Origin of the sequence: Neomelitea salexigens DSM 19753 (genome assembly GCF_000422345.1) — a bacterium.
Lineage (GTDB): Bacteria > Pseudomonadota > Gammaproteobacteria > Pseudomonadales > Spongiibacteraceae > Spongiibacter > Spongiibacter marinus_A.
The window spans coordinates 574,230-688,434 of sequence record NZ_AULP01000001.1 but is presented as its reverse complement, the minus strand read 5'-3'; the positions used below and the strand labels follow the sequence as shown (position 1 = coordinate 688,434).

105 protein-coding genes and 1 riboswitch (2 of these 106 only partly in view) are annotated in these 114,205 nt (G+C 55.8%); of the genes, 72 read left to right on the top strand and 33 right to left on the bottom strand.

The window, feature by feature from the left end; genetic code table 11:
- Positions 1 to 1,117, bottom strand: partial view of a Y-family DNA polymerase gene (locus H573_RS0103280; protein WP_027873020.1) — the 5' portion only. The gene continues 347 nt to the left of window position 1, outside the view; only the first 1,117 of its 1,464 coding nucleotides appear in the window; the start codon lies at positions 1,115 to 1,117; the stop codon falls past the left edge of the window.
- Positions 1,118 to 1,120: 3 nt separating this feature from the next.
- Positions 1,121 to 1,879 carry a translesion DNA synthesis-associated protein ImuA gene (imuA, locus tag H573_RS16855; protein ID WP_051170935.1) on the bottom strand — a complete coding sequence of 253 codons (759 nt, stop codon included), beginning with the start codon at positions 1,877 to 1,879 and terminating at the stop codon, positions 1,121 to 1,123.
- Positions 1,880 to 1,982: 103 nt separating this feature from the next.
- Here imuA and H573_RS0103270 point away from each other — a divergent pair, with 103 nt between their 5' ends.
- Complete coding sequence (locus H573_RS0103270; protein ID WP_027873019.1) at positions 1,983 to 2,561, top strand: pyridoxamine 5'-phosphate oxidase family protein; 579 nt, start codon at positions 1,983 to 1,985, stop codon at positions 2,559 to 2,561.
- A gap of 7 nt (positions 2,562 to 2,568) precedes the next feature.
- Here the strand turns inward: H573_RS0103270 and H573_RS0103265 are convergent, their stop codons facing one another.
- The 3 genes from H573_RS0103265 to H573_RS0103255 all read right to left on the bottom strand — a co-directional run bounded on the left by H573_RS0103265 (position 2,569) and on the right by H573_RS0103255 (position 7,888).
- Positions 2,569 to 4,140 (bottom strand): alkaline phosphatase family protein, encoded by a 1,572-nt coding sequence (locus H573_RS0103265; RefSeq protein WP_051170933.1) that lies wholly within the window; start codon positions 4,138 to 4,140, stop codon positions 2,569 to 2,571.
- A gap of 78 nt (positions 4,141 to 4,218) precedes the next feature.
- Positions 4,219 to 5,946, bottom strand: a complete 1,728-nt coding sequence (locus H573_RS16850) for a hypothetical protein (protein WP_205618886.1) — start codon at positions 5,944 to 5,946, stop codon at positions 4,219 to 4,221.
- A gap of 91 nt (positions 5,947 to 6,037) precedes the next feature.
- Positions 6,038 to 7,888, bottom strand: a complete 1,851-nt coding sequence (locus H573_RS0103255; RefSeq protein ID WP_027873017.1) for an alkaline phosphatase PhoX — start codon at positions 7,886 to 7,888, stop codon at positions 6,038 to 6,040.
- A 319-nt stretch (positions 7,889 to 8,207) separates the two neighbouring features.
- Positions 8,208 to 8,335: riboswitch (guanidine-I (ykkC/yxkD leader) on the top strand.
- 60 nt (positions 8,336 to 8,395) lie between these two features.
- On the opposite strand from H573_RS0103255, the gene H573_RS0103250 reads away from it, so the two are divergent.
- The 9 genes from H573_RS0103250 to H573_RS0103210 all read left to right on the top strand — a co-directional run bounded on the left by H573_RS0103250 (position 8,396) and on the right by H573_RS0103210 (position 18,765).
- The gene (locus tag H573_RS0103250; protein ID WP_027873016.1) at positions 8,396 to 9,436 is read left to right on the top strand and encodes a putative urea ABC transporter substrate-binding protein; all 1,041 of its coding nucleotides are present in this window, start codon (positions 8,396 to 8,398) and stop codon (positions 9,434 to 9,436) included.
- A gap of 58 nt (positions 9,437 to 9,494) precedes the next feature.
- A complete protein-coding gene (locus H573_RS0103245) occupies positions 9,495 to 10,310 on the top strand; it encodes an ABC transporter permease (RefSeq protein ID WP_027873015.1) in 816 nt (271 codons plus the stop codon).
- Positions 10,307 to 11,080 carry an ABC transporter ATP-binding protein gene (locus H573_RS0103240; protein ID WP_027873014.1) on the top strand — a complete coding sequence of 258 codons (774 nt, stop codon included), beginning with the start codon at positions 10,307 to 10,309 and terminating at the stop codon, positions 11,078 to 11,080. The genes H573_RS0103245 and H573_RS0103240 overlap by 4 nt, the downstream gene beginning before the upstream one ends.
- Positions 11,080 to 11,790 (top strand): urea amidolyase associated protein UAAP1, encoded by a 711-nt coding sequence (locus tag H573_RS0103235; RefSeq protein WP_027873013.1) that lies wholly within the window; start codon positions 11,080 to 11,082, stop codon positions 11,788 to 11,790. The genes H573_RS0103240 and H573_RS0103235 overlap by 1 nt, the downstream gene beginning before the upstream one ends.
- 10 nt (positions 11,791 to 11,800) lie before the next feature.
- Positions 11,801 to 12,442 (top strand): urea amidolyase associated protein UAAP2, encoded by a 642-nt coding sequence (locus H573_RS0103230; protein WP_027873012.1) that lies wholly within the window; start codon positions 11,801 to 11,803, stop codon positions 12,440 to 12,442.
- Between the two features lie 75 nt (positions 12,443 to 12,517).
- Positions 12,518 to 16,156 carry an urea carboxylase gene (uca, locus tag H573_RS0103225; protein ID WP_027873011.1) on the top strand — a complete coding sequence of 1,213 codons (3,639 nt, stop codon included), beginning with the start codon at positions 12,518 to 12,520 and terminating at the stop codon, positions 16,154 to 16,156.
- Positions 16,153 to 17,964 (top strand): allophanate hydrolase, encoded by a 1,812-nt coding sequence (gene atzF, locus H573_RS0103220; RefSeq protein ID WP_051170932.1) that lies wholly within the window; start codon positions 16,153 to 16,155, stop codon positions 17,962 to 17,964. Before uca ends, atzF begins: the two co-directional genes overlap by 4 nt.
- A 37-nt stretch (positions 17,965 to 18,001) precedes the next feature.
- Positions 18,002 to 18,250: a CPXCG motif-containing cysteine-rich protein gene (locus tag H573_RS19865; protein ID WP_051170930.1), complete on the top strand. Its 249-nt coding sequence runs from the start codon at positions 18,002 to 18,004 to the stop codon at positions 18,248 to 18,250.
- A gap of 2 nt (positions 18,251 to 18,252) precedes the next feature.
- The gene (locus tag H573_RS0103210; protein ID WP_027873009.1) at positions 18,253 to 18,765 is read left to right on the top strand and encodes an O-acetyl-ADP-ribose deacetylase; all 513 of its coding nucleotides are present in this window, start codon (positions 18,253 to 18,255) and stop codon (positions 18,763 to 18,765) included.
- 3 nt (positions 18,766 to 18,768) lie between these two features.
- On the opposite strand, the gene H573_RS0103205 is transcribed toward H573_RS0103210, so the two are convergent.
- A complete protein-coding gene (locus H573_RS0103205) occupies positions 18,769 to 19,197 on the bottom strand; it encodes a TlpA family protein disulfide reductase (RefSeq protein ID WP_027873008.1) in 429 nt (142 codons plus the stop codon).
- A gap of 72 nt (positions 19,198 to 19,269) precedes the next feature.
- Between H573_RS0103205 and arsC the strand changes: the two genes are divergently transcribed.
- The 4 genes from arsC to sppA are packed head-to-tail and all read left to right on the top strand — an operon-like array spanning position 19,270 to position 22,462.
- Positions 19,270 to 19,623: an arsenate reductase (glutaredoxin) gene (gene arsC, locus H573_RS0103200; RefSeq protein WP_027873007.1), complete on the top strand. Its 354-nt coding sequence runs from the start codon at positions 19,270 to 19,272 to the stop codon at positions 19,621 to 19,623.
- A 10-nt stretch (positions 19,624 to 19,633) separates the two neighbouring features.
- Positions 19,634 to 20,230 carry an NAD(P)H:quinone oxidoreductase gene (gene wrbA / locus H573_RS0103195; RefSeq protein ID WP_027873006.1) on the top strand — a complete coding sequence of 199 codons (597 nt, stop codon included), beginning with the start codon at positions 19,634 to 19,636 and terminating at the stop codon, positions 20,228 to 20,230.
- Positions 20,231 to 20,253: 23 nt separating this feature from the next.
- Entirely contained in the window at positions 20,254 to 20,631 is a 378-nt protein-coding gene (locus H573_RS0103190; RefSeq protein WP_036255502.1) for a DUF2069 domain-containing protein, read from the top strand.
- A 16-nt stretch (positions 20,632 to 20,647) separates the two neighbouring features.
- Complete coding sequence (sppA, locus tag H573_RS0103185) at positions 20,648 to 22,462, top strand: signal peptide peptidase SppA (protein ID WP_027873004.1); 1,815 nt, start codon at positions 20,648 to 20,650, stop codon at positions 22,460 to 22,462.
- Between the two features lie 60 nt (positions 22,463 to 22,522).
- Here the strand turns inward: sppA and H573_RS0103180 are convergent, their stop codons facing one another.
- Genes H573_RS0103180 through H573_RS0103170 form a run of 3 tightly spaced genes read right to left on the bottom strand, consistent with a single transcriptional unit; the run spans position 22,523 to position 26,992 of the window.
- Positions 22,523 to 23,539 (bottom strand): TIGR03617 family F420-dependent LLM class oxidoreductase, encoded by a 1,017-nt coding sequence (locus H573_RS0103180; protein WP_027873003.1) that lies wholly within the window; start codon positions 23,537 to 23,539, stop codon positions 22,523 to 22,525.
- Between the two features lie 14 nt (positions 23,540 to 23,553).
- On the bottom strand, positions 23,554 to 24,555 hold the full coding sequence (locus H573_RS0103175; RefSeq protein WP_027873002.1) for a hypothetical protein: 1,002 nt from the start codon (positions 24,553 to 24,555) through the stop codon (positions 23,554 to 23,556).
- A gap of 52 nt (positions 24,556 to 24,607) precedes the next feature.
- Positions 24,608 to 26,992: a PEP/pyruvate-binding domain-containing protein gene (locus tag H573_RS0103170; protein WP_051170929.1), complete on the bottom strand. Its 2,385-nt coding sequence runs from the start codon at positions 26,990 to 26,992 to the stop codon at positions 24,608 to 24,610.
- A gap of 194 nt (positions 26,993 to 27,186) precedes the next feature.
- On the opposite strand from H573_RS0103170, the gene H573_RS0103165 reads away from it, so the two are divergent.
- Complete coding sequence (locus H573_RS0103165; RefSeq protein ID WP_161624234.1) at positions 27,187 to 27,792, top strand: TetR/AcrR family transcriptional regulator; 606 nt, start codon at positions 27,187 to 27,189, stop codon at positions 27,790 to 27,792.
- A 29-nt stretch (positions 27,793 to 27,821) separates the two neighbouring features.
- On the opposite strand, the gene glpE is transcribed toward H573_RS0103165, so the two are convergent.
- The 7 genes from glpE to cls all read right to left on the bottom strand — a co-directional run bounded on the left by glpE (position 27,822) and on the right by cls (position 37,741).
- On the bottom strand, positions 27,822 to 28,142 hold the full coding sequence (glpE, locus tag H573_RS0103160) for a thiosulfate sulfurtransferase GlpE (RefSeq protein WP_027872999.1): 321 nt from the start codon (positions 28,140 to 28,142) through the stop codon (positions 27,822 to 27,824).
- A 63-nt stretch (positions 28,143 to 28,205) separates the two neighbouring features.
- Positions 28,206 to 31,352, bottom strand: a complete 3,147-nt coding sequence (locus H573_RS0103155) for an efflux RND transporter permease subunit (RefSeq protein WP_027872998.1) — start codon at positions 31,350 to 31,352, stop codon at positions 28,206 to 28,208.
- Positions 31,349 to 32,575, bottom strand: coding sequence for an efflux RND transporter periplasmic adaptor subunit (locus tag H573_RS0103150; protein WP_027872997.1), 1,227 nt, complete (start codon positions 32,573 to 32,575; stop codon positions 31,349 to 31,351). The genes H573_RS0103155 and H573_RS0103150 overlap by 4 nt, the downstream gene beginning before the upstream one ends.
- Before the next feature lie 137 nt (positions 32,576 to 32,712).
- Entirely contained in the window at positions 32,713 to 35,013 is a 2,301-nt protein-coding gene (locus H573_RS0103145; RefSeq protein ID WP_036255500.1) for a PqiB family protein, read from the bottom strand.
- The gene (locus H573_RS0103140) at positions 35,000 to 35,632 is read right to left on the bottom strand and encodes a paraquat-inducible protein A (RefSeq protein ID WP_036255498.1); all 633 of its coding nucleotides are present in this window, start codon (positions 35,630 to 35,632) and stop codon (positions 35,000 to 35,002) included. The genes H573_RS0103145 and H573_RS0103140 overlap by 14 nt, the downstream gene beginning before the upstream one ends.
- Positions 35,629 to 36,243 (bottom strand): paraquat-inducible protein A, encoded by a 615-nt coding sequence (locus H573_RS0103135; protein WP_027872994.1) that lies wholly within the window; start codon positions 36,241 to 36,243, stop codon positions 35,629 to 35,631. The genes H573_RS0103140 and H573_RS0103135 overlap by 4 nt, the downstream gene beginning before the upstream one ends.
- Positions 36,244 to 36,253: 10 nt before the next feature.
- Positions 36,254 to 37,741: a cardiolipin synthase gene (gene cls / locus H573_RS0103130; RefSeq protein ID WP_051170927.1), complete on the bottom strand. Its 1,488-nt coding sequence runs from the start codon at positions 37,739 to 37,741 to the stop codon at positions 36,254 to 36,256.
- A 144-nt stretch (positions 37,742 to 37,885) separates the two neighbouring features.
- Here cls and H573_RS0103125 point away from each other — a divergent pair, with 144 nt between their 5' ends.
- The 7 genes from H573_RS0103125 (at position 37,886) to H573_RS0103095 (ending at position 43,329) form a co-directional block, all read left to right on the top strand.
- Complete coding sequence (locus H573_RS0103125) at positions 37,886 to 38,344, top strand: MaoC family dehydratase (protein ID WP_027872992.1); 459 nt, start codon at positions 37,886 to 37,888, stop codon at positions 38,342 to 38,344.
- Between the two features lie 156 nt (positions 38,345 to 38,500).
- Positions 38,501 to 38,782 (top strand): hypothetical protein, encoded by a 282-nt coding sequence (locus H573_RS0103120; protein WP_027872991.1) that lies wholly within the window; start codon positions 38,501 to 38,503, stop codon positions 38,780 to 38,782.
- A gap of 254 nt (positions 38,783 to 39,036) precedes the next feature.
- A complete protein-coding gene (locus H573_RS0103115; protein WP_027872990.1) occupies positions 39,037 to 39,327 on the top strand; it encodes a hypothetical protein in 291 nt (96 codons plus the stop codon).
- A gap of 10 nt (positions 39,328 to 39,337) precedes the next feature.
- Entirely contained in the window at positions 39,338 to 39,733 is a 396-nt protein-coding gene (locus H573_RS0103110) for an acyl-CoA thioesterase (protein ID WP_027872989.1), read from the top strand.
- A 163-nt stretch (positions 39,734 to 39,896) separates the two neighbouring features.
- Positions 39,897 to 41,714, top strand: a complete 1,818-nt coding sequence (locus H573_RS0103105; RefSeq protein ID WP_027872988.1) for a DEAD/DEAH box helicase — start codon at positions 39,897 to 39,899, stop codon at positions 41,712 to 41,714.
- 61 nt (positions 41,715 to 41,775) lie between these two features.
- Positions 41,776 to 42,897 (top strand): chromate efflux transporter, encoded by a 1,122-nt coding sequence (chrA, locus tag H573_RS0103100; RefSeq protein WP_036255496.1) that lies wholly within the window; start codon positions 41,776 to 41,778, stop codon positions 42,895 to 42,897.
- 27 nt (positions 42,898 to 42,924) lie between these two features.
- Positions 42,925 to 43,329, top strand: a complete 405-nt coding sequence (locus tag H573_RS0103095) for a PaaI family thioesterase (protein WP_027872986.1) — start codon at positions 42,925 to 42,927, stop codon at positions 43,327 to 43,329.
- On the opposite strand, the gene H573_RS0103090 is transcribed toward H573_RS0103095, so the two are convergent.
- The 3 genes from H573_RS0103090 to H573_RS0103080 all read right to left on the bottom strand — a co-directional run bounded on the left by H573_RS0103090 (position 43,326) and on the right by H573_RS0103080 (position 45,718).
- On the bottom strand, positions 43,326 to 44,315 hold the full coding sequence (locus tag H573_RS0103090; RefSeq protein WP_027872985.1) for an LLM class flavin-dependent oxidoreductase: 990 nt from the start codon (positions 44,313 to 44,315) through the stop codon (positions 43,326 to 43,328). The genes H573_RS0103095 and H573_RS0103090 overlap by 4 nt on opposite strands.
- A complete protein-coding gene (locus tag H573_RS16840; protein WP_084497889.1) occupies positions 44,312 to 45,382 on the bottom strand; it encodes a metal-dependent hydrolase in 1,071 nt (356 codons plus the stop codon). Before H573_RS16840 ends, H573_RS0103090 begins: the two co-directional genes overlap by 4 nt.
- A 78-nt stretch (positions 45,383 to 45,460) precedes the next feature.
- The gene (locus H573_RS0103080; protein WP_027872984.1) at positions 45,461 to 45,718 is read right to left on the bottom strand and encodes a TIGR02647 family protein; all 258 of its coding nucleotides are present in this window, start codon (positions 45,716 to 45,718) and stop codon (positions 45,461 to 45,463) included.
- A gap of 113 nt (positions 45,719 to 45,831) precedes the next feature.
- Between H573_RS0103080 and H573_RS0103075 the strand changes: the two genes are divergently transcribed.
- On the top strand, positions 45,832 to 47,310 hold the full coding sequence (locus tag H573_RS0103075; protein ID WP_027872983.1) for an amidase: 1,479 nt from the start codon (positions 45,832 to 45,834) through the stop codon (positions 47,308 to 47,310).
- Positions 47,311 to 47,318: 8 nt separating this feature from the next.
- Here H573_RS0103075 and H573_RS16835 read toward each other — a convergent pair whose 3' ends face one another.
- On the bottom strand, positions 47,319 to 48,761 hold the full coding sequence (locus H573_RS16835; protein WP_051170925.1) for a succinylglutamate desuccinylase/aspartoacylase family protein: 1,443 nt from the start codon (positions 48,759 to 48,761) through the stop codon (positions 47,319 to 47,321).
- A gap of 220 nt (positions 48,762 to 48,981) precedes the next feature.
- On the opposite strand from H573_RS16835, the gene H573_RS0103065 reads away from it, so the two are divergent.
- From H573_RS0103065 to pbpG, 5 genes are all read left to right on the top strand, one after another.
- Complete coding sequence (locus tag H573_RS0103065; protein WP_027872982.1) at positions 48,982 to 50,529, top strand: 2-isopropylmalate synthase; 1,548 nt, start codon at positions 48,982 to 48,984, stop codon at positions 50,527 to 50,529.
- Positions 50,529 to 51,278 carry a hypothetical protein gene (locus H573_RS0103060; protein ID WP_027872981.1) on the top strand — a complete coding sequence of 250 codons (750 nt, stop codon included), beginning with the start codon at positions 50,529 to 50,531 and terminating at the stop codon, positions 51,276 to 51,278. Before H573_RS0103065 ends, H573_RS0103060 begins: the two co-directional genes overlap by 1 nt.
- Positions 51,271 to 51,732 carry a ribosomal protein S18-alanine N-acetyltransferase gene (rimI, locus tag H573_RS0103055; protein WP_051170923.1) on the top strand — a complete coding sequence of 154 codons (462 nt, stop codon included), beginning with the start codon at positions 51,271 to 51,273 and terminating at the stop codon, positions 51,730 to 51,732. Before H573_RS0103060 ends, rimI begins: the two co-directional genes overlap by 8 nt.
- A gap of 5 nt (positions 51,733 to 51,737) precedes the next feature.
- The gene (locus H573_RS0103050) at positions 51,738 to 52,136 is read left to right on the top strand and encodes a hypothetical protein (RefSeq protein WP_027872979.1); all 399 of its coding nucleotides are present in this window, start codon (positions 51,738 to 51,740) and stop codon (positions 52,134 to 52,136) included.
- 136 nt (positions 52,137 to 52,272) lie between these two features.
- Positions 52,273 to 53,181: a D-alanyl-D-alanine endopeptidase gene (gene pbpG, locus H573_RS16830; protein WP_051170922.1), complete on the top strand. Its 909-nt coding sequence runs from the start codon at positions 52,273 to 52,275 to the stop codon at positions 53,179 to 53,181.
- Positions 53,182 to 53,209: 28 nt separating this feature from the next.
- Here the strand turns inward: pbpG and H573_RS0103040 are convergent, their stop codons facing one another.
- From H573_RS0103040 to H573_RS0103020, 4 genes are all read right to left on the bottom strand, one after another.
- Positions 53,210 to 53,608 (bottom strand): response regulator, encoded by a 399-nt coding sequence (locus tag H573_RS0103040; RefSeq protein ID WP_161624233.1) that lies wholly within the window; start codon positions 53,606 to 53,608, stop codon positions 53,210 to 53,212.
- 11 nt (positions 53,609 to 53,619) lie between these two features.
- Positions 53,620 to 55,401, bottom strand: a complete 1,782-nt coding sequence (locus H573_RS0103035; RefSeq protein WP_027872977.1) for a sensor histidine kinase — start codon at positions 55,399 to 55,401, stop codon at positions 53,620 to 53,622.
- 111 nt (positions 55,402 to 55,512) lie between these two features.
- The gene (locus H573_RS0103030) at positions 55,513 to 57,003 is read right to left on the bottom strand and encodes an FAD-dependent oxidoreductase (protein WP_027872976.1); all 1,491 of its coding nucleotides are present in this window, start codon (positions 57,001 to 57,003) and stop codon (positions 55,513 to 55,515) included.
- 178 nt (positions 57,004 to 57,181) lie between these two features.
- Positions 57,182 to 59,656, bottom strand: coding sequence for a TonB-dependent receptor (locus H573_RS0103020; protein WP_027872975.1), 2,475 nt, complete (start codon positions 59,654 to 59,656; stop codon positions 57,182 to 57,184).
- A gap of 336 nt (positions 59,657 to 59,992) precedes the next feature.
- On the opposite strand from H573_RS0103020, the gene fabV reads away from it, so the two are divergent.
- From fabV to H573_RS0102920, 20 genes are all read left to right on the top strand, one after another.
- Positions 59,993 to 61,183, top strand: coding sequence for an enoyl-ACP reductase FabV (fabV, locus tag H573_RS0103015; RefSeq protein WP_027872974.1), 1,191 nt, complete (start codon positions 59,993 to 59,995; stop codon positions 61,181 to 61,183).
- A gap of 134 nt (positions 61,184 to 61,317) precedes the next feature.
- Positions 61,318 to 62,700: an MATE family efflux transporter gene (locus tag H573_RS0103010; protein WP_036255491.1), complete on the top strand. Its 1,383-nt coding sequence runs from the start codon at positions 61,318 to 61,320 to the stop codon at positions 62,698 to 62,700.
- 52 nt (positions 62,701 to 62,752) lie between these two features.
- The gene (locus H573_RS0103005; RefSeq protein WP_027872972.1) at positions 62,753 to 63,586 is read left to right on the top strand and encodes an MBL fold metallo-hydrolase; all 834 of its coding nucleotides are present in this window, start codon (positions 62,753 to 62,755) and stop codon (positions 63,584 to 63,586) included.
- Positions 63,587 to 63,699: 113 nt separating this feature from the next.
- Positions 63,700 to 64,809 carry an alanine dehydrogenase gene (gene ald / locus H573_RS0103000; RefSeq protein ID WP_027872971.1) on the top strand — a complete coding sequence of 370 codons (1,110 nt, stop codon included), beginning with the start codon at positions 63,700 to 63,702 and terminating at the stop codon, positions 64,807 to 64,809.
- A gap of 132 nt (positions 64,810 to 64,941) precedes the next feature.
- Positions 64,942 to 66,594 carry a FadD3 family acyl-CoA ligase gene (locus H573_RS0102995; protein ID WP_084497888.1) on the top strand — a complete coding sequence of 551 codons (1,653 nt, stop codon included), beginning with the start codon at positions 64,942 to 64,944 and terminating at the stop codon, positions 66,592 to 66,594.
- On the top strand, positions 66,591 to 67,103 hold the full coding sequence (locus tag H573_RS0102990) for an Lrp/AsnC family transcriptional regulator (protein ID WP_234701826.1): 513 nt from the start codon (positions 66,591 to 66,593) through the stop codon (positions 67,101 to 67,103). Before H573_RS0102995 ends, H573_RS0102990 begins: the two co-directional genes overlap by 4 nt.
- A gap of 3 nt (positions 67,104 to 67,106) precedes the next feature.
- The gene (locus H573_RS0102985; protein WP_027872968.1) at positions 67,107 to 67,598 is read left to right on the top strand and encodes an Lrp/AsnC family transcriptional regulator; all 492 of its coding nucleotides are present in this window, start codon (positions 67,107 to 67,109) and stop codon (positions 67,596 to 67,598) included.
- A 137-nt stretch (positions 67,599 to 67,735) separates the two neighbouring features.
- Positions 67,736 to 68,611 carry a CoA transferase subunit A gene (locus tag H573_RS0102980; protein WP_027872967.1) on the top strand — a complete coding sequence of 292 codons (876 nt, stop codon included), beginning with the start codon at positions 67,736 to 67,738 and terminating at the stop codon, positions 68,609 to 68,611.
- Positions 68,612 to 68,632: 21 nt separating this feature from the next.
- Complete coding sequence (locus tag H573_RS0102975) at positions 68,633 to 69,436, top strand: CoA-transferase subunit beta (protein WP_027872966.1); 804 nt, start codon at positions 68,633 to 68,635, stop codon at positions 69,434 to 69,436.
- A gap of 75 nt (positions 69,437 to 69,511) precedes the next feature.
- Positions 69,512 to 70,579, top strand: coding sequence for an NAD(P)H-dependent flavin oxidoreductase (locus tag H573_RS0102970; protein ID WP_027872965.1), 1,068 nt, complete (start codon positions 69,512 to 69,514; stop codon positions 70,577 to 70,579).
- Positions 70,579 to 71,334, top strand: a complete 756-nt coding sequence (locus tag H573_RS0102965; RefSeq protein WP_027872964.1) for an enoyl-CoA hydratase family protein — start codon at positions 70,579 to 70,581, stop codon at positions 71,332 to 71,334. The genes H573_RS0102970 and H573_RS0102965 overlap by 1 nt, the downstream gene beginning before the upstream one ends.
- A 46-nt stretch (positions 71,335 to 71,380) precedes the next feature.
- The gene (locus H573_RS0102960) at positions 71,381 to 72,553 is read left to right on the top strand and encodes an acyl-CoA dehydrogenase (protein WP_027872963.1); all 1,173 of its coding nucleotides are present in this window, start codon (positions 71,381 to 71,383) and stop codon (positions 72,551 to 72,553) included.
- Between the two features lie 10 nt (positions 72,554 to 72,563).
- A complete protein-coding gene (locus H573_RS0102955) occupies positions 72,564 to 73,613 on the top strand; it encodes an acyl-CoA dehydrogenase family protein (protein WP_027872962.1) in 1,050 nt (349 codons plus the stop codon).
- Positions 73,614 to 73,657: 44 nt separating this feature from the next.
- Positions 73,658 to 74,806, top strand: coding sequence for an acetyl-CoA C-acetyltransferase (locus H573_RS0102950; protein ID WP_027872961.1), 1,149 nt, complete (start codon positions 73,658 to 73,660; stop codon positions 74,804 to 74,806).
- A gap of 196 nt (positions 74,807 to 75,002) precedes the next feature.
- Positions 75,003 to 75,887: an SDR family oxidoreductase gene (locus H573_RS0102945; RefSeq protein WP_027872960.1), complete on the top strand. Its 885-nt coding sequence runs from the start codon at positions 75,003 to 75,005 to the stop codon at positions 75,885 to 75,887.
- Positions 75,888 to 75,922: 35 nt separating this feature from the next.
- Positions 75,923 to 76,462, top strand: a complete 540-nt coding sequence (locus tag H573_RS0102940) for a YfaZ family outer membrane protein (RefSeq protein WP_027872959.1) — start codon at positions 75,923 to 75,925, stop codon at positions 76,460 to 76,462.
- Between the two features lie 34 nt (positions 76,463 to 76,496).
- Entirely contained in the window at positions 76,497 to 77,648 is a 1,152-nt protein-coding gene (locus tag H573_RS0102935; protein ID WP_027872958.1) for an acyl-CoA dehydrogenase family protein, read from the top strand.
- 85 nt (positions 77,649 to 77,733) lie between these two features.
- Complete coding sequence (locus tag H573_RS0102930; protein WP_027872957.1) at positions 77,734 to 78,924, top strand: acyl-CoA dehydrogenase family protein; 1,191 nt, start codon at positions 77,734 to 77,736, stop codon at positions 78,922 to 78,924.
- 70 nt (positions 78,925 to 78,994) lie between these two features.
- On the top strand, positions 78,995 to 79,783 hold the full coding sequence (locus H573_RS0102925; RefSeq protein WP_027872956.1) for an SDR family oxidoreductase: 789 nt from the start codon (positions 78,995 to 78,997) through the stop codon (positions 79,781 to 79,783).
- A gap of 92 nt (positions 79,784 to 79,875) precedes the next feature.
- The gene (locus H573_RS0102920; RefSeq protein ID WP_027872955.1) at positions 79,876 to 81,078 is read left to right on the top strand and encodes an acetyl-CoA C-acyltransferase; all 1,203 of its coding nucleotides are present in this window, start codon (positions 79,876 to 79,878) and stop codon (positions 81,076 to 81,078) included.
- A 112-nt stretch (positions 81,079 to 81,190) separates the two neighbouring features.
- On the opposite strand, the gene H573_RS0102915 is transcribed toward H573_RS0102920, so the two are convergent.
- Positions 81,191 to 81,967 carry an EAL domain-containing protein gene (locus H573_RS0102915; protein WP_027872954.1) on the bottom strand — a complete coding sequence of 259 codons (777 nt, stop codon included), beginning with the start codon at positions 81,965 to 81,967 and terminating at the stop codon, positions 81,191 to 81,193.
- Between the two features lie 296 nt (positions 81,968 to 82,263).
- Between H573_RS0102915 and H573_RS0102910 the strand changes: the two genes are divergently transcribed.
- From H573_RS0102910 to H573_RS0102880, 7 genes are all read left to right on the top strand, one after another.
- A complete protein-coding gene (locus H573_RS0102910) occupies positions 82,264 to 83,025 on the top strand; it encodes an SDR family NAD(P)-dependent oxidoreductase (RefSeq protein WP_027872953.1) in 762 nt (253 codons plus the stop codon).
- A gap of 14 nt (positions 83,026 to 83,039) precedes the next feature.
- On the top strand, positions 83,040 to 84,191 hold the full coding sequence (locus H573_RS0102905) for an acyl-CoA dehydrogenase family protein (protein ID WP_027872952.1): 1,152 nt from the start codon (positions 83,040 to 83,042) through the stop codon (positions 84,189 to 84,191).
- A 41-nt stretch (positions 84,192 to 84,232) separates the two neighbouring features.
- Positions 84,233 to 85,411, top strand: a complete 1,179-nt coding sequence (locus tag H573_RS0102900; protein ID WP_027872951.1) for a thiolase family protein — start codon at positions 84,233 to 84,235, stop codon at positions 85,409 to 85,411.
- 397 nt (positions 85,412 to 85,808) lie between these two features.
- Complete coding sequence (locus H573_RS16825) at positions 85,809 to 86,405, top strand: hypothetical protein (protein ID WP_205618885.1); 597 nt, start codon at positions 85,809 to 85,811, stop codon at positions 86,403 to 86,405.
- 81 nt (positions 86,406 to 86,486) lie between these two features.
- Entirely contained in the window at positions 86,487 to 86,888 is a 402-nt protein-coding gene (locus H573_RS0102890; RefSeq protein WP_027872950.1) for a hypothetical protein, read from the top strand.
- A gap of 48 nt (positions 86,889 to 86,936) precedes the next feature.
- Positions 86,937 to 87,323, top strand: a complete 387-nt coding sequence (locus H573_RS0102885) for an HIRAN domain-containing protein (protein ID WP_027872949.1) — start codon at positions 86,937 to 86,939, stop codon at positions 87,321 to 87,323.
- Positions 87,324 to 87,546: 223 nt separating this feature from the next.
- Entirely contained in the window at positions 87,547 to 87,957 is a 411-nt protein-coding gene (locus H573_RS0102880; RefSeq protein WP_027872948.1) for a VOC family protein, read from the top strand.
- A gap of 119 nt (positions 87,958 to 88,076) precedes the next feature.
- Here the strand turns inward: H573_RS0102880 and H573_RS0102875 are convergent, their stop codons facing one another.
- Positions 88,077 to 88,382, bottom strand: coding sequence for a hypothetical protein (locus H573_RS0102875; protein WP_027872947.1), 306 nt, complete (start codon positions 88,380 to 88,382; stop codon positions 88,077 to 88,079).
- A gap of 465 nt (positions 88,383 to 88,847) precedes the next feature.
- Between H573_RS0102875 and H573_RS0102870 the strand changes: the two genes are divergently transcribed.
- From H573_RS0102870 to H573_RS18790, 3 genes are all read left to right on the top strand, one after another.
- A complete protein-coding gene (locus H573_RS0102870; protein ID WP_027872946.1) occupies positions 88,848 to 89,057 on the top strand; it encodes a cold-shock protein in 210 nt (69 codons plus the stop codon).
- Positions 89,058 to 89,262: 205 nt separating this feature from the next.
- Positions 89,263 to 89,643, top strand: a complete 381-nt coding sequence (locus tag H573_RS0102865; RefSeq protein ID WP_027872945.1) for a SpoIIAA family protein — start codon at positions 89,263 to 89,265, stop codon at positions 89,641 to 89,643.
- A 139-nt stretch (positions 89,644 to 89,782) separates the two neighbouring features.
- Positions 89,783 to 90,367 (top strand): hypothetical protein, encoded by a 585-nt coding sequence (locus tag H573_RS18790; RefSeq protein WP_027872944.1) that lies wholly within the window; start codon positions 89,783 to 89,785, stop codon positions 90,365 to 90,367.
- Between the two features lie 50 nt (positions 90,368 to 90,417).
- On the opposite strand, the gene H573_RS0102855 is transcribed toward H573_RS18790, so the two are convergent.
- The gene (locus tag H573_RS0102855; RefSeq protein WP_027872943.1) at positions 90,418 to 90,918 is read right to left on the bottom strand and encodes a lactoylglutathione lyase family protein; all 501 of its coding nucleotides are present in this window, start codon (positions 90,916 to 90,918) and stop codon (positions 90,418 to 90,420) included.
- Positions 90,919 to 91,014: 96 nt separating this feature from the next.
- On the opposite strand from H573_RS0102855, the gene H573_RS0102850 reads away from it, so the two are divergent.
- Both H573_RS0102850 and H573_RS0102845 read left to right on the top strand, forming a co-directional pair.
- The gene (locus H573_RS0102850; RefSeq protein ID WP_027872942.1) at positions 91,015 to 91,884 is read left to right on the top strand and encodes a LysR family transcriptional regulator; all 870 of its coding nucleotides are present in this window, start codon (positions 91,015 to 91,017) and stop codon (positions 91,882 to 91,884) included.
- A 71-nt stretch (positions 91,885 to 91,955) separates the two neighbouring features.
- Positions 91,956 to 92,402 (top strand): SRPBCC domain-containing protein, encoded by a 447-nt coding sequence (locus tag H573_RS0102845; protein ID WP_027872941.1) that lies wholly within the window; start codon positions 91,956 to 91,958, stop codon positions 92,400 to 92,402.
- An 18-nt stretch (positions 92,403 to 92,420) separates the two neighbouring features.
- Here H573_RS0102845 and H573_RS0102840 read toward each other — a convergent pair whose 3' ends face one another.
- On the bottom strand, positions 92,421 to 93,461 hold the full coding sequence (locus tag H573_RS0102840) for an AraC family transcriptional regulator (protein ID WP_205618884.1): 1,041 nt from the start codon (positions 93,459 to 93,461) through the stop codon (positions 92,421 to 92,423).
- Between the two features lie 129 nt (positions 93,462 to 93,590).
- Here H573_RS0102840 and H573_RS0102835 point away from each other — a divergent pair, with 129 nt between their 5' ends.
- Positions 93,591 to 95,246, top strand: a complete 1,656-nt coding sequence (locus tag H573_RS0102835) for an AMP-binding protein (protein WP_027872939.1) — start codon at positions 93,591 to 93,593, stop codon at positions 95,244 to 95,246.
- 4 nt (positions 95,247 to 95,250) lie between these two features.
- On the opposite strand, the gene H573_RS0102830 is transcribed toward H573_RS0102835, so the two are convergent.
- Positions 95,251 to 96,273, bottom strand: coding sequence for an SAM-dependent methyltransferase (locus tag H573_RS0102830; protein WP_027872938.1), 1,023 nt, complete (start codon positions 96,271 to 96,273; stop codon positions 95,251 to 95,253).
- 162 nt (positions 96,274 to 96,435) lie between these two features.
- Between H573_RS0102830 and H573_RS0102825 the strand changes: the two genes are divergently transcribed.
- Together H573_RS0102825 and hrpB are read left to right on the top strand one after the other, a co-directional pair.
- Positions 96,436 to 97,311, top strand: a complete 876-nt coding sequence (locus H573_RS0102825) for an alpha/beta fold hydrolase (protein WP_036255486.1) — start codon at positions 96,436 to 96,438, stop codon at positions 97,309 to 97,311.
- Between the two features lie 28 nt (positions 97,312 to 97,339).
- On the top strand, positions 97,340 to 99,883 hold the full coding sequence (gene hrpB, locus H573_RS0102820) for an ATP-dependent helicase HrpB (RefSeq protein WP_234701825.1): 2,544 nt from the start codon (positions 97,340 to 97,342) through the stop codon (positions 99,881 to 99,883).
- Here hrpB and H573_RS0102815 read toward each other — a convergent pair.
- The 3 genes from H573_RS0102815 to H573_RS0102805 all read right to left on the bottom strand — a co-directional run bounded on the left by H573_RS0102815 (position 99,880) and on the right by H573_RS0102805 (position 102,410).
- Positions 99,880 to 100,740 carry a sterol desaturase family protein gene (locus H573_RS0102815; protein WP_027872935.1) on the bottom strand — a complete coding sequence of 287 codons (861 nt, stop codon included), beginning with the start codon at positions 100,738 to 100,740 and terminating at the stop codon, positions 99,880 to 99,882. The genes hrpB and H573_RS0102815 overlap by 4 nt on opposite strands.
- A 2-nt stretch (positions 100,741 to 100,742) precedes the next feature.
- Positions 100,743 to 101,408: a TetR/AcrR family transcriptional regulator gene (locus H573_RS18785; RefSeq protein ID WP_154653822.1), complete on the bottom strand. Its 666-nt coding sequence runs from the start codon at positions 101,406 to 101,408 to the stop codon at positions 100,743 to 100,745.
- Between the two features lie 135 nt (positions 101,409 to 101,543).
- Positions 101,544 to 102,410, bottom strand: coding sequence for a TIGR03619 family F420-dependent LLM class oxidoreductase (locus H573_RS0102805; protein WP_027872934.1), 867 nt, complete (start codon positions 102,408 to 102,410; stop codon positions 101,544 to 101,546).
- 230 nt (positions 102,411 to 102,640) lie between these two features.
- Here H573_RS0102805 and H573_RS0102800 point away from each other — a divergent pair, with 230 nt between their 5' ends.
- From H573_RS0102800 to H573_RS0102785, 4 genes are all read left to right on the top strand, one after another.
- Positions 102,641 to 103,402, top strand: a complete 762-nt coding sequence (locus H573_RS0102800; RefSeq protein ID WP_027872933.1) for an SDR family NAD(P)-dependent oxidoreductase — start codon at positions 102,641 to 102,643, stop codon at positions 103,400 to 103,402.
- A 26-nt stretch (positions 103,403 to 103,428) separates the two neighbouring features.
- Positions 103,429 to 104,190: an SDR family oxidoreductase gene (locus tag H573_RS0102795; RefSeq protein ID WP_027872932.1), complete on the top strand. Its 762-nt coding sequence runs from the start codon at positions 103,429 to 103,431 to the stop codon at positions 104,188 to 104,190.
- Between the two features lie 13 nt (positions 104,191 to 104,203).
- Positions 104,204 to 105,301, top strand: coding sequence for an aromatic ring-hydroxylating dioxygenase subunit alpha (locus H573_RS0102790; RefSeq protein ID WP_027872931.1), 1,098 nt, complete (start codon positions 104,204 to 104,206; stop codon positions 105,299 to 105,301).
- 220 nt (positions 105,302 to 105,521) lie between these two features.
- Positions 105,522 to 108,044, top strand: coding sequence for a TonB-dependent receptor (locus tag H573_RS0102785; protein ID WP_027872930.1), 2,523 nt, complete (start codon positions 105,522 to 105,524; stop codon positions 108,042 to 108,044).
- Positions 108,045 to 108,118: 74 nt separating this feature from the next.
- On the opposite strand, the gene H573_RS0102780 is transcribed toward H573_RS0102785, so the two are convergent.
- Positions 108,119 to 109,210: an AraC family transcriptional regulator gene (locus H573_RS0102780; RefSeq protein WP_084497884.1), complete on the bottom strand. Its 1,092-nt coding sequence runs from the start codon at positions 109,208 to 109,210 to the stop codon at positions 108,119 to 108,121.
- A gap of 133 nt (positions 109,211 to 109,343) precedes the next feature.
- Here H573_RS0102780 and H573_RS0102775 point away from each other — a divergent pair, with 133 nt between their 5' ends.
- The 5 genes in view from H573_RS0102775 to H573_RS0102755 are tightly spaced (at most 40 nt apart) and all read left to right on the top strand, a layout consistent with a single transcriptional unit that may run on beyond the window.
- On the top strand, positions 109,344 to 109,850 hold the full coding sequence (locus tag H573_RS0102775; RefSeq protein ID WP_027872928.1) for a hypothetical protein: 507 nt from the start codon (positions 109,344 to 109,346) through the stop codon (positions 109,848 to 109,850).
- An 11-nt stretch (positions 109,851 to 109,861) separates the two neighbouring features.
- Positions 109,862 to 110,623, top strand: a complete 762-nt coding sequence (locus H573_RS0102770) for an SDR family NAD(P)-dependent oxidoreductase (protein WP_234701824.1) — start codon at positions 109,862 to 109,864, stop codon at positions 110,621 to 110,623.
- A 4-nt stretch (positions 110,624 to 110,627) separates the two neighbouring features.
- Entirely contained in the window at positions 110,628 to 111,635 is a 1,008-nt protein-coding gene (locus tag H573_RS0102765; protein WP_036255662.1) for a Rieske 2Fe-2S domain-containing protein, read from the top strand.
- 1 nt (position 111,636) lies between these two features.
- Complete coding sequence (locus H573_RS0102760; protein ID WP_051170917.1) at positions 111,637 to 113,775, top strand: oxidoreductase; 2,139 nt, start codon at positions 111,637 to 111,639, stop codon at positions 113,773 to 113,775.
- A gap of 40 nt (positions 113,776 to 113,815) precedes the next feature.
- On the top strand, positions 113,816 to 114,205 hold the 5' end (the start) of the coding sequence (locus H573_RS0102755) for an amidohydrolase (RefSeq protein WP_027872924.1). The gene runs 1,338 nt beyond the window's last position; the window shows 390 of its 1,728 coding nt (coding positions 1–390); the start codon lies at positions 113,816 to 113,818; the stop codon falls past the right edge of the window.

The window sequence follows — 114,205 nt, the reverse complement described above, 5'->3', positions numbered from 1 at the left end:
CATTGTCACCTAGGCGCAGCTGCAAGCTGTTGATTAGGCGAAGTTGGGCGTCACTCTGCTCGGTGGCTTCTCTATGCTCGTCAAAAAGTTGCTGTTTGGTGGCTTCCAGGCTGACAAACTCTCTGCATTCCAAAGTAATGCCTTCTACAGCGCCAGCTAAGGTAAACCCTTCCAGCTGCAGAGCGATGAGTTCGAGAAGGTTTTTGCGGTGAAAGTGGCGGTGATTAACCGGCGTTTTCCAGTGCTGGCGTTCGCCGCTCAAATAGTGGAAGGTCCAGTGCAGGTCACGGTTTAAGCACTGGCGCAGACGTAAATAGACCTCTAGCTCTTTGAGCATGGCAGACATCGGAAAGCGCAGCTGGTCACTCTGAAATAAGCCGCCATCAAACTGACGCTCACTGACAAAAACGTCAGCGGGTTGGTAGCGCTGTCTTGGATCCTGCTTGCGCCCAGTTAGGCGGGCGACAAAGTCGGCCATAACCGGGTCGAAGCTGCTCAACAGTTGCTTGCGCGGCAGGCTAAGAACATCGCCTAGTCGCCTCAGGCCCATATTGTGCAGCGCTTCTAATTGGACGCTTGGCAGCGGGAGCTGGCGGCAGGGTAGTGACGCCAGTGCGCGCTTTAGTGCATCGCGTTTGAGCTCGCCCTCGGCATTCACTAGATGAGCGGGGCGAATGCCTTGCAAGCTTAAGAGTTCTGCTGCCAAAGGGGTATTGCCCAGGCCAATATTTAACTGTAAGCCGCGTTTTCGATAGGCTGAAAGCAGGGCGCGATACAAACGCTTCAAGTTGCCAAATAGCTTGAGCGAGCGGCTCACCTCCAATAAGAGTGCGTTGGGCGGCGATAGACTGATGTCGTCGCTGAAGCGATAGGCCCAAAGAGCCAGGCGCTGCCAGTGGGCCTGTTCGCACTCGCTCTGCTGCGGTTGGCAGTAGAGCGAGGGGCAAAGCGCCAAAGCAGTGGTTAACGACATTCCCTCGGTAACGCCCGCGAGCCTGCCAGCGGCGTTCACCAGTGACACCTGTTGCTGTGCAATCAGGGCGCAGGGCTCGCTCAGCGGTGCGCCGGGCAGGGCCTCCAAACCCAGTAGTGGGAACCGTAAGCACACATACAGCATGGATTATGACCGTATTACTGGGTGGCTAGAGGGTGTTGACGGGCGTCCAGCGACATGGAGATTGACCGCAAGGCGCCGCCGCGGGTTGGTGTTTGTTGGCCACTCATTAACAGGACGTTGGGCTTCAGTTAGCTGTTTATTTCGCGGCAGTGTGAGTTGCTGACCGGCGTGGCCACCGTATTGTTTAAGAATGACCAACTTAATGTCTCGAGGCCCCCCTTCGACCTGTACACGCAGCGGGGCAGGCGAGGCTTGCGGTTGGCAGCGGCTTGGGCGGAAGTGAAGGTGCCAGCAGTGACCTTCACGTGCTGCCAAATGTAATCGCCGTAGCTGCTTGTCATTCGGCGGACAATTTGCCGACCAGCTGAGTAGCGCGCCAAAGACCCCGCTGCGCAAGGCCTCTTCGGCGGCCCAAAGCTGGTGTTGACGATGGGCATGAATCAGCCACTGCTGTTGTGCAGCCAGGCCGTGCTGAACAAGCCCAGGGGCAAACGGGAGGTAAGGCGGGTTTAACCAGGCAATGGGGCGGTCGCGATTGAGCTGGCTCAGCGTAGGCATGACCAATTCCAGCTCGCCTACCCCAGGGGTATCACACAAAAATTCACTGCTGCCGCTGCTCGGCCAGCCGCCTTGATGTAAGGCCCGGTCTAAGGGGGCAAAGCCCGTCGCGTTACTGTGGCCGCCTACTGTGTGGTGGCGACGTTGTTTGGCTGGCCACAGCTGTTGCCGGTTGATAAGTTGTTCAAGTGTTTTACTAGGCATTGGACATGGCGCGAATCTATACACTGTATGAATATACAGTATATTAACTGGCTGGAAAGTCAATAAAGCCAACGCGTCGTCCTATGACAAATCAGGAGCAGGTATGCAGTGTCCCCTAGAATCACTAATCAGCCATTACCGCCTAGCCTTGGATGAAGGTGATACGGCGGCACGCTATTGCAGTGTGGCGACGGTAGATGGTCAGCAGGCGAGCACAAGAACAGTGGTATTGCGTGACATAAGCGCTGAGGGGCCGATGATTTTTATCAACGATAGCTCGCCAAAGTGGTTGCCACTTCTCGCAGGTGGCAGTGAGGTATTGCTGTTCTGGCCCTCGCAAATGCGCCAATACCGCCTGCGCGGTACATGGCAGGTGCTGGGCGAGGACGAGATGCTTGAGCATTGGCAGAATAAACCCGACGCGGCAAAACTGTTGGATCACCTGTACCAGCGCCTCCCGCAAAGCTCGCCGCTAACCTCAGAAGCGCAACTGCGAGAGGAGCTCGATGGTTTGCGGCAACGCTTTGCTGGTGCGGACATTCCCTTTGTTGGTAACGCGCGTGGCGTGGTTTTGGCGGTGGATTTCCTCGAATCCTGGTGCCTTGCCGCGGATGGAGTACACCAGCGCCGCCTGTATCGGCGACTCAATGGAGACTGGCTCAGCGAGCCGCTGGTTCCCTAGCAACTCCCTATTCCACGTGCGCTGGCTGTGGCAATAGGCCGCTGGCATAGGCCATTACATGGAAGAGAAAATTCTGCTCATTTGTGCCCGATAGCAGCGCTGCACCGGGGCCAATGGCATAGACACCCACATCTTCGCCGCCGTGGGTTTCACTACTGAGAGGAACGAGAGCGTCCTGTTGAAACCCTCGGGCCTGGGTGTTGACGCCGTGCAAGTTGCGGCGGCTGCCAGCCGTCGTCTGCTCTTGGGAGCTGAAATACTCAGAGCCGGGGCCGTTGGCATAAGCCAGGGTTGTGAAGGGCAGGCCATCTGCCGCGGTGCTTGGAGCACTGCTGCCCACGCTGACCACTTTACCCAGTATCGGGTTGCCCCGCCGAGGATAGCCCGCAATCGTGAAGACATGGCTGTGATCCGCCGTGACGACAATGAGGGTGTCCTCGGGGCGGGTTTGCTCTACGGCAAGTGCCACTGCCTCAGATAAAGCAATGGTGTCATGTAACGCCATACTGGCATTGCCAGCGTGGTGGCCGTGGTCGATGCGACCCGCTTCAACCATAAGGAAAAAGCCCTGTTCATTTTTGCTAAGCAACGCGAGGGCCGCTTCGGTCATTTCCCTTAGCGATGGCTCGTTGTCAGGTTCGTCGCGGCGTTCTAACTCATACTGCATGTGTGAGCCACTGAAAAGCGCGAACAGCTTTTCTGTGGTCGCTAAGTCGAGTGCATTCAGCGCTGCTTTACTATCGAGGTAGCGTGCTGCTGGGTATTGCTGCTGCCACTCAGCGAGTAAATTGCGTCCGTCAGTGCGCTGGCCCCCATCGACACCGGCGGGTAAGAAATGCCGTCGACCGCCCCCCATAACCACGTCAATGCCGTCAACATCCACATTGGCAAAGCGGGTCTCCAGGTTTTTTTCAAAGCCGATTAGTTGACTGGCAATATCCTCACAGCCAGCTGAAATTGCCTGTTGTGGCAGGGTGCTGTTGTCTTCCCAGTTACGGTCAGCCGATTTGGCATACGTCGCTGCGGGGGTGGCGTGGGTAACACGTGTGGTGGACACCAGGCCTGTGGCCTTGCCGGCAATTTCTGCGAGTTCGAGTAGGCTAACTAGCGCTTTTCCCGTGGCGCTGCTGCAATCGCCGCGGCGAGCATTTTCGTCAACGCCGAGCAAACCAATATTGGTTTTAACGCCCGAGACTATCGCGGTCATGGTGCCGGCCGAATCCGGGGTTTGAGCATCCACATTGTAGGTTTTTATCAGGCCGCTGAATGGAAAGCGGTCAAAGCTCAGGTTGTTTTCCTCCCCGGGCATTCCCTTCTGCTGGCCGTCGAGAATGCGAGCGGCGGTAATAGTGGAAATCCCCATACCATCGCCGACAAACAGGATAATATTTTTGGCTTTGCCGTGAGCCTGGGCATAGGCTGTTTTGTCGAGGAGCTGGCGCTGCGCTTGCTGATACCAAGGGTTGGTTAGCGTATTTTCTAACAGTGGTGATGAGAGATTTACGGGTGGCGGTGTTTTGCTACAGCCAACACCCGCAATAGCGGCGAGAAGTAACCCAAACCGAAGATACAAGCGCATAGCGCCCCCTGAGCAGCCGGCAGATAGTATCGAAGTATAGGGCTGCTTAAGGGGCAATCCCAGCGGCTAGGGTGCCGTTTACTCTGCTTGCCAATTCAGGCGCAGGTCCCAGTGCCGCACTTTGTCAGCGGGTAACACGCTGGCTGTTTCGGGGTCGATCTCCCGGTAGACATTCACCGCCGGCGCAATATTGGGGTCGCGTCCATGCACAAAGTCTTGGTCGGCAACAATCGTCATATAGGCTTTATTCAAATCCAGTGCTCGGCGCAGAGAGGGCGTAATAAGTTGATAAACATCTTTGCCGGCCAGCGCAGCAGTATTTAAGCTGCCATCTTCATTGAGAAAGCGTTGGCGAATTTCGGCATTTTCTCGGAACTCATTGCCACCGCCTACTGTTGCCAGATAGTCAGCGATTTCTCCGATCACTTCGCCATCGACGTTTTCTTGGCCAACGTAGGGCGCGTCTTGCATACCTTTCAGGTTGATATAAGACCAACCGTTGCTGCCAGTCACCTTGCGAGCAAAGGCGAAGGTTTGGTCAATGGTGGTGCCCACGGTTGTGTGGCAGCCCATGCAAAATAAGTTCTCTTCCTCGCTTTGCATCCGCAGGCTGCCTTGCTCATCTTCGATAAAGCCGAGCATCATCCAGCCAAAGCTGTTATCGGTTCCCTTGTCTCCGCGGTTGATATATTTGGGAATCAACTCATCGACTTTTTCCTGGCGCTCATTGCCATACATCGATACCAAGTGCTCTGGCGGATAGAACACAAACTTATTCATATAACGCAGCTCTTTCATGCGAGGAGGCACGGTGATCTCGCCGCCCTCGTTGATACCGACATAGCGCACGCTGTGCAGAAACTCCGTCCCCAAGGGGTATAACATGGTTGCGACCACTTCATCGGCGGCATCACCCACGTACTGCTCAGGGCGCTTGATACGGTTGACGACACTGAGCTGTTCGTCACCGTTGAGGTCGACGCAAAAGGCCCGCTCATCGATGTCCGGGGTCGAAATATCGTGTAGATCCTTAATAGCCATTTCCAGTATGGAGAGGTTCGCCAGATAGGCGTCTTTTGAATATTGGCCGTCACCGCCACAGCTGGCTTGGCGAAACTTGGCAGGCAGGCGAATCATGACATCGTCGGTTGCGCCATTGGTTGGCCAGAATGTGCTGGGCAGCGGTTTGTAATTGAAAGCCACCCAGTGGCTGCCATCTTTGGCAAAGCCGAGCTCATCGAAAGCCTCTGCCCCCAGTGCTAAATTTTTTAGCTCGGGAGTGGGGCCCTGCCAGTCGCGGGTATTTTTAAGTTGTTCAATCAGCGGGCTGTAATTATCGGTATGGATATAGTCCAGCACATGCTGGTCGCTGATTTTTTCAATGCGTTCGCGGCGATCTTCGAAAAGGTTGGTCCAGTGGTTAACTTCGCCAATGTCAGAGAACAGGTACGCAACCTGCTGACTGCCATCGTCCATGGTGTTGGGCCTGCTGCGATAGGGATAGGTTTGGTGGCAGGTCATGCAAGGGTTGTACTTGGCTTCGTGCTTGGTATAGCACTGGGGTGGGATAACCGCCTCTGCATTGTAAATGGTTTCTGGTTTGGGCTGACGCAGGGTTGGTGTTGGTGAAGCGGTGGCAACCTCGCCTGGAAACGAAAGACTGCTCAGCAGTTCCTGGTCTGCCGCCGGGAGCTTGTCCCCCGGTTGCCCCGGCGTTTGCTGGCCAGAGGCCGCCGTTGTGTGGGCGTTGTCACCACTGCATGCATACAGCAAGGCACTGAGAAGAATCATCCAGGTTTTTTTCATTGCGGATACCAACATGTTTACTAATAAAAAAAGGGGCGAAGAATCCGCCCCTTTTGTTTACTGTTGCTTGGCCCATCGGCCGCGCGTCGTACTACAGAGCAGGATCTTCAAACAGCCAGATCACATTGTTCTCGTGGTTGCCAGTGTCTTCGCCAATCAACACTCGTCCATCGTCCAAGATCACCAGATTGTCGGGGTTGGAGATGTTATTTGTGTTACAGCGGTTTGCTGCACGATCGCCGTAGTAGGGGCCGCCGACAAGCGCTGGGGTGAGGGTGTTGATGTCTACGAGGCCATCCTTTTCAACGAGCTTCATGCGGTAGACCACACCACACTTGCCGTGAGTGCCGTCTAGCTGAATGTCTCCGGTGCCGTCAGCCATAGTGGCGTCGAACGAAGACATGGCCAGATACATGTAGGCTTGGGCACCATCTGCAGCGCCGTTATTCCACCATGTGTCGGCCAAGCCGAAGTTGATGTTGATGCCTTCCATTTTGCGGAACTCAGCCGTTGCGCCCATTGCTGCAGCGAGTTTGCGGCTTTCAAGGAAGGCGACGCGCTCATCGGCAAAGGGGTTGGCGGCAACGCTACCGCTGTTGTCGAGGTCTTGCCCTGACTTGAATTCTGCGAAGGCCTGAATTTGCGCATCGCTAATGTGCTTGGCGTCGGCAAACGTGCCGTCGAAGCTCGCAATGGCGTTTTCGATATCGGCCTCATTGCCAGCACCGATCTCAATCCATTCCACGGCAAAGGCAGCTTCGGCTGGGTCAATGATGCCATTGGATTGGGTGACTTTTGCGGCGTAGAGCTTGCCCGCGCTCATATCGTTAGCGGCATCGGCCACAAACTTAAACAGCACTGTGCCGGTGCCATCGTCGCTGAGGAAGACGGTGCGGCGGTCTGGCATAACCACGGGGTTTTCGTGTGAGAAGCGGCCCATCAGCTCAAGTTTGTTCACTTCAACATCGGCAACATTGGCTGTTGCTGCGGTGTTGTTAGTGCCGATCTCGACAATGTAGCCGTAGTCGTAAGGGTTGCCCCAGTTCCCGCTGCGATCCAGCGGGTAACCTTTGTATTCAGCAATCGCTTCGGCATTGGAGAAATAATTGGCATTGGCATTGAACCAGTCGGCGGTATTGTCAAAGTACAGCTCTTCTGCCGACAGTGGCGTTCCCCAGGGGCTTACCGTGCCAAAGCAGTTAACCCAGGTGCCGTCGACACTGGAGAAGTCCAGCATGCCTTCCTGGGTCGGGCTATAAGTATCCGTTAAGCGAATACGGCTCATGCTGCCTGGGCGGTCCTCCCAGTTGGTATACAGGTAGTAGCCGGTGCCACCATCGGAGACGGCGCCGTTAAAGTCGGGGTCATTAGAGCTTTTGATTAAACTGCCGTTGGCGCTGAGGATGTCACCCATTTTGTTGCCATCGGCCAGGTTGTCACCCTGTTGCGCCAACACAATGTAACTTCCAGCGGCGCTTTGTACGGTTTCTTTTTGTGCCGTGGTGATCGGGAAATCCAGAGCGGCAATATCGCCCATGTTGTTAACGTCGGCGTTAAAGTAGCCAACGGTACCTACGTTAAAGACCTTGCCAGCTGAATCCGTGGTTGTGTTAGAGCTGCTTGGGTGCTGAATATTGGAGAACAGCTTGCCGTCTTCGTTAACGAATATTCCGGTAAACTCAGCGCCGAGCGGAGCGGTAGCAAACCGTTTGAGGCCTTTAGGTGTCACCGTAGAGATGCCATCAGCACCATCTTGACCGTCTGCGCCATCCTGGCCATCAGCGCCATTTGCACCATTGCTTCCATCTACGCCCGCAGGACCTTGTGGGCCTACCGCGCCGTCTTGGCCATCGCTACCATTGCGTCCGTCATCGCCGCCGCAGGCTGACAGTGTTGCAGCCAGAATAGCGGCAATGGAAGCGCTCAATAACTTCTTGTTCATAACAGTTCCCTAGAAAGAGGTGGATTGGTCTAGTTATAACGGGAGCCCAGTCTAGGGACGGACTATGACGGTTTAACAAAGAAAACATGTCGAAGAGTTGACGAATTTGTGACAACCACCAGGCTGGCTGAGTGCGACATATTTGTGCGTTAGAACATTTTGCGCCCCATTGGAGGGCGGTAATGGCGGCAGGTTCGGTCGCCCCGGTCGGCGAGTACCGTGAATTGGCGGTGGAAGTAGTGTTGGCATGGATTCTGTATAGAACACGGTGTCCGCACTCTTGGTATCGCAGGACATGCTGTCAAAGCATCACAATTTGGTAATGGAGAGCTAGGGTTCCGGTTGTGCACCTTGCACAACGTCTGGTCCGAGAGCTTTCGACCTTTTCCCCCATCGATTGGATTCGCCACGGGATAGGTTACACGGCGGGAAAAAAGCCCGGGAGACGATCGGCAGCCAGTTGCCAGGAGTGCTCTATTTACCGCGTAACGATGCCGGAGGCAGGCAATGAAACGAATAGCCGCATTACTACTTACTCTCTCATGTTCCTCTTTTAGTCTCGCTTCAGACAGCTTCAAAGTATGCTGGTCAATTTATGTTGGCTGGATGCCGTGGGGCTATGGTGAAGAGCAAAAAATCGTCGATAAATGGGCGAAGAAATACGGCATTGAGATTGATGTCGTTCAGATCAACGACTACATCGAGTCAATAAACCAATACACCACCGGCGAGTTTGACGCATGCACCATGACGAACATGGATGCGCTGACAATTCCCGCTGCAGGCGGTGTGGACAGTACTGCGTTAATTGTCGGCGATTTTTCTAATGGCAATGACGGGCTGGTACTGAAAAATACCGACTCACTTCAGGCTGTGAAGGGACAGCAAGTGAATTTAGTTGAGTTGAGTGTTTCCCACTATTTGCTGGCGCGCGCACTGGATAGCGTCGGCATGAGCGAATCTGACGTTACCGTTGTGAATACCTCCGACGCCGATATGGTCGCTATCTACCCAACAGCGGGGGTAAGTTCTGTGGTGACTTGGAACCCATTACTCAGTGAAATTCTCACCATGCCCGGCGCAAACAAGGTGTTCGACTCTTCTCAAATACCCGGCGAAATTATCGACCTGCTCGTGGTGAACACCGAGGTATTAAAGAAAAACCCTGCTCTCGGTAAGGCGTTAGTTGGCGCTTGGTATGAAATCATGGCGACCATGAGCGCCCCAGGAAAGGCGGGTCTCGCTGCCCGCACGGCGATGGCAATTGCGTCGGGGACGGACACCGCCGGCTACGATGCGCAGCTGGCCAGTACGAAAATGTTTTACACGCCCAGCGACGCGGTCGCTTTCACCCGCAGCAGTGACCTGAAGTCAACCATGCAGAGTGTGGCTGAATTCTCGTTTAACCACGGTTTGCTGGGTGACGGCGCTCCCGACGCCGGTTTCATCGGTATCGAAACGCCTGTCGGTGTCTATGGCAATCCGGCAAACGTCAAACTGCGTTTTAACCCCAGCTTTATGCAAATGGCGGCTGACGGCAAATTGTAAACCGTGCCCGAGGGTGGCGCCTGCCACCCTAACCATTTTTCTCAGCTGGGATGCTTCTATGAAACGATTGATTAATCAGCAGCCGACGCGGGTATGGGGCATTGCCTTGTCATTACTGCCCTTCGTAATCCTGTTGGTGCTTTACGTCACGGCCTCTGATGCACGTTTGGCGGAAAACCCCCACGACAAGCTTTTACCCAGCTTCTCTCAGATGGGTGAGGCGATGCAGCGCTTAGCATTTGAGCCGAGTAAGCGCACGGGGGAGTACCTGTTTTGGCAGGACACTCTCAGCAGTTTGCAGCGCCTGGGTTTGGGTATGGCAATTGCCGCTGGCTTGGGGATGTTGCTAGGTCTGAGTACCGGCGCCTTTCCTGTTGCCTATTCGGGTGTTGCGCCATTGCTGACGGTGGCATCACTAATACCGCCAATGGCGATTTTGCCGATACTGTTTATTGTCTTTGGTTTGGGGGAGGTGTCTAAGGTTGCGCTTATTGCCATTGGCGTAACGCCCTTCGTCGCGCGCGATATCCAAAAGCGCTGTCTGGAAATTCCCCGGGAACAGCTGGTAAAAGCGCAGACACTGGGTGCCAATAGTGGGCAAATAGTCTTGCGGGTGCTGATCCCCCAATTGATGCCTCGGCTGATCGATTCCTTGCGACTGTCGTTGGGGAGCGCGTGGTTGTTCCTTATCGCCGCAGAAGCCATCGCCTCTACCGATGGCCTCGGGTATCGGGTGTTTCTTGTTCGCCGCTACCTGTCGATGGACGTGATCCTGCCCTATGTTGCCTGGATCGCTTTGCTGGCATTTGTTATCGACTTTGTGCTGCGCAAGCTGAGTTTGTGGGCCTTTCCCTGGCAGGAGAGTCGCTCATGATCGAGATTCGCAATGTATGGAAGCGCTACGGCGACAACGTCATTCTGGAAAATATTTCTGCCACGGTTGCTGAAGGGGAATTTATCACTTTGGTAGGGGCCTCGGGCTGTGGCAAGAGCACTTTCCTGCGCATGTTGTTGGGCACTGATGTGCCCAATCAGGGTGAGATTCTGCTGGACGGCAAAACCATTGCCGATGAGCCCGATGCCGAGCGCGGAGTGGTCTTTCAGCAGTACTCGGTGTTTCCTCACATGACCGTGTTGGAAAACGTCATCATCGCCCGTGCGTTTGAGAAGACCCGCCTGGGCTTTCTCTGGGGCAAGCGTAAACGCGCTGCCCGCGAGGAAGCGATGGCGATGCTGGAAACGGTGGGGCTGTCACATATGGCGGCACGTTACCCGGATGAACTCTCCGGCGGTATGCGCCAGCGACTGGCGATTGCTCAGGCGTTGATTCTAAAACCTCGGATCTTATTGCTGGATGAGCCTTTCGGAGCGCTCGACCCCGGCATTCGCGCCGACATGCACGCGCTTGTGCTGTCGCTATGGCGCCAGCACAAGCTCACCGTGTTCATGGTGACCCACGATCTGGCCGAGGGTTTTCATCTGGGCACCCGTCTGTGGGTGTTCGACAAGTTACGCCTCGACCCGCAAGCGCCCAATCGTTTCGGTGCAGGTATTACCTACGACCTACCCGTTGGGCAGTGCGAGCCTGAATTACTGCAAGAAATTGACAGTGGCCTGAGCAGCTCAGGCCAGGAGTTAGTCTGATGAATCATTATGAAACCACCATCGCGCCGGGCGGCCATTGGTCGCTGGAGCTGCGTCGCGGCACCTTGTTGCGGCTGCAGGATATCGACGGCAACGGCAATGCCGGGCTGCTGTTTTATAACCCGCGCAACCTGCTCGAGCGCTACAACGCGCCAGACACCCTCAAGTGTCAGCACACCTTCAAACTGACTCGTGGCAACTGTCTGTACTCGGATATGGGACGCATTTTTGCCTCGATCGTTGACGATGATCTGGGATGGCACGACACCGTGTGTGGCAATAGTCACGCCAGCCATATTGATGCGCGCTGGGGCCGTCGCGATTACCAACACGATCGCAACGACTGGCACCAGAACGGTCACGACGCCTTTCTGGTTGAGCTGGCGAAATACGGTCTTGGCGCCGCGGACATGGCCGCCAACATCAATGCCTTCAGCAAGGTGGAAACCGACGACGAGGGCAATCTTCACTTGGCCACCGGGCACAGTGCGCCGGGCAGCACCTTGACTCTGCGCATCGAGATGGATTGCCTGGTGCTGATTCACGCTTGTCCCCACCCGCTGAACACTGCTGCCGACTACCCGCGCCGCCGCATTGGTGTGGAATTGAGCGTGGCCGAGCCGATGACCGAGGACGATATCTGTCTAAATCACTGCGACGAAAACCGCCGTGGCTTTGCCAACAACGCACTGTATTACCTGGGCGCCTGAGGAGAGAAACATGATTAAACACAGTGAACGCCTCGCTGCTACCGCGCTGCGCCGCGAGCAGATCGACGCGGGGGATTACTACATTGCGAAACTGGGCGCCGGCGAAGTGCTGCGCATCCTCGATTTAGAGGGGAATCAGGCGGCGGATACGCTGTTCTTCTGCGCCGACGACCCCGCTGAGCGCTACAGCGCCACCGACACCATTCGCGAACAGGGCAATGTCTACCTGAGCGCCGGTTCGGTGCTGCGCAGTACCCTGAACCGCCCGATGCTGGAAATGGTGGCCGATACCTGCGGCCGTCACGACACTCTGGGCGGCGCCTGCGCCAGCGAGAGCAATACCGTGCGTTACGACCTGGAAAAACGCTGTATGCACGCCTGTCGCGACAGTTGGATGCTCGCTATTGCCGAGCACCCAGAGTACGGGCTGAGCAAGCGGGATATCGGTCATAACATCAACTTTTTTATGAATGTGCCTGTCACGGCAGACGGTGAGCTGAGCTTTGCCGACGGTATTTCCGGCGCGGGGAAATATGTAGAACTGAAAGCGCTGGTCGACACCATTGTGCTCATTTCCAATTGCCCGCAGCTCAACAACCCCTGCAATGCCTACAACCCGACCCCGGTCGAGTGCCTGATCTGGGCGGCCTGATTAACAAGCGATCCAACGACTTCAGTGGACGGCCACTGTCGTAGACACAAGCGGGACGGCCCGCAACGGACCAGCATGTTCAAGAAAGTATTGATTGCCAACCGCGGTGCAATTGCCACCCGAATTATTCGTACCTTGCGCGAAATGGGCATCACTTCCGTGGCGGTTTACGCCGACGTCGATGCCCGCAGTCTGCATGTGCGTCACGCCGACGAAGCCTACAGCCTGGGCGAGGGCGGCGCAGCCGACACCTATCTCAACAGCGACAAAGTCTTGGAAATTGCCCGCGCCTGTGGCGCCGAGGCCATCCATCCCGGCTACGGTTTTCTCAGCGAAAATGCGGCCTTCGTCACTGCCTGTGAGGCGGCGGGTATTGTCTTTATTGGCCCCACTCCGGAGCAGATGCAAAGCTTTGGGCTGAAACATCGCGCACGGGAGATAGCCGCCGCGGCGGGCGTGCCCCTACCGCCGGGCTCGGGTCTGCTGGCGGATGTGGATACCGCCTGCGCCGAGGCCGCGAATATTGGCTACCCGGTAATGCTCAAAAGTACCGCCGGGGGCGGCGGTATCGGCATGCAGGTCTGTGATTCCGAGGCGGTGCTGCGCGAGGCCTTTAACAAGGTCAAGCAGCTGGGTAAGAACAACTTTGCCGACGACGGTGTGTTTCTGGAGAAGTACATTGCCCGCGCCCGGCATATTGAAGTGCAGGCCTTTGGCGACGGTCAGGGCGGAGTGCTGGCGATTGGCGAGCGCGATTGTAGCGCCCAGCGCCGCAACCAGAAAGTCATTGAAGAGTGCCCGGCGCCTAATTTGCCCGAGCCGGTGCGCCAGCGCTTGTATCAGTTGGCCGAAGCGCTGCTGTCCAGTGTGAACTACCGCAACGCCGCCACGGTGGAGTACATCTTTGATGCCGACACTGAGGAGTGCTACTTCCTTGAAGTGAACACCCGCTTACAAGTAGAGCACGGCGTCACCGAAATGGTCTGGTCGGTGGACTTGGTGCAGTGGATGCTGCAGCAGGCGGCGGGGGAACTGCCACCACTGAATGAGCTTCGCCAGGGCCTGTCTGCCAGCGGGCATGCGATTCAGTTGCGGGTGTATGCCGAAGACCCCTACCGGGATTTTCAGCCCTGCGCGGGGCTGCTTAGTCATGTGGCATTTCCCCAGCGGGGTGAGGCGCTGCCTGGCCTGCGTATTGAACATTGGCTGGAAAGCGGCATTGAAGTGTCACCGTACTTCGATCCGATGTTGGCGAAGATTCTCTACCGAGGGGAGGACCGCGACGCCGCGATTCAGGGTTTGCGGGAGACGCTGGATCAGACGCAGCTTTATGGCATTGAAAGCAACTGTGCCTATCTGCGTTACTTGCTGGATGACGCAGTGGTGTCTAAGGGCGACGTCACAACCCGCTATCTTGCGCAGGTAACTTGGCAGCCTGCGCGTATCGATGTGCTGCAGGGCGGTACTCAGACCACCATTCAGGATTTCCCCGGTCGCAGCGGTTACTGGGATGTGGGCGTGCCGCCCTCGGGGCCCTTCGACAACTATTCCTTCCGGCTCGCCAATGCGATGCTGGGCAACACGTCTGATGCGGCCGCACTGGAAGTCACCCTGCAGGGGCCGACCCTGCAATTCAGTGCGCCCACCCGCATTGTGGTGGCGGGGGCGGCTATTCCTCTAAGTCTGGATGGCGAGCCCGTGGCGATGCACACGCCGGTGGAGGTGGCTGCTGGGCAGATGCTGGTGATGGGGCGCATCGAGCGCGGCGCGCGGGCGTATCTGGCTGTTGCAGGTGGCCTTGATTGCCCCGAGTACCTAGGCTCGTGCTCCACCTTTACCCTCGGCCAGTTCGGCGGTCATAACGGTCGTGCGCTGCGCACCGGCGATGTGTTGGCGCTGGCGCAGTCCGAAGCCATAGGGCCACCGCTGAGTCCGGATCAGGCCGCCCTGCCGGACATCGGCTCGCAGTGGTCGCTACGGGTGATTTATGGCCCCCACGGCGCGCCAGACTTTTTTACCGACGCTGATATCCAGCAGTTCTTCAGCACCGACTGGGAAGTGCATTACAACTCCAGCCGCACCGGCGTGCGCCTGATCGGCCCCAAACCGCAGTGGGCACGCCAGAGTGGCGGCGAAGCGGGCATGCATCCGTCCAATATTCATGACAACGCCTACGCCTTTGGCACGGTGGATTTCACCGGCGATATGCCGGTGATCCTCGGCCCGGACGGCCCCTCGCTGGGCGGCTTTGTCTGTCCCGCCACGGTGATTACCGCCGACCTGTGGAAGCTCGGTCAGTTACGCGCCGGGGATACGCTGCGCTTTGTGCCGGTCAGTGTTGACGCGGCGGTGGCGGCTGAGCGTTACCAGCAGGCCTTTTTCGCCGGTGATGAGCTCGGCGATAACACCGCCGCTGCCGAAAACGCGGCGCCAGTCTCTGTGGAGGCCCTGCCGTCGCCCATTGTTCAACGCCTTAGTGCTCACGAGGTGGGCGATGAGGTGGTATATCGCCTGGCGGGGGATCACTTCCTGCTGGTGGAATACGGCCCGCTGGAACTGGATATTCGCCTGCGCTTTCGCGCCCACGCATTGATGCAGGACTTGCAGCAAACGCCATTGCCGGGGCTGTGTGAACTCACGCCGGGCATTCGCTCACTGCAACTGCATTATGACGCGCAGCAATTACCGCTGAGTGAGCTGCTGGACGAACTGGCGCGCCGCGAACGGCGCTTATCGCAGCGCTTGGATTCCCTGCAGGTGCCGTCGCGCACGGTGTGGCTACCGCTGAGCTGGGACGACGAGGCCTGCCAGTTGGCAGTGGATAAATATCAGCAGTCGGTGCGCGCCAATGCCCCCTGGTGCCCGAGTAATCTGGAGTTTATCCGCCGCATCAATGGTCTCGACAGCATTGCTGATGTCAAGGATATCGTCTTCGACGCCGCCTATCTGGTGATGGGGCTGGGCGATGTGTATCTGGGCGCGCCAGTCGCCACACCCGTCGATCCGCGTCACCGACTGGTGACCACCAAATACAATCCGGCGCGTACCTGGACCGCAGAAAACTCGGTGGGTATCGGCGGCTCTTATCTTTGTGTGTACGGCATGGAAGGGCCGGGCGGTTACCAGTTTGTCGGTCGCACCCTGCAAATGTGGAACCGCTACCGTCGCACGGCTGCGTTTACCGAGCCCTATCTGCTGCGCTTTTTTGATCAGATTCGCTTCTACGAAGTCAGCCACGATGAACTCACGCAAATCCGTCGCGATTTCCCGCTGGGCGACTACCCGCTGCGCACCGAGGAGGGCGAGTTTTCGCTGGCGGAGTACGAGGCGTTTACCACGCAGCACGCGGCGGAAATCGACGCCCATACTCGCCGCCGAGAGCAGGCCTTCGATGACGAACTGGCGCGCTGGCATGCCGATGGCCAGTTCCACTACGAGGCACCGGAGGTCGAGGTCAGCGACGATACGCTGGTGATTGGTGACAACGATATTGTGGTGGACAGCTCGGTGGCGGGCAGCGTTTGGCAGCTGAATGTGGACGAGGGCGATACCGTTGAAGCCGGGCAGTGCGTGATGCTGCTGGAGTCGATGAAGATGGAAGTGGCTGTGCTGGCCAGCCAGCCGGGCCGCGTGAAAACGGTGGTGGTGAAAGCCGGCGGCCGCGTCAGTGCCGGTCAGCCACTGTTAATTCTGGACGGGGAGGATGCCCAATGACATTGCCCACACTGAGTCGCCGCAGTCTGCATCAGGCTTACCGCGATGGCAGCCTGACACCGCGCAAGCTGATGGCCGATATCGCCGCGCGCTGCGACGCGCTCAAGGACCACAATATCTGGATTTACCGCCTCAGCGCGGCGGAGCTGGAGCCGTATTTGCAAGCGCTGGACAGTCACAATCCCGACAGTCTGCCGCTGTTTGGTTTGCCCTTTGCCATTAAAGACAATATCGACCTGGCGGGTGTGCCCACCACGGCGGCCTGCGAAGCCTTTAGCTATACCCCCTCGCAATCGGCGACGGTGGTGCAAGCGCTGATTGCCGCCGGAGCGATTCCGGTGGGCAAGAGCAATCTCGATCAATTTGCCACCGGCCTGGTGGGCACCCGCTCGCCCTGGGGCGCCTGTAAAAACAGTGTCGACCCCGACATGATCAGCGGCGGTTCCAGCTCTGGCTCGGCGGTGGCCGTGGCCAAGGGGCTGGCCTGTTTCAGCCTGGGTACCGACACGGCGGGTTCGGGTCGCGTACCCGCCTGCTTTAATAATCTGGTGGGCCTCAAGCCCAGTATCGGCCTGTTGTCCGCCACGGGGATGGTGCCCGCCTGCCGCTCGCTGGACTGCATGACGGTATTTGCACTGAATGTGGATGACGCCAATGCCGTGCTGTCGGTGGCTGAGGGTGAGGACGCCAGTGATGCCTACAGCCGCACCAATCCCTTCGGCAACAGTTCCCGCCATTACGGACGACACGCCGGTAAATTGCGTCTGGGCGTGATGCCAGCGGAACAACTCGCTTTTTTCGGTCACGCGGGCTACGAGCAGGCCTATCAGCAGAGCCTGGCGGCGATTGCCGAAGATGACGAGGTTGAGCTGATCGAGGTGGATATGTCAGCCTTTCTCGATGCCGCCAAACTGCTTTACGAAAGCCCCTGGGTGGCGGAGCGCTATCTGGCCTGTTCACCATTGATTGAGGAGCAGCCCGAGGCGCTGTTGCCGGTCACCCGAACGATTATCAGCGGCGGTGCAACGCCATCAGCGCGGGATACCTTCTCTGCCCAGTACCGTTTAAAAGCCCTGCGCAAACTGGCGCAGGCCGCGCTGGATTCGGTGGATGCACTGCTCACACCCACCGCGCCACGACCTTATTCGATTGCCGAGCTGGACGCTGACCCCATCGCCCTGAACAGTAATACCGGCTACTACACCAACTATATGAATCTGTTTGACCTCTGCGGTCTGGCATTGCCTACGGCGTTTACCGACGACGGTTTCCCCTTTGGCCTGACGCTGGTGGCCGAGGCTTTCGGCGACCGTAAGCTGCTGTCGATTGGCAACCGTCTGCAACAGCGTTTTGCCTTGCCGCTGGGCGCGGAAAAGCGCGCTTTTGAACCGCTTTCCGAGAATGCTTCGACAGCGGCCGAGCGGGTGGACGTGGTGGTTTGCGGCGCCCACCTGGACGGTCAGCCCCTTAACTGGCAGCTTCGTGAGCGTGGTGCCACCTTACAGCTTTGCACGCAGTCAGCCCCTGGTTACCAACTCTATGCCTTGCCCGTTGGGCCGCCGTTGCGTCCGGCCATGGTGCTGGCCGAGTCCGGCCAGGGGCAGGCGATCGAGGTGGAAGTGTGGTCGATGCCGCTCGCCGAACTTGGCAGTTTTGTGGCCGGGATTCCCGCGCCGTTGGGTATCGGCAAAGTACGGCTGGTCGACGGACGGCTCTGTCCCGGCTTTATCTGCGAGCAGTCGGGGATTCGCGGCGCGACGGACATCAGCCATTTTGGCGGCTGGCGGGCCTACCTCCGCAGCCTGTAACGTGGCAGCATGGCGTTTTTGTCGTGATGGCTGAGCCATGTTGGAAAGCTGGAAGGATTACTGCCCCTACTGCGGTGAGCGCATTGAACTGCTGATCGACCCGAGTCTGGCAGGGGAGCCGTACGTTGAAGACTGCGAGGTTTGCTGTCGCCCCATGCGCGTCAGCGTGAGGGATGGCGACGCGCCACTGGGTGCCGATAGCTGGGCACAGGCGATAGAGGAGCTGCCCGCGTCGGCGTCCGACTCCGGTTTGCAGGTTCAGCTTCAGCGCGAGGATGAGGTGTAACGATGCCCTGTGAACTGCGAGCCATACAGGCAGATATCTGCCTGCTAAACGTCGATGCCATCGTTAACGCCGCGAATAACAGCTTGCTTGGCGGGGGTGGTGTCGACGGCGCCATTCACCGGGCGGCGGGGCCGGAGTTGTTGGACTTCTGTCGCGGCTTGCAGGGTTGCGAGACCGGCGATGCCAAGGTCAGCCCCGGTTTTGCGTTGCCAGCTCAATACATTCTTCATACGGTAGGGCCGGTGTGGCACGGCGGTGATCAGGGCGAGGCTGATAAACTGGCGAGTTGCTACCGCCGCTGTATTGAAGAGGCCAAGGCACTGGAGCTTGCCACTCTGGCCTTTCCGGCCATTAGCTGCGGCGTCTATGGCTACCCTCACGACAAGGCTTGCGCTATTGCGGTGGCCAGTTTACGGGAGGCCTTGCTTGAGCCGCGCAGCCTCCGGCAGATCTTATTAGTGGCCTTCAGCCCGGAAGTGCTGGCCCATTGGCAGCGGGCTTTAGCACACGACTGAGGTTTACTGGCGGCCTAAAGCCTTGAGCAAACTGGCTTCCGTTTGCGGCCCCGTGAGTACACTGTGCAACTCACCTTGGGGACTGAGGATATAGGTGGTCGGCAATACTTTGGGGCGCTCTTGCCCGAGCAATTGCGCGGGGTCGGCGAGCATACTTTCGAATTGTATATCCAACTCGGCAATGGCCTCGTCTAGCGCCGGGCCCTGCAGGCGGTCGTAGTTTGCGCCGTAAACGTCGATGTCGCTGTGTTCGGCATCAAGTTTATTGAGTTCGGGAATTTCATCGCGACAGGGGCCACACCATGTCGCCCAATAATTAATCAGTACCCAGTTGCCGGTGTCTGGCAAGCCCTCTGCGCTGGTTTCGCTGCGGCTGCAGGCGATTAATAAAGAACACGTAAGCAGTAGCAAGATTGATCGCAGTTGTATCATTTCCTATTCCAAATGGTGACCAGCAATGCGCTGTGTATAATGTCGCTCATCGTTTACTACGCTGGATGAGTCATGTCTGTTTACACCCTGTACCACAATCCTCGCTGTTCCAAGTCACGTCAAACCAAGCAGTTGCTTGAAGACAATGGGGTAACACCAGAGGTCGTCCTGTATTTAGAAGACAGCCCGAGTGCGGATACGCTGCGAGACTTGCTGGCGAAGCTGGGTATTGCTCCGCGGCAATTGTTGCGCAAGGGCGAGGCAGAATACAAGGAGCGCGGCTTGGCGGATGACAGTCTCAGTGATGAGGCCTTAATTCAGGCGATGGTTGAAGCGCCGAAACTGATTGAACGGCCGATTGTCGTAAAAGGCGACCAGGCGGTGCTCGGGCGTCCACCTGAGAACGCACTGGCTTTGATCGATTAAGGAATCTTCAATGACAGATGGCCCCTACATTTTGGTGCTGTACTACAGCCGTCACGGCGCAACCCGGCGCTTGGCCGAGCAGATAGCGCGTGGTGTGGAGCAGGCGGGTATGGCAGCGCGGCTGCGCACGGTGCCCGCGATTTCCACCGTCTGTGAGGCCGTCGAAGAGGATATTCCTGATGAGGGGCACCTCTACGCCAGTCAGGAAGATTTACGCGATTGCGCAGGCCTGGCAATGGGCAGCCCTACGCGTTTTGGTAATATGGCGGCGCCGCTGAAGTACTTTATAGATGGTAGCTCGGCGCTGTGGATGAGTGGGGCTCTGATAGGGAAGCCCGCTGCGGTTTTTACATCCAGCGCCAGTCTGCATGGCGGTCAGGAGACGACGCTAACCTCGATGATGTTGCCACTACTGCACCACGGTATGGTGATCGCCGGTTTGCCCTACAGCGAGTCCTCGCTTAGCACAACAACCACAGGTGGGACGCCCTACGGAGCAAGCCACGTTGCCGGCAGTGACGGGCGCGATGTCGACGCCACCGAGCTGGCCTTGGCGACTGCCTTGGGCAAGCGTCTTGCGTTACTGGCTCAGCGACTGGCTGATTAATTCTATATAAGGAAACTTCAGGTATGACAAGTTTGGAAAAGCGCGCGGCCGTCACGGCGGCTTTGATGAAGTTTTCCTACGTCGGTTTGTTAATTTCATTGAGTTTGAGTACGTGGGTGTGGGTGCAAGAGGGACGCCAGCCCAGCGTTACCATCTGGCTGATTCGCGTGTTGCCACTGCTGATTTTTGTGTTGCCGGTTTTTCGCCAGCAGCTCAAAGGCATTGCCTGGATGTGTTTTGTAAGCCTGTTGTATTTTGCCTCCGCAGTGACCGAAGCAATGTCGCCCTTCGTTATCTGGATCAACTATATAGAGCTGGCACTGGTAGTCATTTTGTTCTGCAGTGCGACAGCATTTATTCGTTGGCATGCGCAGGCGATGCGTGCCTCACAAGAAGCCTAGGGAGTAGGGGTACAGTATGAGTGATTCGAAAAAGCGCGGTTTCTTTAGCCGTTTGGGCAATGTGCTCGACGGTGTGCGCCGCTGGACCTTGAACCTGTTCTTCTTGTTGTTTATCGGCTTGCTGCTGTTCAACATTGTTAACGCCTTTCGTGTTGAAGTGCCTAACGGTGGCGTTCTGGTACTGGCTCCTGAGGGGGTGGTGGTTGAGCAATACACCGCTGTTGACGCATTCACGCAAATCAGTGGCAGTGGTTTGCCGGTAGAAACATTGCTGCAAGACCTGATCGATAGTGTGGATTACGCTCGCGAGGACAGCAGCATTCAGGTGCTGTTGTTATTGCTCGACGACCTGCAGCACATCGGTATGGCGCGTTCCTTGGAATTGTCAGAAGCACTTCGACGTTTTCGGGAGTCGGGTAAGCAAGTTGTCGCGATGTCGGGACACTACGATCAGGATAAGTATTTGTTAGCGAGTGAGGCCGACCAAATACTGCTGCACAATATGGGCGGCGTCAGCCTGGAAGGCTTTGCCGTGGTACGCAACTACCTGAGTGAGGCGATTGATAAATTAAAGGTCAACTTCCACGTATTTAAAGTGGGAAGCTACAAGTCGGCACTCGAGCCATTTATTCGCAATGATATGTCGCCGGAAGCGCGTGAAGCGAACCGAGGGTGGTTGGAACCGCTGTGGGACCTATACCGAGACCGCGTCGTTGAGCGCCGCAATATTGCCGTTAAAGACTTCAATTACTACGTTAACCATATCGATCGCGTGCTGGCTGGTAGTGGTGGCGATGCCGCACAAGCTGCCCTGGACTATGGCTTGGTCGACGGTATTGTCAGTCGGCCACGGCTCAGCGAAATGATGGCTGAGCAGGTGGGTTGGGATAAAGATGGCTATTTTAACCAGGTTTATTACAAGCACTATCTGCGCTTTAAGCGCGGCATAACCTTACCCGACGATACCGCGGGTGTGGCGTTAATCGTTGCTAGCGGCAATATCGTGGATGGCGAACGGTCTGCGGGCAGCATTGGCGGCGATAGCCTTGCGCGTCTGGTTCGTACCGCGCGGCTGGATGAGAGTGTTAAAGCGCTGGTGTTGCGGATCGACAGCGGCGGGGGTTCCGCCTTTGCGTCAGAAATTATTCGCGCTGAACTCGAGGCACTGCAACAGACTGGCAAGCCCTATGTGGTGTCAATGAGTAGCCTGGCGGCATCAGGTGGATACTGGATTGCGGCAGGTGCCGATGAGATCTGGGCGAGCCCCGCTACGTTGACAGGCTCTATCGGCATCTTTGGTGCCTTTCCCACCGTTGAGGAATTACTGGCTGATTTGGGTGTAAACACCGACGGTGTCGGCACGTCGGCAGTTGCCGGGAAACTGCGTGTTGACCGCCCGCTAGACCCTATTGTGGCGCGGTCCATTCAAAGCAGTATCGATAATGGCTACCGCCGATTTATTAATGTGGTTGCCGAGGGACGCGGCAAACTGCCGGAACAAGTCGAGCCGATTGCCGAAGGGCGAGTGTGGAGTGGTATGGATGCTCATGAACTTGGCTTGGTAGATAAGCTGGGCACCTTAGAACAAGCCATCCAGTCTGCGGCGAAGCTTGCCGGGCTGGGCGACAGCCGGCACCGTGAATTGCGCTTGCCGATGAGCCCGGAAGAAGAGCTGATGCGCTGGATACTGAGCTCGGGGGTCGCGGCGCCTTTGCTCCCCCAGTCTCTTTCTGCGTTAATTCAGCAGTGGTTGCCTGTGACCGCAGCGCTCCCTACGCTAAATGACCCGCGTGGCATGTATGCCTACTGTCCGGTGTGTGTGAGCCCGTAGCCGCGAATACAGACATTGAAAACCCTCTTGCACTGGCGCCGGAGTAACCGCGAAACGAGGTTACTCCGGGCCGGCTTTTAGCTCCTGAATAATCGACGCCCACATAGAGTCGGCTGCAGCGTAAGGAGCGTAAATTGCCAATCTGTCGGCGTAGCCGGCATATTTTTGTTTAAGCAAACCGGCGATCTCTTCGGGTTTGCCGCGAGTGCAGAAAGCGTCGAGAAAATCATCGTCCACATAACTGCCCAGCTCATCCCACTTACCTTCTTTTGATAGTCGGTTCATTGTCGGCTGTAAGTCGCCCAGGCCTACCGCCTCCATCGGCGGTGCATAGGCGGGTGTCGAGGCATAGAACCCCAGCAAGCTCTTCACGCTATTTTCCGCTGCAACATATTCCTCTTCGGTTTCTCCGGTGACGATGATGGCATTAACTTGCAAGGTGAAGTCATCCAGGGAGCGCGCCGATTTCTCCAAGCCTCTTTTTACGGCAGGTAAGGCCTTCTCTTCCAGAAAGGGCAAGGTGTTGAAGGGATGCACGATCAACCCATCGGCAACCTCGCCGGCGACTTCGGTCATTTTTGGCCCCAGGGCACCCAGCATGATTGGGGGCACTCCATAAGGGTTTGGCCCTGGGTTGAACATCGGCGTCATCAATGTATGACGATAGTATTTCCCTTGGAAGTCGAGTTTGTTGCCATGTTGCCAACAGTCGAAAAACGCTTTGACCGCTAAGATATACTCTCGCATTCTCGCCGCCGGTGGATTGAAGTCTATGCCGAAGCGCTTTTCTATGTGTGCTTTAATCTGCGAGCCGATCCCCAGGCTGAATTTGCCCTTTGAAAACGTTTGTAGGTCCCACGCCTGGTAGGCAATGTGAGAGGGGTTTCTGGGGAAGGCAACGGCAATGCCGGTGGCAATGTCGAGTTCGGGTGCATGCTCTGAGGCGAGCGCTAAAGGGAAGAACGGATCCCAGCTACCCTCCAGTGAATACACGCCATCATAGCCGATTGCTGCCAGGCGTTTGGCTTCCGCCGCTGCGCCACTCATTTGCGCATAAAAGGGGCCGTCAATTTTCATTGTTTTACCTTGTTCTATTTACTTGGATTGCTGTCGCGATTGCATTCAAACCAGCCGATGACGGGCGCTTCATCGCCGATATGGCAGCGTACTAAAGAGCGTCGATACTCGGTGCGTTTGGGCGGTGAGAAGGTGTGGGTAATATCGATTTCTACACCGGAGATCGTTTCAATACGACCGCTGATCAGCCTACCACTACTGCAGGCGAGGTCGAAGTGTCCGGCAACGGAGCGGTGTGGGGAGGTCGCATCAAAAGAGAGGTCGAATTCAACGCCCTCTAGGTTTTCCATCTCGCCGCCGCTTTCTTGGTAATAACCGACTTTGATTTCCGGCCACTCGGGAATATTAACCACGGTGGACTGAAGGCTAAATTTCTCCGTGTTAATGACCAGAAACTGCCACTGCATATCCCAGGGGCGCGGCCCCCATGAGTGGTCGCGTTCGCCCCGAACGGTAACGTCCCGTGTGTGTTTGTCGATGTTCATCGTCAAGGCGCCGGCGATTGGCTGTTCATAGCGATTGGTGCTGAAGCCCTCTGCTTGGTGATCTTCAACGGTGCCACCGCCGCTAGAGTGGGCGGGGCCCAGCGCATTCATGGCTAGCTTGACGGCGACCGGTAGCACCAGGCCTTGGCGTTGCCCCGACAGCACCCTTGCAAAGCCTGATACGCTCAGCGTTCCACTTTGCAGGGCCTCACCTGCCTGATAATTAAATGCTAAGCCCCAGCCCTCATAAGCGAAAACGTGATTGTCGCTTTGTAACTTCAGCGCTGAGAAGGGGAGACGGTACTCTTCGATCGTTAGCCATTCTTCACCATCGAGCAGGTACAGCCAAAATAGCACTCGTTGTTGTACGGGGTGCCAACCGACTCGACAGTGCCCTGCGATTCGGCCATTGGCGTCATACCAATCGAAAAAATACGATTCATTCCAGTCTGAATGATCGCCGCTAAAGGGGTGTGGAAACTCGTCGTCGAGCTGAATACCAAATTGCGTCAGCGTTTTATTATCTAGCATTGTGCTCTGCTCTCGGTAGTGTGTTTGGTTGTGGCAATCAGCAAGGCCGCACTTACAGAAGTGATACCACGCCGGTATCAGCGTTGAGGCGGATACTGTCGCCAGTTTTTATTCGTTGGGTGGCAACGCGGGTATTTACGATTGCCGGCAGACCGTATTCTCTGGCAATGACCGCGCCGTGGGAGACTGAGCTTCCAACGTCGGTAATTAGTCCGGCTATTGAACTGAAGTACGGGGTCCAGCCCACATCGGTGATGGGGGCCACGAGGATTTCACCAGGCTGCAGCCCCGCGGCGTCGCTAACGCTAAAGGCGACTCTGGCCTTGCCCTCGACCAGGCCAGAGGAAACCGGCCGCCCTAGGATGTCACCACCGGTTTCAGTGCTCTGTAGTCGACGGTCGATTGGTTGTGGAGGGCCCACGCAGATTTCATTGAAATCGAGTTTATTTTGAAAGGCGAGGGCGGTTCGACGGTTGCTGGCTTTTTCTTTCTCCAGCGCTGGGTCAGCGGAGCGGACGACGTTCATAAGCTCATCGTGGGTGAAAAAGAAAGCCTGATCGGCGTCGTCCAGCTTTCCTTCGCGGTGAAGTTGCTCACCCAGGGCCCGGTAGCTGCGTTTGAAACGGTTGGCGATGTCGACCAGTAGTGATTTTGTTGCCTCTCGTCGGCGAATTGCCGCGTGCGCCTTGGGTAATATCCAGCGTACGCCTCGACTCAGTTGGCTGGTGTCGACTGCCTGTGGTTTCGGGTTCACCGCCTTGCCAGAGCGACGCGCGCTTACCGAGGCTTGTAACGTGGTGACCAGTGTCTCGGGCGCATCTGCCCAGCAGGCTTCTCGCATGCAGAGTTCTCGATAGCCACGGTGACCGTGGCGATGTAAAAACGCCTTAAAGTCGCCAGACGTAATTGCGCTGCTGGCTAACCACTCGACAGCATCGGTAGGCGAGGCATCGACGAAAGCCTGAGCGTCGCGCTCATGTTGAGCGATCTTCTCGACAATGGCATCTAGCTGCTCGACGAGGATGGCGCTTTCAACGCCGCTTGCGCCAGCCATTAAGTTTGCCGCCTGTGCCTGTTCTGCAGCGCTGCTCTCTTGCCCTCCAGAAATCATGGACTGGAGGATATTGCTGGCCACTCCGGAGGTTGTGGAGGATTGAAGGTGGACGGCCATTGCTTCGGAATAGAAGGGTAAGGCCTTGTCCAGCGCCTGAGCGATTTCCACGCTATTTCCAGAAGTTGGCAGGTTGAAGGCGTCGGCTTTCTTGCTAAATCGGGCGATGACATCATCGGCTTTTTGCAGATACCGGAGCATTTTTACGGTGCCCAATAGACGTATCCACCAGGGGCGTTTGGGGGGCTCTTGAAGCTCTTCCACGACGCCACCGCACAGGCTATAGCCCATCGACTTTGCGTCTACCCCGAGCACGTTAGCGGCAGCTGCGATTGATCCGCTGAGGTTGATGAAGAGCTTGCCGTGACTCATTGCTATTTGAGTCCACTCATCGGTGACGGTTTTGCGGCCGGCATAGCTCACATGCATGTGTTGCATGCCATTTTCGATGCTTCGTCCTGTCGTTGAAAAGGTTAGGGGGCAAACGGCGCCCGGCATCATTTCGCCCACGTTGCAGCGCGTGACAACGTCAGTGGCGTTGATTGGCGTATCTAACTCGTTCAGATCCGTCCCGATGGTGGTAATTGGCCGAGCTTGCAGCCAGAAGATGCGGCCCTCGCTGTCAGCGGCCCACTCCAGATCAAGCGGGATGCCGGCCTGTTGGCTAGCGTGTTTGGCCTGGGCAACGAGCGTGCCGAGTAGTGCGTCGGAGAGGATCGGCGTATCGCCGATAAGCTCAGAGTAGCTTAGCTGGCCACTGCGGTTAAATTCGTAGTGATCGGGTGTCGCTTCCCCGCTGACGAGTGATTCCCCCAGCCCTTCTACGGCATCCACGACAAGCCGGTCGTGGCGACCCGATACGGGGTCAACAGTGAACAAAACACCGGCGGCGCGGGCATCTACCATGGTTTGCACAACGACGTTCATTTGCACGCCATGAATATTGTTTTTGCCTTGGTAGGCACTAGCCCGTTGGCTATGTAGTGATGTGACGCAGCGGTCGATTGCTGTTTTTAGATCGTCGAGGCCCCCGACGTTGAGGATACTTTCATATTGGCCGGCGAAGGAACTCTCCGCACCGTCTTCCCCCAGTGCCGATGATCGAACGGCGACTTTAGCGCCACCGAGCTTTTGGTAATAGTCGGCCAATGCTTCAGGGTACTCACCACATTGCGCATCAACGATAACAAAGCCACTGGGCACCGTAAGTCCCCAGCGCATCAGTTGGCTAAGGCCGCTGGCTTTACCGCCCATGGAAAGCAATGCGTCTTGGCTTGTATCGGTATCGTTTAGCCAGTGAATAGTCGTCACGCTGTCAGTGATCATCGTTTTTCTCAGCTCATTATTGTTATGTGTGGTGTTGCTTCTGCCGGTGGTGGCGGCAAGGCCACCCTTGCTATACGATCGTATAGTGTTGGCTTTGTGTCAAGGGCAGTGCTAACTTCCTAAAATTGAACGCATTTTTCTAATGAGTTGGGGTAAGTTAAATTCCGATGAAGGCCGGTAGCGGAGAGCCGAAAATGAATGAGCGCCGGGAGCGGGTACTCCGGGCAGCCGCGCAGTTGTTTGGACAACTCGGTTTTGACGGGACATCATTTGCGTTGGTGGCGGAGAAAGCGGGTGAACAGAAAACCTTTGTTCAATACCACTTCCAAAATAAAGAGGTACTCTGGCGAGCTGCTGTGTCGCATGTTTGGTTGCAGCGCAACAATGCCTTACCGCGCTACATTGAAGATATTTCCTTGCAGCGTGCGTCCGACGACAGGGAAAAAATGATTCGTGACTTGTGCAGAAAAATACTGCACTTCACGTTTGCTCACCCCGAGTGGGTAAAAATAATGTTTCAGGAAGCATCGGCGCCGGGGCCGCGCTTAGATTGGCTCGTCAAAGAATTTATCGGCACGGACTTTATTGAAGGGCGTGCAATGATAGAGCTAGGTCAGCATCAAGGTTTACTGCCAAAAGTGGATGCGATGGACCTTTTGCATATTCTTTCGGGTGCGTTGCTGTATTTGGTAAGCGTTGCGCCGATAACTGAGCGTGTGTTGGGGCTGCGGCCCGACTCCAGTGACTACATTGACCACCACGTTGATACGCTGACACGTATCCTTCGGCAGCACGCCTAGGGCCTTGGCGTCCTCGTTGCCTTCAGGCCTCATTGCTCGCCACTTTGATGGGGGTAGTGCTGCCGCCATTCTTCAAACCCGCCGTCCATGCTGTAGACCTCGGTAAAGTCTTTTTCAACAAAAAACTGCGCGGCGCTCTGGCTGCTATTACCGTGGTAGCAGTAAATGATGAGCGGCGCGTCCGGGTCGGCGTCTTCAATAAACTGCTGCAGGTTGTGGTTGTCCAAATGGCAGGCGCCCTTGATGTGCCCCAGCTGGTAGGACTGCTCGTCGCGGATGTCGGCGAGTTGCGTTGAGGGCTGGCGCAGCAGTTGTTCGGCGTCTGAGATCGAGATGCGTTTAAAGGACATAGGCGTACTTATCAGGTCAGTTGGTAAATTATCGGTGAAATAGCAGAGCGAGCGCGCAGGGCGCTACTCGCTCAGTGCCGGTTCGAGCTCGCGAGCAGACTTACTGCCAAACAGCGTTTTCACGTCTTCAAGCACGATATACAGGCAGGGTATTAATATCAATGTGATGACCGTGGCGAAGATGATGCCGAAGCCGAGTGACACCGCCATGGGAATCACGAACTGGGCTTGCAAGCTGTCTTCCATCAGCATCGGTAACAGACCAAAGAAGGTTGTTAGCGACGTCAGCAGTATCGCTCTAAAGCGCTGACACCCCGAGTCGACAACAGCGTCGATCAGGCGCTCGCCGCGGTCGATCGCCGAGTTAATGAAGTCCACCATAATCAGACTGTCGTTGACGACAACGCCGGATAGCGCGATAACGCCAAAGAACGACATCATACTGAAGGACAGGTCCGTCACAATGTGGCCGAACACCGCACCGATAATGCCAAAAGGGATTACCCCCATAATGATTAGCGGCTGCAGGTACGAGCGTAAGGGGATGGCCAATAGACCATAAATGCCAAACAGGGCGAGGGCAAAGCCGACCAGTAGACTGACCATCAGGGTGCCCACTTCCTCACTTTCACCACTGAGTTTGATATCTAGGCCGGGGTAGCGCTGTTGCAAACCGGGCAGCAGGTTTTTAAGGATACTGGAGGTGACTTTATCCGGCTCAACACGTGACTTATCGGCTTGGGCAGTCACACTGATAGAGCGCTCGCCATCGATACGCGTCATGGTTGTGTAGGCGGGCTGGATGGTGATCTTTGCCACATTAGAGAGCGGCACAAAGGCCCCCTCGGCGGAGCGAATAAACATGCTTTGCAGGTCGGACACCGCCGCACGCTCATCGCGCGGGTAGCGAACCATCACCTTCACTTCGTCGTTGCCGCGCTGCACGCGCTGGGCTTCCGCGCCATAGAAGGCATCGCGAATCTGCTGTCCTAGTGCTGCTGAGCTGAGGCCCAGGGTTTCCGCTTCGGGGAGAATTTCCAGGACAATTTCATCGCGCAGTGCGCTGGCACCATTGCGAATATCGTAGACGCCCTCATAGCGGCGCAGGGCATTTTCCACTTGTGCTGCGGCAGCGGTAAGGTCTTCTGGATGGGGGCTGCTGATTTTTAGTGAGATCGACGGGCCCATTTGTTGGTCGGCAATACTCACCGCGAGTACCTTGGCGCCGGGGATATCGCCAATCTCTTCGCGCCAGCGCCGCGCAATTTCCGCACCGTCGATATCGCGCATGTCATTCTTGGTGAGTTCGGCCATAAACGTCACGTGACGTCCGCCGCGGCCAAAGGCGGCAACGTGGCTGATCAGGGCGCGGTTATCGTCGTTGGCATGGGCGGCGGAGTAGGCCTCGTTGACCTTGCGGAGGCTGCTGTCCATATGTTCGAAGGCGCGGCGCGTTTCTTCCTCGGGGGTGCCTTCAACCATTTCTAGGTTGGCCTGAACGAAGTCGCCGGGCACTTCGGGGATCATGACGAAATGTACGATACCACCAGCGACCAGGCCTACTGTGACGATGAGCATCGCGGTGAAGCTCGCGCCGGTGATATAGCGCTGGGCAATGGCCCGCTTAATAAAAGGCCGGTAGGTGTTTTCGACAAAATTACTGAGTATCGCATTGGACTTTGCTGGAATGCGGTCGAGCTTTTGCCAGATAGGCCCAGTGCCGGGCGAACTGTGTGCCAGGTGAGCAGGTAGAATCCATTTTGATTCCACCAGTGAAAATGCCAGGCACAGAATAACAACCCAACCGACAGACTCCGGGAAGGGCGCGAAGGTGCCACTGGCGAACAGGGTTGGCGAAAACGCCATGATGGTGGTGAGCACGCCAAAGGTGGCGGGGGTGGCCACGCGCAAGGCGCCTTTGATAACGGTATCGACCGAGTGGCCGCTTTTTTCCGCTTCGGCGTAGGCGCTTTCACCAATGATGATCGCGTCATCAACCACGATACCCAGGACCAAAATAAAGCCAAACAGACTGAGCATATTCAGGCTGATATCGACCATTGGCATCAGCGCAAAGGTGCCGAGGAAGCAGATCGGCAAGCCGACCATTACCCAGAACGCCAGTTTGATATTCAGGAATAAGCTCAACACCACAAATACCAGTAAGGCACCCATGCTGAGGTTGTCGAGCATCATGCTCATGCGGCCTTTCAGGTAGTAGCTGATGTCGGCAAACTGCGCAATTTCAACGCCCTCCGGCAATTGCTCGCGCTTGTTTTCCACATAGCGACTTACCGCCTCGGCAACGCGGATCAAATCCTGGCTACCTACTGAGAAGACTTGCAGGCCCAGGCTGGGCTTGCCGTCGAAGTATGCAAATCCGTCAACTTCCTCAAAACCGTCGTTAATCGTCGCAATGTCGGCCAGCGTTAAGCGGGTACCGTCGGGGAAGCTCTTTACAACCAGGCGTTCAAATTCCTGTTGCTGGCGTGCCTGGCCTTGGGTTCGCAGGGAAATATTGCCGTTGCTGGTTTTAATCGTACCGCCGGGCAGGTCTAGCGACGAGCGACGAATGGCGTCGGCGACATCGCTGAGGGTCAGCTGGTACTCAAGCAAGCGGTGCTCGGGAATTTCGATGCTGATCTCAAAGTCGCGGGCGCCGTTGATCTGAACAAAGGCGATCTCGGGGTCTTGCAGCATCTCCTGTTTGACTTGCTCGCCCAGCGATTTCAGGCTGCGCTCATCCAGGTCGCCGTAAAGCTCAACGTTGACGGTGTGCTTCTGAAACTCCAGGCGCTTTACGATGGGGCGCTCAGCCTGTTCGGGAAAACTGACAATGCCATCTACCGCGCTTTTGATCTCGTCCATCACGGCCAAGATGTCATAGTCTTTGTAGATGTCCGCACTGATCGTTGCCAGTGATTCGTCGGCGGTGGACTCTATGCTCTCAATGGCATCAATGTCCTGCAGCGCTTCCTCAATTTTGAGAATGACACCGTCTTCAACTTCCTCCGGCGTTGCGCCGGGGTAGGGAACCGTGATGCGGATGATGTTGATTTCGAAGTCAGGCTGCAGGGTGCGCTGAATATTCAGTGCCGAGCCAATCCCCACGCACAAGATGACGATCATCAACAGGTTGGCGGCAACGCTGTTGCGTGCGAACCACGGAATGATGCCGCGGCGAGTGTCTAGGTGCTCGGGAATAGTCATTGGACGCTGCTAAGCTCGGTAAAGGTAGCCATGCCTGATTCGCTCTGTGGCTTAACCAGCTCGGCGGTCGACATGCTGCTGTTGACTTTAACGGGGGTGCCGCTGATGGCGCTGGGCACTGATGACAGGCAAATCCGATCACCTTCTTCAAGACCTTCATACACGTAGACCAGCTTGCCTTCTGTGCGCAATGCTTTGATATCGCGGTTGCGCAGGGTTTGCTTGTCGTCGACCACCCACAGTTGATTGCCGGTGCGCAGGATATGCCGGGGAACGGCGATCAGCCCATCGATTTTTTTGCCTTCTATATCCGCTTTTACAAAGCTGCCATTGAGTAGGGGCTTGCCCGGGTTCTCCAAGCGGTAGGGGTCATTCACGCGCGCGACAACAAACAACACGCGACTGCGTTCATCGAGTACGCCCTCGCTGCGCACGACCTCGGCGGGCCAGCGATCGCCAATATCATTTTCCAGAATGACTCGGGGGTAGGTGTCGTGCTGGCTATTATTGGGCAGTTCCAGATAAGCGAGGCGGTCCGTTGGCACAGGGAGCCGAACTTCGGCAGTGTCGACGGAGAACATTTGGCCGACCGGCGTACCGGTGCTAACAAATTGTCCGAGGTCGACCTGGCGCATTTTGATCAAGCCGCGATAGGGGGCTTTGATTTGCGTCCTGTCCAGGTTGATCTTGGCCTGACGGCGGTCCGCGAGTGCGGAGTTCAGTCTGGCCTTGGCTTCGTTCAATTGCGGCAGCCTGAGCGCCAGGGCACGCGCTTCTTTACTGGCGTGACGGCGGGGGTATTTGCGTAGGTCTTCCTTCGCTACTGCCGCGCGCCCTTTTTCTTGTAGCAGGTTACTGTGGGCAGTGGCCACGGCAGCCTCGGCGCGTTTGAGTTCAGCGCGGTAATTGCGATCGTCAATGCGCAACAGCACTTCGCCTTGTTCTACCAAGCCGCCATTTTCGAATTTGGGAGAAACGTCCATGACCTGCCCCGATACTTCGGTGACCAGGCTGGTTTCTGTGCGCGGCTGCACGGTGCCCTGGCTACTCACGTTGATCATCAGGGACTGTTTGGTCGCAATGGCGACGTCAATGATCAGTGAATGCTGCTCAACGTCCTGTTGTTCGGGGGCGGGGCGCAGCGCGAAAAGGATCACGGCAACGACAATGGAAAGGCCGATGATTGACGCGACGGCAATGGCCTGCTTGGGCAAATTAGGCAAAACAACGTTCTCTTTTTGTCGGTGGCGGCAATGCCGCCGGCGAGTCGATAGCTTATTGGGGCGCTATTCTAGCCCTATCTGCCATCTAACAGTGTGAAATCTTGGTAAGAGCAGCGTCTTTGTCACACTTTGGGCGACTATTCGTCGCCCAGAAGGATGGCGGGTGCCCAGCGTAACCAACTCGGTTCTGCGTCGGCGTGCAGAGGAAAGTGCTGGCTGGCTTCTGCCGGGGGGGCTAAACCGTTGTCGCCTCGCGCTTCTGGTGTGGCGAAGGCGATGCCGCCTTCAAGCAGCGATTCGACCGACTTACTGCGGATGGTCGTGCCGCTGAATAGGCCAAAATTGATGGCGACCCCGCTGGAGTTCCAGAAGCGGGTGTTGCGTCGCACCAGTGTGGCGTAGCGGGGCTCAATATTAATATGGATTAAGGTACGGCGTGCATCGCTAGACAGTTCAAAGCCGTAGACTTCACCCACAGGAATGTCGCGATAAAAGACCCTCACGCCCTCTTTGAGTGAGCCGCGCTGGTCAGCGCTCAATATTAGATTCAACCCTTTGGCAGGCGCCCGCAGCGGTGGCGCGCGCTCCAAGCCGATAAATTCTGTGAGCACGTCGCCGCTACCCGGTAGCACGCTAATGTAGGCGCCGGTTACCAGGGTTTCGAGGTTGCGCGTACCCACCAAGCCCAGTTGCGGCTTCACCACCCAAAAGCGGCTGCCTTCGCGAGCGATAGCTTTTGCCGAGGGCGCCAGACGGGCGCTGACCACAACGCCTTGCATGCTTTGGTCCAGCTCAACGGCGGTCACTTCGCCGACCTTGATCCCTTCGTATTTAATTTCTGTTCCCTTGCTTAGACTGGCACCGCTGGAGAAGTACAGGCGGATTTCTCTGCCCTTGTCGGCAAAGCTGCTTTCGTAGTCCTCGTGCAGGGTATACCGCAGCCCCTCCCAAGCGGCTTGCGGGCGAGCCACCTCAGGGGTGTGAAAGGAAATGCCACCACTGACAATGGTCGCCAGCGACTCGGTTTTTACGTCGAGGCCACCGAGGCCGCCGCTGATACTGATGCCGCTGGCGTTCCAGAACAGCGACTCGCGATGCAATAGGTGGGCGTAGCGCTGATGAATAAATACGCCAATTTCAACGCCTTTGCGCTGTAGCGACACGCTTTCCACCTGGCCTACCGCGATCTTGCGAAAATACACTTTGCTGCCAATTTTCACCGAGCCCAGTTCGTCGGCTTCGAGCACCACCCTGATTCCAGGTGCACTGATCCGCTGACTGGGGGCGTCGCGCAGTGCTGTGTAGCGTTCTTGCAGCTCGCCGTCTTCGCCGTCGACATTCACGGCGATATACGGCCCTCCCAGCAGGGTGTCTAGTCCTTCAACGCCTGAGCCCGAGACTTTGGGGCTGACTAGCCAAAACTGGCTATTTTCATTCAGGTAATCGTAATAGGGGGCGTTGATGCGCAGCTCAGCCTCGGCACCGGCGGTAGGGCCAGCCTCATTAAAGCGCAAGCTTTCAACGCTGCCGATGCGTATACCTTGCAGGCGAAGGTCCGCACCCTGGCTCAAGCCCTCGGCGCTGTCGAAGGCCACCACAATCCGCTTGCCGCCTTCGGCGTGCGCGCGATTTTGATGCAGCGTAAATCGGTGACCGCTGTCGACAGCGTCGCCGTCTTCGGGGCTGTCGAAGGCTACGCCGCCCGCAAGAATGCTCGCCAATGAACCTGTTTCAAGCTGGACGCCTTGTAGCCCCGCCGTGACCTTAACGCCGCTGTGGTTCCAAAATCGGCTGCGATGGTTGATGAGATGGGTGTAGCGTGGGTCGATGTGGGCGGTAATCTCCACACCGTCGTTAAGCAGTGTATAACCCTCAATATCACCGACGTCGATTTGCTGGTAGAGCACGGGGGCGCCAACAGATAGCGAACCAAGTTCTTTGGCATGCAGGGTGATTTGCAACCCCGAGTCGCTGCGAGGCGTGGCCGGTGGCTCGAGCAGCGCGGTAAAACTGCGAGCCGCCTGACCTTCACCGGGCTGAAAGCTGATGTAGTTGCCGGCGACCAGGGTATCGAGCCCCGAGACGCCAGAGAGCGAGATTTGCGGTTTAACCAGCCAGAACTTGGTGTTCTCTTTAATCAGTGGCTCGATCTGTGTTTGCAGGTCCAGCGTGGCATTCACCCCTTTTAGCGCGTCGTCGAGTTGAAGTTGACTGACGCTACCCACGGTAATTCCTTGGTATACCACGGGCGTTTTGCCAGCGGTAATGCCGCTGCCATTGTCAAAGTGTACGGTCACCTGCAGGGCGTTGCTGCTTAGGTTCTCGTAGAGCAGCCACATTGCAATGGCTGCGGCCACCACAGGAAGTAACCACACTGCCGACAGCCGTTTTTTGGTTTTTAATTCGGCTTGGGGGTAGTTTTGTTCAGTGTTTGTCATGGTGTTCCAAATCCCAAATCAGTCTCGGGTCAAAGCTGTTGGCAGCAAGCATGGTTAATACCACCGCACCCGCAAAGGCAGTGGCGGCGGGGCCGGTATCGACGGTGGCGATATTGCCAAGGCTGACAACGGTAACCAGTATCGAAATCATGAATAGGTCTAGCATCGACCAGCGGCCGATAAGGTGCACAAAACGGTAGAGCGCGGTGCATTGCTGCTTGCTCAGTGAAAGACGAAATTGCACCACCATCATCAGTAATAGCAGTGCAACGATTTTAATAATCGGTACAACGATGCTGGCAATGAAGACAACGGCGGCGATCGCTCGCAGGTCTGCCTGCCACAGGCGAATGATCCCCGACATAATGGTGTCGGGTACGCCCTGTCCTAGATTGACGACCGTCATAATGGTCAAGACATTCGCCGGTATCAGTAGCACGGCGGCGGCGAGGCACAGCGCCAGTGAACGCTGCAGACTGTGGTGGCGGCGGAAATAGAGGTGAGCATGGCAGCGCGGGCAGCGCGCAAGGTGGTGTTGGTCGCGTGCAGGCATAGCGCTGAGTAAGCCGCAGTGCTGGCAGCGGGCGAGCCCGTGTTGCTTGGCTGTTGCTGCGTTCATGTCTGCCTCCGCTGCCAAAACTGCCAGGCTTGCTCGGCATTAAAGCTTTGCGCACAAAGGATAAGGCTGATCATTAAACCGGCCAGGCAATAGCTTCCGCTGAGAATGTGTATCTCACCGTCGTCCATCATCTTCACATAGGCCACTAAAATTCCGATCGCATAGACCTCCAACATGCTCCACTCCCGCATAAAGTTGCCGAGCTTGATGCTTCGCGAAAAGCTTGGCGGGCAGTAGTTGAGGTGCTGGCAAAGGGCGATAAAGGTGTTGAGGAGTAAGTGCAGTAGCGGCGCTAACAGCGAGCAGAGTAATACAATCAGGGCCAGCAGTTTGAAGTCCTGTTGCCACAGCCTGAGTACGCCTTCTGCGAGGGTATTGCTGCCGGTTTGCCCGGCCAGGGTAAATTGTAAAAGTGGCAGGCAGGTGGCGGGAATGAATAAAATCAGGCCGCACAGACCGGCGGCCAAACTGAGCTGTGGCAGGCGCGGCGGTGCTTCGGCCAAGACCGCATTGCAGCGCGTGCAGTGGGCGCGCTTTTTACTTTCGAGCGGTGGCAGCGTTTGCAACAAGTCGCAGTCAGGGCAGGCGTGGAGGTGAGGTTGTTGCGTCATTGTTTGGCGTTTACTGCAGTGGCGCGAATAAGTAGGCGCAGCGGCTAGCCAGGCGGCGGATCAGCGACCAGCTGGCAACGTCTCTCGGCAGTAGCTGTCGACACTGCTTGAAGTCATTTTCGAGCATGTGAGTGAGTTCCCCCGCAAAACCCTGATCATAGACCAGTGCACTTATTTCAAAGTTCAGCCGGAAGGAGCGGTTATCCAGGTTTGCCGTTCCCACGACGGAAATCTCATCATCCACTAGCATGACTTTTTGATGCAAGAAGCCACATTGGTAGTAATAAAACTGCACGCCGTGGGGCAAGGTTTCACGAATTGCTGAGAAAGACGACAATTTGATGATCAGTTTGTCGGGTTGCTCGGGAAGCATAATGCGTACATCCACGCCGCGCATCGCGGCCAGTTGCAGGGCGTGAATAATAGGGGTGTCGGGAACAAAGTAGGGACTGACGATCCACAGGCGCTCACGAGCTTGGTGAATGAGGGTTTCAAAAAACAATGCGCAGCTTTCAATACTGTCGGCGGGGCCGGTGCCAATAATCAGCATTTGTTGGTCGCTATTGTCACCGGGTGCGGCCTCACAGGGTGTAGGTGTCCAGTTCAGAGAAGGTAGCGACTCCTGCGCCCAATACCAGTCTTCGACAAAACTCAATTGTACGGCTTGCACCGCTGGCCCTGTTATTGCCAAGCCGGTATCGCGCCAGGGCGTGAGGACGGGGTGTTGATGGCAGTATTCATCGCCAATGTTCATACCACTAATGGCGGCGTAGTTGCCATCGCAAACGACAATTTTTCGATGGTTGCGAAAGTTTAGCTGTAGGCGGTTGCCCGCGCCCTTGGTGCTGTTGAAGGGGACAATTTGTACCCCGGCAGCGCGCAGTCTTTGCACATACTGGCGCGGCAATTTTAGGCTGCCGATTTCGTCGTAGATAAAGTAAACCGACACGCCTTCTTCGACTTTTTTTACCAGTATCTCTGCCAGTTCATTGCCAATGCGGTCGCTGCGCAGAATGTAGAACTCAAGCAATACATAGTGTTTGGCAGCACGGATATGCGCAAACATATCCGCGAAGGCCTGCTCACCATCAATCAACAGGCGAGCGTTATTACCACGAGTGAATGGCAGAGTGCTGAGACGGTTGAGACCTAGCAGCCGCGAGTCCCGGCGACTCGGGTAGGTTTCAATATTTGAGAGCTGTGGCGCAAGCTCGCGGATCAAGTCTTCGATTGCGCGTGTATCGCCACGTTTGGCGATTGCGTACCCGCGAAATTTGCGTCGGCCGAATATCCAGTAGAGCGGCACAAAGAGCGGGGGGAGAACGATTAGCACGATGGCCCACGCCACCGCACCCTGAGCGGTGCGGGTTTTAAGAATGGCCTCCAGAGCCGAGAGTATACCGAGCAGCGCAATAAACGCGGCAACAGCGGCCGCTAGCCCTGACTGGTTCGCCACCACCCAGGCTGTGCTGCTCGAAAAAAAGTCACTGATTCCCATGTGCCCTCATGCAAGTAGTCGCGACGCCGTGGCCTTCACCCGCATAGACGATGCCGAGTGTTGCGTAGCCGATGGTAAAGTGATTGCCATGAGAATACGACTGTGTGTGTTGCTTTCACAGTTTTGCAGAATGGGAATGTCATTATGAGTAGAGTTTTTGCCACACCCTCGGCCCTGTTGGGCGCGGTGGGTGAACATTTGGGGGCCAGTGAATGGCTGGAGATTGACCAGCAGCGTATCAATCTTTTTGCCGATGCGACTGGTGATCATCAGTGGATTCACACAGACCCCGAGCGCGCGAAGGATGGGCCCTTTGGCAAGTGTATTGCCCACGGCTATTTGACCTTGTCATTGGTCAATTTATTCCTGCCACAAATTATCGATGTGCAAGGCATTTCGATGGGTGTGAATGTTGGCTGTGAGCGTATTCGCTTCCCTGCGCCGGTGCCGGTTGGTTCGCGAGTGCGAGGGGTGGGTGAGTTACTCTCTGCTGAAGAATTGAAGGGCGGTGTACAGTCGGTGGTGAGGGTGACCATTGAGATTGAGGGCGGCGATCGCCCAGCCTGCGTGGTGGACACCATCAGTCGCTATTTCCCAGAGTAATCGCTCGTTTGCGCAGATCAGCAAAGTGAATATTAACGGCGGCCGTTAAAAACCTTTGATATAAGGAAGTGATAGGTCGGTCAGGGTCGTCGTGGTATAACAAAAGTGTTGCTATAAGGCGATACGAGATAGTCCCTATCCGCATGGAGGTTGTCAATGGATTTGACCCACGGCGATGTGCTTGACGGCGGTAAAGAGCTGCTGAGTAATGTGCCCATGTATATTTCGGCCGACGACGGCTATGCACAGTGGAGCGGCTGCTTGCACCTCAAGCGTAAGAATGGCGATCTGCTGCGCTCTAGGGAGTATCGAATCCGTTTGCGCGATGGTCGGCTCGGCAATATTGTCGTCCGTAAAGTGATATCCACCAACGGCGCCCACCACCTAGAGGTGCTCTTTGAAGGACGCGGCGAGCTAGCGCAACGGCGCGCAGGTTAAGCGCTTCGGTTTCTGAGTGATCATCGCGCTGCCATCGAATGCGTGAATCCCTTTTCGACTCTCCCGAGCGCTGTTGGCGTCTTTCTCGTTATTTGTCCTACCACTCTTCAATAGAATCCCCTATTTTGTGGGCATCGTATGCAGTGTGTGGCTAAAACTAGTCATCTTTACTTGCGGTGTTTAGCATGTGACGGCAGTGATGGACGAGACAACAGGTACTAGTCGTTGCCTAGCCCTAAGTTTGGAGAGTATCGATGAAGGCGATATCAGTATTAGTGGCAAAATGCATCGGGGCTTTGGGTTTGGCCAGTGCAGCCCTGGTATTTGTGCACCCGGTCAGTTTTGCGGGGCTTGACTACTCCTGGAAAAGCGCCTCCTTTCTGCTGGCCCTGCAGGTTTTGTTGTCATGTCTGCTATTGTATGCCGCCGAGCAGCGCCGTCAGGGCAGCGAGATAGCGGAGAAGGCCTTTCCTGCAGCAGTTATGGCGGTGGTGCTTTGGGTATGTATGTTTGCTTACTGGTTACAGCAAGCTGTTATAGCCTGAGGAGTAATGAATGCTGCGCTGCGAATTATTGCCCCGGTTCTACGAAACCGATGGTCTGGGACATATCAATAACACGGTCGTGCCAAAGTGGTTTGAAACGGCGCGCACGCCGATTTTTAAAATCTTTAATCCCGAGCTCAGCCTGGATCAATGGAACTTGATTCTTCGCAAGATAGATGTGGAGTTTATCGCGCAAACCTATCACGAGTATCCAGTTGAAGTCCGCAGTTGGGTCAGTCATGTTGGTAACACCTCGTTCACGGTCAGTCATGAGTTATGGCAGCGTGACGAGATGACGGCAAGCGGCACGGCTGTGCTCGTGTACTTTGACTACAATGCTCAGCAAAAGGGAGTGATACCCGAACATTGCCGCCGTGCACTAAAGGAAATAGTGAAAGAGGGTTGAGTCGTAGTAGGCAGGGGCTGCGCATAAATACCGCAATGAGCATCGATTAGCTCGGGTATTTATTGGCACTAGCGCGTATAATTTGCGCCCCCGCCGGTACTGTGTTCGTCTGACGCCGAATTTAACCGCGCGTCACTCTCGACCCCCAGATCAGGTCCACATTATGAGCAACACCGTAACCGCTGACGCGGAACTCCCCTTATTTACCGAACTTGGCCTCCATCCTGCTGTTGAGACGGTTGTCTCAGAGTTGGGGTATGAGCGTCCATCGGCAATCCAAGCTGCGACTATTCCCTTGTTATTGGAAGGTCGCGATGTATTGGGACAGGCCCAAACTGGCACGGGCAAGACGGCAGCGTTTTCGCTGCCTATGCTGTCTATGCTGGATGTTAAAAACAAAACCACCCAGGCGTTAATTCTTGCTCCTACGCGTGAATTGGCCATTCAGGTTGCCGAGGCGATTCAGAGCTATGCTAAGCACTTAAAAGGTCTGAAAGTACTCTCAATCTATGGTGGTCAGGGTTATCGCGAGCAGCTCGATGCCTTGAAGCGGGGCGTCCAAGTGGTTGTTGGCACCCCAGGCCGGGTTATGGACCATATCCGTCGCGGTACACTCAAACTGGACGGGTTGACCCACTTGGTACTTGATGAAGCCGACGAAATGCTGCGCATGGGCTTCATCGACGATGTTGAATGGATCATGTCGCAGACGCCGGAAAGCCGCCAGATAGCGCTGTTTTCAGCGACTATGCCCGCCGCTGTTCGACGCATTGCCAATACTTACCTTAACGACCCCGAGCAAGTGACGATCAAAACCGCCACAAGCACTGCGGTCAGTATTCGTCAGCGCTATTGGTTGGCGCGTGGTGCGAGCAAGTTTGATGCGCTGTGCCGAGTGTTGGAGGCAGAAGACTTCGACGGCATTATTATTTTCGTGCGCACCAAACTGGCTACAACCGAGTTGGCAGAGAAGCTCCAGGGCCGCGGTTATGCAGCGGCAGAATTGCACGGCGATATCGCCCAGGCGCAGCGTGAGCGTACCGTGGAAATGCTCAAAAGTTCGCGCTTGGATATTTTGGTTGCCACCGATGTGGTGGCGCGGGGCTTGGATGTCGATCGCATCAGCCACGTGATTAACTATGATATTCCCTACGACACCGAAGCGTATGTGCATCGCATTGGCCGTACTGGTCGGGCGGGGCGCAGCGGCGATGCCATTTTGTTTGTTGCACCGCGCGAGCGCCGGATGCTGCAATCAATCGAGCGTGCCACGCGTCAGCGTATCGAAGAGATGGGCCTGCCCGGTGCCGCCGAAATTAATGCCCTGCGCATACAGCGTTTTCAGGCAAAATTGTTGGCGACACTCGAGGCCGGAAGAGAAAAAGACCTTTATCGCGAAATGCTGCAGAGTTTCTGTGAAGAGCACAGTGTCGATCCTCTGGATGTTGCTGCAGCGCTGGCTCGTCTGGCTCAGGGCGATAAAGACCTTCTGCTTAAAGGCGACCCGAAACCCAGCAAAGCGCTGGCGGACAAGCCTGCTCCCGGCAAAGCCGCTCGCACTGAGCGCCGCAGCCCTCGCGGTGCCGGGCCGGAGTCAGGGATGGAGCGTTTCCGCATAGAAGTCGGCCGCAAGCACGGTGTTGGTGTGGGCAACATTGTCGGCGCAATTGCGAATGAAGCGGGGATCGACAGTGATTATATCGGTCGTATCCAGCTCTTCGACAACTTCAGTACGGTCGACCTGCCTGCGGAAATGCCCGACGAGGTGTTGGGCTCTTTGCAGTCTCCTCGCGTAGCGGGGCAACCATTGAACATGTCTCGGTTTAGCGGAGAGCTACCAGACACCCCGGTGCGCAAGCACCGCAAGGGGCCGCCTTCGTCGGGTAAAAAACCGCGCAAAGCTGACAAGCCTGGCGCCAAGGCGAAACCCACGGGAAAAGCGCCTAGCAAACGGCCGATCAAACTCCGCAATAAAGACTAAGGGCTAGGCCCTGCCGCTCGGCTCACGTACACTCTCCGCGAGTTTTTTGAGAGGGTGTGCTGTGAGCGCGCGGATTTTTCTGCACTTTCTTCTTTTGGGCTGCGTCAGCTTTGGTGGGCCTACGGCGCATATCGCCTACTTCCGCAAAGTATTTGTTCAGCAGCGCCAGTGGCTCAGTGACGACGACTTCGCCCGTCAGTTGGCGCTGTGTCAATTTCTGCCAGGGCCAGCATCGAGTCAGCTCGGCTTTGCCATAGCCCTTCAGCGGGGCGGCATTCCTGCTGCTTTCGCCGCTTTCATCGGCTTTACACTGCCATCGTTTCTATTGATGTACGGCCTTGCTGTGTTCAGCTTGGCGCAGACACCGGTGTGGATGCAGAGTCTTGTGGCAGGGATGAAGCTGTTAGCGCTGGTGGTGGTGGCTGATGCGCTAATCAATATGGCCAGGCAATTTTGTTCAGGGCCCTGGCTTTGGTCCACCGCATTGCTAAGTGGGTTGGCACTGCTGTTTATGATGCACCCTGCCTTGCAGTTGTCGCTAATGCTTGGCGCGGCGCTGGTCGCCTATTTGCGGTCGCCGAAGGTTGAGCGCGACCCCCTGCCTTCGTCGCGACCGGCGCGCATTCCCTTGCTGCTATTTTTAGCCTTGTTGGCCGTGGCGGCGCTGATCCCCGACGCTGTGTTCAGCGAATTCTATCTCGTTGGCAGCATGGTCTTTGGCGGCGGTCACGTCGCGCTACCGCTGCTCAATGCTTTTGTGGGTGACTCGCTGAGTGGCGAGCAGTTTATTTTGGGGTATGCGGCGGCGCAGGCCGTTCCAGGCCCGATGTTTTCTATGTCGGCATACCTGGGTGCTATGTTGAGTCCGGCGCAACCGCTCGTTGGTGCATTGGCTGCCTGCACAGCAATTTTTTTGCCGGGTTTCCTGTTGGTGCTGGGTTTGTCGCGGGCCTGGCATACGCTGGCAGCGCGGCCGCGGGTGCGCGCCGCCGTGGCCGGCGTAAATGCGGTGGCGGTGGGCATGTTGGCTGCGGCCTGGGTTGACCCCTTGCTACTGGAGCTGCCCCGAGAGGCGGCAAGCATTGGGATGGCGATTGTGTTATATGCAGCGCTGCGTAGCGGCAAAGTGCCATTGCTGGTGCTGATCGGGGTTGTGGTCGTCTATTCGCTGTTTTTTCTCTAAGCCCCCATTTCCAAGGAGCGTCCATTCATGGCAAGTAAGGAAGCAATCAGTGAGTTTCTGCTACAGGAATTCCCCCAGTGCCCGGCAGTTATCGAAAACCTGAGCGACGGCCGAGCGGTGGTGCGGCAGGCCGTTGATCACAGCTCGCTGCGCCCGGGTGGCACGGTTTCCGGGCCAACATTGATGGCGCTGGCCGACCTGGCTGTCTATGTGGCGGTACTGTCGCGTATCGGCATTGTGCCGCTGGCGGTGACGACCAACCTCAATATCCACTTCTTAAAGAAGCCCGCCGCCGGAAAAGACTTACTGGCGCACTGTCGGCTGATTAAATGCGGGCGCAGCATTGCGGTTGCCGACGTTGAAATTTTCTCTGAGGGTGAGGAGCACCCGGTGGCCTATGCATCGGCCAGCTACGCGATTCCCAAGGGCTAAACGTAGTCGGCGAGTGCGTTAGCCAGTATTTCATAGCTGCGCACTCTGGCGTCGTGGCTGTGCATTTGGCAGCTGATAATCAGCTCATCGACATTATTCTCCTCAATGAACTGCCGGGTCTGCTGGGCAATCGTCTGGGCATCGCCAATTGCGGAGCAATTCATCACTGACTGAATCAGCGCGCGCTCAGGGGCGGCGAGTTGATCCAGGTAGTTGGGTATTGGCGGCGGCAATTGGCCAGGTGTGCCGCGACGCAGGTTGACGAATGCTTGCTGCATGGAGCTGGCAAGGTACTCTGCTTCAGACTGCTCCGGGGCGGCAAACACATTGAAGCCGGCCATCGCGTAGGGCGCATCGAGGTACTTTGATGGCGTGAACTGCTGACGGTACAGAGCAATAGCCTGTTGCAGTTGCCCCGGCGCAAAGTGCGAGGCAAAGGCGTAGGGTAGGCCGAGTTGCGCAGCGAGTTGCGCGCCAAAAAGTGACGAGCCCAGAACCCACACAGGAATATCCAGCCCCGCACCGGGAATGGCTCGCACCATCGCTTGGGGGTCGCCGTCGAAGTAATTAAGCAGCTCGACAACATCCTGTGGAAATTGCTCAACATCCGCATGTAAGTTGCGTCGCAGCGCACGAGCCGTGGCGGGGTCGGTGCCTGGTGCGCGGCCCACACCGAGGTCAATGCGCCCTGGATACAGTGATGCCAGGGTGCCGAATTGCTCGGCGATAATAAGCGGCGCGTGGTTGGGTAGCATAATACCGCCAGCGCCTACCCGAATGCGGGAAGTGGCTGCCGCCACGTGCTGAATGACCAGGGCGGTGGCGGCGGAGGCGATGCCGGGCATATTGTGGTGCTCGGCGATCCAGTAGCGTTGATAGCCGATAGATTCGCAGCGCTGGGCCAGTTCTGCGCTGCGCGCTAGTGTTTCACCGATATCGCTGCCTTGCGCGACAGGTGCCAGATCGAGTACGGAGAGTTTGGTCACAGTGCTTTGTTTTCCTCAGCGTTGCCATTGCCACGTGCCGCCAGCGAGTGCCCCTGAGCAGCGGGAAGGTCTTCGCCGCGAAGCATTGCCCAGACCAGCGCGGTTTTTTCTCGGCTATTTCGGTGAACCTGATACTCAACGCCGCGTTGTGGCTCTCTGGGAAAGAGTTGGATGCTCCACAGAGCATCGAGTTCGTGGGGTAGGATCGAGTAGCGAATATCGATGATTTTGCTTGGATTACCGGGTTGAAGGGCGGTATAGCCCTTGGAAAACCAGTCAAAGCGCTTTACATCATTCGCCTGACGTGAGGCCGGCGGTAGCCAGGGCAGGTCGCGCTCAATATTAAGCGCGGCAATCGACTCGCCGGGGTAGGTGCGGATATTCCGGGCCACGCGCACGGCATCCACATAAAAGCGGCCGTTGCTGCGGTACACCGTTTTCCACAGTATTAGGTTGGCGAAAGAGGGTTTGGCCTCCAATGATTCGACGTTGTGGCCGCGACTCGCTGCCAGCCGATAGCCCTCTGCCTCAGCGCGTTCGCGCTGCACAATGCCCAGCAGAGGGTAGGCGAGTATCCAGGCCAGGGCCAGACGCGCAGCCCAGCGGCGATTGCCCTTCCATGCCAGCGCGACCAGCGCGGCGATGGGTAGGGTGTATAGGGGGTCAATAATCGACAATATATTCCACGCAATGCGGGCGTCGCTAAATGGCCAGAGTAGCTGCGTACCATAGGTCGTGCAGGCGTCCAAGAGAGCATGGGTGGCATAGCCGGCACCACAGAATAGTGCGCTGCGGCCGAAGGGCATTGGCCACAGGCGCCGGAAAAATAGTCTCAGCACTGCGGCGCAGAGTAGTGCACCCACGGGAATGAAGATCAGTGAGTGGGTGAATTGGCGGTGAAACTCCAAAAACAGCAGCGAGTCGTGAGGTGAGCGAATCAGTACGTCTAGATCTGCCGCCATACCAGACAAGAAGCCGAGTGTGGCGGCGGCAACGGCGTAGCGCCGCGGTGGTGATAGGTTTTGCGCGGCGCTGGCGCCAAGTAACCCTTGTGTGAGTGGATCCATATCAGGCTCAGGGATGCAAAGCCCCTAGTGTAGCGCGATTTCCTGCAATGTGGCTCGCTGGCCAGTGAATTGTTACACCTAGTGCAGCGACGCGCTTTCCATCTGGGTTGCCAAGACCGTTGTCAGGCTATCCAAGTGACGCATAAGCTCGATGCCGGCGTCGGTGAGATAGCCGCCGTCTATGCGGCTGATGATGCCTTTGCTAAACAAGCGTTCGGTCGCGGCAATCAGCGCGGGGTCGGCATCGTGATGGACCTTGATGCCCTCCAAGCCCGAGGCGGGGTTGAACTGGGAAAGCACACGAATTTCTTGCAATATACTGTCCGACATTCTCATGGGCGAAGGCTCCAAATTAACAAAAACTGGCAGGCCTGAATCAATGTAGCCAGCATCGAGCAACTTTTCCATTGTTCGGCGTTCGGGCTGCGACAGTAACTAGGATAACGATCATGTTCAGTGAATACTCACAGTTTGACGCGATGGAACTGGCGGCTCTGGCGCGCCGTGGAGAGGTGTCGGCGCAAGAATTATTGGACGCGGCACTGGCCAGGGCTGCCACCTGCAACCCGCAGTTAAATGTACTGATTCACAGTTTTGCCGACCGAGCCAGACAGCAGATTACTGATGGCCTGCCAGAGGGGCCCTTTCAAGGTGTGCCTTTTGTACTGAAGGATCTGATGGCGATGTTTGCTGGCGAACCGATTTGTATGGGGAGTCGCGCGTTGTCCTATACCCCCAGCTATGACAGCGAGCTGGTGAAGCGCTATAAAGCGGCCGGATTGAATATTTTTGCGAAGTCGAATACACCGGAATTTGGGCTGATTATTACCACCGAGCCCAAGCGTTTTGGCCCGTCTCACAACCCACATCGGCCGGGTTACAGCACGGGTGGCTCCTCAGGGGGGAGTGCGGCGGCTGTGGCGGCGGGCATTGTACCCATTGCCCACGGTGGCGATGGCGGCGGCTCGATTCGCTTCCCCGCGAGCTGGTGTGGTGTGTTTGGTTTAAAACCATCACGAGGCCGCAACCCAATGGGCCCCGACCTGGGGGAGGATTGGCAGGGGGCGGTGGCAGAGCATGTGTTGACTAGAACCGTTCGCGATAGTGCCGCGATGCTCGACCGCACAGCCGGACCGGAGCTGGGGGCGCCCTACAATATTCGGCCGCCTGAGGGCAGCTTCCTGGCGGCCGCTGAGCGGGACCCAAAACCTTTGCGTATTGCTCTATGCCGAGAGCCGCTGGTGCCGACCGATGTGGATCCAGAGGTGCTGGCTGGGCTGGAACAAACCGCTGAGCGACTGGCGGCGCTGGGTCACCGGGTGGAGGAGGCTGAGCTGTCGGTTGATCGCGACCAAATGTGGCGAGACTTTCTGGTTATTGTCGGTGCAGAGGTAGCCGGTTTGCTGCGCCGTATTCAACGAGACTACCCCGGCAGTGACATCCGTCGCTGTGAGGCGTCGACCAAAAATCTGGCAATGATGGGACGCTCCTTTTCAGCGGCAGACCTCGTGGAGGCGCGTTACGGCTGGCATAAAGTGCAACGTGCCGCGGGTGAGTTGATGGCCGATTACGATGTCATACTTTGCCCCACAACGCCCACCGCTGCAGTGCCGCACGGTCAGTTACCGCCATCACCCTGGGAGGCTGCGCAAATGCTGGCGTCTCACCGTATGAATATAGGCCGAACGTTAATGCGCAGCGGATTAGTGAAAAAAATGGCCTTGCCGGTACTTGGTAAAATGGCCTACACCCTGCTTGGCAATATTACGGGCCTGCCCTGCATGTCGGTGCCTCTGCATAAAACCAGCAGCGGGCTGCCGTTTGGTATGCAATTTATCGCCGGTATGTGTGAAGAAGAGTTGTTGTTTAGCCTGGCAGGGCAACTAGAGCGAGAAGTGGGCTTTACCGACCTCCCGCTGCTCACTTAGCCGCAGAGTTATTCAGGGTGCTCGTCGATTTCGCGGTGTTGGGCGTCTTCAGGCAGTGACGCCGCATCGGGAGCGAGATGGTCGCCCGCTTTGGGTTTGGCGGGCTTCTCCTCCAGCAGACGACCGGCGTCTTTGGCGGCTTCTTTCACCGCCTCGCGGGCAGCATCGCTAACAGTTTTCGGGTCATCGCTGCGCTCGGCGGCAGACGTCGCTGCTTCACGGGCTGCTTCTTTCATGTTTTCGGCAACCGGTTCCAGCGCTTCGGCTACTACGGAGTCGGCGACCTTTTCCGCCGTGACGCGCTTCTCGTCGGCAGCGATGCCCACATGGTAGGCGGCGAAGCCCGGCATGACCATTTGATTGAGCGCCATACCGATGATCTGGCCGTCTACGCTGCTGCGGATAACACTGGACCGGTTGGTGATCGGGTCGGTAACGGTGCCAAGAATATCGCCCTTTTTCACGTTTTCGCCCAACTTGCTCTCCGACAGAAAAACGCCGCTTTGCTCGGCGCGTAGCCAGAGTGATTTATAAAAGACTTTCTGCTTGGGCGCGCGAACGGGTTTGTCGTCGATCATCTTCATGTAGTGCATAACGGCTTTAATACCGTTGACGCTCTGCTTCACCTCTTTGAGCTGCATTCGCAACGGTTCACCGGCTTCGAGCGTAACGGCTGGAATGCCTGCGTCGACCGCGGCGCGGCGGAGTGTGCCCTTGGCACCAGCGCCATCTAATACCGTGACGTCGTGAAACATCTTACTAAATTGCTGCACGCTCTCTTTGCCCAGGTCACTGCGCAGCTGCGTGAGGTTGGTGCGATGGAAGGAGCCGGTATGAATATCGATAAGGCGGTCGCAGTGGGAAATCACCTCATTGAAAAAACTGTGTGCAATGCGTCCAGCGGAACTGCCCTGCGCATCACCGGGGAAATAGCGGTTGAGGTCGCGACGGTCAGGCAGGTAGCGAGAGGTGCGCAGAAAACCGTGCATGTTGACGATAGGTACGCCAATGACAGTGCCATTTAGCTTGTCGCTTTCCAGGCTGAACATCACGCGGCGAATAGTTTCGACACCGTTGAGTTCATCGCCGTGCACCGCCGCCGTAAGGCACAGTGTGGGCCCGGGGTTCACTCCAGCGGCAACCAAAACGGGGGTGGGCATGGCGAGCCCGGCTACGGCTTGCCCGGCGGTCCAATAGAGGCGTTGAAAACTGCCGCGCAGAATATCGTGTCCGAGTATGTTTAAAGCGATATTGGGGTCGGCTTCGGGCACTTCAGCGCGAGCGATGATCGCTGCGGAGCGCTTTTGTCGTGGCGTTTGCAGGCCGTTGCTGGGCTTGGTGGCGGCTTCTTCCAATGACTTGTTCTGTTGCTCGTTAGCCAAGGCACTGGTAGCAACAGCTTGCAGTGCAAGCAGTGCTATGAGGCTTATCGTCAATGGCAGTGCACGCATAATTGAACAGCTCCGGCGGTCGATTCGAGGTTGAAAAGGCTACTTAGCCGTGCCCGGCGACGCAGGTCAAGTGCGCGACAGGCTTATGTGCATGTTTGATGTCGATACGCCGACAAGTTCCGCAGAGAGCGCGGCGAGTGTTAAATTGGGGGCGCGGTAATGGTCCACAAAGTCTATAATTGGGCCATTCTCATCAGTGCAGTGGCAGAAGGAGCACGGAGTGGCACAAGACAGGCTGGTAATTTTTGATACAACCTTGCGAGACGGCGAGCAAAGTCCCGGTGCGTCAATGACGCGAGAGGAGAAGGTTCGCATTGCCAAGATGCTTGAGCGCATGGGTGTGGATGTTATCGAGGCGGGTTTTGCGATTGCCAGTGTCGGAGATTTTGAATCGGTAAAAGCCGTTGCTGAGGCCGTGAGTGAGAGTACGGTGTGTAGCTTATCACGGGCGGGTGCACAGGATATTGATCGCGCTGCGGAGGCATTGAAGCCGGCCAAGCAGGGGCGTATCCACACGTTCATAGCAACTTCGCCAATACATATGCAGTACAAACTGCGGATGCAGCCAGATGATGTGGTCGAGCGCGCCGTATCGGCGGTTAAGCACGCACGCAATCTCGTTGGCGATGTGGAGTTTTCCTGCGAGGATGCGTCTCGCTCCGAGTTTGATTTTTTATGCCGGATTATCGAGCAGGTGATCGACGCCGGCGCGTCAACAATCAACCTGCCCGATACCGTGGGTTATGGTGAGCCTGGTGAATATGGCGAGCTGGTTCGGCGCTTAATAACCACCATTCCCAACGCTGACAAAGCCATTTTTTCTGTGCACTGCCACAACGACTTAGGTCTGGCAGTGGCCAACTCTCTGTCGGCAGTGATGAATGGTGCTCGCCAGGTGGAGTGCACGATCAATGGCTTGGGTGAGCGCGCGGGTAACGCTTCTCTCGAAGAAATCGTTATGGCTGTTCGCACCCGGCGCGATGTGTTCCCGGTTGATGTGGGAATAGACACTACGCAAATCGTGCCAACGTCGCGGTTAGTCTCATCGATTACGGGCTTTCCTGTGCAGCCTAATAAGGCGATTGTCGGTGCCAATGCGTTTGCGCATGAGTCGGGTATTCACCAGGATGGCGTGCTGAAGCATCGCGAAACCTATGAAATTATGCGCGCTCAGGATGTGGGTTGGCACACCAACAAGCTGGTACTGGGTAAGCATTCGGGCCGAGCTGCCTTCAAAGCGCGTCTTGAGGCGCTGGGCATAGAAGTTGCCCATCAAGGTGCACTCGATCTCGCCTTTACCCGTTTTAAAGAACTGGCGGACAAGAAACACGAGATCTTCGACGAGGACCTGCAGGCGTTAATGAGCGACGTGCAGCCTGGTGATAAACCGCAGCGCTACCAGCTGCAAACCCTGGAGGCGGTGTCGCGCAGTGGCTTCAAGCCTCGCTCCGATATTTTATTGAGCATTGATGGTGAATCTCACAGTGTCAGTGCAGAGGGTGACGGCCCTGTCGACGCAGCGTTTAAAGCGCTTGAGTCGGCGGTAAACTCCGGCGCAAAACTGGAACTTTACTCAGTTAATGCAATTACTCAGGGCACCGACTCGCAAGGCGAGGTGCAAGTGCGCCTTGCCAAGAATGGCCGTATCGTCAATGGCAATGGTGCGGATACCGATATCATTGTCGCTTCGGTCAAAGCGTATTTGGACGCCTTGAACCTGCTGGAGCTGGACAGCGCCCGTGCTCATCCCCAGCGCGAGGGCGTGTAGTGAGCGCTGAGCTTCAGCATGCTTACTTACAGGCCATGGGGCTACCGCTCTATGTGCCGCGTTTTTGCCTGCCTGGCGCCAAGCCGAGTGCTCGCGCTGAATACGCGCAAGCACCTGAGCCGACGCGCGATGCCGTAGTTGAACCCGAGCGGCCACTTGAAACTGGGGCGTCGAATATCGATACGGCGTCTGCGCGGCGTGCGTTGGAGGAGCTGACCGGAAGTAAAGATTCGCCTGCAGAGAAGCCGGTTGAGAAACGCCCCGCCGCGGCGGCGACTGCGGAGACGCAGCGCAGCACCGCGCTGCGTTTTACTGCTAGCCTGGTCGACAGTGGTATCGGTGTACGGTTCTTGGCTGACTGCAGCGACTCAGACCTATCACCTGCCAGTAAACGGCTTGTAGCCAATATTGCCCGAGCGATGGCGCGGCACTGGCAGCGCGAGCAACAGTTGTCGCTAACGGCCACCGTGTTTGACTGGCCTATTGTGAAAGTGCCGGGCTTGTTAACGGGCGAAGAAGAAGCGCGCGAGGCGCTAAGCGCCTATCTTATTGCGGAGCGGGGCAGTGCTGTTACGGCGAACGTGGTAGTTGTCTTTGGGGATTCGTTGCGCCCTTATGTCAATGGCGACTATCTGGCCGCAAATTCTGCGAAACTGATTCTCGCGCCCAGTGTTGAGGTTTTACAGGCGCGTCCTGGCGCAAAAGCCGAGTTATGGGCGGCATTACGGGCTGTTCAGGCAAGTGTCTAGGGCGGTCGACTTCGTTGAGCTAAGCAGTGCCGATTTGCCAGCCTGCTTAATGCTTAGCCGCCACAGCGACCCCTATCCCTGGCGAGATGAAAACTGGCGACGCAGCCTGCGAGACGATTACTGCTTTGCCCTGCGCGAGGATAGCGAGTTGATCGCTATTGCGGCGTTTTCACTGGTCTTAGACGAACTCAGCCTGCTCAATATTATTGTTAGCGATAAACAGCGCAGTCGCGGTCTTGGGCGACAGCTGCTCTGTAATGGCTTGGAGTGGATGCAGCAAGTAGGCGCTCAGCGCTGCTTTTTGGAAGTGCGTGAATCCAACGTTCCAGCACGCGCCTTGTATCGGACTCTGGGTTTTACTGAAGACGGTATCCGGAAAAATTATTACCCCTCGGGCAACGGTCGCGAAGATGCCATCCTCATGTCGACGCCGTTGCCTCTGTATACAGGATAATCCCCATGCGTGAAGTCGAAAGTGATTTTTGGTTTATTGCTCTGCCTGAACAATGGCGAAGCGAACGTGACGACGACAGTATTTTAATTTTTGACGAAGACGAGCTGGGCTGTATCTGTCTCAGCAACCTGCAATCCGATGACGGCAGGGTCGACCCCCAGGGACTTGAGCGACTTATCGCTGAAATGGGGCATTCGCTGAGTGATGGTGAGCGGGTGGACGTTGGTGAAGCGTGGCGCGGTTGGGAGTTTATTGGCGAAGACCAAGGCGACTTTATACGCGAATGGTATCTGATGGCGGAGGATCATTTGCTGCTTATTACCTATACCTGCGCCATGGAGGATCGCGACATGGATCGCGGCGCCGTAGATGAGATTCTGGATAGTCTTCGTTTGAAAGCATAACTATACCAATGGTTTAAAATCACTTGGCGAAGTTGTTGTAACCTAGCGTTTGTGTTAAGAAAGGCGACAGCGCGCACAGTTGCGGCCCCTGAGCTGTGCTAATGTCTGGCTAAATAAAAACGTTAGGGCAAAGTCTATGAGAAGTTTGAGTTCTCTCATCACAGCCATACTTATTATTTTCAGCGGTAGTGTTTTTGCTGGGAACACACAGGAAAGATTAAAGCTGGCATCCGTTAGCGCATTGGCAATGGATGCGGAAAGCGGCGAGCTCTTGTTCCAAAAGCACGCCAATCTTCGCATGCCGATCGCATCGCTGACCAAGGTGATGACGGCGATGGTGATCCTTGATAGTGCTCAGCCCCTAGATGAAAAGATTCGCTTCAGTGACGTAGATCGACGCGCGATTAATTACTACTTCTCTCGTATTCGTGTTGGCTCAGAGCTCCCCAGGGGAGAATTACTGAGGCTTGCTCTGATGTCCTCCGAAAACCTTGCCGCAGCAGCATTGGCGAATAATTATCCGGGTGGGGAGCGACAATTCGTAGCAGCGATGAACGCTAAGGCCGCCGAATTGGGGATGAAGAACACACGGTTTGTAGACAGTAGCGGGCTGTCGCCTAAAAATACGTCGACGGCGCTTGATCTCGCAAAAATGGTGGCTGCAGCTGCCGAGTATCCCGAAATCAAAGAATATTCCACAACGCCCGTTCACACCGCGAATTTCAGCCGTCCGCGATACCGCCTGGCTTACGTCAACACTAACCCTTTGCTGCGCTATGAGCGCTGGCAGGCCGAGGTTAGTAAGACCGGTTACTTAGATCTGGCTGGGCGCTGTCTGGTAATGAAAACAGAAGTGGATGATCGCCCTGTCGTCATGGTAATGCTGGACTCCTTCGGTAAGAGCAGCCCAGTGGGGGATGCAGGCCGGATCAAGCGCTGGATTGAAAACGGTGAAAGCGGCCGCGTGGCATCGTCAGCGCTGAGCTATCAGCGCAACAAACTGGCGGGCTATATGGCAAAGCAAGCAACGGCGAGCCTGCGTTAGGGCTAGCGCTTCGGTGAATTCTCGATAATTAGGACGGTTCGAGCTGCTGAGTGAGGCTGTCCAACCAATCTTTTTGCAGCGGTTTGCTGATATAGCCTTTAATGAGTGGGTGAGCCTCTGCGCGCTCCCGATCTTTCGGGTCAGTCGACGTTGACAGCATGTAAATATCCGCTGTTCGCTGCTCCTTAGTCAGACAGCGGCTGTAGTGATTGAGAAACTCCCAACCATCGACCGAGGGGATATTGATATCCAAGAAGATGATATCCGGCATGGGGTGCTCGCCATCCAAGGCGGCAATCAGGTGGTCGAGGGCGCTTAATGCCGAGGTGCAAGCGGTGACCTGCGTCGCTATGCTGGCCCGTTCCAGCAATAACTGGTGGTAGTAATTGTCGGCGTCGCTGTCATCGACCAACAGTATAGAATTCACACTCGGACTCATTATTCTTCGCCCTTCGGTACGGTGAAATAAAAGCAACTACCTTTTCCGGCCTCACTTTCCACCCAAATTTCGCCACCCATTAGTTTCGAAAGTTGTTTGCAGCTGGCCAAGCCGATGCCGCTGCCGGGGATGTCTTCGTGCCGGTGTAGTCGTTTGAATACATCAAAGATAGCATTCTGATGCGCGCTGTCTATGCCAATGCCGTTATCGCAAACACTGAACAACCACGCATTCTGTTTTTCGATACACTCGACCTTTACTTGTGCGGTCCTGTCGTTTGCACGGAATTTTATCGCATTGGTAATCAGGTTTTGTAAAAGCTGACGGATCTCATTGCGCCCGACCTGAATAACCGGCATTGGGCCAATGCTAATGTCCACTTCGCCGTCTGCGAGTTGCTTGCTGAGATCATCGCGCAACTCGGCGAGCAATTTAGCGCAATTTACCGTTTCAGCTTGGTAGCTGAAGTCGATGCGGCTGTAGTTCAGTAGGGCGGTGAGCAGCTCTTCCATGCGCTTAGCAGCTGCCTGTATAAAGCCGGTGGCCTTGCCGCGCTGCTCGTCCGACATACTGCCACCATCACTTTTGAGCAGCTCGCTGTAATTTCCCAAGCTTCTCAGCGGCTCGCGCAGGTCGTGTGAGGCAATAAAGGCAAAGCGCTCCAACTGGTGATTGCTTTGCTCCAGCTTATCAATGGTTTGGGTCAGGGCGGCGGCGTTTTTCTCTGAGCTGGCGAGCATGCGCTGTGCAAAATTAAAACTGCGGCGGTGAGCGCGGCTCAGGCTGATAAACAGCAGCAGGAGCATGGCATCAATAACCAGTGCGCAGATCAGAATAACCTTGGGCTGTGAGTCGTCAGTATTGGTCCAAAAGCTTGGGCTGCTGGCCGTCGCTATCTGCCATTCACGGCCGTAGATATTCAGCTTGTATTGGGCGAAGAGGCCCTGTGCTTGATTGTTTTCAGGGAACTCATCGTATAGCACGGTATCGCCATCAGAAATGCGTAAAAATATGTCCCGTTGTTGCCGCTCCAGTGTCCCGCGCATCAGTTCAGCGACCACAAACGGCGCATAGACCATGCCTGCGAAATTAGCGCGGCGCTCGTCTAGTGTTTCACTGTGTTGGCGGTAAAACGGTGCGTAGAAGAGAAACCCCGGCGTTTTATTAGCATCCTGAACCAGTACGATGGGCCCGGTAATTTGCGCCTTACCGCTGTCTCGGGCGTTAAGCGCGGCGCGCAACCGGTTCGCTTCATGGGCGACATCAAGGCCAATGGCTGCAGCATTTTTATCTTCCGGCATGACAAAGGTGATGGGCAGCAAAAAGGGTAGTGTGTGCTGCGGGTGCACCTTATATGCCGGGCGGTCCCGTCGGTGCGTGGCAAGGTAGTCGTCTAACTGCTGCCGAGGCACATAGTCGATAACACCAATGCCGTTAATACCCGGGTATTTATCGCTAATGTGTAAGGCCGAGGAGAAGCGCCGCCACGTTGCCAGGTCGACCGCTTGACTATGGGAGTGCTTAGCGGCGACACCTGCCCAGAGGGCATCTTCGTACTTGTGGAGCCGTTCCTGAATCAGGCCAGCAACCTGGGAGCTGTAGCGTTGGAAGCGGCTTTCGCGCTTGTCCTGTGCTTGGCGCTCAGCGTATTGCCAAACGAAAAAAGTGAGCACGAGCGAAAGTGCCAGCACACTCCAGTGCGCGCCGTGTAAGCGACCTGAGCGTTCGATACTGCGCCGTTCGTCGGCTAGCTCTTGTTGTTCAGTTGTCGTGCTGGACATAGCAAACGTGTAATTATGTTTAGTTGCTACGCTAACACAAATGGTATGGCAGGCCTGCCTCGAAAACGTAGGTAGTTTCCGAGGCAGGGGTTAGTGGTTTTGCCGCTGAATTTAACGAAGAGCGGCTTGCTTGCCGGCCATGCGACCAAAGAACGTTGCGTCACCCACTGACATGCCACTGGCATACCCTGCCGCCGTGCGCGGAATACCCGCGGTGGTGCGACCGGCAGCATAAAGGCCCGGAATGACTTCTTTGTCGCCGTTCAGCACTTCTCCGGTCGGTAAGCTCTCCAGTCCACCGAGTGTGAAGAATGGATAGAAGGGGCCCCGCCCCAGAGTGCAGTCCAGCGCGACGTAAGGCGCTTGAATTGGCCGCAGCCAGGCTTCCGATTTATGGAATAGGGGGTCTTCTCCGCGCTCTGCATTTTGGTTGTAGGTATCTAGGCTGTGCTGCAAGCTGCCCTCGGGCAATTCCAGTTCCTGTTCCAGTTCGGCGATGCTTTCACCGGTGCCGGCAACTTGGGCGCCGAGGTAGCTCATCTTTTCGTAGTCGCCATAGCCGTCAACGTCGGTGATCAGGTAGATACGCTTTGAATTTTGCTGCTGAAGCAAGGCGTTATAGCCAACGCGGCCGTGATAGCAGTCTTCGTTGATAAAGCGCTGGCCCTTGTCGTTGACCAAAATGCCGTAAGTCAGTGACGACGGTGGGTAGTATGGGAGGCTTACAAAGCACTCATGCATATTGGTGACCGCTGCGCCTGCACCCATGCCCATACGGATGCCGCTGCCGGTGTCACCGGGATTGCCGATTGGTGTCAGACCACAGTCAAACTGGGGAGCATATTGGCGCAGCATGTCTTCATTCATGCAGAACCCGCCAGCACAGAGAATTACGCCTTTATTCGCTCGCACGTACTGCTCTTTCTGGTTGATCCGCACCACGATGCCAACGACTTCGCCGTCATCGTTTTGAACCAAGGTCAATGCTCGAGCTTCGTAATGAACGTTAATCGCCGGGCGCTGTTCCACCGCTTCAGTAAGAATTTTCATCAGCAGAGGGCCGCCGTTGTCGCCCTCTACTTCAAGGTTGTGTCCGCGGGGCACGGGTTTGGCCTGCTCGTAGAAGGGGTAGGCTTTTTCATTGCCGGTAAACAGCAGGCAGTCGTCGGTCAGGGCCATAATGGCGCGCTCTTTCAGCTCGCTCATTTTGAAGGGAACGCCCATGCCGGTGAGCCATTCGTAGTGCTTGATGCTGTTTTCACAGTAGTGTTGTAATTTCGCGTCATCGGCCTGATTGCCAAAGCATGCGCGAAGGTAGCTGAGCATATTGTCGGTGTCGTCTTCGTAGCCGCAGGCTTTCTGAACCGGCGTGCCGCCATTGCCGCCCATGTAAATTTCAGCGCTTGAAAGTGCTGTGGAGCCACCGCTGGCACTGGCTAACTCAAACAGGGCGACCGAGGCGCCTGCATCGGCTGCTTCAATCGCCGCGCAAGCACCTGCGCCGCCGAAGCCGACAATGGCTACGTCTGTTTCGATATCCCAGTTGCTCACATCTCTGGCGCGGAGGGGTTTACTGGGGCTGCTTTTATCTTTATCGCTCATAGTGGTGACTCTTTTAATATGTCTGTATTAAAAACTGCGTCTAATCTACTGTTTTTCGCCTTTTTCGGCAACCGTCTAATGCTTGCGTTTCCAGGGTTTAATGTTGTTGGCGATGACTTTTCTGCCTGTTGCGGGCAAAAAAAAGGGCTGCATAAGCAGCCCAAATAAGACCAATTACTTAGTACTCATAGAAGATGTCGATGCCGTAGGTACGGGGCTCACCCCAAATTACCGAGCGGTCTGCCTGAGGCAGGTTGTCGACCGCTGTCAGCTCGTACTCTTCATCCAGCAGGTTCTTCGCCCACAGGCCCGCAGCAAGGCGGCCGCCAGCAAAGGGAACATCGGTCAGGCTAAGGCGAGCGTTAACCAGCTCGTACTGACGCAGCTGAGTGTTTTTAACGTTTTCAGCACGCGAGCCGCCGTTGCGCTCGTCCATGTAGTTCACGCTCACGTTGACGCTGGTACGTCCCCAGTCTGCTTGCAATAGGGTGTAGTCAGCAGAGGCAGTGAAGCTGTGTTCGGGTGCTGAGAAGAACACGAATTCGTCTGAGGCGTCGTTGCCATTAACATCAGTTGCTTTGGTAACCTCAGTATCGAGGTAGGCGTAGTTCAACATCATCAGCAGGTTTTCAGTGGCGAGGAAGGTCACATCTGCTTCAAAGCCGAACATCTCTGCTTCACCGGCGTTAGTGACCTTAGTGTCTGCCACTGTGCCTGCCAGGATGAAGTTCAGCTGCATGTCCTCGTATTCACTGAAGAATACGTCGGCGTTGATACGCAGGCGGCGATCCATTAGCTCGCTTTTAATACCGAGCTCGTAAGAGGTCACGTATTCAGCGTCGAAGCCATCAGCGTAGCCAAAGCCGTAGTCGTTGCCGTCAGTCGCAGGGCCTTGGTTGCCGTCTTGCTGTGGATCGCGGGTGTTAAAGCCACCAGATTTGTAGGCCTCCACACGCTTGGCGTAAATATTGATGTCGTCAGTCAGGTCGTACTCGGCAACAAAGCTGAACGAGTCGTTGCTGAAGTCCTGAGATGCAGGAATATTGTTGAAGTTCCGGCAGTCCCCGTTGGTCGGGTCGCCGCCGCACTGGACAAAGGATACATCAATGGGGCCGAGGGTCGTTTCGGCAACAGTGATGTCTTCCTGAAATTTGACTGTTGAGCGTTTATCTTCAGAGTGACGTGCGCCAAATGTCAGGTGTAGGCGATCTTCCAGGATATTCGGTGTCCAAGTGAACTGGCCGAACACAGCTGCTGCTTCATTTTCAATATCGTAAATCTGGCTGAGCATATTTACGGCGCGAACATTGTTAGCAATTACGCCGCTCAACCCCGGGATATCAACATTTACGGGGCCACTCAGCTGGTGGTGAAGAGGGCCGTTATCTTCAGTGGCTTCCTCTTTGAAATAATAGGCGCCGACAATGTAGTTTACGCGGCTTTCAAACAGGTCACCGCTGATTTGCAATTCGTGGGAGTATTGTTCTTGGTTAACTTTAGGGTAAACCAAGGGCAGACACTGTCCAGGTCCCATAACGAATTCGGCAGCCTGACCACAGTACTCATTCGAGTCTAGGCGGAAAATATCTTTGCTTTCTGAGTTGTCTGCATGTGGGCTTTCACCTGGCTCGAGCGGCACGCCGCCCCCTAGGTCAGCATAGGACTTATCAAACAGCTCGCGATAGGCGCCGATGTACTTGACCTGGAAGTTTTCAAAGTCTTTAGTCAGAGTAAAAGCGTAGCCTTCAATATCGGTGGTCGAAGGCTCAAACGTTGTTACGGTTCCAACTTTCTTTTGCCGAGAATTTGAGTAGGTCGTTTTCTGGCTGGCGGCGACTAAGTCCGCTTGGCTACCCGCGATTGGTGTACGTGGGCGAACATGTTGGTACTGGGTGTTGTAATAGTCGAAATCTGATTTGTCGTAGGCAAAATCCATGGCCAGTGACTCAGTAATATCCCAGCGAAGATCGACGCGGTAGCCCTCTACGTCGCGGTCACCAAAGTCGCCGCCTGGGCCGGTGTTTTCAATGTGGCCATCCTGCATAGTGCGCATCGCCGCCAGCTTCACCGCGATGGTATCGCTAAGTGGCAGGTTCAGGGTGCTCTTTGATGTAAACAGGTCGCGGTTACCCGCGGTGAATTTCTGCTTAAACTCGATGCCTTCAGTGGTGGGCTTCTTGGTCACCAGGTTGATCGCGCCACCTGTGGTGTTGCGGCCATAAAGGGTACCCTGCGGGCCGCGCAGAATTTCGATACGTTGCAGGTCGGCTACATCCAGAGCGGTGCCTGTTGAGCGGGCGATATATACGCCGTCTACATAAATACCAACCGGTGGATCCTGGGTGATTTGCGCGTCTGAAATACCAATACCGCGAATAAAGATACGCAGTGTGGCATTGTTGATTGGGAAGGGTTCAATGGTCAGGCTTGGCACCTTAGAGCCGATGTCGCCCAGGCTGCTGATGCCTTCAACTTCGAGGCGGTCTTCGCTGAACGCGGTCAATGAGATAGGTGTGTCCTGCAGTGACTCAGCTTTCTTTTGAGCCGTTACAATAACTTCCTCAAGCGCGGCTTGTGCGTACAGCGATGGCGCAAACGCCGACAAGCCCAGCCCGCCCAGTGCAGCGAGGGATTTAAGCTTACTGACTTTCATATATCACCCTTTTTTTGTAAGACGCAATGCGATTGCGACTGCGTAGTTTTCCTTGATTATTCGGAATTATGGTTATTTCTTATTGCGCATAAAGCAGATTTTGTGCAATTAGTTACACTATTGTTACTTTTATGAGAGCAATCATAGCACAGCGTTTCCCGGTAGCTGGGTAGTCTGAAACGATTATGTGCCGCGGTCATTGGCTAGAAAAATTGTGCTCGTTGTCGCCGTGGCCAGTGGGGCCTTCAAAGTTGACAGTGCATATTAGTCGCCGACTAAAGCAGGCCGTATAATGCCCGACAATTCAGGGCTAATAACGATGGAGCAGGACAGCGAATGATCATTAAACCCCGTGTGCGCGGCTTTATGTGTGTAACGACTCACCCCGTAGGCTGTGAGGCTAATGTTCGCGAACAAATTGACTATGTAAAGGCGCAGGGGGCTATCGAAAACGGCCCTAAAAAAGTGCTGGTGATTGGCTCTTCCACTGGCTACGGCCTGGCCTCGCGGATCAGTGCTGCCTTTGGCAGTGGGGCGGCCACGCTGGGTATCTTTTTCGAGAAAGAGGGCACCGAGAAAAAGCCGGGCACCGCAGGCTGGTATAACTCGGCGGCGTTTCACAAGTTTGCCGAGGCCGAAGGGCTGTATGCCAAGAGCATCAATGGCGACGCTTTCTCCGATGAAATAAAGCAAAAAACCATCGCGCAGATAAAGCAAGACCTGGGTCAGGTGGACCTCGTGGTATACAGCTTGGCGGCGCCGCGTCGTCAGCACCCCAAAACCGGTGAGATCTATAATTCGACCTTGAAGCCCATCGGCAAGGCAGTTAGCCAGCGCGGCGTGAATACCGATAAAGAGGTGATCGAAACAGTCACGCTGCCCGAGGCTTCACAGGAGGACATCGACAACACGGTGGCCGTGATGGGCGGTGAAGATTGGCAGATGTGGATCGATGCCCTCGATGAGGCCGATATGCTTGCTGATGGCGCCAAGACGACTGCCTACACCTACCTCGGTGAGCGCATCACCTGGGATATCTATTGGCATGGCACTATCGGCCAGGCGAAAAAAGACTTGGATAAACGCGTGGTCGACATTCGCCAGCGCTTGGCGGCCAAGGGTGGCGACGCCAGAGTCTCGGTGTTGAAAGCGGTGGTGACTCAGGCGAGCTCAGCGATCCCGATTATGCCATTGTACTTGTCGTTGTTGTTCAAGGTGATGAAAGCTGACGGCAGTCACGAAGGGTGTATCGAGCAGGTATACGGGCTGTTTCGCAACAGCCTGTACAGCGATGCGCCGGTGCTAGACGAGGAGGGCCGTCTGCGCGCCGATGGTCTGGAGCTGCGTGACGAGATTCAGCAGGCAGTGGCTGAGGCCTGGGATCAGGTGACGACAGAAAATCTCCACGACCTCACCGATTTTGCCGGCTATAAGCACGAGTTTTTGAAGTTGTTTGGCTTCGATATTGATGGCGTGGACTACGAGGCCGATGTCGACCCCGTGGTGGCGATCAAAAACATGGTGTAAACCGCTGAATTAGCCGTGCAACGGGAGCATTCGCTCCCGTTTTTATTTGTGCAGGAAAAATTGATAAGGGCGGTTTGCGGCGCCGCGTTGGCTGCGTTAGAGTGCAGGCCGAACCGATCCCACCGAGAGTCTCAATGTCGTCCTCCCAGCAACAGGAATTACGTAGCCAGCTGCGTATTGCTCTGCCTATTTTTGGTGGCCAGTTGGCCCAGTCTGCCAACGGATTTGTAGACACCGTCATGGCCGGCCGGGTCTCGGCACTGGACTTGGCCGCTGTGGCAGTCGGCGCGAGTATCTGGGTGCCGGTATTTCTGTTCCTGACCGGTTTGCTGATGAGCACGACCTCGGTGCTGGCCCGCCATATGGGTGCAGGCCAGCACCACCGCGTGAGCCCCATTATGCAACAGGCGGTGATGCTGGGCTTGCTGTTTGGGGTACTGGCATTCTTCCTGTTGAGAAACACGGCCCCTGTGTTGGCCTGGATGGATGTTGATGAGTCGATGCGTCCAATGGTGCGCGAGTACCTGCGGGGCCTGAGCTGGGGCTTGCCGGCCATTGCCGTGGTATTGGCGCTGCGCAGTTACACCGAGGCGCGGGGGGATACCCGGCCCGTATTGTGGATTAGCGTGATAGGTCTGCTCGTTAATATCCCGGTGAACTACGTGCTGATCTACGGCAAATTGGGTTTTCCTGCAATGGGTGGCGTGGGCTGCGGGTGGGCCACAGCGGTGGTGATGTGGCTGATGGCGCTGCTGATGATCTTTTATGTGTTGCGCCACCCCAGTTATGCAAATTCGGATGACCGCTTCAAACTGAGCCCATGGCGGCTGGAACCGGCAACCTTGCGGTACTTATTTGGCTTGGGTTTGCCAGTGGCCTTGGCGATATTTTTTGAAGTCAGCATTTTTGCGGTTATAGCTTTGTTGCTCAGCCAGTCTGGCCCCATCATTGTGGCGGGCCACCAATTAACCCTGAACTTCACTTCGCTGGTCTTCATGTTGCCGCTCAGTTTTGCCTTGGCGGCCACGGCACGGATCGGCCATGCACGTGGTCGCGAGGACGAGCAAGCGCTGCGCACTGCAATTAACGTCGCTTTCCGTATAACCTTATTTATTGGTATTACGGCGGCGAGCTTGCTGGTGCTGACCCGGCAGTGGATTCCCCGCATCTACACCGATAATGCAGAGGTCATCGCGCTGGCCAGTTACCTGCTGCTGTTCGCCGCGCTCTATCAAGTTTCAGACGCTCTACAAGTCACCGCTAATGGCTGCCTGCGCGGTTTTGAAGATACCCGTGTGCCGATGTTGCTCACGCTATTTGCCTATTGGGGCGTGGGCTTGCCGGTGGGCTATGTGCTGGCGACCGGGCAGTGGCAGCTGTCGCCGATGGGGCCAAGCGGCTACTGGTTGGGCTTGTGTGCCGGGCTGAGCTGTTCGGCGCTATTGTTGGGTGCGCGGTTGCTATGGCGCTTGCGCAGTCCACTGCAGGCGGCGCACAACAAAGCGCCGCTACTTTGACGGCCCACTGCGAAATCGACACACTTGTAGCGTGAAAGGCGGAGCATAGACAATGCAAAGTGGAATTCTCGAACAATTGCGACCGACGGTGCGCCGAGTGATTGCACCAAACCCCGGTGTAATGACCGGCCCCGGCACCAATAGCTATTTACTTGGCCGTCGCCGTATAACCCTGCTCGATCCGGGGCCGCCAATGGTCGAACATGTGGAGGCTCTTGAGGCCGCTCTGCGACAAATTGGCGGCGAACTTACGCAAATTGTTGTGACCCACACCCACCCGGACCATTCTCCCGCGGCGGCCATGCTGGCAGAGCGTTACGATGTGCCGCTGCTTGGGCGGGCCATTGCGGATGATGGCCATCAGGATACGAGTTTCTCGCCAAACATTGAGCTGCAGCACGAGCATGATATCGATGTCGATGGCGAGCGCTTAATAGCCGTGCATACCCCCGGGCATGTCGATAATCACTTTTGCTTTCTCCATGAGTCCAGCGGCCTGCTGTTTACCGGCGACCATATTATGGAAGGGTCGACGGTGGTGATTATCCCTCCCGCCGGCGATATGGCCGACTATATTGCGTCGCTCGAGCGCATGCTGGAATACCCACTTCAGGCCCTGGCGCCGGGGCATGGCCGTCTTATTGACGAGCCCCGCGCGGAAATCGAGGCGCTGATAAAGCACCGTTTGGGGCGAGAGCACAAAGTGCGCCAAACACTTGAGTCGCAGCAACGCCCCCAGGCGCTGGATGGCTTGGTGGTACACGCCTACGACGATGTTGACCCTGCTCTGCACCCTATAGCCCAGCTCTCGCTGTGGGCCCATCTGTTGAAATTGCAAAAAGACGGCGAAGCGATAGAGCGCGATGGTCTATGGCAGCGCGTGTAAATCCGTAAACCGCGATAAGGCCGTTGCCCGTTCACTAAATTGGTAATCTTGTAGATATCAGCCATATTTCCTGTGAGAAAGCTGCCCTTTGTGCGGTGTAACGGGAGATCGATATGCGTATCGGCGTGCCAAAAGAGCAAAAAGCGCAAGAATATCGTGTGGGTTTGACGCCCAGCGCGGTGCGTCAGCTCACTGAGCAGGGGCACCAAGTCGTCGTCGAAGAGGGCGCAGGTCAGGGGTCTGGCTATCTGGATCAAGAATATCGGCAAGCCGGTGCTAACTTGTTGTCAGGCGCTGAAGAGGTCTACGCGCAAGCGGCGCTTATCGTCAAAGTGAAGGAGCCCCAGCCTGGGGAAATTGACCTGCTGCGCGCTGGCCAGTGCTTGTTCTGTTATCTCCACCTCGCCCCCGACATTGCGCTATGTGATGACCTGCTTGCCAGCGGCGTGACGGCTATCGCCTATGAAACGATTACCGACGACGCGGGCCGACTGCCCCTGCTAAAACCAATGAGCGAAATTGCGGGGCGGCTCTCTGTGCAAGCCGGGGCCCACTGTTTGGAAACTGCGCAAGGTGGCCGGGGCGTGTTGCTGGGTGCTGTTGCCGAGCTGCCGCCGGCAAAAGTGCTGGTGCTCGGCGGCGGCGTTGTGGGCAGTCAGGCCATCGACGTAGCGTTGGGAATGGGGGCAACGGTTGCGGTGGTGGAAAAGCAGCGACAGCGCCGGGATCAGTTGGCCGCTCATTACAACAGTGCGCACCTGGCGGTATTGGCCGAGCTCGATTGCGAGGCGGTGTTGCCTAACGTCGATATGGTGGTCGGTGCGGCCTTGGTGCCGGGGGCGCGAGCGCCGCAGCTGATTAAGCGCAGCCATCTCCCACTGCTGAATGCCGGTGCGGTATTGGTCGACGTCGCTGTCGATCAGGGCGGCTGTTTCGAAAGCAGTCGTCCGACCAGTCACCAGCAGCCCACATTTATTGATCAGGGTATTGTTCATTACTGTGTCGCCAATATTCCCAGTGCGGTATCGCGAACGGCGAGCTTGGCATTGAGCCAGGCAACGCTGGCCTATGTGCAGCGCATTGCCAGCAGTGACCTGCCCGGCATTGCGGCTACGCCTGGGATACGCGACGGTATCAATATCGCCGGTGGTACCGTTTACTGCCCGGCGGTGGCCGAGGCGCAGCAGCGCCCGCTGGCTGACCTGGGGTCACTCACAGCCTAAGTTAACGTCATCCGAAGGGATTAGTTATCGGTGTTATGCGTAGTATTTGGTAGATAATGCTACGCAAAGCCTTGTTGTGTTGCGATTCTGCTTCTAGACTCTATGTTTTCGTCGATGTTTAGGGGCTTGAACATGTCATCGTCTAAATCGCCTTCTTCCAATGCTTCTGGCCGCGCTGATCAGCTTGCTGACCTCACCTTGCCGCCGCTGACTGTCCCCCGATTGATGGGGTGGGCCGCGCAGCAGTACGGTGCAAAAACGGCAATACAGGCTGACGACGAGGTGCTGAGTTATCGGCAGCTAAATGACCTTCGCCGCAGTGCTGGTCGCGCTTTCATGGCGCTGGGGGTTCAGTCGGGTGACCGGGTGGCTATTTGGGCGCCGAATAGTGCGCGCTGGATTATTGCCGCGCTGGGCTTGCAGTCAGTGGGCGCGGTGTTGGTGCCTCTCAATACCCGTCTGCAGGGCCCTGAGGCGGCCGATATTCTCGCGCGGGCCGGAGTGAGTGTATTGCTGACTGTCGGCGCGCTGGAGGGGGCGGTTCCCGCCGAGGTAGTGAAGAGCGAAAGCCTGCCGGCCTTGCGCTACATTGTTCGACTGGACAGCGACGGCGACAGCGCGGACCAGTTGGGGTGGGCGGCATTTATGGCGAAGGCCAGCGAAGCTGACGACGCTGCCTTCATTGCGCTGGAGCGCGCGATTAACCCCGAAGACAGTGCCGACATGCTGTTTACCTCGGGTACCACCGGCAAACCCAAGGGCGTGCTGTGTAGTCACGAACAAAACATTCGCGTATTCGCCACCTGGAGCGACACCGTTGGCCTGCGCGCCGACGACAACTACCTGATCATCAACCCCTTCTTCCACTCCTTTGGTTACAAGGCCGGGTGGTTGGCGGCGCTGATTAGCGGTTGCACGATTTTCCCCATGGCGCAGTTTGATCGCCGCCAGGTAATGGAGGCAATTTCTCGTCACCGCATCAGCATGTTGCCCGGCGCGCCCTCGCTTTACGAAATGCTACTGGCCGACCCCGAGCGGGGTAACTATGACTTCTCAAGCTTGCGCCTCGGCGTAACCGGCGCTGCGACGGTGCCCGTAAAGCTGGTGGAAGACATGCGCAGCGAACTGGGTTTTGAAACGGTGGTGACCGCCTACGGCCTCACGGAGTCGACGGGGGTGGTGACCATCTGCCGGCCTGATGACGACCCCGAGACCATCGCCAATACCTGCGGCCGCGCGATGCCCGGTGTCGAGCTTAAATGCGCCGATCCGCAAACCGGTGAGGCGCGTGCTGCCGGCGAAGAGGGTGAGGTGTGGTTGCGGGGCTACAACGTCATGCAAGGCTACTTCGACATGCCCGAGGCGACCGCCGATGCCATCACCAGCGATGGCTGGCTGCGCACCGGTGATATTGGTGTGATGGATGAGCGCGGTTACCTGCGCATTACCGACCGTTTAAAAGATATGTACATCATGAACGGTGAAAACGTCTATCCCGCGGAAGTTGAAAAGCTGCTCTACGGTTTGGATGGCGTCGCCCAGGCTGCCGTCATCGGTGTGCCCAAGGCACCACAGGGTGAAGTGGGTATGGCCTTTATCGTACGCCGCGCGGGCAGCGAGCTGTCGGCTGAACAGGTAAAAGCCTTCTGTGCTGAGCAATTGGCGCGCTACAAACTTCCTTACTACGTGGCATTCGTCGATGCGCTGCCAATGAACGCCTCGGGCAAGGTGTTGAAAACGGAACTGGCTGCGCAGGCCGCCCAGCATATTGAGGCCCAGGCGTGAATATTGGCAGCGATGGTGCCATCCCGCCGCTAGCGGGGGATGAGTCCAACCAAGGCATGGACGAGGTGGACTTTCGCATTGTTGCCTTGCTGCGCCGCGACGGGCGCATGCCCTACAAAGCCATTGCTGCGGATCTCGGTCTAACCGAAGCCACTGTGCGCTCGCGGGTGCGTCGCATGGAGGAGGCCGACAGCCTGCGGGTAGTTGCTGTTACCGACTACGAAGCGGTGGGCTACAGCATGATGCTGGCGGTCGGTATTCAGGTGGAAGGCCGCGCCGCCGATGAGGTCGCAGAAGATTTGGCGGGTTTTGCCCAGGTTTTCTCCGTGTGCCAGGTGGTTGGCACGTTGGATATTGAAGCGCTGGCGGTGGCGCGTGATCAGGAAGACCTCAACAAGCTGCTTAGCCAGTTGGCTGCCGTGCCCGGTGTGAGAAAGTTGGAGCCATCCGTCGCGCTGGACGTTCTCAAAAATCAGTCAAATTGGGTGCCCTTCGGGCAGGCGGACTAGGTCATGCAGAAGAAACAGCTAGATGAGCTCGATCTGAAAATTCTCGACGGCCTGGCCCACGACGCCCGCACTAGCAACCGCAAAATTGCTGCGGAGCTTGGGATTACCGAGGGGACAGTGCGCTCGCGTATCAAACGCATGGAAGCCGAAGGCTTGGTGCGTATCACCGCAATGACCAATATCGCGCGGCTGCGAAACCCCATACTGGCTTACATTTGGGTGGAAGTAGAGCGCAGTGCACAGTGCGACGAGCTGGCCAAGCAGCTGGCAGCGGTGCCGGAAATCGGTTTTGTCGGCAAAATGCTGGGCCGCTTTGACTTGCTCGCCATTACGCTGGTGCAAAACCATGCAGAGCTTGCGGCGTTCTTGCACCGACGTATCAGTGGCCTGCCCGGTGTGCTGCGCACCGAATGCTCGTTGGGGGTTAATTTTGTCAAGCATGATTACCGCATGAGCCGGATCGTCGGTCCAGAGCTAGATAATGGGTCCGAATAAGTTTTTGCGTAATCTATTTGGCTTATGGCTTAGGTTTTTTTCATTGGTAAGCTGTAATTTCTAATGTTATGCGTAGTAGAGCTGCGTATGACGGATTGTCTCAAGCGGCAAACCTCGCTTTGTATTAAGGAGTGGACGTGAATAAAGAAATGGCTTTGCAGGAGCTCGTTGGCGAGCTACGCGATGGCATGACCATCGGTATTGGCGGCTGGGGGCCGCGTCGTAAGCCAATGGCGCTGATTCGCGAGATTCTCAAGTCTGACTTAAAAGACCTGACTATCGTGGCCTATGGCGGTGCAGATGTCGGCATGTTGTGTGCTGCCGGTAAGGTGAAAAAAGTGGTGTTCGCCTTCGTGTCGCTGGACTTTATTCCGCTGGAGCCCTATTTCCGCAAGGCTCGTCAAAATGGCGAGATCGAGGTGATGGAAATTGACGAGGGTATGCTGTTGTTGGGCCTGCGCGCGGCAGCGTGGGGCTGTCCTTATATTCCCACTCGCCTCGGCCTGGGAACCGATGTTGTTAACCTCAACCCAGACATCAAACTGGTCGACAGCCCCTACGATGAGAAAGAGTGGCTGGCAATGCCCGCACTGAAACTCGATGCGGCGCTATTGCATGTTGACCGCGCGGACCGTCGTGGCGTTTGCCAGATCAAAGGCCCCGATGTGTATATGGACGAGTGGATGGCGCGCGCAGCTGACAAGACCTTCGTTAGCTGTGAAGAGCTGGTCGACACCGAATATTTTGCTCAGGGGGACGAAGCGCGTTACGTCTTCTGGGAGCGCACTATGACCTCGGCGGTTATTCCGGTTGCCGGCGGTGCTCACCCAACGTCATGCACGCCTGAATACGGCTTCGATGTGCCGCACTTCCAGGAGTACAACGCCTCGGCGAAAGAGGGCGGCTTTGAAGCCTACTTCGACAAATACATCAAGGGTCGCAGTGAAGCGGAATACCAGCAAGCTGTGGGTGGTATCGACGCCATCCGTCAACTGCCGCTGCCTGTTTACTGATCGGTCTGAGGAATTCTAGTTATGACTACCCCTGCAACAGAATACAGCCTGGCCGAGCTGATGATTTGTGCCAACGCCAGCGCTTATGACAATGACGGCGAAGTCCTGGTCACCGGTATCGGTGTGCTGCCGCGCATTGCCGCCAGTCTCGCCATGCTGAGCAGCAATACCGACATCATGATGACCGACTCCGAAGCGTGGTTATTGTCAGAGCCCAACCCTGTAGGCAAGCGCGACGCCGACTTCCAGCCGAAGGCGGAAACCTGGATGGGCTTTACCCGCATTTTTGACAACGTGTGGAGCGGCCGCCGTCACCTGACCGGTGGTCCGACGCAAATTGACCGTTTCGCGCAAGCCAACATCTCAGCGCTGGGTGGCGATCACAGCAAGCCCAAGGTGCAAATGTTGGGTGTGCGTGGTTTCCCCGGTAACTCGATTTGTCATGCCAACAGCTACCTGGTGCCCATGCACAGCAAGCGCGTGTTTGTAGAAGGCGAGTGCGACGTGGTGTGCACTATTGGCTACAACCCGGATCGTCTGCCTAAAGGTTACAGCTTCGACGAGATCGATGTGCGTCAGGTCTACACCAACTTGGGTGTGTTCGACTTCCGCGGTCCCAATCGCCAAATGCAAATCGTTAGCCTTCACCCCGGTGTGACCGTGGAAGAGGTTCAGGAGAATACCGGCTTCCCGGTGCATGTTCCCGAGTCTATTCCAACAACGCAGGCTCCCACAGAAGAGCAGCTGGACATTATCCGCCGCATTGACCCGCACAACCTGCGCGCCAAGCAGCTGAAGGATAACCCTCCGGGCGTTCGCGGCTAATACGGCCAGGCGCAACAAGCACCGGCCTGTAAAGCAGGTCGGTGCTTTGTCGATTCCACGCAGAGCTAATTATTTATGTCGACGCTACTCGATACCCGCATTACCGAATTACTGGGCTGTAAATACCCCATTATCCAAACCGCTATGGGCTGGGTTGCCGACCCGAAACTGGTCGCTGCCACTGGCAATGCCGGTGGCTTCGGTTTTCTGGCCGGGGCAACCATTCCGCCCGAGCAAATGGAAGCCAATATTCTGGAAGTGAAGTCGCTCACCGATGCGAACTTCGGTGTGAACTTTCACATGTATCAGCCCAACGCTGCCGAGATTATCGATCTGGTGATCAAACACGGCGTTAAGGCGGTGAGCTACTCGCGCTCGCCAGGTAAAGAGATGGTTGCTCGCCTGAAAGAGGCTGGCGTGGTCTGCATGCCAACCGTGGGCTTGCCCAAGCACGCCATCAAGGCGGTAGAGATGGGCGCCGATGCGGTTGCCGTTCAAGGCGGCGAGGGTGGCGGCCACACTGGTGCGATTCCCACCACCCTGTTACTGCCACAAGTAGTGGACGCCGTGGGCGACAAAGTGCCGGTACTGGGGGCGGGCGGCTTTAAAGATGGTCGCGGTTTGCTGGCGGCACTGGCCTATGGGGCTGACGGCATCGCTATGGGAACGCGTTTCTTGCTGACCAAAGAAAGCCCTGTTCCCGAGGCGACCAAGCAGCGCTACCTCGCCTGCAAAGACCCCGGTGCCATCATTCGCAGTGAAGCCCTCGACGGCCTGCCACAGCGCATGATTTTGAACGACTTCCTCGGCGAGCTGGAGAAAGCCGGGCCACTGAAAAAACTGATTATCGCCTTGCGCAATGGCCTGGCCTTTCGCAAGTTCACTGGTGCCAGCCTGACCTCCCTGCTGCGCTCTGCACTCGCCATGACCAGCAGCGGCGACATCACTAAGTCGCAGGCCATTATGGCGGCGAATGCACCGATGATTATTCAAAAAGCCATGGTCGATGGCCGCCCGGACGAAGGCGTGTTGCCCTCTGGCCAGGTGGCAGGTGTTATCGATGAATTACTGAGTTGTGAAGACCTGATTCGCAGCATTGTCGACGAAGCCGAATCGCGCTTCGCAAAAATGGGGAACGCATAATGAGTAAGCCATATACCCTGAGCATCAGCGACAGCGGTGTTGCTGAACTAATTTTCAACAAGCCACCGGTCAACGCCTTTAACAGTGACGGCTGGCTGGCCATCGCTGCCGAGATCAATGCCCTGAGCGACAACGACGCGGTGCGCGTGGTGATTATCGCTGCCGAGGGTCGCGGCTTTTGCGCCGGTGTTGATATCAAAGAATTGGCGGCAAACCCCGCCATGATCACCCGCGTTAACAAGGGTAATTACGACACCTTCAAAGCCATTCACCGCTGCCGCAAGCCAGTCATTGTCGCGCTGCATGGCTTCGTGCTCGGTGGTGGCATCGGCATCAGTGGTGCGGCCGACATTATTGTGGCATCGGAGTGTGCGACCTTTGCCGTACCCGAAGTTGACCGCGGTGCAATGGGCGGCGGCGCTCACTTGCAGCGCATGTTCCCGGTGCAGAAAGTGCGCTACATGTACTTCACCGGCGAGGCCATCGATGCGCAAGAGGCCTATCGTCTGGGCGCCATTGAAAAGGTGGTTCCCCGCGATCAACTGATGGCAACTGCCCGCGATATTGCCGACAAAATTGCCGAAAAATCACCGCGTATGATCGAGCTGGCCAAGGAAGCGCTCAACGGTGTGGAAGACGGCAACCTGGAAGACAAATACCGCTGGGAGCAGGGCTTTACGCAAGAGGCCTATGCAGAGCCAGACTCGCAGGAAGCCAAAGACGCCTTTGTTGAAAAGCGCGACGCCAAATTTTGATTAACGGCGGGCAACGCCCGCTGCTGAACCGAGACGAGAATCACCCATGAAACTCGAATACACCGCAGAGCACCAAGCCTTTCGCGAAGAAGTTCGCAGCTGGTTAAAGGCCAATGTTCCCGCCGAGCCCTTGAAGTCCTTCGACACCGAAGAAGGCTTCCAGCAGCACCGCGAGTGGGAGGCCAAATTGTACGAAGGCCGCTGGGGAATGATCACCTGGCCGGAAGAAATGGGTGGCCGTGGCGCCGACCTATTGCAGTGGTTGATCTTTGAAGAAGAGTACTACGCGGCGTCTGCACCACTGCGGGTAAACCAAAACGGCATCTTCCTGCTTGGCCCCACTTTGATGGAATACGGCACCGAAGAGCAGAAAAAGCGCTTCCTCAATGGTATGGCCACCGGCAAGGATATTTGGTGTCAGGGTTGGTCTGAGCCGAATGCCGGTTCTGATATGGCCGCCATCCGCTCGCGAGCAGACCTTAGCGAAGACGGTAGCCACTACATTATCAACGGTCAAAAGACCTGGTCGACCCGCGCGGTATGGGCCGATTGGTGTTTTGGTATGTTCCGTACCGACCCCGAGTCAGAGCGCCATCGCGGCCTGACCTTTATTCTGGTGCCGTTAGACAGCGAAGGCATTACCGTTCGTCCTATTCCTCAGTTGGATGGCTTGCCCGGCTTTGCTGAAATCTTCTTCGACAATGTCAAAGTACCTGTCGACTGCCGCCTTGGCGGTGAAGGTGAGGGCTGGAGTGTGGCGATGGCCACCGCGGGTTTTGAGCGCGGTTTGATGCTGCGCTCACCGGCGCGTTTCCAGGAAACGGCCAAACGCTTGGTGGAGCTCTACAAAGCTAACCAAGAAACGGCCGACGAAGACCCCAGCATTCGCGAAGCGGTACTGCGTGCTTATATGGATGCCGAGGCTTACTGCCTGACCACCTACCAAACGGCCTGCCGTCTAATGCAGGGTGGAAAAATCGGTGCCGAGGCCTCGACCAATAAAATTTTCTGGTCTGAGCTCGACCAGCAAATGCACGCCACCGCGCTGAAGATTCTTGAAACACGCGGCGAGCTGCTGCCCGAGTCGCCCGATGCCGGTGACGTTGGCCGCTGGTTAGACGGTTGGCTGTTTGCCCAGTCCGGACCGATTTACGCCGGCACCAACGAGATTCAACGCAACATCATCGCAGAGCGTATGCTCGGCATGCCGCGCAAATAAGGAGACTGACATGGACTTTACCTTTAGCGAAGATCAGCTCTTGTTTCAGGAATCAGTGCGCGACTTTCTGGTGAATGAAATTACCCCTGACAAAATCCGTCAGCTGTGGGAAACCGACAGCGGTCGCAGCGATGAGTTATGGCAGCAACTGGCCGAAATGGGCCTGACCGGACTGACTGTTCCCGAAGACTTCGGCGGACTGGGCATGAACGAACTGGACTTCGTCCTGCTGGCTCAGGAAGCCGGTTACGTCGCCCTGTCTGAGCCGTTGGTGAATAGCGTGCTAGTGGCAACGCCGCTGTTGAGTGAATGTGGTAATAGCGCGATTGCAGAGCAGTGGTTGCCAAAAATTGCCTCGGGTGAGGCGCGTGCCGTGGTGGGTCTGGCGGTAAACAAGTTGGTGGAAGACGCTCACTGCGCGGATTTGCTGTTGCTCGAAAAAGGCGGCGCGATCTATGCGGTAGAGGCCGCCAATGCCAGCCTGCGCGCCAATGAATCTGTCGACCCCGGTCGCAAATTGTTTGCTGTGGACTTCGACCCCGCGGCGGCGGTTTGTCTGGCCGAAGGCGGTGCCGCCCAGGCGTTGATCAACAAAGCGCTGAATCGTGGCGCACTGGGCGTGGCAGCGCAGTCGCTGGGTCTGGCTCAACGAATGATTGATCTGTCGGTGCGATACACCAGCGAGCGCAAGCAGTTCGGTGTGGCCATTGGCAGCTTTCAGGCCGTTAAGCACCACATGGCGAATATCGCCTACAAACTGGAATACGCCAAAACGCCGGTTTATCGCGCCGCCTATGACATTGCCAACGACACGCCGCGCGCAGACTTGTCGGTGAGCCACGCCAAACTGGCCGCCTGTGAAGTGGCCGACCTGGCGGCGAAAAACAGCATCCAGGTTCACGGTGCGATGGGTTACACCTGGGAAGTGGACCTGCACATCTTTATGAAGCGCGCCTGGGCGTTAAACAGTAGTTATGGCACGGCGGGCTTCCACAAAAATCGCGTGGCCGCCGTATTACTGGCCGATAACGCCGCACTTGGTGCTGGCGCAACTTTTTAATTGACGGGTATCGCCTGCCGAGCGGGCAATAAGAGGAAACTATCATGGCAGAAGCCTATATTGTCGATGCAGTGAGAAGCCCCACCGGGCGTCGCAAGGGTGGCTTGGCTCACGTTCACGGCGCCGACCTCGGCGCTCACGTGCTCAAAGCCATTGTTGAGCGCAACGGCATTCCCGATAACGAATACGACGATGTGATCTTCGGTTGCGTCGATACGATTGGTCCCTTGGCTGGTGACATCGCGCGCACGGCTTGGCTGGCAGCGGGTCTGTCGCAAGAGGTGCCGGGTACGACTATCGACCGCCAATGTGGCTCCTCACAGCAGGCGGTGCACTTCGCCGCGCAGGCGGTAATGTCTGGCACGCAAGATGTGGTGATTGCTGGCGGCGTGCAAACCATGACCCAGATCCCCATTTCGTCGGCAATGATTGCTGCAGAGCCAATGGGTTTTAAAGACCCGTTCTCTGGTTCAGAAGGCTGGGTTGAGCGCTACGGTGCAGAGCCGCCTACACAGTTTAAGTCGGCGCAAATGATTGCCGACAAATGGGAACTGTCGCGCCGCGATCTAGAGGAATTTGCACTTGAGTCTCACCGCCGTGCATTGCAGGCCATTGAAGAGGGGCGTTTCGATCGCGAGATTGTTCCTTTGGCTGGCGTCACCACCGACGAAACCCCGCGTCAGTCGACCCTGGAAAAAATGGCCGAGCTCGATTACCTGTTTGGCTGCGACAAAGTGACCGCTGCGGTCTCCAGCCAAACCTGTGATGCCTCAAGCGCGATGTTGATCGTGAGTGAAGATGCGCTTAAGCGTTACAACCTCACGCCGCGCGCCCGTATTCATCACATGAGTGTCCGTGCGGCCGACCCTATCTGGATGCTTACCGCGCCGATTCCTGCCACTGAATACGCCTTGAAAAAAGCCGGTATGACGATGGCGGATATCGACCGTGTGGAAATAAACGAGGCCTTTGCCTCGGTGGCAATGGCGTGGCTTAAGGAAACCGGCTACGACCACGCGAAAACCAATGTCAGCGGTGGCGCGATTGCACTGGGTCATCCTCTGGGGGCAACTGGCACCAAATTGATGACAACGCTGTTGCATGAGCTGGAGCGCAGTGGCGGTCGCTATGGTTTGCAGACTATGTGTGAGGGTGGTGGCCAGGCGAATGTCACCATCATCGAGCGTCTATAGCGGAACGCCATCTGCAAGCGGCTGGCGGCGTTGCCAAGCCTTTTTAAGAGGGTCATTTACGGCTTTGTAAACTCCCGACTTAAAACGTCTCGGCGCCTTGCCAGCCACACGCAGCTGACGCTCTCAGTAGCGGTGGATATTCAAATTTAATCGCGCCGTGTGATCGGCGCAGAGAAGAAACAAGAGAGGATCTGCAATGGGTATTTGTCAGGATCGTGTAGTGATTATCACCGGTGCCGGTGGTGGTTTGGGCGCGGCACACGCCAAGGTATTTGCCAGTGAAGGCGCCAAGGTAATCGTTAACGATATTAATCAAGACGCTGCGCAAAAAGTGGTTGATGAGATCAAGGCCGCTGGCGGCACCGCGATTGTTAACACCTCGGACATCACTAACTACGACGATAGCCTTAATGCGGTGAAACAGGCCATTGATACCTTTGGCGACCTGCATGTGGTGCTGAACAACGCGGGTATTAACCGCGACCGCATGTTCGCCTCAATGACCGAAGCCGATTGGGACGCCATTATGGCGGTTCACCTGAAAGGACATTTCTGCATCACCTCCCATGCGGTTCACTACTGGCGCGGTCAGTCCAAAGAGGGCAAGGCGGTGGACGCACGCATTATCAACACGACCTCCGGCGCTGGCCTGCAAGGCTCTGTCGGTCAGTCGAACTACGCAGCGGCGAAAGCCGGTATTGCGGCGCTTACCCTTAACCAGGCCGCCGAGCTGGCGCGCTACGGCATTACCGCCAATGCGATTGCACCAGCGGCCCGTACGGGCATGACAACCGCTGTCGAATCCATGGCGCAGCGTATGGCCAAGCCGGAAGATGGCAGCTTTGACTATTGGGCACCGGAAAACGTGTCGTCATTGTTGGTGTGGTTGGCGAGCGCGGAAGCAGCCTCAGTGAGTGGCAAAGTATTTGAAGCCGAGGGCGGCAAAATTTCCATTGCCGATGGCTGGCGCAAAGGCCCCGAGGTCGATAAAGGCGATCGCTGGGCACCAGCGGAAGTTGGTCAAGCTGTCGAGAAGCTATTGGCAGAGGCAGTTCCCGCGCAGAAAGTGTATGGTAGCTGATTTTCTAGGACACCAATCCACGGAGAATCAACACCATGAAATCACCGCTACTCGCTGCCGTACTGCTTGCCACCACTGCGCATAGCGCTATGGCGGGAGGCGTTGCCTTCCGCTTTGGCGACGAAAGCTTTGGGGCGTCGATCGCCGGCGACATCGGCCCGGAAACCAGTGCGCAATTCGACTGGCTGCACCATGAAGACGACGCAGACCTGCTGTCTGCCGGTTTGTATGCCAACGGCCGTCGCGGCGCCTTAACGGGTCGCGTGGGTGCCAAAGCCGTGACGCTAACGGCTGACGACAGCGGTTTCGATGGCGGCGTTATGGCCTTTGGCGGTGATCTGAGCCTGCCACTGAACGACGTACTACGTTTGCGCGGTGGTATTTACTACGGCCCTGAAGCCACTGGCTTTAGCGACGTGGACGGCTACAGCGAATGGTCGCTTAGCGCTGAAATATCAATCTTTCAAAACTCCGCTATTCAAGTGGGTTTTGGTGACATCGAATTCGACGCCGAGAAGGGCGGTGAATTCGACTTTGAAGACGGTCCCTTTGTGCGCTTGCAGCTGCGGCTGTAAGGTCACGGGGTCTCCGTCGTGAACTGGAGTCTGTATGGATTTTGCGTTTACTGACGAACAGCAAATGATCCGCGATACGGCGGAGGCCTTTCTTAAAGATACATCCACCAGCGAAGCGGTGCGCACCGCAATGGTGTCCGAGCTGGGTTACGATGCCGAGTTATGGCAGCGCCTGTGTGGTGAGATGTACTGGCAAGCCATTCATATTCCCGAGGCCTACGGTGGTCTCGGGCTTTCCTATATCGAGCTGATCGCCATTGTTGAACAAATGGGGCGCTACCTGCTGTGTGCGCCGTATTTTTCAACCGTGTGCCTGGCCACCAATGCGCTGCTTTGCGCGGGTTCCGAAGAGCAAAAAGCCGAGTACCTGGGCGCGATTTGCGAAGGCAAAACCGCCACGCTGGCGTGGAGCAACACTGGCGGCTGGACGGCCGCCTCTGTAAGCGCCAGCGCGCGCAAGGACGGCGACGATTACCTGTTAAGCGGTGACTATCGCTATGTTATCGACGGCGCCAGTGCCGAATTGCTGATTCTTGCAGCTAAAGAAGCGGGTAGCGATGCGGTGCAGTTATTCGCTGTGGATGCCGCAGCGGCCGGCATTGAACGCCAAGCACTACCGACCATGGACCAGACTCGTCGCCAAGCAGCCATTCAGCTCAAAGACCTGCGCGTGCCTGCCGGTGCCAAGCTGGCGTGTGAGTCAGGCGATGCTGCCGATGCACTGAATAAAACCCTGCAACTGGCCACTGTTGCGCTGGCAGCAGAGCAAGCGGGCGGCATGCAGCAACTGCTGTCTTCAGCGGTGGAGTACACCCAAGAGCGCAAGCAGTTTAATCGCCCGATTGCTAGCTTCCAGTCGATTAAGCACAAAGCGGCCGACATGATGATGCGCAACGAAGTAGCGCGCTCATCCATTTACTACGCGGCCTGTGTTGCCGACGAAGCCCTCAACGGTGGCGAGCTTAGCGCTGAACTTCCCGAAGCTGCCAGTATCGCAAAGGCCTGGTGCTCCGAGGCGTATTTCAAAAATGCTGGTGAAGCCATGCAGATGCACGGCGGTGTGGGCTTCACCTGGGAATACGACGTTCACCTGTATTTCAAACGCGCCAAAGCCAGCGAACACCTGCTGGGTAACAGCGATCAACACCGCGAAAACATTGCCGCCCTGCTGCTCGACGGCGAATAGCCCCAAAGTAATAAGCAGCCATTGGCAGGCAAATAGATCGCGCGACGATCTGCGTGTGCAACGAATACGCTAAGCGAGAGCAAGTATGAAATTACAATTCAGCGAAAAAGACGAAGCCTTCCGCAAAGAGATTGCGGGCTGGTTGGCCGACAATCTTACCGGTGAGTTTGCCCAGCTAAAATTTCGCGGCGGCCCCGGCGACGAACATATGTTCCCTGAAGAGCGCAAACGCTGGGAGCAAAAACTGGCCGAAGGCGGTTGGACCTGTGTGGGTTGGCCAACGGAATACGGCGGCCGTGGTTTGTCGATCGAGCAGCAAGTGATTTTTTATGAAGAATACGCCCGCGCCGGTGCGCCCGGTCGTATGGGTCATATCGGCGACGGCCTTACCGGGCCAACACTAATTGCCTTTGGTAGCGAGGCACAAAAAGCCAAGTATCTGCCGGGTATTCTGGCGGGCACCGAGTTCTGGTGTCAGGGCTATTCCGAGCCGGGAGCTGGCTCAGACCTTGCCAATGTAAAAACCAAGGCGCGCTTTGACGAGGCAAAAGGTAAGTGGGTAATCACTGGTCAGAAGGTCTGGACCTCACTGGCCCACGAGTCGGAATACTGCTTTGTTATCGCCCGCACCGACCCTGACTCAAAGGCGCATAAAGGACTGGGTTTCTTCTTGGTAAAAATGGATCAGCCCGGCGTGACCGTGCGCCCCATCGAGCAAATTACCGGCACGTCAGAGTTTAACGAAGTGTTTTTTGACGACGCCGAGTGCGATGCCGACGACATTGTTGGCGAACCCGGCGACGGCTGGAAAGTGGCGATGGGCTTGCTCGGTTTTGAGCGCGGCGTATCCACGCTCGGTCAGCAAATGGCCTTCCAAAATGAGCTCAACGAGGTGGTAAAACTGGCCCGTGAAAACGGCGCGGCTAACGACCCTCAGATCCGTCAGCGAATTGCCCAGGCTCACATTGGCTTGAAAATTATGCGCTACAACAGCATGCGTATGCTGTCTGGCGACAAGGGTGACGGCAGCCTGCAAAAAGAGGCGCTGATCTACAAACTGTACTGGGCGAGCTGGCACCGCGACCTCGGTGAGCTGGCGGTGGATATTATGGGGCCGGAGGCGACGATTTTGCCGGAGGCGCCCTACGAGCTAAACCGCCTGCAATCGCTATTCCTGTTTACCCGCTCAGATACGATTTACGGCGGCACCAACCAGATTCAGCGCAATATTATTGCCGAGCGCGGCTTGGGAATGCCCAAAGAACCCAAGTGGTAAAGCCGTAACAAACAACCACAATGACAGTTAAAAACGCGCTGCGCTGATCGGCGCGCAATGGAGCGATAGAATGAGTGTGAAGATTCCAGAATACGTGGCAGGCCACGGCCTGCTCAAGGGCAAGTCGGTATTGATTACCGCGGCGGCGGGTGCCGGCATTGGCTTTGCGGCGGCTAAGCGCGCCGTGGAAGAGGGCTGTCGCAGCATCGTGATCAGCGACATCCACGAAGGTCGTTTGAACGACGCCGTGGAGCGTTTAAAAAGCGAAACGGGCTTGGAGCAAGTCGCTGGTAAAGTCTGCAATGTTGCCGTCGAAGACGACGTACAGGCGCTGATTGCCTTTGCTGAAGACTTCTGCGGTGGTGTGGATGTGCTGATTAACAACGCGGGTCTTGGCACCACCAAGTCATTGATCGACATGGAAGACGCCGAGTGGGATAAGGTCATCGACGTTACCCTAAATGGCACCATGCGTATGACTCGCCAGATGATGCGCACCATGAAGGCTCGCGGGGCTGGCGTGATCGTTAACAATGCCTCGGTACTGGGCTGGCGCGCGCAAAAAGAGCAGTCTCACTATGCCGCTGCCAAGGCGGGTGTGATGGCACTGACGCGCTGCGCGGCGCTGGAAGCAGCCGATTTTGGCGTGCGCATTAACGCCGTGTCGCCGTCGCTGGCGGTTCACCCGATGCTGAAGAAATCAGCGCCAGAAGAATTGCTGGCCGAACTGGAAGGTCGCGAAGCCTTCGGGCGCGGCGCCGAGGTGTGGGAAGTGGCTAACGTCATGATGTTCCTGGCGTCGGATTATTCCAGCTACCTGACCGGAGAAATCATCAGCTGCTCTTCGCAACGGGCCTAAGGCGCGTTAGGCTATTGCAGCCAGCACAGAGCTACTAGAATTCAATCCCGGCGTCGCACGGACATGCGGCGCCTAAGCGAACGAGGTTCAACATGAAAGAAGCCGTCATCGTCTCCACAGCCCGTACCGGCATGGGTAAATCCTTTCGCGGTGCCCTGAACGACACCGAAGCCCCGGCAATGGGTGGTCACGCCGTAAAATCAGCGGTGGAAAAAGCAGGCATCGACCCCGCATCAGTTGAAGATGTGATTATGGGTGCTGCCGCACAACAGGGTAGCCAGTCCTACAACCTGGGCCGCCTGTGTAGCGTTGCTGCGGGCCTGCCTGATACCACGGCAGGCATGACTATCGACCGCCAGTGCAGCTCTGGTCTGATGACCATTGCCTGGGCCGCTAAGTCGATTATGTGTGACGAAATGGACGTTGCCGTTGCCGGTGGCCTGGAGTCGATTTCGCTGGTGCAAACCAAGCACAAAAACACCTACCGCAGCGTATCGAAAACCGTTACCGAGATTGATCCAACGGCGTATATCCCGATGATCGAAACCGCAGAGATTGTTTCCGAGCGCTACGGCATCAGCCGTGAAGCGCAGGATGAATACGCGCTGCAAAGCCAGATGCGTGTTGCGGCCGCTCAGGAAGCAGGCCTGTTTAAAGACGAGATCGTGCCCTTTGCGACGCGCATGTCGGTGTTTAACAAAGAAACCAAAGAAGTTACTTACAAAGACGTGGTTCTGGATCGCGACGAGTGCAATCGTCCCTCCACCACTCTGGAAAGCCTGCAAGGCTTGGCGCCGGTTTGGAAGGATGGCCAGTGGGTGAAAGAAGGTCGCTTCATTACTGCCGGTAATGCCTCGCAGTTGTCAGACGGCGCCTCAGCCAGCGTATTGATGGAAGCCAAGCGCGCCGAGCAATTGGGCCTGGCACCTCTGGGCGCTTACCGCGGTATGGCCGTTGCCGGCTGCAAGGCCGACGAAATGGGCATTGGTCCCGTGTTTGCGATTCCCAAGCTGCTTAAGCGTCAGGGTTTGAAAGTCGACGATATCGGCATCTGGGAGCTGAACGAAGCCTTCGCCTGTCAGGTGATTTACTGCCGCGACCAGTTGGGTATCGACAACAACAAATTGAACGTGAATGGCGGCGGTATCTCTATTGGCCACCCCTTCGGTATGAGTGGTGCGCGTCTGGTGGGCCACGCCTTGCTGGAAGCCAAGCGTCGCGGTGAAAAATACGCCGTGGTGACCATGTGTATTGGCGGTGGTATGGGCGCTGCAGCGCTGTTTGAAGTGTTCTAAGAAATTATAAAAAAAGCCAAAACTGGCAGGAAGTAAAAACCGCTATGGTGAGAGCCATAGCGGTTTTTTTATCACAACGAAAACTTAATGACCTAGCATCAACGCTGTTTAATCAGTCTTCTGCCTTATGTGCCAACAGTAGCTGATGAATTGCGGCCAATGACAGGCTCTCGCCAAAATACTCCCCTTGAACGTTACTTGCCCCCTGCGCTTTTGCCGCGTCTAGGCAAGCGCGAGTCGTAATGCCGTCAATCACACAGCGCCAACCCTGTTCTGAAGTGCTGTTCAACAGCTTGCTGAGATTCTGCTGGGTTTTGGGGTTCGTGCTCAGCCGCCGACCCAACGCGGGCGGCGTAATAACTTCGTGAATCAACTTGCGACTCACCTTGTTCAAGCTGTCCGGGTCTTGGTAGAAGTCTCTAATGGAGATTTTAAAGCCAAAGTCGATGAGCTTACCGAGTGTGCCCAGGTGGTTATAAAAGTCGTCGAGTACGGTGGGGGGCAGTTGCAGAATAATGTCTTTGGCAGAGGCTCCACTGTCGGTAAACACTTGGGTAACTGCGTGAAAAAAGCCGTCACTGGCCAGCTCACTGGGACGCAGCGCAATACTGATCGGGAACTGATGGCCCGTGCGCCGCAGCGCTGAGTGTGCTTTTAGCGCCTGCACAAGGTAGTACAGGAAAAAGCCAATACGCTTATTGTGGCGGTCAAGAATGCCTAATATGGATGACTTGGTTAAGGATTCGTAGCCATTTTTCGCCCAGATTAGATTGGTGGCCATACCGGTGACCTTGCCTTTGGCAAGATCGATCTGTGGCGCAAAGCGTAGCTCAAACTCGCGTTTGCTTACTCCGTTAATAATGTCATCAATGCTGATGTCGGTGTCCATCGGTGGCCACGCTCTCCGTTTGCAAGTGGAGCAAAACCGGGGCCGAACATGCACAAAAGCCGTTGCGCCAATGCCAAGCCGAGGTGTTAATTCACATAAAGTATATATGGGTATTAGCAAAGTACCTAACGTGTGCCGTTTGTTGGCCAGCAACAGACGCATTTTTTAACAAATTTCCTGCCGCAATATGTCATGGCTTACCGTTGGGCGTTGGGCGACACTGCTGTCACTGAAAATTGGCCGCCAGCGGTGACGCTGCATGCGGCCAGCATAACGAGAGAGCAAAGAGGAAAATCATGGAGTTTAACGGCGTTGCAGCAGTAGTGACCGGCGGAGCATCGGGTTTGGGCGAGGGGGCCGCACGTGCCCTGGCGGCAGAGGGGTGCAAGGTCGCCATTTTCGACCTACAAGAAGAGCGCGGTCGCCAGGTTGCCGATGAGCTTGGCGGTATTTTCGTGCGCTGCGATGTGTCGTCTTCAGATAGCGCCGAGGCCGCCTTTGCCGCAGCGCGCGAGGCCCACGGCCCCTGCGGTATTGCCGTGAACTGTGCTGGCATTGCGCCGGGTTCACGCATTCTTGGTAAGAACGGCCCCATGCCGCTGGAAGATTTCGACAAGGTGATTCAGGTAAATTTGGTCGGCAGCTTTAATGTTATGCGCTTGGCGGCGGCAGATATGGCCAGTCGTGAGCCCAATGCCGACGGTGAGCGCGGCGCAATCGTTAATACCGCCTCAGTGGCAGCGTTTGAAGGTCAGATCGGTCAGGTTGCCTACAGCGCCTCCAAAGGCGGCGTCGTGGCCATGACCCTGCAAGCCGCACGTGAATTGGCGCGCGAGGGCATTCGTGTAAACACTATCGCGCCGGGCCTGTTTATGACGCCGATGATGGCGGGCTTCACCCAGGAGGTACAAGACAGCCTCGCCGCCACGCTGCCGTTCCCCCAGCGCCTAGGCCAGCCTAAGGAATACGGCATGCTGGTTGAGCAGATTGTTAAAAACCCCATTCTCAACGGTGAAACCATTCGCCTGGACTGCGCGCTGCGCATGGCCCCGCGTTAATTCGGAGAAGCGCAATGACAAACGAGGTAAATCGCGAAGAACTGGCTATGTTTGCCGACATGCTCGGCAAAGTACTGGAAGCCGAAGTAGCACCCCACTACGAGCGCTGGGACGAAGCGGGCATTGTGCCCCGCGAGCTCTGGAATACCCTGGGTGAAGCTGGCCTGCTATGCGTCGATGTAGAGGAAGACTGTGGCGGTTGCGGCGTTCCCTTTGAATACTCAACACGGGTTGCCAGCGAAATTGCGCGCATGGGCTACGGTGCCTTGGCCACCAACGTGATGGTGCACTCAGATATCGTTGCACCGTATATCAGCCATCTTGCCAACGAGGAGCAGAAGCAATACTGGCTGCCGAAAATGGTCAGCGGGGAGGTGGTAGGTGCTATCGCCATGACCGAGCCGGGGGCGGGAAGTGACCTGCAAGCCATGCGCACCACCGCCAAAAAAGACGGTGACCACTATATTCTCAATGGCTCCAAAACCTTTATCACTAACGGCCAGCACGCTGGCATGGTCATTGTGGCCGCGAAAACTGACCCCACAGCCGGTGCCCGAGGCATTAGCCTGTTCTTGGTCGATACCTCCTTGCCGGGCTTCGAGCGCGGCCGAAACCTCAGCAAGATCGGCCAACACTGTGGCGATACCTCAGAGCTGTTCTTTGAAGACTGCCGCGTGCCCGCCTCGGCGCTGCTGGGGGAAGAGGGCAAGGGTTTTGCCTACCTGATGCAAGAGCTACCGCGCGAACGCTTGGTGATTGGCGTGATCGCCTGCGGCGCGGCGCGCGGAGTGCTGGACCTGACCATCGACTACGCGAAAGAGCGCGAGCTGTTCGGACAAACGCTCAGCCAACTGCAAAACACCCGTTTCCGAATTGCCGAAATGGAAAGTGATGCCCAGGTGAACGCTGCGTTTGTCGAGCAGTGCATACAGCAATACAAGCGCGGTGAACTGGATGCCGCAACCGCCTCTATGGCCAAATACAGCGCAACGGAAATGCAGTGCCGAGTTGCCGATGGCTGCTTGCAGTTGTTTGGTGGCTACGGCTATACCACTGAATACCCGGTATCCCGCGCCTTTACCGACGCCCGTGTACAGCGAATCTACGGCGGTACGTCAGAGGTAATGAAAGAGGTGATTGCACGCTCACTGTTGGGTAGAGGCTAGTGGCCCATCCACGCTAAACGCACACGAATAGGAAACCAATTATGACAGATAACGTTGTTATTCTCGGTGCCGCGCGCACCGCTATGGGCGGCCTAATGGGCAGCCTCAGCAGTGTGGCCTCTCCAAAACTGGGTGCCACCTGTATTGCCGCAGCAGTATCACGGGCTGGGCTAGAAGCCAATGCCATTGACGAAGTGGTAATGGGCTGTGTGTTGCCAGCCGGTTTGGGCCAAGCACCTGCAAGGCAAGCCTCGCGGGCGGCCGGCCTGCCCGACGCTACGCCCTGTACCACCGTTAACAAAATGTGCGGCTCCGGCATGCAAGCCGTTATCGCCGCACACGACTCGATCAAAGCGGGCAGCAACGGCATTATGGTTGCTGGCGGTATGGAAAACATGAGTCAGGCTCCCTACCTGTTACCCAAAGCGCGTGGCGGTATGCGTATGGGTCACGGCGAAGTGATCGACTCCATGCTGTTCGACGGCCTGCAAGACGCCTACGAGGGCGGCTTAATGGGTGTGTTTGCCCAGCGTAGTGCTGACGACTACAACATCAGCCGCGAAACCATGGACGACTTCGCCATCGCTTCGCTAAGCAAAGCCGTGGCAGCAATGGAAAGCGGCGCCTTCTACGATGAAGTTGTGCCGGTCACCGTCTCCGGTCGCGGTGGCGACACGGTCGTCGATGCCGACGAACAACCGCCCAAAGCGAAGCCTGAAAAGATCCCCAGCCTGAAACCTGCCTTCGCTAAAGACGGCACCGTAACGGCAGCAAACTCCAGCTCCATTAGCGATGGTGCCTCCGCCTTGGTGTTGGCATCGGAAAGCGCGGCAGCAAAAGCCGGTGCAACACCCATTGCGCGGATCGTTGCCCACGCCAGCCATGCTCAGCTACCCGCTGAATTTACCCTGGCCCCCATCGGGGCCATCAATAAGGTGTTGGAAAAAGCGGGTTGGCGTCTCGACGACGTCGACTTGTTTGAAATCAACGAAGCCTTTGCCGTGGTAACACTGCTGGCTATTCAAGAGCTGGGTTTAGATGCCGACAAGGTCAACATACACGGCGGCGCCTGTGCACTCGGCCATCCCATTGGCTCCTCCGGCTCACGCATACTCGTTACCCTGATCAACGCGCTTAAACAGCGCGGTTTGAAGCGCGGCGTCGCCTCACTGTGTATCGGTGGCGGAGAGGGCACAGCGGTCGCGATAGAACTGTTGTAACCGCAACCCCCTATCAACGCAGTACATCCTCACAAGGCCTCTGATCATGAGGCCTTTTTATTGCCTACAAAAAAGCGGAACGTTGCGCCTTCCGCGCTGCGCCATAATCCCGTATATTTTGACTTAACGAGCAGGCTTGCTCGTTTATCCAGCAAGGAATGCGCGTTAATCCTGAGCGATTTTCAAAAACGTGCCGCAAAACAGCCACATAAGGAAATATGGGCACTATCTATGAGACCTCGCCTTCAAGATTTACACGCATGCGCGTTATCGCTGCCGCGTATTTTCAGATACACCGCTGGTTTTTCTGTTAATTCAGACTCTTATGGAAATTTTCGCCAAAGTGGCGAGCGGGCAAACCGAGCGTGCGCGATAGATGAATGTTAAACGGTAGAGCATGGAAAGCAGAGCTCGAAAAAAATACGCTTCGATAATGTGGGAGTGTCGCTATAGGGTAGAAACACTGCGTGATTTCACTTCCGGCGTAACCCATTGCACCTACCTTCAAACTACAATTGAGTCAGAGGCCCTTCAGTTGCGGAAATTGCTTGAGCTGATTGCGTTCTCTTCGCTGGTGTCGTACCAAGATGCCTACCGTTCCGTGAGAAGTGATATTGCGAAGGATTGGCACGCTGCCAGAATCTTACGCAAGATCGAGGGTATCAATCCTGAGTTCTATCCGGTTCCGGTAGATGGCTTCGATAAAAGTGGCTGGAATAGATTGAATGGCGGATACCTGACGAGAAAGCAATTCGAACGGCTATACGATAAATGCGGAGCTATGCTGCACTCTAGAAATCCGTTTTCAAAAGGAAGTAGTTCATTGGTATTCCATAAAAAAGTACCCGAATATTTGGAAAGAATAGAGCTCTTACTATCAGAGCACTTGGTCGGGCTCGCGGAATCGCGAGAGCTTATTCATGTTACGGCTCCAATGGAAGAAGGTATGCCAATCCAAGTAAGGCATTTGGTACGTGAACCGAGCAATGTTTAACAAAGGTAGGCACAGCGACAATTTTGTCGTTCCGCCTGCGGCTCCACAACACAAACGCGCGTGCTACCGGCGTTAAATAGCATGATTTCAGATGCAATCGCTTTATACGAAATGATATCAAAGGCTCGCGCCAGCGTGGTGACAAAGTCGGCTCTGTTTGACTCCAATGGCGTCAGAATTCATGGGAGCGAAGATATTAATGTTCGCGTTCATCAAGATGTAGGTTCAGCTAAAGACTGCTGGTATTCGATAGAGCAGATTTCTGATTATGAGTTCTTGAGGTTTCCACTTAACCCAAGCGGCGTGGTTGAAGCCTTGGCCACCGAAGATGGTACTCATGACACTTACTTTAGGTATGTCGCAGTTTCACATCCGCCACTTAGACCTTCTCAGTCTCCGCCGCAGGCGAGAGTGAAGTTTATGGTGGTGGGCTATAAGCCCAGATGCTTGCTGGCATTAATGGAAGGCCATGCAGCAACCTAACAATCGCAGGCAAAGCGACGCCAAAAAGTGGCGTTATGAGGTTAAGCCATGAAGAAGGATTATCACCTCAAAGATCAACCTATTCCCGAGGGGTTTCAGATCTATGAGCAGAGATTAGATGTTACTGGTATCCAAAATTATAAATCGTCTGCCTTGAAATTTATTAAGGCGAAGCAGCCGAGTTTACTTTTGGAGCGGGAACCGTCAAATAAATATGATAAGAACGCTATTAAAGTGATTGGCTGCGGTAAAGGTCTGTTGGGCACCAGAAATTACCATATAGGATATGTGCCTAAGAAAGCAGCCAAAAAAATTTGTGAGTTTGGCTTCTCTGCTTTTCAACCTCGTCTTCTCAAACGATATGAAGGTAACAGCGGTTTTGTGGAGGTGTTGTTTCAGGTATTAGGGCCTAAAGGTCGAAAGGACCTGTACTAATCTCATAATAAGCTAAAACTGTTCATGCCCGCGATAAACCGATTCGCGGCGGGCAATGGGCTCCTTCACGCCGCAGTTTAAGGGCGTTAAAAGTATGTTAATTGGTTTTTAAATATTTATTCGCGACATCGGTTATATTACAGCGAAGTTGATCTAAGCCGAGTGACGACGCGCCTCGTTAAGCCCAACTCAATAGGACCGCCATTGGGCGAAGGGAGATTACATGGACGTTAAGTGTATAGCGGGCTTTGCTGTAATAACGAAAGATCCCGCGACGAGTGAATCCTTGTACCAAGACGCTTTGGGTTTGCCATTAGAAGCGATGGATGACTATCGTTTTATGGACCGGTTTCCCGGCGCGAATCACTTTGGTGTATGGCCGCTGGCGATGGCAGCGCAGTCCTGCTTTGGTCAGGATGAATGGCCTACGGAGTTTGCTGAGCCTACCTCAACCATAGAGTTTGAGCTGGCCGATGCAGCGGCGGTCGAGGCGGCAGTGTGTGAAATGCAGAAAAGGGGACAGACCTTTATTCACGAGGCGCGCACGGAGCCTTGGGGGCAGACGATCGCTCGCTTTATGAGCCCTGAGGGCGTGTTGATTGGTCTGAGTTACGCCCCCTGGCTTCACGAATGACTGCTAGTTTCTAGCTCTGCCCGCGGGCGCTAGGGCAGGAAACCTACTAGCCTTGGCGAATCGACGCTGGCTGCGTTTCTAAAGGCCAAGGCATCGAGCCGCAGATCGCAGAGCTCGCACTATCTCACCTTGTGTCGTTTTTGGCTGCGCAGCTTAAGTAACCAAGACGATTTGTTCTTTTCTGCGTCGTGGAACACGGCCATGGTGAAGAAAAACATCAACAGCAGAATGACGTGTGCGGCTAAACTAATGCCAAAGTAGATAATACTGCCGATGTACATGGCGAAGGTGAAGCTCCACATAGCGGCCAGGATCGTCATGATGTAAAACCGGCTAACAGGGTCTGGTATGTGTCTTAGCGGGTTCCTGCTTGAGTCGAAGATGTAGGTGTAATAGTCGTAGATGCGTAGGGCTAAATTTTTCATGGCGTTCACTGTTATTTTAATTGAAGGTACTACCGCTTACGCTCGGTTTTCGCCTTTGGATTTGGCGCTTGATCAGCGGTTGTGAGCCTCGGCGTTATTGGAGGGGCTCTGATGAGCGCTGATCTGCGCCGTTATCGATCGTGATTGGTGGCGTCCATGAAGCCATTTTTGGTGGATATTGAGTACAGCGCCGGTGTTCCACTTTGTGCTGTACAAGGTCAGCGTTGCTCTGCCGATGGTAAATGCTTTGCTCTACGATTTTTCCAGCGAGAGAAAACCTTTGACTTTGTGCTCTCAGGCCTATACCGTGGGTCCGGCTTGAAAGTAAGTATATTTTTATTACCTCCATTTCGTTGCGTTCTTTGTAGTTCTTCGTCCTGTAGTTTCTAAATCTCAATTTATATTTCCCGCTTATTCGTGCCGCACGAAGGCACTCTTATACTTTTTATATACAGGATATTTATCATGTCTAATACAACTACTGGCACCGTAAAATGGTTTAACGAATCGAAAGGCTTCGGTTTTATTGAGCAGAAGTCTGGTCCCGATGTTTTTGCACATTTCAGTGCCATTGTAAGCTCGGGTTTTAAAACTCTGGCTGAAGGTCAGCTGGTTGAGTTCAATGTAACTCAAGGCCAAAAAGGCCCACAGGCTGAGAATATCGTCGCGGTGTAATCGCTCGATTATTCTAATAAGAGGCAAGCTGTAATGGCTTGCCTTTTTTTGTGCCTGAAATATAGTAAAACCGTCAGCTACACAAACGTAACACCGCTCAGCTTAATCGCCTGCGCAGCCCGACATACCTGGCTATAGTGCTTTAAAGCGGCAACGCGATGATGATCGGGCAGGGTGAGCGAGCTAATCGCTAAGGAGTTTGTTGATGAAGGTTGAAAAACACGGTTTGTCTATTGGTATAGACAGGGTGGGGGAGGCGTTTTTTCTGTCGTTAAAGGCGCAGGGAAAACTTACCCATGAAGATTATGAAATTATCACGCCGATGATCGATGGCGCTTTGCAAAAGGTGGAATCACCAAAAGTGAAGGCGCTTATTGATGGCACTGAGCTTGAGGGCTGGGAGCTGCGCGCCGCATGGGACGACCTCAAGCTGGGCCTCAAACACGGCAGTGAGTTTGAAAAAATTGCGATTGTTGGCAATAAACGATGGCAAGAGCGGCTCTCTAAGGTGGGGGGCTGGTTTATTTCGGGCGAGGTGCAGTATTTTGAAAACGAGAATGAAGCGCTTGCTTGGCTGAATAGCTGATACCTGCGCTTATTGTTTTCCAAGGCCCGCTTTAACGCGTAGGCGCCCCGGTTTGATAGCGGCGAGCTTTACATTTGCTCCCCCGTCGCCGTTGTCTCGCCGGTCATTTTGACGCGTATGCTACTAACAAGAGAAAACAATGCCTGCCTACACCACCTTTGAGTTCAGTTTTTCCCGCGATGACCTGCACCCACAATTTGTGGAAGCCTTCTACGCGGCGTTGCAGGTAGACGGTGTGACCTTTGATAAGGTGTTTGCCTGGGGCTGCGGGGAGGATATGGCCTTACCTGAGATCATCCACTGGAATCAGGCCAGGCTCGACGATAATTTTCGCCTGGGTGATGACGATGATATTTCGCTGAACTACCGACAAATTCTGCTCAAGGGCACGGGGTTTGAAGAGTGTCGGGTGTTTATTGGTAATTACAGTGAATACATCGTTTTTTTTCTGATTGTGCCGGAACACGAGCTGGATGAAGGTCGTGCGAGTTTGGCTAAGATCAATGCCATGTGTCGTGCTGTGATCACCGCGATGCCTGTGTGTTTGATTCAAACTTACGGTGAGTTAGACGAGCCAGATACCTTGATTGAGGTTGAAAAGGGCGCCGCTCCTTCTTTCCTGCACGGTGGTTTTGTATCGCCGGATATCTATACGCGCTGCGGATTAACGCAGGGCGTAGCCGTTGAGGGCGGCTATGTTTTTGCCTCCCCCAGGGCGCACTGAGGCCAACCTTGGCGCGAGATTCCAGATTGGCGGCAATACAGCGCGGTGCGTTAATAGGCGCCTTCGCTGTATACCAACTCATAGCTGTGGCTGTAGATCTCTAGGATGTTGCCGAAGGGGTCTTCCATGTAAATCATGCGGTAGGGCTTCTCACCCGGATAGTAGTAGCGGGGCTTTTCCATGCGCTTCTTGCCCCCGGCGGCGACGATACGTTCGGCAAGTTCCTCAACGTTCGGGTCTTGGACGCAAAAGTGGAATACGCCGGTTTTCCAGTACTCGAAGTTATTGTCGGGGTTGCTTTGGTTTTTAAATTGAAACAGCTCCACACCAATGCGGTCGCCGGTTGAAAGGTGGGCAATGCGGAAGCTGTCCCAGCCTGCACCAAATACATCTGTGCACATTTCGCCAATAGCGCTGCCGTCTTCCACGATCTCGGTGGGCGCCATAATCAGGTACCAGCCCATCACTTCGGTGTAGAAGGTAACGGCCTCATCGAGATTGGGTACGGAAATACCAATATGCGAAAAATTGCGTGGGTAAACCTGCTTCATCTTTCCTGCTCCTAGTGGTGAACAACGAGGGCAGGTTACATAGTGAAAATAATAACGTAAAATTATCGTTTGTCATTCAAATGATTAGTAAATGTAATGATAAACACGGTTTGGTTGCGCAGTTTTTACACGCTGGTCGACGTCGGGCATTTCACGCGCACGGCGCAGCAGCTGCATATGACGCAGTCCGGCGTTAGCCAGCATATACGCAAGTTGGAAGAACAGCTGGGAGTGGAGTTGCTGGTGCGAGAGGGCAAGCAGTTTCGGCTATCGCCGGCAGGGGAGCGCCTTTATGCCGAGGCCCAGGGGATTTTACTGTCGCTGGCGAACTTGGAGCATACGGTCAGTGATGACCCGCCCTTCGAGGGGCGGGTTCGCGTGATGTCGCCGGGTAGTGTTGGCTTAAAGCTTTACCCCAAACTGCTGGCGCTGCAGCGCCAACACCCTGCGCTTATTATTGAGTATCGCTTTGCGCCCAACTCAGAAGTAGAGCAAGCGCTTGCCGAGGCGAAGATCGATATCGGCCTTATGAGCGCCAGACCGACCACTGCCGAGCTGAGCGCAAGGCCAGTGACTGAAGAGCCGCTTTTGCTGGTCACGCCAGCCTCGCTAAAGCAACCGAATTGGCAGTCGCTGCTTGCCCTCGGTTTTATTGATCACCCCGATGGAAGCCATCACGCGAACTTACTGCTTGGCGCGAATTTTCCCGAATTCCAGCATTGTGGTCAGTTTGAGCGAAGGGGATTTTCTAACCAAATTGGTTTGATTTTAGAGCCGGTGAGTATGGGCCTGGGGTTTACCGTTTTACCAGCGTATGCGGTTGAAGCCTTCCACAACCAGAAGAAGATTTGCGTCCACCGCCTTGCCCAACCTGTCAGCGAAACCCTATACCTATGCGTGGCTCGGCGTGGCGCTCTGGCCCGCCGAACAGAAACGGTCATAGCGGAAGCGGAGCGCTGGCTGTAAGACGGTGTTAATCATCATATTGCGTTCTTGCCGTGTTGAAGGCGATGGCAGCGGCGTTACGGAGGTTGTTTATGTTTCGGAAAATTTTTTATTCCACGCACATTGATATTAATGCTGATGCCGACGCGGTGTTTGCAGTGATTGCCGATTTTGACGGCTACCACCGCTGGAATCCGTGGTTGATTCAGGCGCAGGGCCAGTGTCGCGAGGGCGAAATAGTCGATGTAACTGTTCGCTTGGGCACCAAAACCATGAAGGTGAAGCACAAGGTGTTGGAAGTGGTTCCCGGAAAGCGTTTGCGCTGGTGCGATATGGGATGGTTCACCCTGTTCGCTTACGGTGAGCGCAGCCGCTCGATAGAAGCGCTGCCCGGCGGTGGCGTGCGTTATAGAAATGAGCTGCCGATAACGGGGCCACTGCGCGCACTGGCCGATATGTTTACCGGTAAGGCAGTGCGCGAGGGCATGGCCGCCGAGAATCTCGCCTTGAAGTATTTTTTGGAGGTAGACGGGTACTGAACAGCAAACTCGTTATGATTAATGGTCTTGCTTGCGGTAACTGAGGGGGCTGAGCCCCGTCCAGTGTTTGAAGGCGCGGGAAAAGGCACCCGGTTCGGCAAAGCCCAGTTTTGTCGAAATATCGCTAACGCTGAGATTTTGCCGGGTGAGCATCACAATGGCCTGGTCACGGCGCAGGTTGTCTTTAATTTTCTGGTAGGAGCTGCCCTCACTTTTTAACTTGCGACACAGAGTGTAGGAGGTCATATGCAGCTGCGCTGACACCCATTCCAAGTTGGGCAGGCGCGACTCTTCCTGGGCTTCGAGAAGCTGGCGTACGCGGGTGCTGAGGCTGTTGTCTTCGTCGGTCCAGATCAGCAAGTCGCGGGGGGAACTCAGAACAAATTCATCCACCTCTTCCTTGCTGCGGCATACCGGCATGCTCAGGTAATTTTTGCTGAAAAACAGGCTGTTTCGCTCGCGCTCAAAGTGGCATTCACAGGGGAAAATAAAGCGATACTCGTCAAAATGCGCGGGCAGGGCGTGTTTAAAATTGGCGTGGCTGAGGACGATTTTTCGGCCGATCATCCAGCCTACCAAGCGGTGCCAAACCAGTAGTAACCATTCAACCAGAAAGTTATCGGGGTCGAGTTCGGGGCGCAGGTGGTTGAGGCTCAGCTCCACTTCGTCGCCGCTGTGCCGCAACTCAATGCGAACATCATCGGAAAATAAACTGTAGGCGCGAATGCTCTGTCTGAGCACTTCTTCGAGGTTGTCGGCGTGAACAACCAGGGCGCTCATCAAGTGAAAGTGGCCGACGCGACAGGGCAGGGTACTGCGCCCCATAAACTCGTCATCAAGGGTCTTCCAGCACAGTCTAAACAGGCGGATAAATTGGTCGGTAGGCACGCGGGCTTTAGGCTGGCGCACCAGCTGAGGGTCGATGCCGCGCTGTTGCAGCAGGGCGTCAGTATCCAGCCCCTGCTGCTCTAAACCCCACAGGATCGCGCGGGCATAGTGTGACGAAAAGGTGAGATTTTTCATCAAATGGCGACCGTCCTGTGCTGCAAAACTTGTCAAATTATCTGCTGGAACATGTCATTCTGTTCGGGCGATGCATTGCCTAAGCTGAGTTTTTTCTTCGCGGTCTAGCGCGTTGGCGCTAGCACACAATAGTTATAAAACACGCATTAACAGACGGGCAGGAACATGAACGCGAGCAATTATCAGGAATTCGCTAATAACTTTTCCATGGAGCAAATAGTACAGAATTTTGTCGGTGATTTTAACGACGGTCTGAATGTTTGCGAGGAGATCTGTGACCGCTATGCCGCCGACGAGAGTCGCGTAGCGCTGCGCTACGAGCGTGTTGACGGTCAGCCTGGAGAGATGACCTTTGCTGAGTTGCAGCGCCGATCCGCGCAGTTCGCCGGCTTTTTGCAGGCCCGCGGAATTGGCCGTGGCGATCGGGTTGCCTGTTTGTTGCCGCGTACGCCTGAACTATTGATTTGTGTGCTGGGCGCACTCCGCGCCGGCGCGGTGTATCAGCCTTTGTTTACCGCCTTCGGCTCCGGTGCCATTGAATATCGCCTGCAAACCGCGAAAACCAAGCTGATTGTCACCAATACCGAGCAGTGGTCGAAATTGCGTGAGGTAGAGGGCTTGCCGACATCGCTGTTACTGGCGGATGAAAATGATGCGCTGGCCAGCGAAGCAGACTTTCTGTACTGGCCGGAAATTGAGCGCCAGAGCGAAGCGTTCGCGCCGGTTAAAATTTCGGCTGACGAGCCTTTCCTGCAGATGTTTACCTCGGGAACCACCGGCAAGTCGAAGGGGGTAGCGGTGCCTGCCCGCGCACTGGCGGCATTTTGGATGTATATGCGCTACGCCGTGGGCCTGCGTGAAGACGATAACTTCTGGAATGTGGCCGACCCCGGCTGGGCTTACGGCTTGTATTACGCGGTGGTGGGCCCGCTGTTGTTAGGTTGCACCACACACTTTAACGAGGCCGGCTTTACCGCTGACAATACCTTTGAGTTTTTACGCAAATACAAAATTACCAATTTGGCGGCGGCGCCCACGGCATACCGCCTGCTGATGGCCAATGACAAGCTGGTGGCAGACTACCCGGAGATCGATCTGCGGGTGGCAAGCAGTGCGGGTGAGCCGCTAAATCCCGAGGTGATTAGCTGGGTAAAACGCGCCTTTGATTGCACGGTGTGTGACCACTACGGCCAGACGGAAACGGGCATGACGTCGGCCAATTTCCACGAGCTGTCCCACCCTCAGCACGAGGCGAGCATGGGCTACCAAATTCCCGGTTATCGACTCGTGGCGCTGGACGAAAACTTCAATGAAGTGGCGCCGGGGCAGACGGGCGAGCTGGCGATTGATATGGAAAATTCGCCGCTGTACTTCTTCCAGGGCTACACCTGGGATGAAAAGCGCCCCTATCACGGCAAGTACTACCTAACGGGTGATGTGGTGATTAGCAACGGCGACGGATCGCACGCTTACACCGGTCGCGATGATGACATTATTGCATCAGCGGGATACCGCATCGGCCCTGCAGAAGTCGAGAGCAGCCTGCTGGAGCATGAGGCGGTGGTGGAGAGCGGTGTTGTGGGCAAGCCGGATGCCAAGCGTAGCGCGATTGTGAAAGCCTATGTGGTGTTGGCTGAAGGCAGCGCTGGCGACGACGCCCTGGTGGAAGCGCTGCAGCAACATGTGCGCAGCCGCCTGTCGACGCATTCCTACCCGCGTGAAATTGAATTTGTCGACGCGCTGCCGAAAACCTCCAGCGGCAAGATTCAGCGCTTTGTGCTGCGTCAACGCGCTGAGCAGGAGGCCCAACTCAGTGCTTAATGTCTTAGTCGGCTTGTTGCCCAGGGGTGAGCAAGTAATGGCCTACCAGCCATTCATTGCCGCCCTGATACGCGAACAACTCCGCGCAGGCCAGCATGAACATGCGCCAGCGCTGGAGCTGAACGCGCGGATTGGGCGCATCGGCAAGAATTTCCATTGCCCGCGGGCGCTGCTGGTCTAACTTCTCAAGCCAGGCCTCCAGTGTTTGCGCGTAATGTAGGCCGTTTACGCGCCAGCTATCGGCGATCCGCATATGCTCCGAGAAGTGCATGAGCGTGTCGAAGGCGGGCATCTGACCACCGGCAAAAAAGTTGTCGGTCATCCAGCCGCCATCAAAGGGGTAGTGCAGGTGGGCATGGCAGAAGATGTGCACAAACATCAGGCCCTCTGGTTCCAGCCAGCTTGCGACGTTTTTCAATAGCTCGCGGTAGTTGCGCACATGTTCCAGCATTTCAATGCTAACAACGCGGTCGAAGCGCTGGTCGAGTGTTAAGTCGGCGACATTGCAGGTGATCACCTCTAAATTATTCAGCCCACGTAGCCGCGCCTGCGCCTCAATATATTCGCGCTGTCCGTGGGAATTGGATACCGCGGTAATATGGCTGCCGGGGTAGCGCTCGGCGGCCCACAGACAAAAACTCCCCCAGCCGCAGCCGAGTTCCAAAATACGTTGGCCACCGTGCAGCTGAGCGCGCTTAGCGTAGAGCTCGAGCATGGCTTCTTCAGCATCGTTAATATTGTCGATGCCATCGCCCCACCAGCAGCTTGAGTATTTCAAGCGGCGGCCCAGCATCAATTCAAAGAGTGCCGCTGGCACCTCGTAGTGCTGGTCGTTGGCATCGTCGGTATTGATGGCAATTTCCGAGTGGCGCAGCGCTTCGCGAAATTCTCGGCGACGCTGCTCGCTGGCATCGATGTCGTCGCGGCCCTCTTGCGCGAGACGGTCGTGAAGTTGGCGGCGGATGCCGAGGCGAATAAGGGGGTCAGGGATTAACCCGCGCTCGGCCAGGGAAATGGGATCTAGCATAGCGACGCTCCATTGGGTTTAAAGTTATTCTCAACTTTACGAAGAAGGGTCTTAGCTAGATGTTAATAGCACAAAGTGGCTGGTTTCGTTGAGTTTTGCACCCTATGATGGTCAGGGCCTTGGGTGGCAGCCCGCCCGAGGTTTAGAAACAAGGAGAGAGTGATGATTCCCGATTTACATGGCCCCACTTCGCATATTTATATTTCCCAGCGCTTGCGGCTGCACTATGTCGACTGGGGTAACCCGGACGCGCCGCCACTGATTTTGATTCACGGTGGTCAAGACCACTGCCGAAACTGGGACTGGATTGCCGAGGAGCTGCGTCACGACTGGCATATTATTGCGCCTGACCTGCGCGGCCACGGCGATAGCGCTTGGTCTCCCGATGGCCACTACAGCTTCGAAGCGTACGTGTGCGATATTGCGCAGTTGATCAATCAAAAGAAACTTGGGCCAGCGACGATTATTGGCCATTCAATGGGTGGCAATATCGCCAGCCGCTATGCGTCCATCTACCCTGAGAATGTGAAGAAACTGGTCAATATTGAAGGCATTTTGCCGAACAAAGATGAGACCGAAGTGTGCGACACCATGAGCTATCGCCAGAAAATGCGCGACTGGGTGAAAGTGCGTCACGGTATGTCGTCGCGCCTGCCACGCCGCTACGCTAACCTTAACGATGCCTTTAAACGCATGCACGAGGAAAACCCACATCTTACCGAGGCTCAGGCTCGGCACCTGACCTGCCACGGCGCTAGCCAAAATGAAGACGGTACCTACAGCTGGAAGTTTGATAACTACACCCGCAAGCTGAATCGTCTGGAAAGTGGTGAAGAGGAGTTGAAGGAAATTTTCAGCAATATCGAATGCCCCACCTTCCTGGCTTGGGGAACCGAGACCTTTGTTGAAGACCCGGAAGAAAGCGGCCGTTTGGCCTACTTCAAAGATGCGATAATTAAACGCTACCCCGGTGCCAGCCACTGGGTACACCACGATAAGTTGGAAGACTTTCTGCGCGACGTGAAAGCCTTTATCTAAACCCTTGCAGCGGCGGTATGCCGCCGCCTTGTTTGAACCGTTTTCTATGGCCGACGTGCTGCCCATATTTGCTTTACTCGACGAGCTCAAAGATACGCTGTCGCAGCGCGATGAGCTGGTGCTGGAAGCGCCACCAGGCGCGGGTAAAACAACTCAAGTACCCCTGTCGCTGCTCGATGCCCCTTGGCTGGCCGGGCGCAAAATTCTCATGCTTGAACCACGCCGTATTGCCGCGCGGGGCGCCGCCGAGCGCATGGCGCAGCTGTTGGGTGAGGCGGTGGGTGAGACCGTGGGTTATCGCGTGCGCCTGGAGAGTCGAGTCTCCGACAGGACCCGCATTGAAGTGATCACCGAGGGGATTCTGCAGCGCATGCTACAGGACGACCCGAGCCTGGATCAGGTGGGCCTGCTAATCTTTGACGAGTTTCATGAGCGCAGTCTGGATGCAGACCTGGGCTTGGCGCTCGCCTTGGAAGGGCGGCGTTTATTTTCCGAGCTTCGCGATGCGCCGCTGAAATTACTACTGATGTCAGCCACCCTGAATGGCGCTGCGCTAAGTGAGTTTTTAAACAACGCGCCAGTGCTGCGCAGTGAGGGGCGGCAATATCCGGTAGATATCCATTACCAGCCTTTGGCGAAGAGGCGAGATGGCAGAGCGCCGGAATACCTGGAGCAGATGCAGCGCTGCATCGTCGCGGCACACCGTGAGCATGACGGTAATATACTGGCGTTTTTACCTGGGCAGGCAGACATTCATCGCTTGGCCAGCCGTTTGGCGCCAGCGCTGGACAATCACACGCTGATTGCGCCGCTTTACGGCAACTTGAGTTTGGCCGAGCAGCGACGGGCCATTGCCACACCGCCAGAGGGGCAGCGCAAGTTGGTACTGGCCACCAATATCGCCGAGAGCAGTCTGACCATCGATGGCGTGAACATTGTCATCGACAGTGGTTTAGAGCGGAAAATGGCGTTCGATGCGCGCAATGCCAGCAGTCGCCTACACACCCAGCGAATCTCTGCGGCGTCGGCAGCGCAGCGCGCAGGTCGCGCCGGTCGGCAGGCACCGGGGGTGGCTTACCGTTTGTGGAGCAAAGAGGAACAACAGCGTTTGCAGGCCCACAGCGAACCGGAAGTTCTGCAAAGCGACCTGAGTGGTTTACTGCTGCAATGTTTGCAGTGGGGTAGTAAACCGGAGTTGCTGCAGTGGTTGGATGCGCCGCCGCCCGCGCACTGCGAGCAGGCGCTGGCATTGCTGGAAACCTGCGGCGCGCTGGAAGGTGGCGGCGCGGCGCTGAGCTTAACCGAGCACGGCAAGGCAATGGCGCGCCTGCCATTGCCTCCGCGACTGGCGCACATGTTATTGCACGGCCATGCGCTGGATGTTGCCGAGTCGGCGTGTTTATTGGCCGCGGTGTTAGGGGAGCGTGATCTGCCGGGCATGGCGGGGGCTGATATTGCCTTGCGCATGGCCGAGGTATCTCGCGAGCCAAAACGCTACCGCCGTATCCTGCAACAGAGCGCGCAGTATCAGCGCTTGTTGGCGGGCGCGAATAGCGACGGTGCCCTTGATGGCAACACCGAGCGAGCGCTAGCGATCGCCACCGCCAGGGCCTTTCCCGACCGCATTGGCCGTCAGCGCTCTGCAGGCAGCCATGAGTTTCAATTAAGTAACGGCCGCTCGGCATTCCTGGCCAGTGATGACCCGCTGCGCGGCAGCCCTTACTTAGTGGCCATTGAACTCAGTGCCAATGTCGGCGACAGCAACGACCGCATTCGCCTGGCCTGTCCACTGCCTGAGTCGGTATTAGAAGACGCGCTGTCGCCGCTAATCAGCGAGCGGGTGTCGGCAGATTGGGATGATGCTCAGCAGCGTTTTGTTGCCGAGCGCCAGCGCTGGCTGGGTAAGTTACTGCTCGACAGCCGACCAGAAACCGCATTGGATGAGTCCCTGCGCGAGCAGGCACTGATGGCCTTATTGCGCCGGCGGGGTTTGGAGGTGCTGCGTTGGTCGGAGGCGGCGCGTCAGCTCCAGGGCCGCGTGGCCTTGTTGGCCGAGCACGACTGCGCGCCGGGGCAGTGGCCGGACTTTAGCGATAGCGCGCTGTTGGGCTCGCTGGAGCAATGGTTGCCACCGTATTTAAACGGGGTGACCAAATTACGTGATATTCAGGCCCTGGATGTCGAGGCCATGCTATTGGCGCAGTTGGATTGGCCGCAACAGCAAGCTTTACAGCGCGCCGCACCGGAACGCATTGGCGTACCGTCAGGCTCGAAGATTCGCGTCGATTATCGCGTTTCACCACCGGTACTGGCCGTTAAACTGCAAGAGATGTTTGGCTGTGAAGATACCCCGCGTGTTGCCGAGGGCAGGCAGCCGCTGTTGGTGCATTTGTTGTCACCGGCCCAGCGACCGTTGCAAGTGACCAGTGATCTGGCTGGCTTCTGGCGCAGCAGTTACGAGGCGGTCAAAAAAGAAATGAAGGGGCGCTACCCCAAGCACCCCTGGCCTGATGACCCGCTGTCGGCCCAGGCCACTGCTTATACCAAGGCGCGGGCCGCACGACAGCGCTAAGCGTGGGCGCTGGGATTGGTAGGCTGAGTCGCGATTGTGGCCTTGTCCGGCTTGGGCAGCAGGGGCTTGCGCACCACTGGCCACAGCAACTCTTCAGCCCAGTGCAGGCGCGGTGAGATGGGCAAACCGTAGCGCGTCTGGCGGCTGTTGGGAATCTTGGCGGTGCCAAACAGCATATCAAACAAGAACACTGTGACGGCGTAGTTGCCATTGGGATGGGCAGACTTGCCATAGGCATGGTGGGCGTGATGCGTGTCGGGCAGCGTCACCACGCGTTCGATCACTTTCCACACAGGCTCCAATACGGGGGCTTTGTTGCGCAGCCACAAATCCCAACGATAGCTGCTATGGGTGCCAAGGTTTACCAGATACGTCACGAATATTGCGGCAAGGAAAGCCTCTGCTAAGCCGAAGTACACCGCAAATGCGCCCATCCAGGTTTGCGGCAACATGAATACCCAAAAGAAATTGTAGCGGTAGACCACGGAAATATTCAGGTGCTCAGCACTGTGGTGAGTGCGGTGAATTTTCCATAACCAGCGCCATTCGTGCGCGGCGCGATGCAGCCAGTAATGGGCAAATTCCTCAATAAAGAAAATCACCGGAAAGGCCAGCCAGAACGCGGTGCCGGCTAAGCTGCCAGCGCTTTCTGGAAACTGCTTGGCAAGCAGCCAGCCGATTGCAGTACCTATGACCGCGCCAGCCAGAAGCAGGTTGGAGAACATGCCAAATAACATAAAAACAAAATCGCGCAGTGGGCGAGGGGACTTATTAAGGCGCCCCCCTGCCAGCTCCAATAGGAAGGCGATCAGAAAAATACTGAGAATAATGAGCTCGATGTGCGGCATGAGTTCCATGCTTAGATCCTCTTATTATGTGTGGCGGTCAGGCCGCCTATCGCGTATTCGATCAGGTTTTGCAGGCGCCATTCCAGACTGTTTTCGTCCAGTGTGAGCTGGCCTTTGTGCTGCAGGTTGTCCCACTCGGCAATGCTGTAAATTATCTGGCTGCCCAATAGGCGAACGCGCTCATTGTAGATCTCGCTCGGCAGCGTATCGGCCAATTGCGCGGCCATAAGCTCACTGATTTTGATCAAGGCCGAAGAGCGGGCGCGATTGCGCAGGAACAGGTCACGCCAGTGACCGCGCGATAACAGCTGAGCAATCAAGCTCAGGTAGCGGCTCTCGCCATTGCCGCGAAGCAACTCGCTGGCCAGCGGTCTGGCCATTAAATCGACCAGCGCGTACAGCGTTGGCTGTTTCTGTTGTTCCAGCAAGGCGGCGAGCAGCACTTCCCGCTGTTGATTAATCGGCCGCACCCGATAGTCGATGATCGCTTCTATCAGGCCGTCGAAGGAGCCGAAGTTATAGTTCACCGCAGAATGGTTCTTGTGGCCGGCAGCGCGGGCAACTTCGCGGCTGGATACCCCGTCTATGCCCTTGTTGGCGATCAGTTGCTCTGCGCTTAGCACTAGTTGCAGGGCGCCGCTCGATAAGGTTTGAGTGTCGTGTTGGTTTGTCATCATGCTAAATAAGATAAGACAGGCGTCTTAATAAGTCAACTGTCTTGTTTTGCTCTCAGGATCGACGGGCAAAAAAAAGCCGGCAAATAGCCGGCAAGCGGGACGCACCTATCTGCAAAGGTGCAAGAGTGATTCGGTTTAGCGGATCAAGCGCTGCGCGAAGCTCGCCAGCTGATCTTGCTTTTCTGTCACGCTAGTTTGGTCGACACCGTCTTCGTAGGCATTGCGAAAGGCAATGTGGCATTCGTCGACCCCGATCTCGGCAAGGGCATTTACGCCGCGCTGACTGAAGGCATCAGCTGAGGCAACGTGAATGCGGAACGGCAAATGGTCGCGCTGGTAGGTTTTGCGGTATTCGTTCAGCTTTTCAATCAGCTGGCGGTATTCATCCAAGCTAGCTCCGGCGCCAATCCATCCATCGCCAACCCTTGCCGCACGCTTCAGCGCGGCGTCTGAATGGCCGCCAATGAGTATGGGAAGTGGCTGCTTGGGCGCGGGCAGGAGCCGCATGCTGTCCAAGCTTAATTGTTGGCCCTCATAACTAAAGAACTCTCCGCTTAACAGGCCACGGATAATATCGATTTGTTCATTGAGGCGTTGACCGCGCTTTTCCCAGGGAATTTGGCAGCCTTCAAAATCTTCGGGCCAAGGACTAATGCCGACGCCAAAATCGAGGCGATCACCACACAGGGCCAGTAGGCTCGACAGCTGCTTGGCAACCACTAAGGGCTGGCGAACAGCCAGTTTGTAGACGGAGGTAACGAAGCGCAGCGTCTGTGTTTGCGCCGCGAGAAAGGGAATGGCGACCATCGGTTCAACGAAAGGTTGGTCTTTCAAGAATTCGCGCGAACCCGAACCGTTGTAGGGATACTTAGATGATGAGTGCTCTGGATAGCAAAGGCTGTCAGGGAAGGCCATGCTGTTAAAACCGAGTTCTTCGGCGGCGCGCGCTAACGCGGCGTACTGATCCACGGGGCACATACTTGGGTTATAGCAAAACTTCATATTCAGCCTTTTATTTATAGGTCATGTCATGTGTTGGCGGAGCACCGCAATGATTGACGCTAATGGTAGTGAGCCGTTTCACTGTTGCTCAGCACATTTCCATTCAGATTTATTATCCAAAAAAATCAGCGCGAATTTTGTGATGAAAATGTGCATGAAAATAGTGTTTTTTGTCGTCGGGTTCGCTTCGGCGGGGGACTACTATCGAAATTAAAAAGCTAGGGGGATTTATGGCAGAGCAGTTTCTCAACAATAAAGTGGCACTGGTAACGGGCGCAGGACAAGGGGTGGGGCGGGGCATTGCCCTGTCGTTAGCCGAGCGCGGTGCAGCGGTGGCATTGCTGGGTCGCAGTTTGGATAAGTTGGAGGCAACCCGAGAGGCCATTGTCGCTAACGGGGGGCGCGCGCTGGCGATTAGCGCGAACGTAAAAAGCCATGACGACTTGGCGGCTGCAGTTGATAGGACCGTGTCGGAGTTAGGCGGCGTTCAGATACTGGTTAATAACGCGCAAGAGGTGCCTTTGGGCAATCTGCTCGATGTTACAGAGGAGGCCATCGATGCTGGGTGGCAGTCTGGGCCGGTGGCAACGCTGCGGCTGATGAAGCTGTGCTATCCGCATTTGAAAGGCGACGGCGTGATTGTGAATTTAGCGTCGTCGGCGGCGATGCGCTGGGATATGTCTGGCTACGGTGCCTACGCGGCAGTTAAAGAGGCAATTCGAGCTTACAGCCGCGCAGCGGCCTGCGAATGGGGGCCAGAGGGTATTCGCACCAATGTGATATTGCCCCACGCCATGTCGCCTGCCTTGCAGTGGTGGACAGAGAATCGGCCCGAAGAGGCGGCGGAGTTTGTGGCGTCGATTCCTATGCGACGTATTGGCGAATGCAAAGAAGATATTGGTGAGTTTGTTGCCACGTTATGCAGCGATGCTTGCCGCTATGTAAATGGACAGAGTATTGCGCTCGATGGTGGTCAATCGAGAGTGGGATGAGGCTGGCAAAGAAAAAGGAGAGTGAAATGGGCGGATATGTAGTAACCGGCAGTGCGTCAGGTATTGGTTTGGCGGTCTGCGAGCGCTTGATTAACGATGGGGAGCGAGTCGTCGGGCTCGACCGTCAAGATGCCGATATCGTTGCTGATTTGTCGACAGAGTCGGGTCGCCGCGGTGCTGTGAGTCAGATTCTTAGCGCCTTCCCCGATGGCCTGGATGGGTTGGTGTGCTGTGCGGGCATTGGCGGGACGAGCCCCAGAGTCGACCTGATACCGGAGGTCAACTTCTTTGGCTCGGTTGCGCTGGTAGAGGGACTGACTGAGGCGCTGGAGAAGCGTCACGGGGCAGTGGTGCTGGTGTCTTCTAATTCCGCTCCTCAGCCCAGTGATGACGCTTATATAGAAGCCTTGGTGGCAGGTGATCACTCGGCGATGACTGAGCGATTATCCGAGGTCAGTGGGCATGCCGCATACAGCGGTTCTAAGCAGGCGCTCGCGAGATGGATGCGGCACAAAGCCCCAGAGTATGCACGGCGTGGTGTGCGTTTGAATGCAGTGGCGCCGGGGTATACCCGAACTGCAATGACGCTGGAAACCGAAAAACACCCGGAGTACGGCCCTGCAATTAAGGAGTTTTTAGCCAGTATTCCCATCGGGCGTGCTGGCCTGCCCAAAGATATGGCTAACGCAATCGGGTTTTTGCTAAGCGGTGAGGCGGCGTTTATTTGCGGTTCGCTGCTCTATGTAGACGGCGGCCACGATGCGATGTTCCGGCCCGATAATATTTAACAAGGAGTGAGTTATGGCTAAGGCCGCAGACTATGGACTGGGTCCGAATACCTTTCCGCGAGGCTGGTTTTTAATAGCGGAGTCGAGTGAGTTAGGGCAGTCGCCTATTGCGCTGCGCTACTTCGCTAGGGATTTTGCCCTTTATCGAGGCGAGGACGGAAGGCCGATATTACTCGATGCCTATTGTCCGCATATGCAGTGTCATATTGCTGCCAGTGATACCGCTGTGATCGCCAAAGAAGGCGCGCAAATCGAAGGTTCATCGATTCGCTGCCCCTACCACGGTTGGCGTTTTGGGCCAGACGGGGTTTGCGATGACATTCCCTATCACGACGGCCCAATGCCGCGTTCGGCAAAGCTAACCAGCTACCCGGTGGAGGAGCGCATTGGCGGTATCTGGATGTGGTTTGACGAGGACGGTGGTCAGCCGCAATACCCGGCACCGGAATTGATCCAGTGGAGCCAGCCGCAGTGGGTTCAGTGGCAAATGGATCACCTCGGTGAGCTGCCGGTTCAACCTCAGGAGGTGATCGATAATATGGCGGATGCCCGGCACTTAGGGCCGACTCACGGCGCACCCTGCGAATATTTCGAGAATGAGTGGCGCGACCATATTTACATTCAGCGTCAGGGAGGCTTCCACAAGGAATACCAAGCCATGCTGCAAACCACCACCTGGTACACCGGGCCCGGTTTGCTGTTGTCGCATCAGTTATTTGCCGAGGTAGAGAGCATTGAGTTCATCGCAAATACTCCGGTCGAGGATGGCGTCAGTAAACTGTGGCACGGCGTTTTGTTCAATAGCGGCGTGGACGCGCCGGGCGAGGCGGAGCGGGAGCAGGCACGTCAAATTCAGGCCGGGGCGCTGGACTCGCTCGCATCAGATTTTGGTATCTGGCAGAACAAGCGTGCCGCCACACGGGTACTGCAATTAAAGAGTGATGGTCCATTTGCGCGCGGGCGTCGCTGGTATAAGCAATTTTATCAGCCAGTGGAAGCCGCTGTTGAATGTGCAAAGGAGGTTAACGGCATTTGTCATATTCCCGGGCTGGAGGAGCCGCCTGCCGGAAGCCGAGTGGTGGAAGCAGCCTTCCCAAGCTTGGTCAAATAGCACATTTTAAGCTTTTTGTGTTGTACAAAAAATGAACGCTTCGGCACATTTTAATGAATGATTATGTTGTCGTTTTTTAATTGCCGAGGCGTTAAATTTTTTAGCATCTAAAATAAATAAATAAATAAGTAAATATGTTAGCGATGTCCACAGTCGCTACGTGCAAGACAGGTTGAGAGGTAGCCGCTCTTAGCTCTAATAATGAAAAGGGAGTCATGGCATGAAAAACTATTCGTACGCAGGCAAAATGAAAATGTTGCCGTTAGCGATGTCACTACTGTCGGTGCCTGCATGGGTATCGACAGCGTCAGCACAGGCCTTGGAAGAGGTGCTGGTAACTGCTGAGCGCAGAGAGGGGTCGTTGCAAGACACGCCTATTTCTATAACGGCCATAACCAGCGATGGTATTGAAAAGCGTGGCATAACCAGTACGGATGACATGTTTGCGTCCATGCCTAGTATGGGTGGATATTCTGCGCCAGGTTCCCGGGGCGCCACCAGTTTAAGTATTCGTGGTATCTCTGGTGGGGTGGCCTCGAATATTTCACTAGACCCCGCTGTCGGCATGTACATGGATGGTGTCTACGTGGGCAAAATGCTCGGTGGCGCGATGGATGTCGCTCAAATTGAGCGAATTGAAGTGTTGCGTGGCCCTCAGGGCACGCTTTATGGGCGCAACTCAACCGCCGGTGCTATCAATGTGATTTCGCGCAAGCCATTGGGTGAGTTCGCGGTAGATCTGACTGCAGGTGTTGGTAATTACGGGCTGCGGACATTGAAAGGTAGCCTCGACCTCGACTCGGTGGGCACGGTTGGCGAGGGCGCTGGTAAATTGAGTGCAGCCGTTAATTTCCTGAAAAAAGATCGCGATGGTTTATACGAAAACTACTCTGGTGGTAGTGACTTCGACAGCATGGACCGCACGGCGTGGCGCGCGGCCCTGCGCTGGGAGGTGACAGAGGATCTAACGGTAGATTATATCTACGACCACAGTGAGCTTGATGAGGTGGGTGCCCTGCAAAAAGTGGTTGGTTTTACTGCGCTGACTACTCAGGGAACCAGCCGTTTAGATTTCTTGAAAAACACGGTTTTGCCTAACGCTCAGGGCCTGGCCATGGTTCCTGGCTCTGATCCAAGAATTTCCAGCCGTTGGATTCCGTCTATTAATAAAACGATTGAAGCCTATGAGCGAGCGCTTGAGCGCGGTGAAGGGCGCCCTAAGGGCGGTTGGGCAGAAAATGCGCCAATCAGTGAAAATGATTCAAATGGGCATTCAATTACCGCTGAATTGTTCTTAGGTGAGCATGAAACTTTTGGGGAGGTGACCTTTAAGTCGATAACCGCCTATCGAGACATTGAGACCTATGTGTTTGGTGACCTCGACGATATAGACAGTAGTCTCGATGTCAACGGTGTGGGTGCGTACAACGATAGTTTGCACGGCGCCTTGCTACAGCTTTACGGTGGCAGTAGCGGCTTCTCTTTTCCTTTAGTGGATAGTGTGTGGAATGCTGTTGATCAATTGGGCGCTGGCCACTCTCTGCAAGACACCGACTCGGAGTATGAGCAGTTGTCACAGGAATTTCAGTTGATTGGTTCCACCCCTCAACTCGATTACACCCTGGGCCTGTTTTGGTTTGAAGACGAATCAAATTACGACCGTCGCGCGGCCTTTGCCTTGCCCCTTGCTGGTCGTCAGGCTGAGAAATACACGCTCAATACTGACGCATTGGCTGTTTACGGTCAGGGCACCTATCGCTTTGCTCAATTAGAGGACCGTTTGGCGTTAACGATTGGTTTGCGTTACACCGAAGAGAAAAAGGCGGTTGACTACGATTATGGGCAGGTTGTCAGCCCATTCGGAACAACGCCTGCGCGCTCGACAAGCCTGGACAATAATTTTTATAACTTTAGTTATAACACCACCCTTGCTTATGATTTTGCCGATAACATCAATGGCTTCATTCGCTATGCCACGGGTTATCGTTCCGGCGGCTACAATGGTGAGATCTTCGGAAATGGCTTTGAAGAAGAAACCATTGAGCAAGTTGAAGTCGGCGTGAAAACAGACTGGCTGGATAATCGCCTGCGCGTTAACGCCGGGTTATACGGCTACAAATATGATGACCTGCAAACCAGTGTGATCGACACCTCTAGCGGCACTGCGGCATCGGGCATCATCAATGCTGGTGTCGCGGAGCGTTGGGGAAGCGAGATCGAGATCTCTGCTGCGCCCATTGACGCGATGGTTGTAAGCCTGGCTTACTCCTATATCCACGGTGATTTTGCTGAGTACCCAAGTACTTGCCTAAATGGTCAGTGTATTAACGGTTCAAAAGAATCGAAACGCGGTAACTCCCCTAGTAACAAGGTGAACCTGAGCGTTGATTACACCTTTGCGCAAACGTCTATCGGTGACTTTAGCGTGTTCGTCGATGCCAATTGGCAGGATTCGTGGGAGCAAGTCAGTCTGGCGCCTGCGATTATCTCTGACGGCATGGGTGGGCAGGGCGTGTACTCCTTCCCTGTGCGCTCCATGGACGAAAGAACGGTCATCAACGGTCGCTTGAGCTTGAGCAATATTCCCGTGGATAAAGGCGAGTTAATGGTTTCGCTTTGGGGTAACAACCTGACAGATGATGATTACCCCGCGTATGGCATTAACTTTCAGGCCTTGGGACTCGAAACAGAGCAATACGGTGCACCTCGTACATATGGTCTAGAGCTGCGTTACCGTTTTTAATTGTTGAATGATTCCCCCCAGTATTTCGGCGAGCCTAGGCTCGCCTTTTTTGTATCTGAGGGAGGGCGACGTTTTTATTGCTCTTCAATGAGCTCGGATCGGTACTGTTTGGGGGTCAGGCCGGTCCAATTGCGAAATGAACGAATAAACGAGCTGGATTCTAAAAAGCCAAGTAGCTCGCCGATTTCGTGAATTTTGAGTTTGTCGTCGCGCAGGTGGCGCATGGCGATGTCGCGGCGATAGTGGTCTTTCAGTTCCTGGTAACTGGTGCCCTCACTGTTTAACCGGCGGCGTAGGCTGGACGGCGACATGTGAAGGTTTTCGGCCATATCTTCAAAGCTCGGCAGCGCTCCCGCGCCGCTTTTTGCAAGCAGGGAGCGAATCGCCGCGCCGGTACTGGCTGGCCGAGAATCTTGTGAGATGAGTGCGTACACCGCGTTGCGCAAAAACGCTTCTAATGACTCGCTGGTGTGAACAGTTCGATAGCGCAGGCACTCGGTTGGAAAGGATATGGCAGTGTAATCGCAGTCGTATCTGGGGCGGACTCCCATAACGCCATTGATACTTTCTGTGTAGGCGGGAGAGAATTCTGGTGCGGCGATCTGTAGGCCAGTTAATTCTATATCACGGCCTACCAGCCAGCCCATAAAAGCGTGCCATACCCGTATTCCTGAGGCCTTGGCGACGGTGTCTGAAAACTCGCTGCGATCCCAGCTATTGGGCATAAACTCGGGGCTGATTTTATCGGCATTGAAGTGGTAAAGCAGTTCAGCTGTGCGGCCTTGAATGCGTAGCTCGATGCGATAGCCCGTCATGCTGTAGAGCATGTCCTGATAGCGTTGGGCTCGGTACAGTGAATCCTCAAGTGTCTGGCAGTTGATAATGCTGTAGCACATAAAGCGAAATACATCGCTGCCTATGCCCGAGCCCCAAGGCACGACGACATCCAGTTGCTGCATGGCTTCGGCGGCAAGCTCATAGAGGCTGGAATACCGGTAGCCGGGCAGCATGTGATCTTCACCGGCAGTCTTCAAGTCGTCGATATTGATTCCCGCGCGCTTGGCTATGGTGTGCTGGTCGATACCAACTTTGTCCAGATAATCCAGTAATCGTAGGAATTTTCGTACCGGGATTTCGTGCATGGTCATCGGATGAGACATGGTCATATAGACACTCTTTACGCCGCGTTATTGGCATTAAATGTTGGCGTTTCTGAAAGTTTTTGTGCTTTAGCTAATGCGCGTGTCCCTTAATACTAAGAATCTAATAATTAAAAGCAATTACGCAATTGGAGTAGGTATGTCCACAGGTAGCCGCCGCTATATTTTTAAAGAAGCGTCCATTAATGGTGTGATCAATGGCTGTGTTAATGGCGCCTTTGCTTGGTATCTGAGTGAAGAAAAGCCAGTGCTATCAGTCTGGACTGCTCAGGGGGTGCTTGTCGACTTTATTGCTACAGCAGTCATCCTGGTTTTTATCCTCAGTTTGATCGTATTGCCCTTGCAGCGGCGCAAAGTCGCCAAGGAGGGCCTGGCTGCGGTTCAGCCGCCCTTTGCCTTTATGCGCTATATGGGTTGGCTGGCGCCACAACGCGATGTAGTTAAAGCACTGGCACTAGCGCTATTGGCGGGTTTACTCAGCTTGCCGGTACTGGCGACGCTGTTCTCGGTAGCCGGTGCTGAACAAATTAGCCGCGTCGACTTTACGCTGTTGAAGTCAGTGTATACGGGTGTGGTTGCGGCGGCAGTGGTGCCACTGATTGTCTTATTCGCGATGCACCCGGTGCGCCGCGCTCAGGCTTCCTAAGGAGAAATGAAGTGTCTACAGCATTGAAAGATAAAGTTGCTTTAGTTACGGGTGGGGCAACGGGTATTGGTCGCGCGATCAGCGAAGAATTAGTTGCGCAAGGCGCAAACGTTGCTGTGCTTGATGTAAACGACGAGGCGGGTGAAGCGTGTGTAGCTGAGCTAAGTAACATTGGAAGTGCTGTTTATTTTCACTGTGATGTGAGCGATGAGGCCCAAGTAAAACAGGCAGTGGAAAACATTGTAGATCACTATGGGCGCTTGGACCTGGCTTGCAACAATGCCGCCGTTAGCCGGGGTAGTGGGCCAATTCATCAATTTGAGCGCAAGGTGTTTGATCAAACTCTGGAGCTGTGTTTGACCAATACATGGCTGTGCATGAAGTACGAGATTGAGGCGATGCTCGCCAATGGTGGCGGCAGTATTGTGAATATTTCGTCCAATGCCTCGCTGCGTGGTCAGGCCTTCAACACCGCCTATGCGTCGGCAAAAGGCGGTGTGAATATACTGACAAAGAGCGCGTCCACCGAATACGCTAAGCAAGGGATTCGCATCAATGCTGTGTCTCCAGGTGTGATTCGCACGCCGGGCTTGGAAAAATATTTTGAAGAGCAGCCGAAAATGGCAGAGCAGTTGCGCAAGGTCGCGCCTATGCAGCGTTTGGGCGAGCCGGCGGAAATTGCCAATGCGGTGGCTTTTCTTCTCTCTGAAAAAGCATCTTTTATTACCGGTCAGCTATTGTCAGTAGACGGTGGCGGCGCGGTGCGAGGCTAAGTTAATGACTATTATTGCTTCTACAAAACGTCCCCGTGTTGAACTGCCGATGCCTTACGGTTGGTTTCAGGTCCTTTACTCTCAGCAATTGGCGGTGGGGGAGTCTCTACCGCTTGAGTATTTTGGGCGTGAGCTAGTAATTTTTCGCACCGAGTCTGGCGAGGCGAAAGTACTCGATGCCTACTGCCCTCATATGGGCGCGCATTTGGGCTACGGCATTCGCGATCACGCCGGCGGTGGTTCGCGGGTAGTGGGCGACAGTATCGTCTGCCCCTTTCACGGTTGGCAGTTTAATGGCGACGGTCAGTGCACCGGTATTCCCTACGCTGAAAGAATGCCGCCTCGGGTTGCCAAATGTGAGCAGGTTATACCCAGTTGGGAAGTGCGTGAGCAAAACCAGTGTATTTATGTTTGGTATCACCCTGAGAATATTGAGCCCCTCTTTGAGCCGCCGCAAATTGACGAGGCGACGCCAAACAATGGTGATTGGGGGGAGTTGAAAATTTATGAATGGGACATTGCTACCCACCCACAAGAAATTGGTGAGAATGCGGTGGATGCGGCGCATTTCCGATTTGTACACGGCACGCCAGAGGTGCCTGAGCCGACGGTTATGCGTTTTGAAGAGCACTGTCGTTTTGGCTTGCTTGAATCTGAGCTGGAAACGCCAAAGGGGCGTGTGGAAGGCCGCATTGAAAACAGCAGCATTGGTCCAGGTATTTCTACGGTGCGCTTTAGCGGTATTTGCGAAACCGTGCTGATGGCAAATTTGACGCCGATCGATGAGCACAACACGAAGGCGATGTACGCCTTTATACAGCGTGACGGTAACGGTAATAAGGTCGGCCGTGTGGCGCAGGCGATCATTGATGATATTCGCCAGCAAATGGAAGAAGACCGAATCATTTGGGCGCGCAAGCGTTACTTAGAAAAGCCTATGCTGTGTGACGGAGATGGGCCCTTTGCCAAATTCCGTCGTTGGTATGGCCAGTTTTTAGTGTCGGAGAGCTAGCATGATAGATGTGCGCGAGGTGGGTGAGTGTCGACATCCTCACCTGATGTCTGAGGCGATGATCGGCGGCATGCGCTTGCGTAACCGAACGGTTTTGGCCGCCATGGGTACCGAGTATGTGCTTGAGGATGGCAGCCTGGGCGATCGCGCAATGGACTACTACGAGGCCCGCGCTGCCGGCGGCGCGGGCATGATCGTGCTGGAAACCAGCTCGGTTGCCTGGCCGATGGGCATGTCGATGCCAAAGATGCTTGGCCTGTCATCGGATGACTTTTTGCCTGGACTCACTGAATTGGCCGAGCGTGTCCACGCTCATGACTGCCGCATTGCGGCGCAGCTTAATCACAGCGGCAAAGTCTCCGCCCACGATGTGGTTGAAGGGCGTCAAATACTCGTTCCGTCAATCCCCAAAGCTGCAGCCAATGACATGGGCAACGGCTTAACGATGGCCGAAATGGCCAACTTTGTGCGCTCTGCTGGTCCGGATGGCAAGGGTCCGCGCTTTAAAGAAATGGATCAGGATGATATCGACTGGGTGGTCGATTGTTTTGCCTCCGCGGCAAAGCGTGTGGTTAACGCCGGTTTTGATGCAGTAGAAATCCATGCTGGGCACGGTTACATGTTGTCATCATTCCTGTCTCCTTATGCAAACCGGCGTGAAGATGACTACGGTGGCTGCTTAGAAAACCGCGCGCGTTTGTTGTTGCAGGTGGTTGCGGCAATAAAAGCAGAACTGGGCGACGACATTCCAATCCTGGTGCGCATTGATGCCTGCGAATACCGAACCGAAGGCGGCATTACTATTGACGATGCGGTCAGACTTAGCCGGTGGCTGGACGAGGCCGGCTGCCATGCCATTGATGTCAGCGCTTACTCTAACAACAGCGCCATTGGCTTTACCGAAGGCCCGTTGGTACATCAGCCAGGTGGCTATATCGATTTTGCCAAAGCGATTCGGGCTGCTGTAACTATTCCTGTGATAGCCGTAGGGCGCATTGAACCTGATGTTGCCGAACAGCATATCGCTCAAGGGGATTTCGATTTTTTGGCCATGGGCAGAAAATTGCTGGCAGACCCTGAGTTGCCAAATAAATTGCGCGATGGTCGTCAGCAGGATATTCGCCCCTGTATATATTGCTATGTCTGTGTAAGTCAGATTTTCATTAACAAACCCCTGTGCTGCGCGGTCAATCCGGCTACGGGCGAGGAGGCGAGCTTAATGCGCTTTGAGCCTGCCGCTCAGCCTAAAAAGGTATTAGTTGTGGGCGGTGGGCCGGCGGGAATGGAGGCGGCGCGGGTATTGGCCGATCGCGGTCACCAGGTCATGTTATGGGAAAAAGAAGACCAGTTAGGCGGCACGCTGCGGGTTGCTGCCTTGGCATATGAACCCAATGGAAAGCTCATTGATTATTTGAAACAGGCGTTGGAAGCCTCGCCTGCGCAAGTGGCATTGAACAAAACGGCCACGGTGGCTGACATTAAAGCACTGGGCGTCGACTCGGTGGTGATCGCGGTGGGCGCTGATCGCCAGGCACCGCCGTTACCCGGTAAGGATCTGCCGCATGTGCTGGACGGTGAAGAGCTGCGGGACATGTTATTTGCAGGCAATGCCCACGGTAAACTGAAGCGCTTTCAGCGTGTCATGCTTCGTCTGATGCATGCACTAAAGCTTAACCGCGATATAGATCGTATGCGGAGTTTGAGTCGCCTGTATATGCCGCTAGGGAAGCGGGTAGCGATAGTCGGCGGCGGCTTGGTGGGTTTGGAGGTAGCCGAATTATTGGTAGAGCGCGGCCGCGAGGTGACCGTGTTAGAGCCGGGCCGCGACTTCGGTGCGGAACTTAGCATTGTTCGTCGTTGGCGTGTGTTACACGGCCTTGCTTCCCACGGTGCCCGCTTGCTGCCAAACGCCCAGGTTAGCGCGATATCTTCCGACGAGTTGTCCTATGAGCAGCAAGGAGAGCAGCATAGGCTAGCCGTCGATACGGTCATTATTGCTCAGGGTGCAAAAGCCAATACCGATTTTGAGCAAGCACTGCGCAGCACGGGTGTGGATGTGCATAACATCGGTGACAGCAAGCAGATTGGCTACATTGAAGGTGCGGTGAGAAGTGCGCGCGAGCTGGCGGTGTCATTGTGACTAGGCTATTGCTAGATGATCAATCCGGAGGTCACTCGCTATGCGCTTAGTCATTAAGAGTTTGTCTTTGCTGCTTGTTTTACTTGGCGTGCTTGCCGCGGCGCTGTGGTTTAGTTGGCGCGGCCCGCAACCGCCTTTGCCCAGTCAACAAGTGTTTATAAACGGCCATATTCTCACGATGGATGCGGAAAATCGCATTGCCGAAGCGCTGCTGCTTAACGGCGAGCGCATTGAGGCCGTAGGGAGCAATGCGGAAATTCGTGCGTTGATCGATGATGATGTCACCGTTTACGATTTGCAGGGCCGAACCTTGCTTCCCGGCTTTATTGACGCCCACGGACATTTTCCCGGCACCGGACTGTCGGCGCGAGGTGTCGATCTGAGCAGTCCACCTATTGGCAATGTCAGGTCAATTGCCGATATTCAAGTG

What these genes read in the sequence shown, in the direction of transcription:
- H573_RS0103235 (WP_027873013.1), top strand. Translation starts at nt 11,080, where the DNA reads ATGAATCATTATGAAACCACCATCGCGCCGGGCGGCCATTGGTCGCTG.
- H573_RS0102960 (WP_027872963.1), top strand. Translation starts at nt 71,381, where the DNA reads ATGAAACTCGAATACACCGCAGAGCACCAAGCCTTTCGCGAAGAAGTT.
- cls (WP_051170927.1), bottom strand. Translation starts at nt 37,741, where the DNA reads ATGGGAATCAGTGACTTTTTTTCGAGCAGCACAGCCTGGGTGGTGGCG.
- H573_RS18785 (WP_154653822.1), bottom strand. Translation starts at nt 101,408, where the DNA reads ATGATGACAAACCAACACGACACTCAAACCTTATCGAGCGGCGCCCTG.
- fabV (WP_027872974.1), top strand. Translation starts at nt 59,993, where the DNA reads ATGATCATTAAACCCCGTGTGCGCGGCTTTATGTGTGTAACGACTCAC.
- sppA (WP_027873004.1), top strand. Translation starts at nt 20,648, where the DNA reads ATGAGTGATTCGAAAAAGCGCGGTTTCTTTAGCCGTTTGGGCAATGTG.
- H573_RS0102760 (WP_051170917.1), top strand. Translation starts at nt 111,637, where the DNA reads ATGATAGATGTGCGCGAGGTGGGTGAGTGTCGACATCCTCACCTGATG.
- H573_RS0103080 (WP_027872984.1), bottom strand. Translation starts at nt 45,718, where the DNA reads ATGAGAATGTCGGACAGTATATTGCAAGAAATTCGTGTGCTTTCCCAG.
- H573_RS0102970 (WP_027872965.1), top strand. Translation starts at nt 69,512, where the DNA reads ATGTCGACGCTACTCGATACCCGCATTACCGAATTACTGGGCTGTAAA.
- H573_RS0103075 (WP_027872983.1), top strand. Translation starts at nt 45,832, where the DNA reads ATGTTCAGTGAATACTCACAGTTTGACGCGATGGAACTGGCGGCTCTG.
- wrbA (WP_027873006.1), top strand. Translation starts at nt 19,634, where the DNA reads ATGACAGATGGCCCCTACATTTTGGTGCTGTACTACAGCCGTCACGGC.
- H573_RS0103165 (WP_161624234.1), top strand. Translation starts at nt 27,187, where the DNA reads ATGAATGAGCGCCGGGAGCGGGTACTCCGGGCAGCCGCGCAGTTGTTT.
- H573_RS0102945 (WP_027872960.1), top strand. Translation starts at nt 75,003, where the DNA reads ATGGGTATTTGTCAGGATCGTGTAGTGATTATCACCGGTGCCGGTGGT.
- H573_RS0102925 (WP_027872956.1), top strand. Translation starts at nt 78,995, where the DNA reads ATGAGTGTGAAGATTCCAGAATACGTGGCAGGCCACGGCCTGCTCAAG.
- H573_RS0102875 (WP_027872947.1), bottom strand. Translation starts at nt 88,382, where the DNA reads ATGAAAAATTTAGCCCTACGCATCTACGACTATTACACCTACATCTTC.
- H573_RS0103250 (WP_027873016.1), top strand. Translation starts at nt 8,396, where the DNA reads ATGAAACGAATAGCCGCATTACTACTTACTCTCTCATGTTCCTCTTTT.
- H573_RS0102830 (WP_027872938.1), bottom strand. Translation starts at nt 96,273, where the DNA reads ATGCTAGATCCCATTTCCCTGGCCGAGCGCGGGTTAATCCCTGACCCC.
- H573_RS0103180 (WP_027873003.1), bottom strand. Translation starts at nt 23,539, where the DNA reads ATGAAAATTGACGGCCCCTTTTATGCGCAAATGAGTGGCGCAGCGGCG.
- ald (WP_027872971.1), top strand. Translation starts at nt 63,700, where the DNA reads ATGCGTATCGGCGTGCCAAAAGAGCAAAAAGCGCAAGAATATCGTGTG.
- H573_RS0103135 (WP_027872994.1), bottom strand. Translation starts at nt 36,243, where the DNA reads ATGACGCAACAACCTCACCTCCACGCCTGCCCTGACTGCGACTTGTTG.
- H573_RS0103110 (WP_027872989.1), top strand. Translation starts at nt 39,338, where the DNA reads ATGCTGCGCTGCGAATTATTGCCCCGGTTCTACGAAACCGATGGTCTG.
- H573_RS16825 (WP_205618885.1), top strand. Translation starts at nt 85,809, where the DNA reads ATGGAAAGCAGAGCTCGAAAAAAATACGCTTCGATAATGTGGGAGTGT.
- H573_RS0103175 (WP_027873002.1), bottom strand. Translation starts at nt 24,555, where the DNA reads ATGCTAGATAATAAAACGCTGACGCAATTTGGTATTCAGCTCGACGAC.
- H573_RS0103210 (WP_027873009.1), top strand. Translation starts at nt 18,253, where the DNA reads ATGCCCTGTGAACTGCGAGCCATACAGGCAGATATCTGCCTGCTAAAC.
- H573_RS0102805 (WP_027872934.1), bottom strand. Translation starts at nt 102,410, where the DNA reads ATGAAGTTTTGCTATAACCCAAGTATGTGCCCCGTGGATCAGTACGCC.
- H573_RS0103265 (WP_051170933.1), bottom strand. Translation starts at nt 4,140, where the DNA reads ATGCGCTTGTATCTTCGGTTTGGGTTACTTCTCGCCGCTATTGCGGGT.
- arsC (WP_027873007.1), top strand. Translation starts at nt 19,270, where the DNA reads ATGTCTGTTTACACCCTGTACCACAATCCTCGCTGTTCCAAGTCACGT.
- H573_RS0102920 (WP_027872955.1), top strand. Translation starts at nt 79,876, where the DNA reads ATGAAAGAAGCCGTCATCGTCTCCACAGCCCGTACCGGCATGGGTAAA.
- H573_RS0102780 (WP_084497884.1), bottom strand. Translation starts at nt 109,210, where the DNA reads ATGACCATGTCTCATCCGATGACCATGCACGAAATCCCGGTACGAAAA.
- H573_RS0102985 (WP_027872968.1), top strand. Translation starts at nt 67,107, where the DNA reads ATGCAGAAGAAACAGCTAGATGAGCTCGATCTGAAAATTCTCGACGGC.
- H573_RS0102825 (WP_036255486.1), top strand. Translation starts at nt 96,436, where the DNA reads ATGATTCCCGATTTACATGGCCCCACTTCGCATATTTATATTTCCCAG.
- H573_RS0103240 (WP_027873014.1), top strand. Translation starts at nt 10,307, where the DNA reads ATGATCGAGATTCGCAATGTATGGAAGCGCTACGGCGACAACGTCATT.
- H573_RS0102955 (WP_027872962.1), top strand. Translation starts at nt 72,564, where the DNA reads ATGGACTTTACCTTTAGCGAAGATCAGCTCTTGTTTCAGGAATCAGTG.
- H573_RS0102935 (WP_027872958.1), top strand. Translation starts at nt 76,497, where the DNA reads ATGGATTTTGCGTTTACTGACGAACAGCAAATGATCCGCGATACGGCG.
- imuA (WP_051170935.1), bottom strand. Translation starts at nt 1,879, where the DNA reads ATGCCTAGTAAAACACTTGAACAACTTATCAACCGGCAACAGCTGTGG.
- H573_RS0103095 (WP_027872986.1), top strand. Translation starts at nt 42,925, where the DNA reads ATGGCAAGTAAGGAAGCAATCAGTGAGTTTCTGCTACAGGAATTCCCC.
- H573_RS16850 (WP_205618886.1), bottom strand. Translation starts at nt 5,946, where the DNA reads ATGAAAAAAACCTGGATGATTCTTCTCAGTGCCTTGCTGTATGCATGC.
- H573_RS0103120 (WP_027872991.1), top strand. Translation starts at nt 38,501, where the DNA reads ATGGATTTGACCCACGGCGATGTGCTTGACGGCGGTAAAGAGCTGCTG.
- H573_RS0103245 (WP_027873015.1), top strand. Translation starts at nt 9,495, where the DNA reads ATGAAACGATTGATTAATCAGCAGCCGACGCGGGTATGGGGCATTGCC.
- H573_RS0102975 (WP_027872966.1), top strand. Translation starts at nt 68,633, where the DNA reads ATGACTACCCCTGCAACAGAATACAGCCTGGCCGAGCTGATGATTTGT.
- atzF (WP_051170932.1), top strand. Translation starts at nt 16,153, where the DNA reads ATGACATTGCCCACACTGAGTCGCCGCAGTCTGCATCAGGCTTACCGC.
- uca (WP_027873011.1), top strand. Translation starts at nt 12,518, where the DNA reads ATGTTCAAGAAAGTATTGATTGCCAACCGCGGTGCAATTGCCACCCGA.
- H573_RS0102905 (WP_027872952.1), top strand. Translation starts at nt 83,040, where the DNA reads ATGACAAACGAGGTAAATCGCGAAGAACTGGCTATGTTTGCCGACATG.
- H573_RS0102995 (WP_084497888.1), top strand. Translation starts at nt 64,942, where the DNA reads ATGTCATCGTCTAAATCGCCTTCTTCCAATGCTTCTGGCCGCGCTGAT.
- H573_RS0102930 (WP_027872957.1), top strand. Translation starts at nt 77,734, where the DNA reads ATGAAATTACAATTCAGCGAAAAAGACGAAGCCTTCCGCAAAGAGATT.
- pbpG (WP_051170922.1), top strand. Translation starts at nt 52,273, where the DNA reads ATGAGAAGTTTGAGTTCTCTCATCACAGCCATACTTATTATTTTCAGC.
- H573_RS0102835 (WP_027872939.1), top strand. Translation starts at nt 93,591, where the DNA reads ATGAACGCGAGCAATTATCAGGAATTCGCTAATAACTTTTCCATGGAG.
- H573_RS0103255 (WP_027873017.1), bottom strand. Translation starts at nt 7,888, where the DNA reads ATGAACAAGAAGTTATTGAGCGCTTCCATTGCCGCTATTCTGGCTGCA.
- H573_RS0103010 (WP_036255491.1), top strand. Translation starts at nt 61,318, where the DNA reads ATGTCGTCCTCCCAGCAACAGGAATTACGTAGCCAGCTGCGTATTGCT.
- H573_RS0102880 (WP_027872948.1), top strand. Translation starts at nt 87,547, where the DNA reads ATGGACGTTAAGTGTATAGCGGGCTTTGCTGTAATAACGAAAGATCCC.
- H573_RS0103140 (WP_036255498.1), bottom strand. Translation starts at nt 35,632, where the DNA reads ATGAACGCAGCAACAGCCAAGCAACACGGGCTCGCCCGCTGCCAGCAC.
- H573_RS0103145 (WP_036255500.1), bottom strand. Translation starts at nt 35,013, where the DNA reads ATGACAAACACTGAACAAAACTACCCCCAAGCCGAATTAAAAACCAAA.
- H573_RS0102910 (WP_027872953.1), top strand. Translation starts at nt 82,264, where the DNA reads ATGGAGTTTAACGGCGTTGCAGCAGTAGTGACCGGCGGAGCATCGGGT.
- H573_RS0103155 (WP_027872998.1), bottom strand. Translation starts at nt 31,352, where the DNA reads ATGACTATTCCCGAGCACCTAGACACTCGCCGCGGCATCATTCCGTGG.
- H573_RS0102845 (WP_027872941.1), top strand. Translation starts at nt 91,956, where the DNA reads ATGTTTCGGAAAATTTTTTATTCCACGCACATTGATATTAATGCTGAT.
- H573_RS19865 (WP_051170930.1), top strand. Translation starts at nt 18,002, where the DNA reads ATGTTGGAAAGCTGGAAGGATTACTGCCCCTACTGCGGTGAGCGCATT.
- H573_RS16835 (WP_051170925.1), bottom strand. Translation starts at nt 48,761, where the DNA reads ATGCGTGCACTGCCATTGACGATAAGCCTCATAGCACTGCTTGCACTG.
- H573_RS0102950 (WP_027872961.1), top strand. Translation starts at nt 73,658, where the DNA reads ATGGCAGAAGCCTATATTGTCGATGCAGTGAGAAGCCCCACCGGGCGT.
- H573_RS16840 (WP_084497889.1), bottom strand. Translation starts at nt 45,382, where the DNA reads ATGGATCCACTCACACAAGGGTTACTTGGCGCCAGCGCCGCGCAAAAC.
- H573_RS0102850 (WP_027872942.1), top strand. Translation starts at nt 91,015, where the DNA reads ATGATAAACACGGTTTGGTTGCGCAGTTTTTACACGCTGGTCGACGTC.
- H573_RS18790 (WP_027872944.1), top strand. Translation starts at nt 89,783, where the DNA reads ATGCCTGCCTACACCACCTTTGAGTTCAGTTTTTCCCGCGATGACCTG.
- H573_RS0102815 (WP_027872935.1), bottom strand. Translation starts at nt 100,740, where the DNA reads ATGGAACTCATGCCGCACATCGAGCTCATTATTCTCAGTATTTTTCTG.
- H573_RS0103270 (WP_027873019.1), top strand. Translation starts at nt 1,983, where the DNA reads ATGCAGTGTCCCCTAGAATCACTAATCAGCCATTACCGCCTAGCCTTG.
- H573_RS0103170 (WP_051170929.1), bottom strand. Translation starts at nt 26,992, where the DNA reads ATGATCACTGACAGCGTGACGACTATTCACTGGCTAAACGATACCGAT.
- H573_RS0103005 (WP_027872972.1), top strand. Translation starts at nt 62,753, where the DNA reads ATGCAAAGTGGAATTCTCGAACAATTGCGACCGACGGTGCGCCGAGTG.
- H573_RS0102885 (WP_027872949.1), top strand. Translation starts at nt 86,937, where the DNA reads ATGAAGAAGGATTATCACCTCAAAGATCAACCTATTCCCGAGGGGTTT.
- H573_RS0102765 (WP_036255662.1), top strand. Translation starts at nt 110,628, where the DNA reads ATGACTATTATTGCTTCTACAAAACGTCCCCGTGTTGAACTGCCGATG.
- H573_RS0102865 (WP_027872945.1), top strand. Translation starts at nt 89,263, where the DNA reads ATGAAGGTTGAAAAACACGGTTTGTCTATTGGTATAGACAGGGTGGGG.
- H573_RS0103190 (WP_036255502.1), top strand. Translation starts at nt 20,254, where the DNA reads ATGACAAGTTTGGAAAAGCGCGCGGCCGTCACGGCGGCTTTGATGAAG.
- H573_RS0102785 (WP_027872930.1), top strand. Translation starts at nt 105,522, where the DNA reads ATGAAAAACTATTCGTACGCAGGCAAAATGAAAATGTTGCCGTTAGCG.
- H573_RS0103030 (WP_027872976.1), bottom strand. Translation starts at nt 57,003, where the DNA reads ATGAGCGATAAAGATAAAAGCAGCCCCAGTAAACCCCTCCGCGCCAGA.
- H573_RS0103230 (WP_027873012.1), top strand. Translation starts at nt 11,801, where the DNA reads ATGATTAAACACAGTGAACGCCTCGCTGCTACCGCGCTGCGCCGCGAG.
- H573_RS0102800 (WP_027872933.1), top strand. Translation starts at nt 102,641, where the DNA reads ATGGCAGAGCAGTTTCTCAACAATAAAGTGGCACTGGTAACGGGCGCA.
- H573_RS0102795 (WP_027872932.1), top strand. Translation starts at nt 103,429, where the DNA reads ATGGGCGGATATGTAGTAACCGGCAGTGCGTCAGGTATTGGTTTGGCG.
- H573_RS0103020 (WP_027872975.1), bottom strand. Translation starts at nt 59,656, where the DNA reads ATGAAAGTCAGTAAGCTTAAATCCCTCGCTGCACTGGGCGGGCTGGGC.
- H573_RS0102775 (WP_027872928.1), top strand. Translation starts at nt 109,344, where the DNA reads ATGTCCACAGGTAGCCGCCGCTATATTTTTAAAGAAGCGTCCATTAAT.
- H573_RS0102940 (WP_027872959.1), top strand. Translation starts at nt 75,923, where the DNA reads ATGAAATCACCGCTACTCGCTGCCGTACTGCTTGCCACCACTGCGCAT.
- H573_RS0102965 (WP_027872964.1), top strand. Translation starts at nt 70,579, where the DNA reads ATGAGTAAGCCATATACCCTGAGCATCAGCGACAGCGGTGTTGCTGAA.
- H573_RS0103105 (WP_027872988.1), top strand. Translation starts at nt 39,897, where the DNA reads ATGAGCAACACCGTAACCGCTGACGCGGAACTCCCCTTATTTACCGAA.
- H573_RS0102915 (WP_027872954.1), bottom strand. Translation starts at nt 81,967, where the DNA reads ATGGACACCGACATCAGCATTGATGACATTATTAACGGAGTAAGCAAA.
- H573_RS0102900 (WP_027872951.1), top strand. Translation starts at nt 84,233, where the DNA reads ATGACAGATAACGTTGTTATTCTCGGTGCCGCGCGCACCGCTATGGGC.
- H573_RS0102855 (WP_027872943.1), bottom strand. Translation starts at nt 90,918, where the DNA reads ATGAAGCAGGTTTACCCACGCAATTTTTCGCATATTGGTATTTCCGTA.
- H573_RS0103125 (WP_027872992.1), top strand. Translation starts at nt 37,886, where the DNA reads ATGAGTAGAGTTTTTGCCACACCCTCGGCCCTGTTGGGCGCGGTGGGT.
- H573_RS0102790 (WP_027872931.1), top strand. Translation starts at nt 104,204, where the DNA reads ATGGCTAAGGCCGCAGACTATGGACTGGGTCCGAATACCTTTCCGCGA.
- H573_RS0103205 (WP_027873008.1), bottom strand. Translation starts at nt 19,197, where the DNA reads ATGATACAACTGCGATCAATCTTGCTACTGCTTACGTGTTCTTTATTA.
- H573_RS0103035 (WP_027872977.1), bottom strand. Translation starts at nt 55,401, where the DNA reads ATGTCCAGCACGACAACTGAACAACAAGAGCTAGCCGACGAACGGCGC.
- glpE (WP_027872999.1), bottom strand. Translation starts at nt 28,142, where the DNA reads ATGTCCTTTAAACGCATCTCGATCTCAGACGCCGAACAACTGCTGCGC.
- H573_RS0103115 (WP_027872990.1), top strand. Translation starts at nt 39,037, where the DNA reads ATGAAGGCGATATCAGTATTAGTGGCAAAATGCATCGGGGCTTTGGGT.
- H573_RS0102870 (WP_027872946.1), top strand. Translation starts at nt 88,848, where the DNA reads ATGTCTAATACAACTACTGGCACCGTAAAATGGTTTAACGAATCGAAA.
- H573_RS0102890 (WP_027872950.1), top strand. Translation starts at nt 86,487, where the DNA reads ATGATTTCAGATGCAATCGCTTTATACGAAATGATATCAAAGGCTCGC.
- H573_RS0103050 (WP_027872979.1), top strand. Translation starts at nt 51,738, where the DNA reads ATGCGTGAAGTCGAAAGTGATTTTTGGTTTATTGCTCTGCCTGAACAA.